General features: G+C 37.6%; 74 protein-coding genes and 2 tRNA genes (1 of these 76 cut by a window edge). 44 read left to right on the forward strand and 32 right to left on the reverse strand.

Annotated features, from left to right (window positions below; genetic code table 11):
- On the forward strand, positions 1-988 hold the end of the coding sequence (locus ABXZ36_RS03335) for a ribonucleoside-diphosphate reductase subunit alpha (protein ID WP_354614050.1). Its footprint begins 1,505 nt before the window's first position; the window shows 988 of its 2,493 coding nt (coding positions 1,506-2,493); its start codon lies beyond the left edge, outside the window; the stop codon is at positions 986-988.
- 442 nt (positions 989-1,430) lie between these two features.
- Here the strand turns inward: ABXZ36_RS03335 and ABXZ36_RS03340 are convergent, their stop codons facing one another.
- Complete coding sequence (locus ABXZ36_RS03340; protein ID WP_354614051.1) at positions 1,431-2,078, reverse strand: gluconate 2-dehydrogenase subunit 3 family protein; 648 nt, start codon at positions 2,076-2,078, stop codon at positions 1,431-1,433.
- A complete protein-coding gene (locus ABXZ36_RS03345; protein ID WP_354614053.1) occupies positions 2,078-3,790 on the reverse strand; it encodes a GMC oxidoreductase in 1,713 nt (570 codons plus the stop codon). The genes ABXZ36_RS03340 and ABXZ36_RS03345 overlap by 1 nt, the downstream gene beginning before the upstream one ends.
- Positions 3,791-3,928: 138 nt before the next feature.
- On the opposite strand from ABXZ36_RS03345, the gene ABXZ36_RS03350 reads away from it, so the two are divergent.
- Genes ABXZ36_RS03350 through ABXZ36_RS03365 form a run of 4 tightly spaced genes read left to right on the forward strand, consistent with a single transcriptional unit; the run spans position 3,929 to position 7,795 of the window.
- Positions 3,929-4,930: a sugar phosphate isomerase/epimerase family protein gene (locus tag ABXZ36_RS03350; protein WP_354614054.1), complete on the forward strand. Its 1,002-nt coding sequence runs from the start codon at positions 3,929-3,931 to the stop codon at positions 4,928-4,930.
- 14 nt (positions 4,931-4,944) lie between these two features.
- On the forward strand, positions 4,945-5,388 hold the full coding sequence (locus tag ABXZ36_RS03355) for a DinB family protein (RefSeq protein WP_354614055.1): 444 nt from the start codon (positions 4,945-4,947) through the stop codon (positions 5,386-5,388).
- 16 nt (positions 5,389-5,404) lie between these two features.
- Entirely contained in the window at positions 5,405-6,634 is a 1,230-nt protein-coding gene (locus tag ABXZ36_RS03360; RefSeq protein WP_354614056.1) for an MFS transporter, read from the forward strand.
- Positions 6,635-6,658: 24 nt separating this feature from the next.
- Positions 6,659-7,795 (forward strand): Gfo/Idh/MocA family protein, encoded by a 1,137-nt coding sequence (locus ABXZ36_RS03365; RefSeq protein ID WP_354614057.1) that lies wholly within the window; start codon positions 6,659-6,661, stop codon positions 7,793-7,795.
- 60 nt (positions 7,796-7,855) lie between these two features.
- On the opposite strand, the gene ABXZ36_RS03370 is transcribed toward ABXZ36_RS03365, so the two are convergent.
- A complete protein-coding gene (locus ABXZ36_RS03370; RefSeq protein ID WP_354614058.1) occupies positions 7,856-8,314 on the reverse strand; it encodes an ASCH domain-containing protein in 459 nt (152 codons plus the stop codon).
- A 365-nt stretch (positions 8,315-8,679) separates the two neighbouring features.
- Here ABXZ36_RS03370 and ABXZ36_RS03375 point away from each other — a divergent pair, with 365 nt between their 5' ends.
- From ABXZ36_RS03375 to nadD, 7 genes are all read left to right on the forward strand, one after another.
- Positions 8,680-9,732, forward strand: a complete 1,053-nt coding sequence (locus ABXZ36_RS03375; protein WP_354614059.1) for a sugar phosphate isomerase/epimerase family protein — start codon at positions 8,680-8,682, stop codon at positions 9,730-9,732.
- 15 nt (positions 9,733-9,747) lie between these two features.
- Positions 9,748-10,506 carry a 3-keto-disaccharide hydrolase gene (locus ABXZ36_RS03380; protein ID WP_354614060.1) on the forward strand — a complete coding sequence of 253 codons (759 nt, stop codon included), beginning with the start codon at positions 9,748-9,750 and terminating at the stop codon, positions 10,504-10,506.
- Position 10,507: 1 nt separating this feature from the next.
- Positions 10,508-11,320, forward strand: coding sequence for a 3-keto-disaccharide hydrolase (locus ABXZ36_RS03385; RefSeq protein WP_354614061.1), 813 nt, complete (start codon positions 10,508-10,510; stop codon positions 11,318-11,320).
- Positions 11,321-11,439: 119 nt separating this feature from the next.
- Positions 11,440-11,685: an SdpI family protein gene (locus ABXZ36_RS03390; protein WP_354614063.1), complete on the forward strand. Its 246-nt coding sequence runs from the start codon at positions 11,440-11,442 to the stop codon at positions 11,683-11,685.
- 36 nt (positions 11,686-11,721) lie between these two features.
- Complete coding sequence (locus tag ABXZ36_RS03395) at positions 11,722-12,579, forward strand: YicC/YloC family endoribonuclease (RefSeq protein ID WP_354614064.1); 858 nt, start codon at positions 11,722-11,724, stop codon at positions 12,577-12,579.
- Positions 12,579-13,163, forward strand: a complete 585-nt coding sequence (gene gmk, locus ABXZ36_RS03400; RefSeq protein ID WP_354614065.1) for a guanylate kinase — start codon at positions 12,579-12,581, stop codon at positions 13,161-13,163. The genes ABXZ36_RS03395 and gmk overlap by 1 nt, the downstream gene beginning before the upstream one ends.
- Positions 13,164-13,186: 23 nt before the next feature.
- On the forward strand, positions 13,187-13,771 hold the full coding sequence (nadD, locus tag ABXZ36_RS03405) for a nicotinate (nicotinamide) nucleotide adenylyltransferase (protein WP_354614066.1): 585 nt from the start codon (positions 13,187-13,189) through the stop codon (positions 13,769-13,771).
- On the opposite strand, the gene ABXZ36_RS03410 is transcribed toward nadD, so the two are convergent.
- Positions 13,762-14,268 carry a nicotinate-nucleotide adenylyltransferase gene (locus ABXZ36_RS03410; protein WP_354614067.1) on the reverse strand — a complete coding sequence of 169 codons (507 nt, stop codon included), beginning with the start codon at positions 14,266-14,268 and terminating at the stop codon, positions 13,762-13,764. The genes nadD and ABXZ36_RS03410 overlap by 10 nt on opposite strands.
- A gap of 82 nt (positions 14,269-14,350) precedes the next feature.
- Entirely contained in the window at positions 14,351-15,061 is a 711-nt protein-coding gene (locus tag ABXZ36_RS03415; RefSeq protein WP_354614068.1) for a DUF6503 family protein, read from the reverse strand.
- A gap of 181 nt (positions 15,062-15,242) precedes the next feature.
- On the opposite strand from ABXZ36_RS03415, the gene ABXZ36_RS03420 reads away from it, so the two are divergent.
- The gene (locus ABXZ36_RS03420) at positions 15,243-17,741 is read left to right on the forward strand and encodes a zinc-dependent metalloprotease (protein WP_354614069.1); all 2,499 of its coding nucleotides are present in this window, start codon (positions 15,243-15,245) and stop codon (positions 17,739-17,741) included.
- A gap of 73 nt (positions 17,742-17,814) precedes the next feature.
- On the opposite strand, the gene ABXZ36_RS03425 is transcribed toward ABXZ36_RS03420, so the two are convergent.
- The 3 genes from ABXZ36_RS03425 to ABXZ36_RS03435 all read right to left on the reverse strand — a co-directional run bounded on the left by ABXZ36_RS03425 (position 17,815) and on the right by ABXZ36_RS03435 (position 21,459).
- On the reverse strand, positions 17,815-18,231 hold the full coding sequence (locus ABXZ36_RS03425; RefSeq protein ID WP_354614070.1) for a nicotinate-nucleotide adenylyltransferase: 417 nt from the start codon (positions 18,229-18,231) through the stop codon (positions 17,815-17,817).
- Positions 18,232-18,512: 281 nt separating this feature from the next.
- Complete coding sequence (locus tag ABXZ36_RS03430; protein WP_354614071.1) at positions 18,513-20,786, reverse strand: inorganic phosphate transporter; 2,274 nt, start codon at positions 20,784-20,786, stop codon at positions 18,513-18,515.
- Positions 20,787-21,072: 286 nt separating this feature from the next.
- Positions 21,073-21,459, reverse strand: a complete 387-nt coding sequence (locus ABXZ36_RS03435) for a carboxypeptidase-like regulatory domain-containing protein (protein WP_354614072.1) — start codon at positions 21,457-21,459, stop codon at positions 21,073-21,075.
- Between the two features lie 173 nt (positions 21,460-21,632).
- Here ABXZ36_RS03435 and dgt point away from each other — a divergent pair, with 173 nt between their 5' ends.
- A complete protein-coding gene (gene dgt / locus ABXZ36_RS03440) occupies positions 21,633-22,979 on the forward strand; it encodes a dGTP triphosphohydrolase (RefSeq protein ID WP_354614073.1) in 1,347 nt (448 codons plus the stop codon).
- On the opposite strand, the gene ABXZ36_RS03445 is transcribed toward dgt, so the two are convergent.
- Positions 22,976-24,115 (reverse strand): DUF3078 domain-containing protein, encoded by a 1,140-nt coding sequence (locus ABXZ36_RS03445; protein ID WP_354614074.1) that lies wholly within the window; start codon positions 24,113-24,115, stop codon positions 22,976-22,978. The genes dgt and ABXZ36_RS03445 overlap by 4 nt on opposite strands.
- Positions 24,102-25,865 (reverse strand): 1-deoxy-D-xylulose-5-phosphate synthase, encoded by a 1,764-nt coding sequence (locus ABXZ36_RS03450; RefSeq protein ID WP_354614075.1) that lies wholly within the window; start codon positions 25,863-25,865, stop codon positions 24,102-24,104. Before ABXZ36_RS03450 ends, ABXZ36_RS03445 begins: the two co-directional genes overlap by 14 nt.
- Positions 25,866-25,940: 75 nt before the next feature.
- Here ABXZ36_RS03450 and ABXZ36_RS03455 point away from each other — a divergent pair, with 75 nt between their 5' ends.
- A complete protein-coding gene (locus tag ABXZ36_RS03455; RefSeq protein ID WP_354614076.1) occupies positions 25,941-26,390 on the forward strand; it encodes a nucleoside deaminase in 450 nt (149 codons plus the stop codon).
- A 79-nt stretch (positions 26,391-26,469) separates the two neighbouring features.
- Here ABXZ36_RS03455 and ABXZ36_RS03460 read toward each other — a convergent pair whose 3' ends face one another.
- The 4 genes from ABXZ36_RS03460 to aspS form a co-directional block, all read right to left on the reverse strand.
- Positions 26,470-26,664: a cold-shock protein gene (locus ABXZ36_RS03460; RefSeq protein WP_354614077.1), complete on the reverse strand. Its 195-nt coding sequence runs from the start codon at positions 26,662-26,664 to the stop codon at positions 26,470-26,472.
- A 95-nt stretch (positions 26,665-26,759) separates the two neighbouring features.
- Positions 26,760-27,017 carry a hypothetical protein gene (locus ABXZ36_RS03465; RefSeq protein ID WP_354614078.1) on the reverse strand — a complete coding sequence of 86 codons (258 nt, stop codon included), beginning with the start codon at positions 27,015-27,017 and terminating at the stop codon, positions 26,760-26,762.
- 8 nt (positions 27,018-27,025) lie between these two features.
- Positions 27,026-28,816 carry a chloride channel protein gene (locus ABXZ36_RS03470; RefSeq protein ID WP_354614079.1) on the reverse strand — a complete coding sequence of 597 codons (1,791 nt, stop codon included), beginning with the start codon at positions 28,814-28,816 and terminating at the stop codon, positions 27,026-27,028.
- Between the two features lie 40 nt (positions 28,817-28,856).
- Positions 28,857-30,611, reverse strand: a complete 1,755-nt coding sequence (gene aspS, locus ABXZ36_RS03475; protein ID WP_354614080.1) for an aspartate--tRNA ligase — start codon at positions 30,609-30,611, stop codon at positions 28,857-28,859.
- 291 nt (positions 30,612-30,902) lie between these two features.
- On the opposite strand from aspS, the gene ABXZ36_RS03480 reads away from it, so the two are divergent.
- Entirely contained in the window at positions 30,903-31,250 is a 348-nt protein-coding gene (locus ABXZ36_RS03480; protein ID WP_354614081.1) for a toxin-antitoxin system YwqK family antitoxin, read from the forward strand.
- Between the two features lie 231 nt (positions 31,251-31,481).
- On the opposite strand, the gene ABXZ36_RS03485 is transcribed toward ABXZ36_RS03480, so the two are convergent.
- From ABXZ36_RS03485 to ABXZ36_RS03500, 4 genes are read right to left on the reverse strand one after another with little or no spacing between them, the layout of a single operon-like run.
- Positions 31,482-34,958, reverse strand: coding sequence for an efflux RND transporter permease subunit (locus tag ABXZ36_RS03485; RefSeq protein WP_354614082.1), 3,477 nt, complete (start codon positions 34,956-34,958; stop codon positions 31,482-31,484).
- 6 nt (positions 34,959-34,964) lie between these two features.
- Positions 34,965-36,134 (reverse strand): efflux RND transporter periplasmic adaptor subunit, encoded by a 1,170-nt coding sequence (locus ABXZ36_RS03490; RefSeq protein WP_354614083.1) that lies wholly within the window; start codon positions 36,132-36,134, stop codon positions 34,965-34,967.
- Between the two features lie 39 nt (positions 36,135-36,173).
- Positions 36,174-37,511 carry a TolC family protein gene (locus ABXZ36_RS03495; RefSeq protein ID WP_354614084.1) on the reverse strand — a complete coding sequence of 446 codons (1,338 nt, stop codon included), beginning with the start codon at positions 37,509-37,511 and terminating at the stop codon, positions 36,174-36,176.
- Positions 37,512-38,117 (reverse strand): TetR/AcrR family transcriptional regulator, encoded by a 606-nt coding sequence (locus tag ABXZ36_RS03500; RefSeq protein ID WP_354614085.1) that lies wholly within the window; start codon positions 38,115-38,117, stop codon positions 37,512-37,514.
- A 160-nt stretch (positions 38,118-38,277) separates the two neighbouring features.
- Between ABXZ36_RS03500 and ABXZ36_RS03505 the strand changes: the two genes are divergently transcribed.
- Positions 38,278-39,252: a polyprenyl synthetase family protein gene (locus tag ABXZ36_RS03505; protein ID WP_354614086.1), complete on the forward strand. Its 975-nt coding sequence runs from the start codon at positions 38,278-38,280 to the stop codon at positions 39,250-39,252.
- A gap of 31 nt (positions 39,253-39,283) precedes the next feature.
- On the opposite strand, the gene ABXZ36_RS03510 is transcribed toward ABXZ36_RS03505, so the two are convergent.
- The gene (locus tag ABXZ36_RS03510) at positions 39,284-39,847 is read right to left on the reverse strand and encodes a GNAT family acetyltransferase (protein ID WP_354614087.1); all 564 of its coding nucleotides are present in this window, start codon (positions 39,845-39,847) and stop codon (positions 39,284-39,286) included.
- 28 nt (positions 39,848-39,875) lie between these two features.
- On the reverse strand, positions 39,876-41,087 hold the full coding sequence (locus ABXZ36_RS03515; protein ID WP_354614088.1) for a lycopene cyclase family protein: 1,212 nt from the start codon (positions 41,085-41,087) through the stop codon (positions 39,876-39,878).
- Positions 41,088-41,363: 276 nt separating this feature from the next.
- On the opposite strand from ABXZ36_RS03515, the gene ABXZ36_RS03520 reads away from it, so the two are divergent.
- The 8 genes from ABXZ36_RS03520 to ABXZ36_RS03555 all read left to right on the forward strand — a co-directional run bounded on the left by ABXZ36_RS03520 (position 41,364) and on the right by ABXZ36_RS03555 (position 49,088).
- Positions 41,364-42,017 (forward strand): metal-dependent transcriptional regulator, encoded by a 654-nt coding sequence (locus tag ABXZ36_RS03520; RefSeq protein ID WP_354614089.1) that lies wholly within the window; start codon positions 41,364-41,366, stop codon positions 42,015-42,017.
- Between the two features lie 93 nt (positions 42,018-42,110).
- The gene (locus ABXZ36_RS03525; protein WP_354614090.1) at positions 42,111-43,025 is read left to right on the forward strand and encodes a metal ABC transporter solute-binding protein, Zn/Mn family; all 915 of its coding nucleotides are present in this window, start codon (positions 42,111-42,113) and stop codon (positions 43,023-43,025) included.
- A 16-nt stretch (positions 43,026-43,041) separates the two neighbouring features.
- A complete protein-coding gene (locus ABXZ36_RS03530) occupies positions 43,042-43,785 on the forward strand; it encodes a metal ABC transporter ATP-binding protein (RefSeq protein ID WP_354614141.1) in 744 nt (247 codons plus the stop codon).
- A gap of 15 nt (positions 43,786-43,800) precedes the next feature.
- The gene (locus tag ABXZ36_RS03535) at positions 43,801-44,928 is read left to right on the forward strand and encodes a metal ABC transporter permease (protein ID WP_354614091.1); all 1,128 of its coding nucleotides are present in this window, start codon (positions 43,801-43,803) and stop codon (positions 44,926-44,928) included.
- Positions 44,921-46,081 (forward strand): metal ABC transporter permease, encoded by a 1,161-nt coding sequence (locus tag ABXZ36_RS03540; protein WP_354614092.1) that lies wholly within the window; start codon positions 44,921-44,923, stop codon positions 46,079-46,081. Before ABXZ36_RS03535 ends, ABXZ36_RS03540 begins: the two co-directional genes overlap by 8 nt.
- Positions 46,082-46,150: 69 nt before the next feature.
- Entirely contained in the window at positions 46,151-48,193 is a 2,043-nt protein-coding gene (locus ABXZ36_RS03545) for a S9 family peptidase (protein WP_354614093.1), read from the forward strand.
- Positions 48,193-48,624 (forward strand): hypothetical protein, encoded by a 432-nt coding sequence (locus ABXZ36_RS03550; protein ID WP_354614094.1) that lies wholly within the window; start codon positions 48,193-48,195, stop codon positions 48,622-48,624. The genes ABXZ36_RS03545 and ABXZ36_RS03550 overlap by 1 nt, the downstream gene beginning before the upstream one ends.
- Positions 48,625-48,680: 56 nt before the next feature.
- Entirely contained in the window at positions 48,681-49,088 is a 408-nt protein-coding gene (locus ABXZ36_RS03555; protein ID WP_354614095.1) for a DUF2141 domain-containing protein, read from the forward strand.
- A gap of 8 nt (positions 49,089-49,096) precedes the next feature.
- On the opposite strand, the gene ABXZ36_RS03560 is transcribed toward ABXZ36_RS03555, so the two are convergent.
- Positions 49,097-52,414 (reverse strand): S41 family peptidase, encoded by a 3,318-nt coding sequence (locus ABXZ36_RS03560; protein ID WP_354614096.1) that lies wholly within the window; start codon positions 52,412-52,414, stop codon positions 49,097-49,099.
- 176 nt (positions 52,415-52,590) lie between these two features.
- Between ABXZ36_RS03560 and ABXZ36_RS03565 the strand changes: the two genes are divergently transcribed.
- Complete coding sequence (locus ABXZ36_RS03565) at positions 52,591-52,977, forward strand: DUF423 domain-containing protein (protein ID WP_354614097.1); 387 nt, start codon at positions 52,591-52,593, stop codon at positions 52,975-52,977.
- Here ABXZ36_RS03565 and ABXZ36_RS03570 read toward each other — a convergent pair.
- The 4 genes from ABXZ36_RS03570 to ABXZ36_RS03585 form a co-directional block, all read right to left on the reverse strand.
- Positions 52,974-54,515 carry a carboxypeptidase-like regulatory domain-containing protein gene (locus tag ABXZ36_RS03570; RefSeq protein WP_354614098.1) on the reverse strand — a complete coding sequence of 514 codons (1,542 nt, stop codon included), beginning with the start codon at positions 54,513-54,515 and terminating at the stop codon, positions 52,974-52,976. The two genes, ABXZ36_RS03565 and ABXZ36_RS03570, sit on opposite strands and share 4 nt — an antisense overlap.
- Positions 54,516-54,829: 314 nt before the next feature.
- Entirely contained in the window at positions 54,830-57,049 is a 2,220-nt protein-coding gene (feoB, locus tag ABXZ36_RS03575) for a ferrous iron transport protein B (RefSeq protein WP_354614099.1), read from the reverse strand.
- A complete protein-coding gene (locus tag ABXZ36_RS03580; RefSeq protein WP_354614100.1) occupies positions 57,046-57,291 on the reverse strand; it encodes a FeoA family protein in 246 nt (81 codons plus the stop codon). Before ABXZ36_RS03580 ends, feoB begins: the two co-directional genes overlap by 4 nt.
- Positions 57,292-57,379: 88 nt before the next feature.
- Positions 57,380-58,054 carry an SCO family protein gene (locus ABXZ36_RS03585; protein WP_354614101.1) on the reverse strand — a complete coding sequence of 225 codons (675 nt, stop codon included), beginning with the start codon at positions 58,052-58,054 and terminating at the stop codon, positions 57,380-57,382.
- 160 nt (positions 58,055-58,214) lie between these two features.
- Between ABXZ36_RS03585 and rseP the strand changes: the two genes are divergently transcribed.
- From rseP to ABXZ36_RS03625, 8 genes are all read left to right on the forward strand, one after another.
- Complete coding sequence (gene rseP, locus ABXZ36_RS03590; RefSeq protein ID WP_354614102.1) at positions 58,215-59,570, forward strand: RIP metalloprotease RseP; 1,356 nt, start codon at positions 58,215-58,217, stop codon at positions 59,568-59,570.
- Positions 59,571-59,651: 81 nt separating this feature from the next.
- A tRNA-Asn gene (locus ABXZ36_RS03595) sits at positions 59,652-59,725 on the forward strand.
- Between the two features lie 577 nt (positions 59,726-60,302).
- Positions 60,303-60,545 (forward strand): helix-turn-helix domain-containing protein, encoded by a 243-nt coding sequence (locus ABXZ36_RS03600; protein ID WP_354614103.1) that lies wholly within the window; start codon positions 60,303-60,305, stop codon positions 60,543-60,545.
- Between the two features lie 91 nt (positions 60,546-60,636).
- A complete protein-coding gene (locus ABXZ36_RS03605) occupies positions 60,637-61,839 on the forward strand; it encodes a primase-helicase family protein (protein ID WP_354614104.1) in 1,203 nt (400 codons plus the stop codon).
- 253 nt (positions 61,840-62,092) lie between these two features.
- A complete protein-coding gene (locus tag ABXZ36_RS03610; protein WP_354614105.1) occupies positions 62,093-63,049 on the forward strand; it encodes a DUF8464 domain-containing protein in 957 nt (318 codons plus the stop codon).
- Positions 63,046-63,348, forward strand: a complete 303-nt coding sequence (gene mbpA / locus ABXZ36_RS03615; RefSeq protein ID WP_354614106.1) for a mobilization protein MbpA — start codon at positions 63,046-63,048, stop codon at positions 63,346-63,348. Before ABXZ36_RS03610 ends, mbpA begins: the two co-directional genes overlap by 4 nt.
- Complete coding sequence (locus tag ABXZ36_RS03620) at positions 63,348-64,217, forward strand: relaxase/mobilization nuclease domain-containing protein (protein ID WP_354614107.1); 870 nt, start codon at positions 63,348-63,350, stop codon at positions 64,215-64,217. The genes mbpA and ABXZ36_RS03620 overlap by 1 nt, the downstream gene beginning before the upstream one ends.
- Positions 64,218-64,229: 12 nt before the next feature.
- Positions 64,230-64,703, forward strand: coding sequence for a DUF6730 family protein (locus ABXZ36_RS03625; protein WP_354614108.1), 474 nt, complete (start codon positions 64,230-64,232; stop codon positions 64,701-64,703).
- Positions 64,704-64,895: 192 nt separating this feature from the next.
- On the opposite strand, the gene ABXZ36_RS03630 is transcribed toward ABXZ36_RS03625, so the two are convergent.
- From ABXZ36_RS03630 to ABXZ36_RS03640, 3 genes are all read right to left on the reverse strand, one after another.
- Positions 64,896-66,443, reverse strand: coding sequence for a T9SS type A sorting domain-containing protein (locus ABXZ36_RS03630; protein WP_354614109.1), 1,548 nt, complete (start codon positions 66,441-66,443; stop codon positions 64,896-64,898).
- 10 nt (positions 66,444-66,453) lie between these two features.
- The gene (locus tag ABXZ36_RS03635) at positions 66,454-67,020 is read right to left on the reverse strand and encodes a porin family protein (RefSeq protein WP_354614110.1); all 567 of its coding nucleotides are present in this window, start codon (positions 67,018-67,020) and stop codon (positions 66,454-66,456) included.
- 967 nt (positions 67,021-67,987) lie between these two features.
- Complete coding sequence (locus ABXZ36_RS03640) at positions 67,988-69,208, reverse strand: phage integrase SAM-like domain-containing protein (RefSeq protein WP_354614111.1); 1,221 nt, start codon at positions 69,206-69,208, stop codon at positions 67,988-67,990.
- 686 nt (positions 69,209-69,894) lie between these two features.
- Here ABXZ36_RS03640 and ABXZ36_RS03645 point away from each other — a divergent pair.
- Positions 69,895-70,521, forward strand: a complete 627-nt coding sequence (locus tag ABXZ36_RS03645; RefSeq protein ID WP_354614113.1) for a CPBP family intramembrane glutamic endopeptidase — start codon at positions 69,895-69,897, stop codon at positions 70,519-70,521.
- Positions 70,522-71,157: 636 nt separating this feature from the next.
- Here ABXZ36_RS03645 and ABXZ36_RS03650 read toward each other — a convergent pair.
- The gene (locus ABXZ36_RS03650) at positions 71,158-71,892 is read right to left on the reverse strand and encodes a carbonic anhydrase family protein (RefSeq protein ID WP_354614114.1); all 735 of its coding nucleotides are present in this window, start codon (positions 71,890-71,892) and stop codon (positions 71,158-71,160) included.
- 154 nt (positions 71,893-72,046) lie between these two features.
- Here ABXZ36_RS03650 and ABXZ36_RS03655 point away from each other — a divergent pair, with 154 nt between their 5' ends.
- The 3 genes from ABXZ36_RS03655 to ABXZ36_RS03665 all read left to right on the forward strand — a co-directional run bounded on the left by ABXZ36_RS03655 (position 72,047) and on the right by ABXZ36_RS03665 (position 74,205).
- A complete protein-coding gene (locus tag ABXZ36_RS03655; protein WP_354614115.1) occupies positions 72,047-72,424 on the forward strand; it encodes a hypothetical protein in 378 nt (125 codons plus the stop codon).
- Between the two features lie 183 nt (positions 72,425-72,607).
- On the forward strand, positions 72,608-73,489 hold the full coding sequence (locus tag ABXZ36_RS03660; RefSeq protein ID WP_354614116.1) for a YitT family protein: 882 nt from the start codon (positions 72,608-72,610) through the stop codon (positions 73,487-73,489).
- Positions 73,490-73,728: 239 nt separating this feature from the next.
- Positions 73,729-74,205: a nucleotide triphosphate diphosphatase NUDT15 gene (locus tag ABXZ36_RS03665; protein WP_354614117.1), complete on the forward strand. Its 477-nt coding sequence runs from the start codon at positions 73,729-73,731 to the stop codon at positions 74,203-74,205.
- A 52-nt stretch (positions 74,206-74,257) separates the two neighbouring features.
- Here the strand turns inward: ABXZ36_RS03665 and ABXZ36_RS03670 are convergent, their stop codons facing one another.
- Positions 74,258-77,518 carry a VPS10 domain-containing protein gene (locus ABXZ36_RS03670; protein WP_354614118.1) on the reverse strand — a complete coding sequence of 1,087 codons (3,261 nt, stop codon included), beginning with the start codon at positions 77,516-77,518 and terminating at the stop codon, positions 74,258-74,260.
- Between the two features lie 313 nt (positions 77,519-77,831).
- Here ABXZ36_RS03670 and ABXZ36_RS03675 point away from each other — a divergent pair, with 313 nt between their 5' ends.
- Positions 77,832-78,725 carry a DMT family transporter gene (locus ABXZ36_RS03675; RefSeq protein WP_354614119.1) on the forward strand — a complete coding sequence of 298 codons (894 nt, stop codon included), beginning with the start codon at positions 77,832-77,834 and terminating at the stop codon, positions 78,723-78,725.
- Positions 78,726-78,771: 46 nt separating this feature from the next.
- Here the strand turns inward: ABXZ36_RS03675 and ABXZ36_RS03680 are convergent, their stop codons facing one another.
- Positions 78,772-81,069, reverse strand: coding sequence for an FdhF/YdeP family oxidoreductase (locus ABXZ36_RS03680; RefSeq protein ID WP_354614120.1), 2,298 nt, complete (start codon positions 81,067-81,069; stop codon positions 78,772-78,774).
- Between the two features lie 184 nt (positions 81,070-81,253).
- Here ABXZ36_RS03680 and ABXZ36_RS03685 point away from each other — a divergent pair, with 184 nt between their 5' ends.
- From ABXZ36_RS03685 to ABXZ36_RS03700, 4 genes are all read left to right on the forward strand, one after another.
- Positions 81,254-81,808, forward strand: coding sequence for a nitroreductase family protein (locus ABXZ36_RS03685; RefSeq protein WP_354614121.1), 555 nt, complete (start codon positions 81,254-81,256; stop codon positions 81,806-81,808).
- A 145-nt stretch (positions 81,809-81,953) separates the two neighbouring features.
- Positions 81,954-82,238, forward strand: coding sequence for a GIY-YIG nuclease family protein (locus ABXZ36_RS03690; protein ID WP_354614122.1), 285 nt, complete (start codon positions 81,954-81,956; stop codon positions 82,236-82,238).
- Positions 82,239-82,342: 104 nt separating this feature from the next.
- On the forward strand, positions 82,343-82,627 hold the full coding sequence (locus ABXZ36_RS03695; protein ID WP_354614124.1) for a GIY-YIG nuclease family protein: 285 nt from the start codon (positions 82,343-82,345) through the stop codon (positions 82,625-82,627).
- Positions 82,628-82,644: 17 nt separating this feature from the next.
- Positions 82,645-82,716, forward strand: a tRNA-Arg gene (locus ABXZ36_RS03700).
- A gap of 271 nt (positions 82,717-82,987) precedes the next feature.
- Here the strand turns inward: ABXZ36_RS03700 and ABXZ36_RS03705 are convergent.
- Positions 82,988-83,116 carry a hypothetical protein gene (locus ABXZ36_RS03705; protein ID WP_354614125.1) on the reverse strand — a complete coding sequence of 43 codons (129 nt, stop codon included), beginning with the start codon at positions 83,114-83,116 and terminating at the stop codon, positions 82,988-82,990.
- 458 nt (positions 83,117-83,574) lie between these two features.
- Here ABXZ36_RS03705 and ABXZ36_RS03710 point away from each other — a divergent pair.
- A partial coding sequence (locus tag ABXZ36_RS03710; RefSeq protein WP_354614126.1) for an IS110 family transposase occupies positions 83,575-84,035 on the forward strand: 461 nt, incomplete at its 3' end.

Consider the following 84,035-nt stretch of genomic DNA (forward strand, 5'->3'; position numbering starts at 1 on the left):
AGTGCAAGGTTTAGCAGATGCCTTTATTATGCTTCGTTTGCCATTTACAAGTGAGGAAGCCAAAAAGTTAAACCAAGAAATTTTTGAAACCCTTTACTTTGCGGCGGTAACGGCGTCTATGGAACAAGCTATAGTGGAAGGGCCATATTCTTCCTATGAAGGTTCGCCAATGTCCAAAGGTGAATTCCAATATAATTTATGGGGTATTAAAGACGAGGAATTGTCTGGCAGATGGGATTGGGCAAAGCTTCGAAAAGAAGTTAAGAAAAACGGAGTTCGCAATTCATTATTAGTGGCTCCAATGCCAACAGCCTCAACTTCCCAAATATTAGGAAATAATGAATGTTTTGAGCCTTACACATCCAATATTTATACCAGAAGAGTATTATCAGGAGAGTTTATTGTTGTAAATAAGCACTTGTTAGAAGACTTAGTGGGACTTGGTCTTTGGAACGAAAATTTGAAACAAGAATTGATGAGAGCCAATGGTTCTGTTCAGCATATAGACGGTATTCCGGAGGATATTAAGGAATTGTATAAGACCGTATGGGAGTTAAGTATGAAGGACATAATTGATATGTCTAGACATAGAGGATATTTCATCGATCAGAGTCAATCTTTAAATCTATTCTTGGAGAACGCTAATTATGCAAAACTTACTTCGATGCATTTTTATGCATGGAAAAGTGGGTTAAAGACTGGAATGTATTACTTGAGAACAAAAGCAGCTGTAGACGCCATTAAATTTACTTTGGACAATAGTAAAAAACAAGAGGTGCCTACTGCAGAGACTGCAGAGACGGTTGAGTCAGAAGTGTTAAGCACTGCAACAGCAAAAGCAGAAGGTAAGACTGCAGTAGAAGTGGCCGCAATTCCAGTACAACAAGATGCCGATGTTAAACCCATGAGTGCAGCGGAAATGAAGGCGTTGATTGCTCAGGCTAAGGCAAGTGAAGGAGATGACGATTGCTTAATGTGTGGATCTTAATTATTTTTTAGTTCGGCGTAATCATGCCAGCTTAGAAGCCTAAGCATTACATATAATACCTCGAGGTAATTGGCCAAAAATGGTCTTCCTCGAGGTTTTTTTTTAGTTTACGCATTTGCAATTTAAAATAATGGGGGAACTATTTGTTTTTTAAAATGCCATGATAGACGAGCTTGGCGCCTACCAGTAGTATTGCGTAAAACCCAAGTATGAATATATAGTATTCCATAATAACCAATTAGATGACTACAGCTATACATAACTTACTAAAATAAATTTTAAACATCTATAAAACAGTGTTTTAATAATTTTCAATTTCAATGATGTCTACTTTTTGGCAATCCGTTACCCCAAGAAAAGTAAAAGCCCTTCCTTTTGTAGTTTATACAATTGGAAGGGCTTCAATATTAAACGGTATTTTCTATTTACAATAGACTCATCTTTAGATGGACCATGCTTTGCCGTCTGTAAGCTCCTGAAGATCTCCACAGCCTATATATTCCCCTGGAACAGGTAAGTATTCCAAGACCTCTTCTGCAACGTATTCGGAGCTTTTATAGGCCCATATAGTCATGCCTCTAAGATTATTGGCGAATGCAAATCTGCTAACACCTTCATCCAATTTATCAGTTTCTCCATTTTCAATTGCCCCTTGGTAGGAGTTTATGACTTCGAAGTTCTCTATTTCCTGTTCTTTTGTAACTTTTAAAGCGTTTGATAATACCGGTTCTAAATCTTCGGCCGTGAGATCTGCCAAAGTTTCTTTACCCGAATCCTTTAAAGCTTTATCTAGGAAATTGCTCATAGACATTTTAAAGAAATCCTGCTGTTTCTGTTCCATGACTTCGTTAGCAAATTTATCTATAAACATATGAACGTTTACTTCCGATGCCGAAGGGGTGTCCGTTTTTGGAAGGATGATATCCACCAAATTCATTAAAGCAGCCCCTTGCTCTTTGGTTAAAAAGTCTGGGGTCCATTCCATGGCAGGTGTATCCTTACAACTTTGCACGAGACTTACCAATGTGGGGACGGCCACTACGTATCCTAAAGAAAGACCTATGTTTTTGAGTGCTATTCTTCTATCCATTATATATTTCCTTTTTTAAGTTCTTGGGCGGCATGGTTGGCAGCTCTTGCCGTAAACGCCATATAAGTTAAAGACGGGTTGACACAACTGGCAGAGGTCATAAAGGCACCGTCCGTTACGTAAACATTGGGGACAGCGTGTATTTGATTGTTCCCGTTTAATACTGAAGTTTTTGGATCACGACCCATTCGGGCAGTTCCCATTTCATGAATCCCCAGACCTAATGCGCCAGGATTATCAAATCCTTTTACATCTCTAAGGCCTGCTTGTTCTAACATTTCAATGGCTTGGGTTTTTATATCCTCACGCATTTTCCATTCGTTTTCTTTGAACTCAGCATCAAATGTAACAGTTGGTAAGCCCCAAGAATCCAATCTCTCATAGTCAAGTGTCATTCTATTTTCTTGATAGGGCAATACTTCACCAAAGCCCATAATACCCATTGTCCATCCCCCAGGTTTTAATATTTTATCTTTTAAATCCTTCCCGAAAGATAATTCAGCGATAGTTTCCTCCCAGTTATCGCGACTAGCACCACCTTGGTACCCATAGCCACGGATAAATTCCTTTTGGTCACTTGAGCCGCCTAAATTTCTAAATCGTGGGATATAAACACCATTAGGTTTTCTTCCTTTATAATACTTGTCTTCAAAGCCATCAAATTTACCATTAGCGCCAACCCCAAGATGGTGGTCCATAATGTTCCTACCCAGCTGATCGGAGTCGTTACCCATACCATTAGGGAATCTTTCAGATTTTGATTGTAACAAAATGGCTGAAGAGGCCATGGACGAAGCACAAAGGAATATTACTTTGGCATTAAATACGAATTCCTCCTTAGTTAGTGTATCTATTACTTTAACTCCCGAGGCTTTACCTGTTTTAGGATCGTAGATTACTTCAGAAACAATGGAGTCAGGTCTCAATGTTAAGTTTCCTGTTCTTTCAGCAGCGGGTAATGTAGATGAGTTACTACTGAAATAGGCCCCAAAAGGACAACCTCTAATGCAACGGTTTCTAAATTGGCATTTACTTCTTCCTTCAAATTCCTTATTACCTGTAATATGCGCCACTCTGCCTGCGGTTACTACACGGCCATCAAAGTTTGCTGATACTTTTTCTCTAAATACCTGTTCTACACAATTCAATTCCATCATGGGCAAAAATTGTCCATCAGGCAGTTGTTTTAAACCAAGATTTTCTCCACTTACTCCAATGTAGGATTCTACTTTGTCGTACCAAGGGGCAATATCTTTATATCTAACAGGCCAATCTACAGCTATTCCATCTCTTTTATTGGCTTCAAAATCAATATCACTCCAACGGTAACTATGACGGCCCCACATAATGGAGCGTCCACCTACATGATAGCCACGCATCCAATCGAATCGTTTTGTTTCATTGTATGGATTTTCCAAGTCATTTACAAACCATTCATTGTGCTGCGCTTTGGTGGTGTATCCAGTCCTAGCTTGTTTCAGTTGCTTTGCTTGTTCTTCTCTGGTCAGATTTCCATTATTGGGAAAATCCCAGTCGTCCATATTGGCTTTTTTGTAATCCTCAATATGCGTAATCATTCTACCGCGCTCGAGAATCAACGTTTTGAGTCCGTTCTCACATAACTCTTTGGCGGCCCATCCTCCGCTAATCCCAGTACCAACAACTATTGCATCGTAGTTATCTTGTTCTTCGTTGTAATAAAATTTACCCATCTATTGAATTGTTTATTTCCTAAATTTATTAAATATAAAATTAATTTTCTACATTTAAACGCCAATTTTATTGACATACTCTTACTACAACGTTGTAGTAGGGGTTAACCTCAGAAAACAAAATAATCAACTAAAACCATGAAAATAAACACATTAAAAATTGTCGTCCTTATGGGATTGGCATTTTCTTTTACAGGAATATATTCTTGTAAAGAGGCAAAAAAAACGGAAACAGAACCCACAGAGATTTCTTCAGAAATGAAAAAAGAGGCAGAGCCTTTTTTTCAACTATCTCTTGCCCAATGGTCCATGCATAAAATGGTTATTGATCAAGATGTAGATCCTTACACTTTTGCTGAAAAAGCTAAGGGATGGGGCTTCACCGGACTGGAGTACGTAAGTGGATTATATTATAAGGAGTTGGAAAAGTCTAATTTTTCCAAAGAAGCCATGGCTATATTTGTTGAAAAATGTAATGCTGAAAGCGCCAAGTATGGGATGAGAAATGTCCTTATTATGATAGATGGGCAAGGAGATTTGGCCACCACCGATGCGAAGGATCGTAAAAAAGCAGTTGAAAATCATTATAAATGGGTAGATGCGGCGGCTGCCATGGGATGTCATTCCATTAGAGTCAATTTGGCTGGAAGCCAAAATCCGGAGGAGTGGGTTTCAAATTCTGTGGACGGTTTAAAGCAATTGGCAACCTATGCCAAGGAAAAAAATGTAAATATAATTGTTGAGAACCATGGAGGACTATCTTCTAATGCATCTAAATTGGTGGAAGTAATGAAAGCCGTGAACATGGAAAATTGTGGTACGCTTCCAGATTTTGGCAACTTCTGTGTAAAGAGAAAAGATGGTTCCTATTACAACGGTGAATGTATAGAAGAATATGATATGTACCAAGGAGTTATGGAACTTATGCCTTATGCTAAAGGGGTAAGTGCCAAGTCGTACAATTTTAATGATGTAGGAAACGAAACCAGAATAGACTATTCTAAAATGTTGAAGATTATAGAAGATGCTGGGTATACTGGCTTTATTGGGGTAGAATATGAAGGGGACGAGCTAAGTGAAGAAGCTGGTATTTTGGCTACCAAGGAATTATTGTTGAACGCATCTAATACGTTGGAATAATCCAATACTAAAACATGCAGAGCCTTTTCAATCAATTATTTGATTATAATTTTTATTGCAACAAAAAATTAATAGAGCAATGCAATAAAATAGAAATAATTCCACAAAGGAGTTTGGAGCTGTTTAGCCATATTTTAGATACCCATCATATTTGGAACCATAGAATACTGAAAAAATCACCTGAATTTGGAGTAATGCAATTACATCCATTAAAAGATTGGACAGATATTCATTATGAAAACCAGAGAAGCTCTTTCGAAATTATCACCAATGCCGATGATTTTGAATTGCGTTTGGATTATGAAAATTCGGAAGACCGACTTTTTACTAATACCTTGAAGGATATGCTTTTCCATATCATCAATCATTCCACACACCACAGAGCACAGATTTCTGTAGATTTTAGAACCAATGGAATTGAACCGCTCAATTTAGATTATATATTATATAAACGATAAACATACCAAACCTCTTATGAACACAAAAATAAAAATACAACTATCCATCATGATGTTCCTCGAATTTTTTATCTGGGGTGGATGGTTTGTTACCCTTGGCACCTTTTTAGGAAATAATTTAAAGGCTACAGGTGCAGAATCGGCCATGGCTTTTTCTACCCAATCTTGGGGCGCAATTATAGCACCTTTTATTATAGGACTTATTGCAGACCGATATTTCAATGCTGAAAAAATATTGGGAATTTTACATTTGGCAGGTGCTGTGCTTATGTATCAGATGTATATGTCAGTAGATTTTGCAGAATTTTATCCCTATGTATTTGGATATATGATCCTGTACATGCCCACCTTGGCTTTGGTCAATTCCATATCCTTTAATCAGATGAAAAATCCAGCAAAAGAATTTTCATTTGTGCGCGTTTTCGGCACCATAGGGTGGATTGCTGCTGGTTTAATTATAAGTTACGTGTTCTTATGGGATTCCGCTGCAGGTAGGGAGGCAGGTTTGTTGAAGAATACCTTCTTAATGGTAGCTATAGCTTCTGCATGTTTAGGAGTTTTTAGTTTTATGTTGCCTAAGACTCCACCAAAAGTGGGAAAAGAAGAAAAAATAAGTATTTCGGCAATCTTAGGATTGGACGCTTTAAAATTATTAAAGGACAGGAATTTTTTAGTTTTCTTTATTTCGTCTATTTTGATTTGTATTCCTTTGGCTTTTTACTATCAAAACGCCAATCCATTTTTATCTGAAATTGGGATGGACAACCCCACAGGAAAAATGACTATTGGCCAGGTATCAGAAGTATTGTTTATGTTGTTGCTTCCTTATTTCTTTAAGAAGTTTGGTTTTAAGAAAACACTTATTGCAGGTATGTTGGCCTGGACTATAAGGTATCTATTGTTTGCATACGGTAATGCTGGTGACCTTGCCTTTATGCTCATCATAGGTATTGCCCTTCACGGTATCTGTTATGACTTTTTCTTTGTTTCTGGACAAATCTATACAGATAGTAAGGCTGGGATTAAGTATAAAAGTGCGGCACAAGGATTAATCACTCTGGCTACCTATGGCGTAGGGATGCTTATAGGTTTCAAGATAGCAGGAATAATAACCGATACCTATATGACAGCTGATGGTTTGCATGTTTGGAACAACATTTGGACATTCCCCGCTATATTTGCATTTGGGGTTATGATTTTATTCGTCATATTTTTTAAAAATGAAGAAGTAGAATACAAGGAATAGCTATTAATAATTAGAAGATTGATTATGAGCAAGAAAATAAGACTAGGTATTTTAGGGGGTGGCGGAGATTCACTAATAGGAGTATTGCATAGGATTGCCTCCTTTATGAATGATAATTATGAAATTGTTGGTGCTGTCTTTAATCCTGACCACAATGATAGTTTAGCATTTGCCAAGGAAATAGGATTACCAACTAATAGGATTTACAAGGACTTTGATGCCTTGGTGGAAGAGGAAATTAAGCTTCCTAAAGAGGAAAGAATTCAGGTATGCTCCATATTAACACCTAACTTTTTGCATTTCCCAATGGCTAAAAAACTGTTGGAAAATGGGTTCAATGTCATTTGTGAAAAACCCATGACAACGACCTATGAGGAGGCTGTGATTTTGCAGGCAGCCTTAGAAAAGGCAAAAACCGTATTTGCGGTAACACATACCTATACTGGGTATCCCATGGTACGCCAAATGCGTGAAATGGTAAAAGCAGGTGCATTAGGGAAAGTTCAAAAGGTAGATGTGCAGTATTACCAAGGTTGGATAAACCCTATTATACATGATAAGGAAAAACGATCCACTACCTGGCGTTTGAATCCTGAAAAAGCGGGTATTAGTTGTTGTATGGGTGATATTGGGGTGCATGCCTTTAATATGGTAGAATATACAACCGGCCTTCAAGTAGATACTATTTTGGCCGATCTAAATTACCTGTATGAGGATAACAAGATGGATATTGACGGTACCGTTCTTATTCGTTTAAGAGGGGGTGTCAAAGGAGTCATTCGTTCCAGCCAGATTGCAACTGGAGAAGAAAACAGGCTAACCGTCGCCATTTATGGTGATAAAGGTGGACTTAGATGGGAACAGGAAAATCCCAATCTCTTGTATGTTCTTTCTGATGATAAACCATTACAGGTCTACAAACCAGGTCATGCCTACAACTCTAAATTGTCATTGGATGGGACCAAGTTGCCCCCAGGACACCCCGAAGGGATCTTCGATGCTATGGCTAATATTTATTTGGGAGTTGCAAAAGCCGTTCGTGGAGAAGCTTATAACTCAGGGGAATTCCCTACCATGATGGACGGGGTTAGAGGACTTAATTTTATAGAAAGCACGGTTGCTTCCCATCAACAAGGGAATACTTGGATAACTTTGAAATAGGAGTACTATTCATTTTGAATATATATCTAAAAAGAGCCGCTACTAGTGGCTCTTTTTAGATTAAAATACTTTTTCAAAATATTCGCAGACTATAATCATGCTCTCATTGGGTTTGCGTTCAAATTCTTTTAATTCCCTCTGGAAAAATTCCCAATATACCCTCTGCCAATCTGCTAAACCACCATCACCTTGACCTTCCATTTTAGCATGTTCGGCCGTAATACTAAAGAAAGGCATCATTCTTACGGAGGTAGTTCTTACAATACACTTGGCTTTGCCATCTACATCAGTCAAAACTGTAAAATCACCTCTTTTTGGTAAAGCTTTCTTTTGCTGTTGCAATCCTAAAAGTGAATACGAGGTTGCCTTTTTTACGCCGGAAATAACAAGTTCTAGATTGTGATTGGCATCTTTTTCATTGTCGAAAAAATGATAAACTTTAGGGGTGTGCTCAAAAGCAAATTCTAGATGGGCATTTAAAAAATCGCCCCACATGTTTTCAGCAGAATGGTTCTTCATTGTTGATTTTAATTATTTCGCTTTTGACTTACTGACTTATTATTGAAAAAATAAGAAGTTCTGTCAAGTATATTTAATAGCACTAAAGTTAGTGTTCTAATTACAGTTTACTAGAGTGTGCTAAAATTCTCATGCTATTTCTAAATAGGCTTCATTATTTTCAATTCATTGGCTATAACGTTTTCAACCCTTTCCACAGTATGATTCAACACTATATTTTCTTTTAATTCTATTGTAATCCCTATATTTATGATCTGCTGTGGAATTAGTAAGGAGAATGCTTCCAACTCTAAATATAGGGTTTAATTCTTATAATTTCAGAGGTCAAATTAAATAGAGATGATAACATACAATAGATTAGTATAATGAAGACAATTAAAGGACCGGCAGTTTTTCTTGCCCAGTTTGTAGATAGTAAGGCTCCATTTAATACATTGGATGGGATGTGCAAATGGGCAGCTGATTTAGGCTACAAAGGAATTCAGATCCCTACTTGGGAGCACTTTTTGATAGATTTGGACAAGGCGGCTGATAGTCAGACTTATTGTGATGAATTAAAGGGGAAAATAAATTCTTATGGATTGGAAATTACGGAGTTGTCCACTCATTTACAGGGACAACTTGTGGCTGTAAATCCAGCTTACGACCTTATGTTCGATAATTTTGCACCTGATAAAGTAAAGAATAACCCTAAGGCTAGAACTGAATGGGCCGTTGATACCGTTAAAAAAGCTGCCACTGCTAGTAGAAGATTGGGACTTAATGTGCATGCTACATTTTCAGGCGCCCTGCTATGGCACACTATGCATCCCTGGCCACAAAGACCAGCGGGACTTGTAGAAATGGGTTTTGAGGAACTTGCAAAAAGATGGTTGCCAATTCTAAATCATTTTGATAAGGAAGGCGTAGATGTGTGTTATGAAATACATCCAGGGGAAGACCTACATGATGGAGATACTTTTGAGCGTTTTCTTGCAGCCACTGGCAATCATAAAAGAGTGAACATCCTATACGATCCAAGTCATTTTGTACTGCAACAATTGGATTATATTACCTATATAGATCACTATCACGAATTCATAAAATCTTTTCATGTAAAGGATTCTGAATTTAATCCAACAGGAAAAAAAGGTGCTTTTGGTGGCTATAACGATTGGGGTGATAGGGCTGGAAGGTATCGTTCCCTAGGTGACGGACAAATAGATTTTAAATCGATATTTTCAAAATTGACCCAATACGGATGTGATGTTTGGGCGGTTATGGAATGGGAATGCTGTATCAAAAGTCCGGAACAAGGTGCAAGGGAAGGCGCAAAATTTATACAAGACCACATTATTGAGGCTACAGAGAAAACCTTTGATGATTTTGCTGGGGCAGAAATAGACAAGGCAACGCTTAAAAAAATACTTGGAATCTAATTATAATTTATACCAATGAAACAACTAATATTTACAGGCCTAATAGCCTTAACCATCTTTGGCTGTAAAGAGAAGCCAAAAGAATCTAATGAAGAAATTAATACAGACACTATGGCTGAAACACAGATGGAAGCCAAGCCGCAAGATGAATGGATGGTTCTTTTTGACGGGTCCTCTTTTGAAGGATGGCATGGCTATTTAAAAGAAGGGATGCCACAGGAATGGAAATTGGAGGAAGGTGCCATGGTATTCCATCCACCAAAAGAGCGTGCTAAAGGAGCAAGTTATAATCTAGTGACTGATAAAGAATTTACAGATTTTATACTTTCCATTGATTGGAAAATATCCGAGGGTGGCAATAGTGGCTTCTTTTGGGGCGTAAAGGAAGATGCTAGTTTGCCAGAAGCGTATCAATCTGGACCAGAGATTCAGGTCTTAGATAATGAAAGGCATCCGGATGCAAAGGCTGGAACTACCCACCAAGCAGGAGCCCTATATGATATGGTTGCGCCAAATCATGAAATGGCTAAACCCGCTGGGGAATGGAATACCTGCGTATTGACAGTGAACCATAAAACCAATGAGGGACGTGTGGAACTGAATGGAATGACAGTGGTCACATTTCCCGTAAATGATCCGGAATGGAGTGCTATGGTCGCTAAATCAAAATTCGCGGATTGGGAACATTTTGGAAAATCCAAAACAGGAAAAATTGGATTGCAGGATCATGGAGATATGGTTTCCTATAAAAATATTAAACTAAAACAACTTTAACATGAAATATATTCTTACTGCTGTTTTAGCCTTCACGCTATTTTCTTGTAAGGAAAAAGTTGAAGTGGCCCCTTTGGAAGAAACGGACAATACGCCACAAGAAATAGTTTATGAGGAGTATGCAGGGGTAGAGCCTACAAGACCTGATGAAACTGAAATTTATGAACCTGTACCACCTATTGTACAACCTTTTGGTAAAAATGGTGCTCCTAGTGATGCTATTATCCTATTTGACGGCAGTAATTTGGATCAGTGGATAAGTGCAAAGGATAGTACGGCAGCAGTATGGAATTTAAACAAAGACGGCAGTATGACCGTTAAGGATAAAACAGGTGATATCCAAACAAAGCAAAATTTTGGCAATGTTCAACTTCACGTTGAATGGAAGTCCCCCGCAGAGGTACAGAGAGAGGGTCAAAACAGAGCCAATAGTGGTGTTTTCCTTCAAGGCATTTATGAAGTGCAAGTATTGGATAATAATAACAATGACACTTACGTAAACGGCCAAGTAGGTTCTATATATAAACAACATCTACCCTTAGCAAAAGCCTCAGTTCCTACTGGAGAATGGAATGTCTATGATATTATTTTTCATGAACCAATATTCAATGCAGAGGGAAAGAAAATAAAATCTGGCACCATTACGGTACTGCACAATGGCGTTTTAGTGCAAGACCATGTGGAGATAAAGGGTACAACCCCTTACATTGGCTGGCCTAAGAATGAAGCTCATGGTAAGGGGCCTATTAAACTCCAAGATCATGGTGATAATAGTAGGGTAAGCTATAGAAATATCTGGGTTAGGGAATTGTAGTAATTATTTTGGAGGATATAATAGCTATTGGCATTACCCCAATGTTACTTCTGGCCGTTGGCTTCTATTGGAAGCTACGTCCTCCCATTAAAATAAATGGGTTGTATGGATAGAGGACCATGAGGAGTATGGCCAACCAGCTGATATGGGGTTTTGCCAACAAGATCGGGGCAAAAATGTTCATAATGGTTGGCATCATTACCCTTGCACTAAGTATTTTATGTTATTTTTTGTTGCAAGAACCCACAGGAATTGTTGTCTCCTTATTTAGTTTCATCATAGGTATTGGAGTAGGAATATACTGGTGCGAGACCAAGATCAATAGGAATTTCGATAAAAATGGAAACCCAAAAAAGCAAAACTGAATTTTAATTACCTTTGCCAAAATTTAAAATCATTTTATGATCCAATCCATGACAGGGTTTGGGAAGTACGTAGTTCAACTTCCTTCAAAGAAAATTACCATCGAAATAAAATCATTGAACAGCAAAAGTCTTGACTTAAATGCTCGTATCCCCTCTGCTTATAGGGAGAAGGAATTGGATTTGAGAAAAATAATTGCTAGTTCATTAGAAAGGGGAAAGGTAGATTTTGGATTGTATATGGAGTCAACCGGTAATGAAACTTCCTCTGTAATAAATGAGGTTGTCGTAAAAAGCTATATCCAACAACTAAGGGCAATTGCGGAAGGGGATGATGTAAAATTATTGGAAATGGCTGTGCGATTACCAGATGCCCTAAAGACAGAAAGAGACGACATAGATGAAGAGGAATACAATGCTATTTTGGAAGCCCTTAAAAACGCCCTGAAGGAGATCAATATCTTTAGATCGGAAGAAGGCCAAGTGTTGGAAAAGGATTTTTTTGATAGGATTGCTACTTTAAATCGTTTACTGGAGGAGGTTAAGGCCATGGATAAAGACCGACTCTCAATGGTGCGGGAGCGTTTGGGAAAAGCTGTTGCAGATCTAAAAACTGATTTGGATTCGAATAGGTTTGAACAAGAATTAATCTATTATCTAGAGAAATACGATATTACAGAAGAGAAAGTGCGCTTGGCCAATCATCTAGACTACTTTGTATCGGCACTAAAATCTGATGATTCTAATGGTAAAAAATTAGGTTTTATAAGTCAGGAAATTGGGAGGGAAATAAATACAATTGGCTCTAAAGCCAATTATGCTCCAATGCAACAGCTCGTAGTGCAAATGAAAGATGAGTTGGAAAAAATCAAGGAACAAATGCTAAACGTACTGTAATGGAGGGAGGTAAGCTTATCATCTTTTCGGCACCATCCGGAAGTGGAAAAACAACCATTACCAAATATTTATTGGAGCAGCCAGAATTGAATTTAGCTTTTTCTGTTTCGGCCACTTCCAGACCTAGAAGAGGAAAGGAGAAGCATGGGGAACATTATTACTTCATGTCCATTTCCGAGTTCAAAAACCATATCAAGAACGATGAATTTTTGGAGTGGGAAGAAGTATATAGGGACAATTTTTATGGAACTTTAAAAAGCGAAGTGGAACGAATATGGGCCATGGGTAAAAATGTCATTTTTGATATTGATGTCGTAGGTGGACTTCGAATAAAGAAGAAATTTCCAGAAAACACTTTGGCGGTTTTTGTAAAACCTCCTAGTGTGGACGAACTGAAAATAAGACTTAAAAAACGCAGCACGGAAAGTGATGATAAGATCAATATGCGTATAGCCAAGGCATCGGTTGAACTCGCTACCGCTCCTCAATTTGACAAGATCATCAAAAATTACGAATTGGAGATCGCACTTAAAGAAGCCTATGACCTAGTAGCCGATTTTATTGAGGTAAAACAGGAAAAGTAAAAAGCATAGACTAGAAATAAAGGATGAAGAAGGTAGGTCTATATTTTGGTACATTTAATCCAATTCATATTGGCCATTTGGCGATTGCTAATCATATGGTAGAATTTTCGGATCTAGAAGAAGTTTGGTTGGTCATCACGCCCCATAGTCCTTTTAAGAAAAAGAAAACCTTATTGGACAATAACCATAGGTATGAAATGGTCTATGAAGCTACTAAGAATTATCCAAAATTACATCCTAGTAAAATAGAATTTGATCTTCCCCAACCGAATTATACCGTAAATACTTTGGTGCATTTGTCCGAGAAGCACGGGACAGATTATGAGTTTTCATTGTTGATGGGAGAAGATAACCTGAAAGGATTGCATAAGTGGAAAAATTACGAGGCCATCTTGGAGCATCATCATATTTACGTATATCCCAGAATTTCTGAAGGAGAAGTGGACCATAGTTTTATAGGACATCCAAAAATTATACCTATTCAAGCTCCTATCATGGAAATTTCTTCCACTTTCATACGTAAACATCACAAAGCTGGTAAAAATATCAGACCGCTATTGCCAGAGAATGTTTGGGTTTATTTGGACGAAATGAATTTTTATAGATAGTTGCCTTTTTCGTCCATCTTAACTTTAATGGTCTTTTTTCTTTTTTGTAGCTTAAGTTTAAAGGTTCTATTCACTCCTTTTTGATGGTTGTAATCTATCAGATAAACATCATCAACAATTTTCCAACCTGGATATGTATTTTCAAGGGATTCGATTACCGCTTTTGGAAGATCTAGATTTTTAAACCGTTCTATTGTCCTTAATATTTTGCCATCCTCGTCATATACAGCTACAATTTTACCTTCCGGAAGGTAAAAGGAAACGGTGTAAAAAGGATATTCATCTTCGAAAATACCATCTTTCTTTATTTTGTAACTCGCAACTTTACGCTCTAAGAGTTTAACTGGTGTGGGTGTCTCTTTAGAGTCAATACTACTTAAATATTTGTAGTTTACCGCTGTAACAACCACTTCGGACAGCTCCTCTGTTTTAGGATCTTGAGCCCATAAAAAAGTGGACAGTACAAGTGCAATATAGAAGGGAAGCATTCTTTTCATTTGCATTTTTTAGTTTTTAAAAGTAGTATTGAACCTTGACAAAAGGTATGAGCAATATCAGTTTAAAAGTAAATATATCTACTTAATCCTTAGATAGAATATCTGTACCAAGGTGGGTATTGTCCTGGTTGTAATACCAGGCCCTTTTTTTTGGCATCTTAATTTCATTGATAGTTTCTTCTCCTGATAAAAGGATGTACTCCCCATCGTTTTTAGATTCATCATGAAAAAATTGATATACCTCCATGCCGTAGGTTAGAGGGTTAAAATAGAAATACCACGTATCTCCTCCCACACTTTCTGCATAGGTGACCTTAAGTACCAAATAGGCCTTGTTCTTAAATGTTTTATGCATCACCTTAGGGTCTATAATAGTTCCAGGATCTTTTAATTTCATGGGAAGGCCATAGAGATAGGTGTAATAGTCCTTCAACATGTTGGCCCTATCACAATTGAGATTAAAGGTTTTCCGTTCTGTCTCCGATATTTCTTCACTGCCATTTAATCTCAATAAGCAATCGTTACCATCCAAAATGTACTCCTGGATATTTTGTTCTTTGTTCACTGTTAATCGGAACCTTTCCGCGGGGAGATTGATTTTTACATTACTTTTTCTATCGGAGCTGTTTGGAGTTTCCATGGTCACCGTAAATTCTTCATTAAATGATGGCCAATTATTATTTGGGTCGTGATAGTCAATTGCATTCAGCAATAGCTCTTCGCTTGATAAACTTTGGGAAAGGCCGATTAGCGAAATATGAAAAAGGAGTATTAAGAAAATTATTCTGAACATAATTACTTCGTTTTTGTGGAGGCACAAGGTAAGTATTTTTACATTCGGGCTATCTAGTTGGTTAAAAAGGGGAAAGGTGTTCAAGAAAACAATTTAGGTTATTTTGTTAATATTCCTTAAAAGTGACCGGATTAGCGTATGAATAGCTCTATTTTAGAAGACATAAAATATAATTACACTCATGAAAAGATTATTACCATGCCTAATGCTCTCCTTGTTTTTTATTTCAATACCTGTAAAAGGACAAAAACGGAATAAAAAGGAGGATTCAAAAGTTCCCACAAATTTTAATGATGCTACCCAATCTAAAGATAAAAATGGCATCAAAAAATATAGTGAAGTCATTACGAAAGATGCCATTTCAGATGACGGACTTTTTACTGTACACAAAATAAAGGATGAATATTTTTATGAAATACCCTTCGATAAACTAAAGAAGGAAATGTTATGGGTAAGTAGAATTTCTCAGCTACCACAAGGATTGGGAGGAGGATATTTCAATGCCGGTTCCAAGACAAACGAGCAAGTGGTGCAATGGGTTCGTTTTCAGGATAAGATCTTGCTAAAGGTAAAGTCTTATGCTAATGTAGCCGACAGTACCAAAGCAATCCATAATTCAGTGATGGTGAATAATTATGAACCCACTCTCTTTGCATTTGATATAAAGGCCTTCAATACAGATACCACTGCCGTAGTAATTAATGTCACCTCACTTTTTAATACGGATGTAGCGGCAATAAGCGGACTCTCCGCGAGGTTGCGGAAGGAATACAAAGTGAAAAAATTGGAATCTTCCCTTAGTTTTATCAATGGGATAAAAAGTTTTCCCGAGAATATCGAAGTTAAGCAGGATTTGACTTATAGCGCTTCGGAGCCACCATCATTTTCAGATATGGAGTCTATAAGCCTACAGATGAACCAATCTATGATATTGCTTCCAAAAGAACCAATGCAACCAAGAATGTACGACCCTAGGGTGGGATTCTTTACCGTTAGCCAATACGATTATGGAAGTAAGGAACTGAAGGCAGACCAAAAAACATACATCAGAAGGTGGCGATTAGAGCCTAAAGATCCGGAGGCTTATGCTAGAGGTGAATTGGTGGAACCCATAAAGCCTATCGTATATTATTTGGATCCTGGTACCCCAGAAAACCTACGGGAGTATATAAAACAGGGAATTGAGGAATGGCAGAAACCCTTTGAAACAGCTGGCTTTAAAAACGCCATTATTGCCAAGGATGCGCCCACCCCGGAGGAAGACCCTGAATTCAGTCCTGAGGATGTGCGGTACTCTGTAGTTAGATACGTAGCCAGTACCACAAGAAACGCTACTGGACCAAGTGTATCCGATCCTAGAAGTGGTGAAATTATAGAAAGCGATATCATATGGTACCACAATCATTTAAGGAGTTACAGAAATAGGTATTTGTTGGAAACAGGTGCGGCAAACCCTTCGGCTAGGACTTTGAATACGCCACCAGAAGAAATAGGGGAGATGATGCGTATGGTTATTGCCCATGAAGTAGGCCATGCCCTTGGCTTTCCACACAATATGGCAGCAAGTTATGCCTATCCTGTTGATTCTTTACGAAATGGAGCATTTACACAAGAAAATGGTATAGCGGCTAGTATCATGGATTATGCGCGATATAACTATGTTGCACAACCGGAGGATGAAAATATACGGTTCATTCGTCAAATAGGCCCGTATGATCATTATGCCACTAATTGGGGGTATAGACTAATTCCCAGTGCCTCAACCATGGAGGCGGAAAAGGATACCTTAAACCAATGGATTAGATTGCGTGAATTGGACCCTAAATACAAGTTCGGGAGACAATCAAGTCGATTTGACCCCCAATCACAAACAGAAAGTGTGGGTAATGATCCAATTAAGGCGGGGGATTATGGGTTAAAAAATTTAAAATATGTAGCACAGAATCTTAAAAGTTGGACTTCGGATCAGACGAATGACTATGGAGATTTAGAAGAGCTGTACGGGGAATTACTAGGCGTCTACAATAGGTATGTTGGACATGTGGTCACCAATATTGGTGGAGTTTATGAAAACTTGAAGACTCCTGATCAAGTAGGTTTAGTATATACCCATTTGAATAGTGCCGTACAAAAAGCGTCTATGGATTGGCTGCAGGAAAACGTTTTTTCAACACCATCTTGGTTATTGGATAAGGACATACTGCAAAATATAGATCACTCAGGATATTTTGAAGAATTACGCAAGGTGCAGGCTAGACAACTAGATAATCTGCTTAGTTTTGATCGGATTGGTAGATTGATAGATGCCGAGACTACGGAAACTGAATTTTACAGTGCTTTAGATATGCTAAAGGACCTGCGAACAGGGATTTGGAGCGAAGTAGGTAGAAGGACCAATGTTGATATTTACCGAAGAAATTTGCAGCGTAGTTATTTGGATAGAATGGGGTATTTAATGACAGACGAAGGTCCGTCACCTAGGAATAATGATTCCGATTTTGAACGAACCCTTACATTTGATGTAAGTGCTTCCGATGTGCAAACTCTGGTGAGGGGAGAACTAAAAACCCTACGTAATAGATTGCAGGCGGCAAAAAATAGTTCTATTAATACAATGACCAGATATCATTACGACGATGCTATTGCAAGAATAGACCAGGTATTGGATCCAGGCAATTAAAGGTATACCATGCGAAAAAAATAAGGCCCAACGCGTTATAGTTGGGCCCTATTATATTTGAAATTTGCACTTTTTATTGAAAAGTTCCTGTTTCATCAATTTTCACCTTCATACGCTCGTCCCCATTCTTTAACTTAAGCTTGTAGGTCTTATTAGATCCCTTTTCATCTGTATAGCTTACGCGATATACATCGGAATCAACTTCCCATTTTGGAAACCTATCTACTACGGCTTTGGCTACAGTTTCAGGTAACTTTATATCCTTAAATTTCTCGATAGTCCTGATGATTTGTCCGTCTGCGTTGTAAACAGCAACAATCTTTCCATTTGGAATAAAGAAAGATACCGTATAGAATTCATATTCATCACTGTATAGTTCTGATTCCTTGATGTTGTAGGCTGCAGCCTTCCTTTCCAACATTTGAACGGGAAGTGCTTCCTCTTCGTTCGTAATGGCATTGAGATATTTATAATTGACAGCAGTAACCACAACTTCAGATAATTGCTCGGTCTTAATGATTTGAGAAAATCCTTGGCTAGTTAGACCAAAAAGAATTAAACTAAATACTATTTTTTTTATATTAAGTGTTTTTAATGGTTAAACGTGAACATGTCCCAAAACTATCTTTTACGGAATTTTTCAACTATGATATCAGTCATGTTCAAAGCGTTGGTTTTATAATGCTTATATGAAGCGAAGTACCTAGTACTTAAAAAGGTCTATTAAAACTGAGTTTTAATAGACCTTTTTAAATTTAAATATACATCGGTTTATTTAGTATCCAACTTAGCGGGTATTACAGAACTATCGTGCTTCTTATAATATAATTCTAATAAGTTAGTGGTCGCTGTAATCAAATCTTTGGTTTCTAATAGCAAGGTAAAATATAGTGTGGTATTTTTAGGGCTCGATTCTTCCGTACGGGTCCTTTCTACCTGTTTCTCAATTTTTTGTGATACCATCAAAAGGAGTTCTTCTTTGCTGTTGAGAAGCTGACCAATTTTTTCAAAGGACCTGTTGTCAAATGCATGTTGAGTTTCGTTAAAGAGCGTTTCTAATCTTTGATCTATTTCCTTGAGTTCCTTAATCTGATTATATTTTAATTTTTTGTGGTTATTATTTATGTGTTTATGGCTTATTTTACTAATGTATTCTAAAGACTGGGCCATATCTTGAAGATAGCCCAAAATGTTTATATAAAAGTTGCTAGCCCCTACACTGGCCTCGTCGAGATTTTTGATAAAGTAAAAAATATGGTCCCTTAATTCATCTACCTCTGCAGACAACTTAGTCACACCTTTTTTATTCTTTTTAAGAAGTTCAAGATCTTGTTTAGCAAGTCCGTTGATCGTATTGGTATATATTTTATTACTTCGTTTTACAACGTTAGCAATATTATTTGCACTTTCTTCAATAACTCCTTGAATAGAGCTGCTCTCCGATTTTCTTAAACTGTCCTCAGCCTTTATTTCTTTTGATTTTTTATTGTGACTGATATAATTTCTAAGAATAAGAATAGCAGCAATTGCTAAAAGAATAGTAATCGCTACTGTGCCACCTAAATGAATGAAGTAGGCAATTAAAGCAGCAGCAACGAAGGCTATTATAGCTGTTGAAAACCACCCACCGATTACATTAAGTACACCAGCAACTCTGTATACTGCACTTTCTGCTCCCCATGCCCTATCCGCTAAGGAAGATCCCATAGCCACCATAAAAGTAACATATGTTGTAGATAGAGGCAATTTCATAGAAGTAGCTAAGGAAATGAGAATACTAGCCACCATTAGGTTCACGGCTGCCCTAACTAGATCAAAGGCAGGTTGCTCCACATTTTTGTTGCTAGATCCTATCCTAACTGGCTTTTCAAATTGGGTGTCTATTTTATTTTGAAGTTTTTGAGGAACCAAAGAATTAAAGACGTCGGCAATGGTTATCGTGAATTTTACTATTAGTCTTGAGAGGAAATTGGGTTGGAAGCGCTCATTGCCTTCGTCTTGTCGCGAAAGATCGACGCTTGTTTTTACTACGGCTATGGCTTTCGAAGAAAACCACAAGGTACCCACCATTACCAATCCTGCTATCAACAGTAATATAGTAGGTGTTTTAACTGGTGCTGTTAATCCGATCATATTAAACTCTGCCGCAGAAATCCCTGAAGCTTGCCATTCTTGAAAAGACTGCCAAGCGGCAATTGGAACACCAATGAAATTTACCAAGTCATTACCAGCAAAGGCCATGGCAAGGGCAAAGGTTCCAACGACGATAACTATTTTATAAATGTTTATCTTAAAAAAAGAAGTAGCTAACCAAGCTAAAAACGTCCAAACCATTAGGTTGATTAATAAAAAAAGACTGGAATTGGTGCTGATAAATTCTATTAAGGCCCCGTTGAATACAGAAGCTCCCTTCAATCCTTTAACAACAATAAAATAATTAATTGCGGTAATGGCGACTCCCCCAAAAATGCTTCCCATCCATTTAGGACGTTCTTCAAATTTAAAGGACAATAATATTCTTGTAAAAAATTGTATAAGGGCTCCGATGGTAAAGGCGATAACAACTGAAAGTAGGATACCAAACACAATTTCTGTTGCCTTATCGGTATTGATATATTCACTTAGCATGGCGTAATCCTCACCGTTAGCCATTATTTTGATAAGGCCAACCGCTACGGAAGCACCCAGTAACTCAAAAACTATGGAAACGGTTGTCGAAGTTGGCATTCCCAAAGTATTGAAAAAGTCTAAAAGTAGGATGTCGGTAATCATTACAGCCATAAAAATGATCATCACCTCTGAGAACATAAACTCACCAGGATTAAATATTCCCTTCCTAGCCACCTCCATCATACCGCTGGAAGACATAGCCCCAAAGGCTACACCAACACTCGCAACAATCATAATAGTTTTAAAGGAAACTGCTTTGGAGCCTATAGCAGAATTCAAGAAGTTTACTGCGTCATTACTAACACCTACCACCAAATCTGTGATAGCCAAAATTGCCAATGCTACAATTAGAAATACATAAATATTTTCTCCCATTGAATTTAAATAAACACAAAAATGAAATTATAATCCGGACCCAAGGTTAATAAAAAGTTATTAAACCCGAAAACCTTATGACCGTCTGTAAAAATAGGGATTCTGTTTGATTCTTTTGGACCTTTTTAGTTTAAAATAAGGTACATGAGGCTAAGGTATTATGAGCCTAAAAGGATAAAGAGTACTAAATTTTATTAAAGTTGAAAATATGTGGATGTGTCAGGAAATTAATCAGAGAAATTATAGATTAAAGATTAATTTTGGCTAGGAGCAGTAAACACCTATTTTATAATTTCGTTCTCAACTCTATAGATGAGCTGTCATTATTATAATCCAAAGATGAAATATCACCTAAAGTTAATTTTTTAGTTTCAAGACCATCGTGTATTTCGGTGACATTATTCTCAGAAACGACAAGCGGAAGCTCTAGTGTTTCGTAACCTAAATAGCTAATTACTAGGGTATAATTACCTGGTTCAACATTTGGTATTTCAAAATTACCATGAAAATTAGTTTCAGCTGAATACGATGTGTTTTTTACCTTTATATTGGCATATAACATGGGTTCGTTATTCATGTCGTAATCTAAAATAGTACCTCTTACCGATCCGTCATTTTGTGCAAAACCCAATCCTGAGATCAAAAGTATTCCTATTACAAATAATTTGTTCATACATTTTAATTAACAATGCAAATAAAAGATTGTAATGTAAAACTAAAGTTAACCGAGGGTTAACGTTAAATAATGAGTACGTTAAGGTTATGGTCATTTCGTGCTGGTCAAATACCAATCCTTAACAGCGGATATAGCTTAAAAATGTATCTTGCGTCTTCAAATATTTTTATATGATTTGGGAACAATTGTTATCTCTAAGAAGGCAAGGAGATACTCATAAAAGACTTCGAAAAGAACAAGATGAAACCCGATTAGGTTTTGAAGTCGATTATGACCGTGTTATATTTTCTGCCGCCTTTAGAAGTCTACAAGATAAAACGCAGGTAATTCCGTTGTCAAAGACCGACTTCGTACACACTAGACTTACCCATAGTTTGGAGGTTTCAGTAGTTGGAAGAAGTTTAGGAAGGATTGCCGGAAAAAAAATATTAGAAAAACATCCCTATTTGCGGGAGGTGCATGGGTATCAGTTTAATGATTTTGGGGCGATCGTTGCCGCAGCGGCCCTTGCACATGATATAGGTAACCCACCATTTGGTCATAGTGGGGAAAAGGCGATAGGGGAATATTTCAAAACGGGAAACGGACAGCACTATCGTTCAACCTTGTCTGATAAGGAATATCAGGACATCATAGATTTTGAGGGTAACGCTAATGGGTTAAAACTATTGACAGAAACGAGAGAAGGGGTTCAAGGGGGGTTACGACTAAGTTATGCTACCCTTGGGGCCTTTATGAAATATCCTAAAGAATCACTTCCTAAAAAGCCAACAGGACATATTGCAGATAAAAAGTTTGGCTTTTTCCAGACAGACCGCCATTTTTTTGAGGAAGTGGCTAAGGAACTTGGTTTAAACCAAACGAGACATGGCAAAGATACATCTTTCTCAAGGCATCCTTTAACCTATTTGGTCGAAGCGGCTGATGATATTTGTTATACTATTATTGATTTTGAAGATGGGATTAATCTGGGACTGATCCCAGAAGATTTTGCCTTGGAATATTTGATTAAATTGGTTAAGGATACCATCAACACCAAAAAATATAATGACATGGCATTCATGGAAGATCGACTTAGCTATTTGCGTGCTTTGGCGATTAGCACCTTGATTACTGATGTTATTGATGTATTTGTGGAAAATGAAGAAGCTATATTAAATGGCACATTTGGGGTATCATTATTGGATAAGAGTAAATACAAGGCACAAATTTCTGATATTATCCAACTAAGCGTGGAAAAGATATACCAATCACAGGAAGTCATAGAAAAAGAACTAGCAGGGTACAGGATTATTTCAGACATCTTGGACGTATATACAAACGCCTTAGTTAAGAAAACGGAAGGAAATGCATCAAATTATGATTTGTTGATTATAAAGACGCTACCTTCTTTTTATCAACAAACAGATGATCTTTCTATTTATAAAATTCTTTTGAACACCTGCTGTTATGTGGCTAGTCTATCCGATGGGGCTGCGGTACATATCCATAATAAAATAATGGGAAGACAGCTTTAAAAGGTGTAGGCAACACCTACTCCTAATAATTGTTTGAATTGGATTCTAGGCCCACCAGAATCAACGATAGTTCCATCCTCGGCTAGGATCTCATTAAACTTAATATCATCATCATAGATGAGTTGGGCACCAATGGTGGTCTGTATGTATTTATTGACGACTAGTTTTATGTTAAGCTCCCAGTCTACATCTATGTTTCCGAATTTTTGTAGATAATCTGTGTAGAGGTTTACTCGATGATCTAAAAAAATATTTTCAAAAATCTGTTTTTGCCATGTATTGGTAATCAGGAAGCCAAATTCCATGAATACCTTCTCGCCAGGGGAAACAACATTTCCTTCGCTATCAAAAACCGCTTTTTTAACCCCAAAAGCGCCCTGATTAGCTAAGGTTTGATCTTGTACAAAGGTGATTTTTTGGGTAATAGGAGAAATATAAAGATTAATTTTTTTTCCTTCGGGTATGAACGAGGTCCCCGCTCCCAAAAACAAATATCCAGGAGCCATAAACGTTGAAACAGGAGTAGACCTGTCCGGGTATTTATACCCATTTGAAAATTGGGTGTTAAAATTTGCCTTTACTGAATAATACCAATTACTTATAGTGTCCCTCCTATAACCAAAAGTGGAGGTAATTCTTATAAGGTCTTCAGTTTTCCTTATTTTACGTCCCTCTTGGGCATTGAGGCCATATCTAAATTCCAGATCATTATCCCACTGTATATACCTGAATTTATAATTTTTAATAAATTTTAGGTTTCCAGCAGCGGCAATCGCATTATCGCCCCCGGCCTTCCAATTGACGAAGGCGGCTTCATTGAAATTGATGTTGAGAACATTTTCATTTATCCAAAAGGAAGGCACTTTAAATTTATGAAATGCTTTGGTCCTTGCTTTTGTTTTTTTGAAAGAGACAATAGGATTGGAAAGGTATACACTACGGGGAATATTTCTGATCTTGGACTGTATGGCTCGTATAACAATGGTGTCCATCGTTATAGTATCTACGGCAGAGGTATCTATTGGTTGTCTTATTGGGATAGTATCTTGTGCGGTAATTGCGGAAAGACTTAAGACAAGCAGAAGAAAAATAATCCATCTTTTGATCGCCGCAAAACAGTACTCAATAAAGCTCATGTATATAATTTTTAAGCGATAAAACATCTATGTTACACAAGGCCTGTAACTCATCTACGGTGCCATGTTCTATAAAGGTATCGTCTATGCCAAATATTTTTATCTTTTTATTGGACCCTATTAGGTTTGAAAACTCCAATACTGCACTTCCCATACCACCAATTTTAGATCCATCCTCTATAGTTATTATGTGTTCGTAATTTTCTAGGATCATTTCCACCATTTTTTCATCTAAAGGTTTTACAAAACGCATATTGTAATGACCTATCTTCCTACTGCTATCAACATCCTTTAAAAGTTCTTTAATACTATTGCCTATATGTCCGAGTGAAAGCACGGCAATTTTTGTGCCCTTTTGTAATTCCACAGCTGTTCCTATAGTTATTTTTTGAAAAGGTTGTTTCCAATCTTTTAACACTCCTCTGCCCCTTGGATACCGTATGGCAATGGGTCTATCTAATCCTAATTGGGCAGTATACATGATATTTCTAAGCTCCATCTCATTCATTGGTGCAAAAATGATCATATTGGGAATACATCTAAGGTAGGCAATATCATAGACCCCATGATGGGTGGCACCATCCTGCCCAACTAATCCTGCCCTATCCAAGCAGAATATGACTGGTAATTTCTGCAAGGCCACATCATGTATAACCTGATCGTAAGCCCGCTGTAGGAAAGTGGAATATATGTTACAAAACGGCACTAGTCCTTCTGCAGCCATTCCTGCAGCCATGGTAACCGCATGTTGTTCTGCAATACCCACATCAAATGCCCTATCGGGAATTTGTTCCATCATATACTTAAGGGAACTTCCTGTTGGCATAGCAGGGGTAATGCCTATGATGTGCATATTGTTTTTAGCTAGTTCCACGATGCTGTGTCCAAATACATCTTGGTATTTAGGGGGCCCTTCCTGGGTCGACTTTGGAATTAGGTCACCAGTTAATTTATCAAATTTTCCTGGGGCGTGATACGTTACCTGATCTGCTTCTGCTTGAAGGAGTCCCTTGCCCTTGGTTGTAATTATATGCAGTAATTTTGGACCTTTTACGTTTTTTAAACGTTCTAGCTCTGCAATTAAAATAGTAATATCATGACCATCTATAGGTCCGGAATAATCAAAATTTAAACATTCAAAAATATTCTCTTCTTTGGCAGTACCCTTTTTAACATTGGTCAAGTATTTTTTGAGCGCACCAACACTTGGATCTATACCAATGGCATTATCATTTAGAATAATAAGAATATTTGTATCGGTTACTCCTGCGTGGTTTAATCCTTCAAAAGCCATCCCGCTCGCTATGGAGGCATCCCCAATGACGGCTATATGCTGTCTGTCTTTATCCCCTTTAATTTTTGATGCAATAGCCATTCCTAAAATAGCGGAAATGGAGGTAGAGCTATGTCCTGTACCAAAGTCATCATATATACTTTCCCTACGATTAGGAAAGCCACTAATGCCTCCCATTTGTCGGTTAGTTTCAAATAGATTTTTCCTTCCTGTAAGTATTTTATGAACATATGCCTGATGTCCTACATCCCAAATCAATTTATCTAATGGAGTGTTGTATACATAATGAAGGGCAATTGTAAGTTCAACAACACCAAGACTGGCACCTAGATGTCCTTCTTTGGTGGCAACAATATCTATGATAAATGTCCTTAATTCTTTTGCAAGCTGAGGCAAATCCGCAGTTTTTAACTGTCGAAGATCTTCTGGCAGGTTTATTTTATCTAGGTGTTTCATAGCTTCAGGCAAATGTACATTAAATTCATTTTTTGATTGAGGTACATAATAGGTTAAAATTGTAATTTTGAGGGTATGGATTTAAAAATGGACGATGCGTATTTCATGAAAAAAGCCTTACAAGAGGCTGAAACCGCATTTGATAAAGGGGAAGTGCCTGTAGGAGCTATTATTGTTATAGAAAATAGGATTATTGGTCGGGCACACAATTTAACAGAACAGTTAAATGATGTTACTGCACATGCAGAAATGCAAGCCATAACTTCTGCAGCCAATTTCTTGGGAGGTAAATATTTACATAATTGCACCCTTTATGTCACTTTGGAGCCTTGTCAAATGTGTGCAGGGGCTTTATATTGGAGTCAAATTACCAATATAGTCTATGGGGCTACTGATACTGAAAGGGGTTGCGGAGTAATGGAATCCACCCTTCACCCGAAAACTACGATTAGAGGAGGAGTCATGGAAGATGAAGCTTCAGATCTTTTAAAAAAGTTCTTTATACAGCGTAGGAACCTTAATTAATTGAATAAATATCTATTGTAAAAATAAAAGAAGCCTTTCATACAGAAGGCTCCTTTGTTTCTAATCAAAATAAAATATATCATCCAATTACTTGCACTTGTGCAGCAACCACTCCTTTTCTGCCCTCTTCTTCTTGGTATTCTACTTTGTCGCCTTCGTTTAACTCAACTCCGTTCAATCCTGTTGCGTGAACAAAAATGTCTTTTCCGGTGTTGTCATTGGTAATGAATCCGTAGCCTTTGGATACATTAAAAAATTTAACAGTTCCAGTCATTCAATAAAAATTAAAAAATAAACAAATAGTTTGAATTACTAAGTTATGTTTTTTTGATGGAATGTGTAGAAAACAAGATCAAGATTGAAGTAAAATTATTGATTATCAGGCTTTTCGTCTTTTTTTCCTTGCATTTTTCTAATATTTTCTTCTGTTAACATGTAATCTTTTACTTTTTTACCCTTGCTTTCCTTTATCAGGAAAAGAGGCATAGCAATCAGAAAGATACCTACTGTTCCAAAGCCAATGTACTTATTGCCTATTATAGCGTTCGTTTCCATAATGGTAAAACCATAAATTATACTGCCGAAGGAGGCGAGAAGAAGTATTATGATTAGGTATTTGATTTTCATGATGATTTTTATTTTGTAAAATTGATCAATTTTCTCCTATAGACTGTCAATAGCTTGGATTTTGAAACAAAACCGTGATATTTGCCATCTTTTATTACGGGAAGATTCCAAGCACCGCTATCTTGAAATTTTTGCATAATATCCGTCATTTTATCTTCATCAACATTAATGATTTCTGGGGCGGGTTGCATTACATCTTGTGCAAGCACCTCTTTATACAAGGTTTGGTCGAACATAATAGGTCTAATATCGTCTAAAAGTATAATTCCCATGAGGGTGTTGTCGGTTTTGTTAACGACGGGAAAGATGTTGCGACTCGATTTTATGACCGCTTCATGAACAATTTCCCCCAAAGTCATTTCTGGATACAGGGTTATAAAATTATCTTCAATAACTTTATTCATGTCCATCAGGGTCAAGACCGCATGATCTTTATTGTGCGTAATCAAATCTCCTTTACGCCCTAGTTCCATATTATAGACGGAATGGGGGTGCACATATTTGGTAATCGAGAAAGAAAGGGCTGAGGTTATCATTAAGGGAATAAATAGTTCATATCCTCCAGTGACTTCCGCAATAAGGAAGATGGCAGTTAAGGGGGCGTGTAATACTCCTGCCATGAGTCCTGCCATTCCTACCAGAGTAAAGTTACTTTCCGAAATCTGGTTATTAAAAACACCTATATTATTGATTATTTTTGCGAGACAATTACCCATAATACTTCCCATAAATAGAGTTGGGGCAAAAATGCCCCCCACTCCACCTGCACCAAAGGTTAATGCACTGGCTATAACCTTAAAGAAGACTAAGCCTGCTAGCAAACCAATTACCATCCATATATTGGATAGGTCTAAATTGAACAAGTTGTTTTCCAGTACTTTTTCTGGATTGCCTTTAAGTAAATTGTTGATCACCTCAAATCCTTCGCCGTAAAGTGGAGGAACAAGGTATATGAGTACACCCAAAATAGAACCACCTAATAACAATCGTTTTATAGGAGATCCTATTCTGTCAAATAATTTTTGCATTCTATCATATACCTCTGTAAAATAGATGGAAACCAGTCCGGCTACAAGACCAAGGGCTATAAAGAATGGCACATCTATAATTTTAAAACTATCCTCAATTTTAAAAGGGAGCAAGACATCGGATCCAAAGAAAAAATAAGAGGTTATAATTGCTGAAATGGAGGCTAGAAGTAACGGTAGCATCGAGGCAATAGTCAAATCAAGACTAAAAACCTCAATGGCAAAAATGATTGCAGCGATAGGAGCTTTAAAAATAGAGGAGAGTGCACCGGCAGCTGCACAGCCAATCAATAGATTTCGCGTGGTTTGGTTCATATGGAACATTCTCGCGATATTGGAACTGATTGCGGCACCTGTGGATACAGTAGGACCTTCCAAACCTACAGATCCTCCAAAACCTACCGTAATGGGGGCCGTGAGGATAGAGCCAAACATCTGGTATTTTCTAATAATTCCTTTGCGTTTTGATATAGCAAAAAGTGTGGAAGGAATACCATGGCTTACCTTGTTTCTTATAACATATGTGATAATTAAGTACACTAAAGCCAAACCAATAAGAGGGAATACAAAGTAAAAGGCATTGTGGTAGAATCTTACCACTTTGCCCTCTAGTAAATGTTGAAAGAAGTGTGTTAAGTTTTTTAGGATTACGGCACCAACCCCTGAGGTAAAACCAATTAGGATGCTTAATATATATACAAATTGCCTTTGTGATATATGTTTGGCGCGCCAAATTAAAAAACGGGTAAGTAAAGGTTTGTTTTGTACCATTGGTTATAAAAAATCCCGTTTTAAAAACGGGATTTTTAAGTTATGATTGAATATCTAATTTAAGATTTAATTCCTTTAATTGTGCATCATCTATAAAGGCTGGAGCATCTATCATCACATCCCTGCCGCTGTTGTTTTTTGGAAAGGCAATAAAGTCCCTAATAGTTTCCTGCCCGCCTAATATGGCGACCAGCCTGTCTAATCCAAATGCTAGTCCACCATGTGGAGGAGCACCGTATTGAAAGGCATCCATTAAGAACCCAAATTGGGCTTTAGCTTCTTCAGCTGTAAAACCTAAATGCCTAAACATAGTGGCTTGTGTTTCTTTATCGTGGATACGAATAGACCCACCTCCAATTTCATTTCCATTTAATACTAAGTCATACGCATTGGCCTTAACAGCTCCCGGATTACTATCCAACAATTCCATTTGACCAGGTTTTGGGGAAGTAAAAGGATGGTGCATGGCATGGTAGTGTCCAGTTTCCTCATCCAATTCTAACAATGGGAAATCTACCACCCATAAAGGTGCAAATTCATCCTTGTTCCTCAAGCCTAGACGTTGTGCCAATTCCATTCGTAAAGCACTCAGCTGTGTTCTTGTTTTAAGCGTTTCACCAGATAGCACACAGATTAAATCCCCAGGTTTGGCATTGGTCACATCGGCCCATTGTGCAATATCTTTTTCATTATAGAACTTATCAACCGAAGATTTAAAACTGCCGTCTTCATTATATTTGGCATAGACCATTCCTTTGGCCCCCACTTGAGGTCTTCTCACCCAGTCGATAAGCGCATCAATTTCTTTTCTAGTGTATGCCGCTCCACCAGGAACAGCAATTCCTACTACTAGCTCGGCATCATTGAATATTGCAAAATCTTTGTGTTGGGTCACGGTGTTCAATTCGCCAAACTCCATTCCAAAACGAATGTCGGGCTTGTCGTTACCGTATTTTTGCATGGCATCATCATAGGTCATACGTGGGAAATCCCCAATTTCAACACCTTTGATTTCTTTTAGAAGATGTCGTGTAAGCCCTTCGAAGACTTGTAATATATCTTCTTGTTCGACGAATGCCATTTCACAGTCGATCTGAGTAAACTCCGGTTGGCGGTCGGCCCTGAGATCCTCGTCCCTAAAACATTTTACGATCTGGAAATATTTATCCATGCCACCTACCATAAGCAATTGCTTAAAGGTCTGAGGCGATTGTGGTAGGGCATAAAATTGACCTTCGTTCATTCTACTTGGCACCACAAAATCTCTAGCACCTTCAGGTGTGGATTTAATTAAATATGGAGTTTCAACTTCTATAAATGCCTGATCCGAAAGGTATTTCCTCACCTCCATGGTCACCTTGTGTCTAAAGATAAGGTTATTCTTTACTGGGTTTCTTCTTATATCAAGGTAACGATATTTCATTCGGATATCTTCCCCACCATCCGTTTGGTCCTCTATGGTAAATGGAGGAAGTAGGGATTTATTTAATACCACGAGTTTGGAAACCAATATTTCAATATCCCCAGTTGCCATATTCGGATTCTTGGAGGATCTTTCTATGACTTTTCCGTTTATCTGGACCACAAATTCCCTTCCTAAGGATTTGGCCTGTTCCATAATTTCTTTTGAGGTACGCTCCTCATCAAAAATTAATTGAGTAATGCCATAACGGTCCCTTAAATCGGCCCAAATCATAAATCCTTTGTCTCTAACTTTTTGCACCCATCCGGAGAGGACTACTTCTTTATTGATGTCTGAAGACCTTAACTGGCCACAGGTTTCACTTCTATACATTTAAAATAGCTTAATTGAGTAGCAAATGTAAGAAGTATAGCGATAAGCTGAAACAATAAGATGGTATGTCGTAAAATATTTTAGATTCAAACAGAACATAAATTTTTAAAACTAGCGCTATTGTTCGTTTTGGATGATATATTTTTTGTTTAAGAGATTTGATGACCCCTTTCGCGATGTCCAATGTTAATTTAATGTAAATTAAATGTTATTTAAATCTTGTTTAATTGTAAAATATTTGTAACTTTACAACGTTAGCTTATAGAAATGATAATTTAATTCCCAAATAAAATGAAAGTAGCATCTATATTTTTTGCATTTATATTCACATTAGCGACATACGCACAATCAACGCAACCAAATTTCGAAAAAGTTGGAGATATGGTAAAAGCTACCTATTTCCATGAAAATGGGGTAGTATCTCAATCAGGACATTTTTTAAATGGGAAGCTTCATGGAGAATGGACGATGTTCAATGAAAAAGGAGAAAAAATTGCCTTGGGTTCTTATGTGGAAGGTCAAAAAGCCGGAAAGTGGTTCTTTTGGAAGGCTGACGGTTTACAAGAGGTAGATTTTGTTGATAGTCGTATTGCTGGAGTTACCCAATGGGATAAATCTGGAAACGTAGTGATCAATTAATACAACTATACCTTATATAATACAACCTGCTGGAAACAGCGGGTTTTTTTATGGATTCAATTCAATTTACTTAAAGGCATAAGAAGGATGTTTTTTAGAATGCCGTCTATCGGGAAACTGCTTTTTCAGTGTCATAATAGGTTAATGGTACCGCCACTTTTCTGAATGAAAAAAGCAGTGCATTTTTAAAAATGCACTGCTTTAAATATTAGCTGATAATCGACTCTGCTTTTATGAACTAGAATTAACCCCTCTGAACTTAATCTTGAACCTGTAGGTAATAAAAAATAGTACGGGAACAATTATCAATGTAAGGAAGGTGGCTACAATTAATCCATAGATCACCGTCCAAGCCAATGGACCCCAGAAGATAACATTGTCACCTCCAATATAAATATTTGGATCAAACTCAGAGAACAGTGAAAAGAAATCTATATTTAAACCAATAGCCAATGGGATTAGTCCTAAGACTGTTGTAATGGCTGTTAAGAGTACAGGGCGTAATCTAGCCTTACCACCTGCTATAATAGACTCTCTCACATCATCCTTAGATAATAGGTTCCTATCGCTAATATCTAGCTTAACTTTTTTCCGATCTATTAGAATTTGGGTATAATCTAAGAGTACTACCCCGTTGTTCACTACGATTCCTGCCAAGGAGATAATTCCCACCATGGTCATCATTATAACGAAAGGTTTACCTGTAATGATAAGCCCGCCAAATACACCTATGAAACTAAGGAATATGGCGATCATGATAATGGCGGGTTTAGAAATTCCCCCAAATTGAAAAATCAAAATTAGCATAATGAGACCTAAACCAGTAAAAAAGGCACCTACCAAAAACTGCATTTGCTTGTTCTGTTCTTCGATCTGACCGGTATAATCAAACTTAACATCCTTAGGAAGGGTTTTGTAATTTTCCATTTCCTTTTGGATTTCAGTTACAATGGCCGCGGCATCCGTGAATCCTGGCTTCAATCCAGAATAAACGGTAACAACCCTTTTGTTATCCCGGTGTTTAATGGCGCTGAAAGAAGAGGTGTTTCTTTGGGAAGCCACTGCAGAAATTGGAATTTCTTTGATCTTTCCGTTTGCAGGATCCCTAAAAATAATGTTTTGGTTAAAAAGGGCACTTTTTTCGTATCGGTCCCCTTCATTAAAACGGACGTTGATGTTATAGTCCTCTCCATCTTTTTTGTAGATACCTGCTTTTTCACCAAAAAGGGATCGTCTTAACTGATTCCCTACCTGTCCTACCGATACTCCCAATTCCCCTGCTTTCTCGCGGTCAACTACGACCTGCATGGAAGGTTTCCCTTTGTTTACATCGATCTTCAATTCCTCAATCCCGGCAATATTTTTAGTATTGATAAAATTTCGCATATCCTCTGCGGTATTGATCAACTCATCGTAATCTTTGCCCTGCAGCTCTATATTGATTGGGTATCCAGCTGGAGGACCGACCGCATCTTTCTCCACTGAAATAGCTACCCCAGGATAGATTCCCTTAAGTGATTCTTGTATATTTTCCCTGAGCACTTCAGTATCCAGACCATTCCTGTATTTAAACTCTCTCATGGAAATGGTAAGCTTTCCTCGATGGGGCATTTCTGCCGCAGAGCCACCATCTGTTAGTGGATTCCCGGCACCTTCACCTACCTGTGATACAGCAGATTCTACCAAGTAATTAAATTCTCCATTGGCACTTGTATATTTATCGCTATTAATTACAGTATAAACGCGTTTTTCAATATCAAGTGTCAGCTCTTTGGTTTTTTCAATGGAAGTTCCTTGAGGATATTCTATATACACATATACCTCGTTGGGGACGTTATCCGGAAAAAACTCTATTTTGGTCCTTTGGGTGGAAATGGAGACCCCAAAAAGCATAAATGCACTTATTAGCATTATTACAGTCATACCAAAATACCAATAGACATTATTTCCCCTAAGGGCATGTATCAATCTTCTTTCGTACCAATTTTCAAAACGGACCATGGCATTCTTTTGAAAACTAATCGCCCATTTTTTTAGAAAATATTTATAAATCCAGAACATGGCAGCGGTAATGATCAAAACAGAACCCAATCCTCTTACTGTTCCACCGAACAAAAGAATAAAAATCCCAAGACCACCCATGATGATGCTTAGACGGATCAACTGTTTTAAGGTCAGCTCCTTTTCTCCTATATCCATAAAATTGGACACCAACATGGAATTCATAAATATGGCCACAAACAGGGAAGATCCGAGTACCACCGAGAGGGTAATTGGTAAGTAGATCATGAACTGTCCAAAAATACCGGGCCATAATCCCAATGGAACAAAAGCAGCTACCGTAGTAGCGGTAGATATAATAATTGGGAATGCTATTTCTCCAATCCCTTTTTTGGCGGCCTCGATACGAGGTATTCCCTCATCCATGAGTCGATAGACATTTTCTACAACGACAATACCGTTATCCACCAACATTCCCAAGCCCATGATCATTCCAAATAAGATCATAGTATTTAAGGTGTATCCCAGCCATGATAGGATCATGAACGACATAAACATGGACATTGGGATAGCAAAACCTACAAAGAGTGCATTTCTGAATCCTAGAAAGAACATAAGGACGGTGACCACCAGAATAATTCCGAAAATGATGTTGTTGACCAAGTCATCTACTTGGTTCAAGGTCCTGCCTGAAGAATCATTTGCAATAGATATCCCTAAATCCGCAGGATAGTAGTTAGCTTTGGCCTCTTTGACCATCACCTTTATCTTATCAGCGGCTTCAATCATATTTTTACCTGCCCTTTTCTTCACGTCCAGCATAACAACACTTTCTCCAAATTCACGGGCATAAGTTGTTTTTTCCTCTTCTGAAAAGGTAACTTGGGCAATATCTTTTAAATAAACGGCATTTCCATTTTCTGATTTAACAACGAAATCGTTCAGTTCTTTAGGATCTTCAATCTCGCCTAATATTCTAATAGTTCGTCTTTGGCCACTGGTCTTTAAATTACCAGCAGACATGGTCACATTGCCATTTCTAATAGTATTCAAAACATCATCAAAACTAACTTTGGAAGCCATCATTTTATAGACATCCACTGCAATTTCAACCTCTTTGTCCTGGGCACCTCTAATATCTACTTGCTTTACTTCTGGCAGGTCCTCAATTTCGTCCTGCATATGTTCGGCAAATTCTTTTAACTTTTCAACAGGATAATCCCCAGTAAAATTGATGTTCATTATGGGAACCTGTTCTGAAAAGTTAAGGTCAAACACATTGGGGTCTACCTTGGCATTATTAAAAATGGGCCAGTCCTCAGTAGCTTTTTCACTATCTACTTCGTCTTTTACTTTTTGTTTTGCCGCCTCAACCGTAATTTCTTCATTGAACTCTACGGTAATAATGGAGTAATCTTCTTGTGAGGTAGAAGTAATCTCTACCAAATTACTCACGTTTTTTAATTTGTCCTCCAAAGGATCGGTTATCAGACGCTCAATGTCTTCGGCGGTATTCCCTGGGTATATGGTGCTTATATAAATCTTGGTTTCCTTTATCTCAGGAAAATCCTCCCTGGGCATTGCAAAATAAGAGGAAAGCCCTATCCATAGAAAGAGCCCGATCATAACATAGATTACACTTGGGTTATCAATGGCCCATGACGATAATCCAAATTCCTTATCAGCGTTTTTTTTCTGTTTGCTCATAGACTCTTAATTTATGATTTTTACTTTTTGACCATCTTTAACGCTTCTAGCGCCTTCTTTGATCACTTGGTTTCCATCTTCTATTCCTGATAGTACTTCAATCAGGGCACCTTGAGTCTTTCCAGTAGTGATAATTATTCTCTTAGCTGTAGCCTCATTATCTGCATTGGGTTCCATGGCAATATAGGCATATTGCTCACCTTCAGCATTTTCTGAAACAATACTTTGTGGTATCAAAATGGCTTTTTCACTGGTGTAGTCGTTGATACGTACCTTGGCCGTTAGATTAGGTTTAATATTTCCATTTTTGTTGGGTACCGGAATCTCCACACTAAAGGATCTGTTGCTAGGATTGATGAAATTTCCGGTCTGGCGGATATTGGTGATAGCGCTATCCCCTAAAACTGGAAAGTATACTTGCGCCTCTTTTCCTTTGGTAACACTTCCTAAATACGTTTCTGGGACCTCTACATCTATATACATGTCCGAGAGGTTTACGATACGGAACACTTCTGATCCTAGACCAGGTGAAACTACAGTGCCTTGGTCTTTGATCACATTGTCTATGATTCCAGAGAAGGGAGCTCTAATTGAGGATTTTCCCAATTGGCTTTGAAATTGCTTGACTGCGTTTTGCTGTGCCTCGTAGCTGGATTTGGCTTGAAGATATTGTATTTCAGAACCTATTTTTTGATCCCATAATCGCTTTTGACGTTCAAAGGTTGTTCTTGCCAATTCGGTTTGAGTTTTAAGCTGTTCCAATTGACTTCCCATACCACCATCGTCAATAGTTGCTAAAAGCTGCCCTTTACTTACCTGTTGTCCTTTTTGAACATATACCTTTTGTAAGGTTCCGGCCATTTCTGGATAGATCAACACGTTTTGCTTAGTCATTACGTCACCTTGTAATTCCAAGTAATGATTAAATGTTTGTTCTTCGGCCTTAACCGTAGTTACCAACGGTAATTTTTCATCTAAGTTAAAGGTGGAGATCATGGAGTCTAGAAGTTTTATTTCGGTATCCGTAGTTTTTAATTGCTCCGAAAGTTCATTCTTTTTGGCTCTCATAGCTTCAATATCGCCAGCTTCAATAATGTTGTTCACTGTCTGTTTTCCATTATTGCCACAAGCGGAAAGTACAAGTGTTGATACAAGGATGTAATAGATTTTTTTCATTTTGAATGTATTAAAGAGGGCTATTTTTTTATCGATCTCTTAGTTATTGATAATGGTTTCTAGTTCGGTTTTGTTGTTGATGACCCCTACCATGGATTGCAGGTATTCCTGTTGGGCTGTGTATAATTGTGTTTGTGCTTGTCGAAGTTCAAAGCTCGAAGCCAATCCTTCAAAGAATTTAATTTGGTTCTTTTGCTCTATGCGTTCCGCTAATGCTAGATTATTTTTGGAAGTGTCATATTGTTCAATGGAGAATAGGTATTCACTTTTGGCATTTTCGAATTGTAAACGAATGTTTTCTTTTGCTTCTTCTAATTGAATCTTGGCTTTGTCTAGTGCAATTTTGGCTCGTGAGGTGGTTGCATTTCTTTTAAAGGAACTGAAAATTGGAATGCTAAGGTCAAACCCAAGAATTGAAGAATCAAACCATTGTTGATCCCTATTAAAAAAATCGAAATTTTGACTAAAGGCTGTAGAACCATAATTAATGAAGGCGTTTAAAGTAGGCAAAGCCTTACTTTTGGTGAGCTTCAATTCAAAGAATCGTTGTTCATTAAGGTTATAAGCCAATTTGTAATCCACGTTGTTTTCCATGGTCAACTCCTGGTCTAATAACCTTAGGTCTATTTCTTTTTGGGTAAGGTTATCAAGATCTTCTTTTAAAACCGTAGGTGTTGTGATGTCGAGCCCCATGACAAGGTTTAACATTTGAAGGGTAAGTTTCTCCAAGCGTTGGCCATTGCGTAATTGGTTCTCTACGGATGAAAGAGTGATCTGTAATTGGTCTACACTTTCTTCATCTCCCAGACCGTTTTCATAGATTTTTTTGGTTTCATATAGGTTTTTATTAAGGGCCTCTCTGTTTTTCTCAAATATAGCAACGCTTTCTTTGGCAAGTAGCACATTGCCATAAGCCTCTACTACTGCCTTACGAACTTCCAGATCTGTTTTTTCCTTGTTGTTGGCACTGTAACTAATAAAGGCTTTAGAAGCCTGTACCCCCACAATATAGGAACCATCAAAAATTTGTTGTTTTAGTGTGGCTGTTGCATTAGCTGTTTGTGCCTGTCCAAAGATGATGGGCGCAAATGTTCCTGGTTCTCCCCCAAAAAACTCTGCAGGGATAAGAGATATTGGTTGTTTTAATTGATTTTGGTAACTCAGAGCACCATCTATTTGAGGAAGGCCACCAGCTATTGTTTCCCACTTTTGTTTTTGGGCATCTATAATATCCTTCTGAGCATTAATAGCTTTATAGTTATTTTCTAAGGCATAGGCCATCGCCTCTTCAAGCGTAAAACGCTGCACCTTTTGCTCTTGAGCTAATCCAGAGAAGCTGATTATTAAGGTTAAAGCGGTTAGTATGAGCTGTTTCATTTATTCGTAATTTGAATTGATTAAAGTGTTTAATATTTTTCTTCCCTTGGGGGTAACAATTCCCCGTAGATGGTATTCCAAAAAATCATCCATGAGAATATTAATGGGAAATTGGACTTCTGGAAAAATGTCGTGATCTTTTAGACTTGTAACTCCTGAAAAATATATTCTACCTATAAAATCCACGTTTATATTTTCACGATAAATTCCTTCCCCAACCCCTTTTTTTACGTTGTCAACAATACATTCTTCCATGATTTGGAATTGCTTTTTTCTTAGTGCCATAAAAATTTTAGGGTAGTATTTTTGTAATTGATATTCTGTGGAACCACTTCCATCATGCAAATGTACCATGACCATTTTTTTGATCTCATAAAGTTCATCGATGGGATTTTTTTTAAGGTCTATTATACAGCTAATATTTTCCACTATTTTATGGAATATATACATGGTACATTCCTCTACTAAATTGGTCTTATTATTGAAATGGATGTAAATAGTCTTTTTGGAAATGCCCATTTCCTGGGCTATATCATCCATGGTTATGCTCTTGAAGCCTAGCTTCAAGAATAGTTCAGAAGATTTTTCTATGATTGTTTCTCTCATAATAGGGTGCAAATATAACGCGGAAACTTAAAAAACAATAAAAGTTTCCAAAGTTTTACAATCAATTAACTTTAATTTAGCAAATGGCATATGTTCATAATCGGCTTTTAGTATTTGATGATTTGTTGTTTTGGTGTATTTTTGGTTAAAATTTGCATTAATGCTTAGCATAGATCAATACCGTTCAGAATTCATTACTTATTTAGAAGCTAAAACCATGACGAGGGAGCCTGAAAATTTATATGCTCCAATCAGCTATATTTTAGGACTGGGAGGAAAGCGTTTGCGACCTGTCTTAACATTGATGACAACAGATATATTTGGAAAGGATTATGTGGAAGCTATGAATGCTGCTTTGGCAGTAGAGGTTTTCCATAATTTCTCATTGGTTCATGATGATATTATGGATGATGCTCCACTGCGAAGAGGACAGGTTACTGTGCATGAAAAGTGGGACATAAACACGGGAATTCTTTCTGGTGATGCCATGCTCATAAGTGCCATTCAGTATTTTGAAGAGTATGAGGGGCAGGTCTATAAAGATCTTTTAAAATTGTTCAGTAAAACAGCATTGGAGGTTTGTGAGGGCCAACAGTATGATGTGGATTTCGAGGATAGGGAAGATGTTACCATTCCTGAGTATATAAAGATGATTGAATATAAAACCGCAGTTTTGGTTGCTGCTGCCATGAAAATGGGTGCAATTATTGCCGGGGCTTCTGTAGAGTCACAACATGCTATTTATGAATTCGGCAGGTATTTGGGTATTGCTTTTCAATTGCAAGATGATTATTTAGATGCTTTCGGAGACCCTAAAACATTTGGCAAACAGGTAGGTGGAGATATTATTGAGAATAAAAAAACATTCTTATACCTCAAATCTTTGGAGATGGCAACCCCTCAACAAGCTCAAGAATTGGCTCATTTGTTTTCAATAAAGCCAAAGGATGCTACCGCAAAGATCAATACCGTAAAGGACGTTTTTTTAGAGAGTACAGCTGTGCAACAGACAAAAGATGAAATTGAAAAATATACCAATAATGCTTTTGAGGTATTAGACAAATTGGATATTTCCTCAGAAAAGAAAGAAATCTTACAACGTTTTGGAGAGAGTCTCATGAAGCGTAAAGTATAGGACTACCTTTTAACTTAGTACTTCATGCCTTTTAAAGAACGTTTTTTGTCATGTCAAAAGCTAAAGCGATATAGGTCTTATTATTGAATTCAAATGTATCTATTACCTGCCATCCAAGTTTGTGAGTATGTGCTCTTTTGGAAATTACGTTAAGGTTATTAATAAAGGTAATACTTAGGGGGTATTTGTCAACAAAAAAAAGACGCATAGTTTCGAATATGCTGTTGATAATTCCTTGGCCACGGTAATCCTTTTGGATGCATATAGGACCGTATTGAAAACTGTTATTGGTGGTAATTTGAACATTGTTAAAGGAAATATTGTGAAACCTAGAAGTCATTATATTAAATATTTCCCACTGCGAAAAATAGGCCCAACTCCCAGCAAATACATAGGCTATGACGTTTTCTTGTTCATTAACGCACACATATAAACCTTGCTGCTCAATGATTTCTTCAATTTGTTTTGCGGTAAAAGGGGTGGTGACAAACCCACCTTTTAATTCTTCTTCGGATAAATTTTTGTACAGATTTAGCTCTTGTAATTTAAGTACCCCAAAAATATCAGATAAATTTCCTAAACGTGTCTGTATCATAGGTGAACAAGGGTTTATTTATATGTCTTTAAAATAACCTTCTTAAAAGGGCTTTGGTAAAGTCTAATATAGGGCAGGCCGTAATTATTTTTAATTCTTCCCATATATTGGTCTCTTCGTCAAGAAATTTAAAAATTAGTTGAGGAGACCTATTTTTAAAGAGATGTCCAAAAATCAATTCACCTTTGCTGTTATCTTTATGCAGAATATCTAATAGGAGCAGGTCATAGAACCAAAATCGATCCTTTTTAGAGAAATTATGTAATGGTTTGTCTTCTTTCAAAAAAGAAACCAAAAGCTTTGTCTTTTTCCAGGCATATCTAAAAGTATAACCAGAACTGGGTTTTGCCCAGCCCCCTGCCATACCAATATGGAGTAGATTTTTACTATTGAAGATATTAAAATCAAAACAGGTCATTGGTATATTGCCCTTTTCTTTTTCTAAGATCGTATATGCACTGCATTGTAATTGTTCCTGTAAATATGAGGCTATTGCCTCTTCGTATTCGGCTTCTGGAAGAAGATTTTCAGAAAATAGGGTATACTCCACCAAGGCTTCGGTTTCAGAAAAGGGCAGTACATACATAAAGCGTGTATTGCCTTTCTGTGGAATGGAGAAATCCATAAATGTAGCTTGGTCCATATCAAAAACTGGTTTCTCTGTTTTTACGAACCATCCAATGAAGTGTTGCTGTAATAAGGGGTATTTGGTCTGAGTCTTTAATACCTTATAATCCAAAATACTGTTAAATACTTTTTTTGCTGTGTAACTCGTATTTTCTGTCTTAACCACTACTTCCTGCTCTAAATCTTCTATATTAAGAACCCTATCAGTTTTAAAAGTAATATTGGGATACGTAGCTATTTTATTTTTGTAAGAGGAATAAAAGTCAATTCCTTTAATCATTTTATAGGAGTATGGAGATATGTTCATTCTTGAGTCGAAGATTGAACCACCAAAATAGATATTGTTCCATGTTTTGTGAAGAATAGAGTCAAAATCTCCTTTGCCGTCCTCCCAAAAACACCAAGTTCTATCGTTATTGCTTTTAGAATCCTTGTCCAATAGCAAAATTGATTTATGCTTAAAAAAAGAATCTTTCCCTAGCGCTTCAGCAAGCATTAAACCACCTGCTCCGGCTCCAATAATAATATAATCGAACGCGTCCATACTGTATTTTAAGTCAATACCTGTGGAACGCTGTGAATAGTGCTTTCCACTGAAAGATTTTGATTGCATTCAAAAATACAAATTATTGAGGAAGCAAAAACCCTATTTATAAAGCTGGTCAATTGTCTTTTATGGTCTTAATAATGAAGCGTAAGTATTTTGTTTTTATTAGAGGCCATAGGAATGGTTTTAGGAAAGTAGTACCATGAAAAGTTCTATAGAGTTTTTGAAAGGGTAGAGAACATCCAGCATTTAAGTTCCTGAAAAAGGAATATTTAATTTAGACGGCTCTAAAAATTATTTTTAAAATGTAAAAATGTATTTTTGTCTAAACTTATATGTATTATGACGCGTTCTGAAGAGAACTATATTAAAACGATATTTCATTTGGGTAATAAGGGAACGGAGGCCGTTTCTACCAATGCCATTGCTGAGGTGATGGAGACCAAACCTTCCTCAGTTACGGATATGGTCAAAAAATTATCTGAGAAGGAACTCGTTAATTACAAGAAATACCAAGGAGTTTCCTTGACAGAATTGGGCACAACAACAGCTTTAGGTATTATTAGAAAGCATCGTCTTTGGGAGGTTTTCTTAGTAGAGAAACTCGATTTTTCTTGGGATGAAGTTCATGATGTAGCGGAACAGCTAGAACATATTAAGAGTGATAAACTTATAGATAAGCTAGATGCCTTATTAAACTATCCAAAATATGACCCTCATGGGGACCCAATTCCCGATAAAAATGGAGATTTTAAACACGGAGATCGCAAATTGCTCAGTGAGGTTCCTGTTGCATCAAAAGGGATATGTGTAGGCGTAAAGGATTCCTCCGCAGCCTTCCTGAAATTTTTGGACAAAAATAAAATTGCACTAGGTGATGAAATAACTATCCTCGAAAAGGAAGAATTTGATAGTTCCTTTTATATTAAAATAGCTGATCGGCGAGAACATATTTCAAATCAAATAGCTTCTAATCTATACATTAAAATTTCATAGTGAATGGGAAACAGTAAAGTGATGTTTCAAATATGTTCCTAAGAACCATAATGGGGTCTTCTCGAAGTTAGATACCCAATTAAAATGTTTAAAATGAAAAAGTATATACTATTAGTAGCCTTGTTGACTATCGCTGGATGTAAAAACAAATCAAACAAGGATACCAACGGCAAACTTAAAGTTGTAACTACCACAACCATGATTACCGATATGGTACAAAATATCGGAGGAGATGTTGTGGAAATCCAAGGACTTATGGGAAGCGGTGTAGACCCTCATTTGTATAAGGCGAGTGAAGGAGATGTGAGTAAATTATTTAATGCGGACTTGGTCATCTACGGAGGCCTCCATCTAGAGGGTAAATTGGTGGAGATATTTGAAAAAATGGAAAGTCAGGGTAAGAAAACTGTTGCGGTAGCAGATGCTATAGACAAGAGCGAGCTTATAAGTTCTGAGTTTTTTGCCTCCAATTACGATCCTCATATTTGGTTCAATATTGGATTTTGGAAGAAAATAACGCTTCATACAACAGAAATACTAAAGGAACAGGATCCAGAGCATGCAAATATTTTTGAAAAGAACGGCGCTGCCTACATTCAAAAACTGGATGCCTTGGAAACCGAAATAAGGCAAATTATTGAAACCTTACCTGCCGATAAAAGGATCTTGGTAACTGCCCATGATGCTTTTAATTATTTTGGCAACGCTTATGGATTTGAGGTTATGGGCTTACAAGGAATCTCAACGGCTACGGAAGCAGGAGTACAGGACGTGCAGGAGCTTTCAAATTTCATTATTGAAAAAAAGATCAAGGCTATTTTTGTGGAATCTTCTGTGCCCAGAAGAACTATTGAAGCTTTACAATCATCGGTTAACTCCAAAGGGCATGATGTGATCATTGGTGGTAGTTTATACTCCGATGCCCTTGGAAACAAAGGAACCGCGGAGGGAACGTATGTAGGAATGTTCTTATACAATGTGAATACCATCGTAAACGCCCTAAAATAGGATTTAATTGAAAACCATGGAAGAGAACAATAAAATTGCCATCCAAATAGATGACCTAACGGTAGCTTATAATTATAAGCCCGTATTGTGGGATATTGACCTTGCCATTCCGGAAGGGGTTCTCATGGCAATTGTAGGGCCAAATGGAGCGGGAAAATCTACTTTAATCAAAGCTATTTTGGGCATTATTAAACCAATTGCAGGAACAGTTACTGTATTTGGAGAGCCTTATAAAAAGCAATATCAATTGGTGGCTTATGTGCCCCAAAAAGGAAGTGTGGACTGGGATTTTCCTACCACGGCTTTAGATGTTGTCTTAATGGGCACCTATGGCAGCCTTGGATGGATAAAAAGACCTGGACAGAAACAAAAGAAGGAAGCCTTGGAAGCTCTAGAGAAAGTAGGGATGCTAGAATTTAAAAATAGGCAAATAAGTCAATTGAGCGGTGGCCAACAGCAACGTATTTTCTTGGCTAGGGCATTGGTGCAGAAAGCCAGTATATATCTTATGGATGAACCGTTCCAAGGGGTCGATGCTACCACGGAACGCGCCATTGTTAATATTCTTAAAGAATTGCGAATATCAGGAAAAACAGTCGTTGTTGTGCACCATGATCTACAGACTGTTCCCGAATATTTTGATTGGGTTACCTTTTTAAATGTCAAAAAAATTGCCACCGGTTCGGTCAAGGATATTTTTAATGACGATAACCTCACCAAAACATATGGTATTAATTACAAAGTAAGTGTTCTAAATTAAAATTTAAGGAGATACATGTCACTACAGGAGTATTTTTCACTGGTAGTTAGCGATTACACCTTGCGGACCATCACCCTTGGGACGGCTGTTCTAGGTTTGGTCTGTGGCCTTTTGGGTAGTTTTGCCGTTTTGAGAAAGCAAAGCTTATTGGGAGATGCCATTTCACACGCTTCCTTGCCCGGAATTGTACTTGCCTTCCTCATTACAGGAGCAAAAACTAGTAACACCCTACTTATCGGTGCTCTGATCAGTGGTTTGATAGGAACCTTCTGGATTAGAGGAATTGTAAAAAAGACGCACTTGAAATCGGATACGGCCTTGGGGTTAATCTTATCCCTGTTTTTCGGTTTTGGAATGCTCTTGCTCACCTTCGTTCAAAAAATGCCAAATGCGCAGCAGGCTGGCTTGGATAAATACCTTTTTGGTCAGGCAGCTACATTAGTAGAAAGTGATGTTTGGCTGATGACCATTGTAATGGTAATTAGCCTTGTGGTCTTGGTGATTTTTTGGAAGGAATTTAAAGTACTTCATTTTGATGCGGATTACACCAAATCCTTGGGTTTTGATACTAGAATATTGGATATACTCATCACCTCTCTCATCGTCCTGGCTATTGTTATAGGGTTACAAACGGTTGGGGTTGTCCTTATGAGTGCCATGTTATTGGCGCCAGCCGCAGCGGCTCGTCAATGGACAAATAAATTAGGGGTTATGGTATTTTTAGCCGCCTTATTCGGTGCATTTTCTGGGATATTGGGAACGGCGGTAAGTGCTAGTGCCAACAATTTATCAACGGGACCAGTTATTGTATTGATAGCAGCTGGGTTCGTGGTGATATCCTTTATTTTTTCACCGGGGCGTGGCTTATTATTCAAGGAAATTAGACATTGGAAGAATAGGAACGATCTCCAACTGAATAAAACGCTGGCTTTTATGTATGATATTGCCAAAACCCATGAGAACGTATCCCACCCACATGAAGTGAGAATCCTAAATAACTTTCAGGGATATACAAAGACTTCTCTTAAAAAATTGGCCGATAAGGAATTTATAACCATAGACGGATCTACTTGGTCTCTGACCTTAAAAGGCTCCGAAAAGGCCATCAATTTATATAACCGACAAGAAAATTTATATGAGTAGCGCACAGTTGGAAATACAATTAATTGCATGTATTGTTGCCATAGCCTGTGCTATTCCCGGTACCTTTCTGGTCTTGCGAAAGATGGCCATGATCAGTGATGCTATTAGTCATTCTATACTTCCTGGTATTGTTGTAGGATTTTTTATTACCGAGGATTTAAACTCACCTTTACTCATTTTGCTAGCAGCCTTAAGCGGTATCCTTACCGTAGTTTTGGTAGAGTATATTCAGAAAACGGGATTGGTAAAGGAAGATACTGCCATTGGTCTTGTCTTTCCAGCCCTTTTTAGTGTTGGTGTTATCCTAATTGCTAAAAATGCTGGCGATGTGCATTTGGATATTGATGCCGTACTCTTGGGGGAATTGGCCTTCGCTCCTTTTGACCGTTTATTGATCAATGGGACAGATATTGGTCCAAAATCACTTTACGTTATTGGAACTATTTTGTTGATCACATTAGGCTTGTTAATTACTTTTTTCAAAGAACTTAAATTAAGTACCTTCGATGCACAATTGGCTGCCACCTTGGGATTTTCCCCAGTTATTATGCATTACGGACTTATGACAGTGGCTTCAGTTACTACTGTTGGGGCTTTTGACGCCGTAGGCGCCATTTTAGTAGTGGCCCTCATGATAGCCCCTGCCGCTATGGCCTATTTATTAACCAAGGATTTAAAGAAAATGTTGTGGTTGTCCGTTCTTTTTGGAATGGTAGCTGCAATCCTAGGGTATTGGGTGGCACATTGGTTAGATGCATCCATAGCGGGCTCCATTACCACTGTTTTGGGAGTTTTGTTCTTCATAGTTTACCTTTTTGCGCCAAATACGGGATTAATTTCAGTTATGTATCGCCAAAAACGACAGCAGATAGAAGTGCACCTTCTTACTTTTTTGTTGCATTTACAGAACCACGAGGACATTGAAGAGCGACATATCAAACATTTGAATGAACATATCAATTGGCATGAGGTAACGGCAAAGTCTGTCTTGGAGTTAGCCATTAAAAATAATATGATTGTCATTGAGGATGAAATTATCTCTTTGACAGAAAAAGGGGAAGTATTCACGGCAGAAGCCATAAACTATATTATTACCAATAAAAGTGCAGCTATTGAGGAGATGAAAGATAGGTTCTTTCTTTTTAGAGGATAGGGTGGTTTTTGAACCTTGTTTTAGTCTTGAGGATTGATTAAGTTTAGTCACTTTAAAAAATCTAGGACCATGCAGAAAAAGTTACCGCTCTTCTTAATCTTTTTTATCTCCCTTTTATGCCTTTCACAAACACCTAAATCTTCCTTTTCCTATGAGGATATCTTTGATCTGGAATATGTTTCAGATCCTCAGATAGCTCCCAATAGCGATTGGGTAGTCTATCGTAGAATGGGGTTTGATATTATGGACGACAAAGTTGTTGGAAACCTCTGGATGATTAAATCTGACGGAATGCAGCACCAGAAACTAACCTCTAGGGAAGTAAGTGAATCTAGTCCACAATGGTCGCCTCAGGGAGATCGATTGGCATTTGTAAGCGGGACGGATGAAGGTTCTGAAATATATATGTTCTGGATTGGCACAGGAAAAATTGCTAAAATATCCCAACTACCTTTTAGTCCTAGTTCCCTAACCTGGTCTCCAAATGGTGAGCAATTAGCCTTTTCAATGAATGTGTCAAAGTCAGCTCCTGTATTGGCTAAAATGCCAGCAAAACCAAAAGGAGCCAAATGGGCCGATGCCCCAAGGATTACTGATAGGCTCTACCATGAGGCAGATGGTCGTGGCTATATTGATCCCGGGTTTAGCCATATTTTTGTAATACCAGCAGAAGGGGGATCAGCTAGACAAATTACATCAGGGGATTTTAATCATAGCGGTTCTTTAACATGGGCTGTAAACGGGGGAAAAATATACTTCTCGGCCAATAGAAATGAAAACTGGGAATACGAGTTTAGGAATAGCGAGATTTATTCTGTAGACGTAAATACCAACGAAATAGCTACTTTAACGGAAAGATCAGGTCCAGATTCCAATCCATTGGTATCACCTAGTGGTAAGTATATTGCCTATGTGGGTTATGAGGATAAGGTGCAGGCATATCAGGTAGATAAACTGCAGCTGATGAATGTTGATGGAAGTGGCAAAAGAGAAGTCTCCACCAATTTAGATAGGGATATAAGCCTAGTTGCTTGGGATGTTAAAAGTGGTGGGCTCTACTTTTCATATGACGATAAAGGAAATAGTAAGATTGCCCATATTTCTTTGGAAGGAAAGGTAACTACGTTAGCCGATGACATGGGAGGTACTTCTATCGGAAGACCTTATGCTGGAGGTAGTTTTAGTGTTTCGGATAATGGAAGCATTGCTTTTACACAATCCACGCCGTCCTATCCAGCCGAATTGGCCATCTTAGGAGTTAAAGAAAAATCACCCAATAAGATTACCAGCATCAATAAGGATTTATTAGATTTTAGAACGTTGGGGGCAGTAGAAGAAGTTTGGTATAAATCCACTTTTGACCAGCGCGATATCCAAGGATGGGTGGTGTATCCTCCAAATTATGATGCCACTAAAAAATATCCATTTATGGTAGAAAATCACGGTGGCCCCATTCTAAATTACGGGGATAGATTTTCAGCCGAAATGCAATTATATGCTTCGGCAGGATATATTGTTTTTTATCCAAATCCAAGGGGAAGCACCAGTTACGGGGAAGAGTTCGGGAATTTACTGTACCACAATTACCCTGGTGAGGATTATAACGATGTTATGGATGGTGTAGATTTCTGTATTGCCAAAGGTATAGCTCATGAAGACCAATTATTTGTAACAGGTGGTAGTGCAGGCGGCATCATGTCAGCTTGGATGATAGGTAAAAACAATAGGTTCGAATCTGCCGTGGTTGCTAAACCCGTAATGAACTGGATTAGCAAGACGTTAGTGGCTGATAATTATTTTGGGTATGCGAATTCCCGATTGCCGGGGCAGCCTTGGGAAAACTTTGAGACTTACTGGAAATTTTCACCTTTATCTTTGGTAGGAAATATTACAACACCTACTATGGTTATGGTGGGGATGGATGATTTGCGGACGCCACCTAGTGAGGCAAAGCAATTGTACCACGCTCTAAAGTTGCGTAAGATAGAAACTGTTTTGGTAGAGATACCAGGAGCTGGTCATGGGATTGCTAATAGGCCTAGTAACCTAATTACCAAAATTGCGCATACCTTAGCTTGGTTCGATAAATATAAAAGTAAAAAAGACGAATAATGGGACGGAAGCAACACAAAAGGTCATGGATGTTGAATATGTTGATAGTCGTAACCATAGTTGTGGTTTTCCTCGTGTTTACAGCACATTATAAAAATTGGATCAGGACCGAAAATGGTTCTTTAGAAATCTTATCTGGCATCTATTATAAAGAATTATTGTACTCGGAAATTGATACTGTAGAAATGGTTCAAAAGATCCCTTCCTTGGAACGGATCAATGGATTTTCTGCCATGGAAAGGGAGAAAGGAATTTTTAGGGACAGCATATACGAAACTGAGGTGTACATGTACGTTGATCGACTTTCACAACCCAAAATAAGGGTTGTATACCAAGACTCTTTAAAGCTATTTATCAATCTAACGGATAGTATCGAAACCAAAGAAATGTTTCAATTTTTAACGGTCAAATTAAAACAAGTTAAAGAATAATATACTTTAAAAAATAGCGCTTAAATTTGCATAAACTTTTAGAACTATATTGTACTGTGAGATATCTTCTGCTAATTTTTTTTATTCCGATTATAGGCTTTTCTCAAAATAACCTTACTATAGATGTAGAAGGTGTTGCTTCTTCAGAAGGACGTATTAGCGTTGCTGTTTACAATACTTCATCAGGATTTTTAAAGTTCGATGCTGTTTATAGAAGTGATAGTGCAGCTGCAAAAAAAAAGAAAACTAATTTGGTTATTGCCAACCTCCCAAATGGCACTTATGCCTTGGCTGTTTTTCATGATAAAAACGAAAATGATATATTAGATACTAATTGGTTGGGGATACCCAAAGAGTCCATCGGGTTTTCCAACGCCAAAATGAAAACGTTTGGACCCCCGAGTTTTGAAGACTGTGCCTTTAAACTCGAGGGAGATACCCAAATACGTTTGGAACTTAATTAAATTATTTTTTAGTTCTCTTGTTGATAACCATCTGGACGTTTCCATTTAACTGGTGGCGCAGGTTCTGGTTTCAGTTGGAATTCATTTGCCTTTAAAAGTTTCATCGCTTCTTCTACACCTCTTTCCAATTGAGGATCATGACCTTCCAACACCATTTTTGGGTCTTGAATCACTTCAATATCGGGAGCGATGCCAACACCCTCAACAGCCCATTCGCCATTAACGTCGTAAAATCCACCACGAGGGGCTACCATACGGCCACCATCTATAAAACGCGGCGTATCCCATGTGCCAACAAGTCCACCCCAAGTTCTTGTACCAACTAACGGTCCAATCTGTTTCGCATGGAACATATAGGGCAACAAATCACCTCCAGAACCTGATCGCTCATTAATCAGCATTACTTTAGGGCCCCAAATTCCGGCCATTGGTGTCGTCCAAGGTCTGTGATCATTAGTTTTGCTGTTAAAGTAACCAAACAGCTCCCGCGACATAATATCTATCATATAATCCGCTGCAGAACCACCCCCGTTATTTCTTTCATCTACTATAACTCCTTTTTTATCCTGTTGGGAGAAGTAATATCTGTTAAAAGATTCAAATCCGTTTCCTGAAGTGTTAGGAACATATACGTAAGCCAATTTTCCGTTGGAAAGTTCTGAAACCTTTTGCCTATTTTCTTCTATCCACGCATTGGTGCGCAAGCCACCTTCGTTGGCAATGGGTTTTACCAATACCTCCTTAGCTCCACTTTTACTAGGGGTAGAATTGACAAGAAGGGTAATGGGCCTGTCTGCTGTTTGTTCTAACAAAAAGTAGGGGTTCATGTCCGAGGAGGCTTCTTTTCCATTTATGGCAATGATGTAATCCCCTTCCTTGACCTCTATTCCTGGTAGTGCTAAAGGTGCGTTTAATTCAGGATTCCAATTCTCACCCGTATATATTTTAGTTATTTTGTAAAAGCCTTTGTCCGCTAAAAGATCGCAACCTAATAGGCCTACAGGAACCTTATCAATATCTGGCATATCTCCTCCCGAAACATAGGAATGGCCAATAGAGACCTCCCCGCTCATAATATCTACCACGTAGTTGAGGTCTGTCCTATGGCGAACATGATCTATCCATGGGCTATACCACTTATATATGGTATCCCAAGGAGCTCCGTGAACATTGTTCACATAAAGAAAATCGCGCATATAACGCCACCCTTCTTTAAAGATCTGATGGTATTCAGCTATGGGGTCTACATTAATTTTGACTTCAATTTTAAGTACAGTATCACCATTTTTTGGAGGACTGTCTGTACCTACTATACTCCAATTTCCATTTTGTTTTAATAACATAGTCTTGTTATCGGCAGACACAACAAGTTCCAAAACCTTATTTGTAAATTCCTCTGCCTTCATTTTTTCAACGTCATAAGTATGAAGCAAAAAACCTGTTTGGTTGGGAATGGTTTCGGCTATAAACACTTTTTTCTCGGGTCCTTTCGCTAATGCCGCATAATTTCTGCTATCTAGTTTAAGTGCTATGATACGGTTGTAAATGCCATCCGCGTCTATATTCACGATAACGCTTTCCTTTGGGACGTCGGTCTTTTTATCCTTGTCCTTACTCTTGGTCTCTTCCTTAGTCTTCCCTCCCTTGTCCATACTTTCCTCATCAGATTTTGGCAGGTTTGGAGCTTTGTCTTTTTTGGAAAGCACTATGGCATAAAGGCTACGAGTCACTTGGGTGTCATAGGAACTCATATCCAACCAACCCGATTTGAGTCCGTAATTGGTACTGGCTAAAAAATAAAGGTATTTGCCATTTTCATCCCAAACTGGACTAATAGCGTCGGCCATTCCGTCTGTAAGCTGTACTGTTTTTTTTGTAAAAATGTTGTATGCGAAAATTGCCTTAAAATGACTTTCTAATTGCTTTGGATAAGCGATCCATTTACTATCAGGAGACCAAATTGGGTTCATGGTTCTATCTGGATGCGCGTAACGATCAGTGGCCGCTTTTTCCGCCAAGCCTTTTTCTAGATTAATCACCCAAATATTATAATCGGTATCGGAATAGGCAATATGGCTGCCATCTGGGGACCAATCTGGTTTGAAGTAAAAGGTAGGATTGGGTAGAACATAGGACTTTTGATTTTTACCGTCCTGATCTGCCAAAACTAATTTGTATTCGCCCGAAGCATCCGAAAACCATGCTATTTTATCCCCTTTTGGGGACCAAATTGGAGAACGGTCAGCCACCCCAGGGGAATTCGTCAGATTTTTCCAAGTGCCATTTTCTTTAGGGATACTAAAAATTTCGCCCCTATGTTCAAAAAGTGCCCTCTTGCCAGTGGGCGAAATATTTGGGCTTTCTAGATCTTTGGCACTAACATCTTCCCATCTGGTCCTAGCAAAATTCATGTCACCCCTTACGGAAATGCTTAGTTGTTTGGCTGTGTTATAGGAAGGATTTAATATATGCAGATAGCCTCCTTGTTCATAAACAATCTCCTTTGGGCCTGCATCTAAACTCTTAACATCAAACTTTTTATGATAGGTAACTTGCTCCTCTTCTCTGGTTTTAGGATTAAAAGACCAAATATTACTTGCATAATCCCGCTCAGAAATATAATATACTTTTTCCCCAAACCAAACAGGATCTAAATGGCGCTCCTTGGTAGGCTGTGGGGTGGTGGTTAGCTCTTTGGTCTGCATATCCACAATCCATATAGGCATAGCTTGTCCGCCACGGTAATTGCGCCATTCGGGATCCCAAGATGTAATTGGGGTATACGCAATTTGCGCTCCGTCAGGAGATATTTCACCGTAGGCAGCCCTAGGGATATCAAGAGCTGTAGGTAGTCCGCCGGTAGCAGAAACTGTATAGAACTTGTTGGTTTGGGTTGGTTTGCTTTCCCTATTAGACCGGAATAGAACCTCACCTTCAGGAGTCCAACCTTGTACAAAATCACCAGCAGGATGCCAAGTTAGGCGCTTTGGTTCCCCACCTTCGGAAGGGATAATATAAACATCACTGTTGCCTCCATATTCTGCCGTGAAAGCAATATATTTTCCATCAGCAGAAAAATGCGGGTTAGATTCATAACCCTCATTACTAGTTAATCTTATGGCATCTCCTCCTTTAATGGAAGTTTTCCAAAGGTCATTGGCATAAACAAAGACAATTTCAGTTTCTGACACGGAAGGTTCCCTCAGAAGTTGTGTTCCTTGGCCATTAGTGGCTAGGGAAAAGAAAATAACAAAGGGAAGAAGTGTTAATTTGAAAATGGAAGGGATGCTTTTTATGGGATAATTTAGAAGTAAACGGTTGCTCATTGAGAAATAAGTTTTCAGGTTAAAATAACTTGCCTCAATATCGGGATAATCCCCATGTATTGAAAATTTATTTTTGGGCAACTTTAGGAAGTGAAAATTAAATCTTTTCTAAGATGACAATGAGGTTATAGCTCCAATATACTTTAGAGTTTAGTTATCTTTGAAAGAAAAACACAATGATATTATTAACGCAAGTTATTGGGGCTTTATACGGAATGTTGGCCGTTATTTTTGGTGCCTTCGGAGCACATGCCTTAAAAAAGACATTTTCTGAAGAACATCTTAAGAGCTTTGAAACGGGGGTGAAATACCAGATGTACCATGCCATCCTTTTAGTCATCATTGGCTATAACTTTGGGTTCAATTCATCTCTGGAAACCTATATTGCCTATAGCTTCATTATTGGCACCTTTTTGTTTTCCTTTAGTATATATGGCTTATGTTTAAGCGCCGCAAAAGGAAAAAAACTTCGAATTTTAGGGCCAATTACGCCTATTGGCGGCTTATTTCTTGTGATAGGCTGGGGTCTTTTACTGTATTCGTTTATTGCGGAAGTGGTCTAGTCTTTATCATATACATCCTCTTTTGAGGTAAACTCCTTTATGGCCTTATTAGGTTCAATGATGGCATATCCTTTCCAAAAATCAGGATCATATTTGGGCATATAGGTAGGCAGAACTGTATTGTTTTCGGTGAAGGCATCAAATTGTGTGTGCGTTGTATTTTGGGTATCGAACACCACAATTTCAAATTTATTAGTGCTGGAAACAGCCAAGTCCATGTCCAAAGAAAGTTGATTTTGCTTTCTTCTACCCTTTACATTTTTGTTTTTTTCTATAATTTTCAATGGGCGTTTGATGCCGGCAAGGCTTCCATTCTCCTTTTCCAAGTAACGTAGATTGTACTTATTGTCTACCCCTTTATAAAAGATCATTTTGCCTTTAGATAGGTTTTGATTCAAGGAAACGCCCAATAATTTAAAATTCCGGACAGACTTTACATTTTCATAATCCACTCTGGTGATGGCAAAATCATCGGCATTGATATAAAGGGTTCCCCGATAATCCTCGGAGCCTTTTGGTTCAAAATTTACGACATAAACGGGATCACTTCCCAAATACGTAAAATCATTAAGTTTAAAATTATACCTGCGTTGTTTCCATATGAAATTCAGGTTTGAATCTTCCATAAAAAAAAGCTGTGCCATAAGACTGGAAATGGTGCTTTTCCTGTATTTGGAAAAATTTTTCTTGCGCTCTTCGGTATTCTTTTTTTCTTCTTCTAATTTTTTGTTTAAGGCCGCTACATCACTAGAATCTACCTCCGTTTCAAAGAGTTCATCGGCATCCATTTTTGTGCCGAATAAGCCCGATTTAATTTTAAAATAGGAATCACTCTTTACATTTTGCTTAATGATAGTGTTAAATTTTTCTTCTAGGGCCTCTAAGTCTAACGCACTGTTTTTATCATAAAGTTCGGAAGCCTTAATAAGATCTATTTTTTGCTTTTCCTTTTCAAAATTGCCATAGAAGTCACACAGTACTTCCGTATAACGGGCGTCTTTTTTAGGAACCGTCTGGATGACACTGTCCAAAAAGGCTTTGTTAAAGGCTTTTATAGTGGACTCAAGGTCAGAATAGTTTGATTTGTACAAATGCTGGTAGTAATATTCCCTAAAAAACAATCTCTTCTTTGTAAGATCATGGTTGTAATTTTTATTGAGATTGGCCTTTACCAATTCTAGGATTTCATCGGCACTATATTGTTTGTTGGAAACAATAACAGAATTCAAGGCTATTGGCTTGGGACTTAAATAAATTAAACTGTCTTTAAATTGTCCTATGGTTCTTCCTAAGGACTCATATCCCATACAAGAAATGAATAGTGAATCTGAGCTTTTGCTCTTAGTATCCAATGTGAGGTTAAATTGACCTTCTTCATTGGAGATGACGCCATGATGGTTGCCCAATTGTATGGTGGCATAAGGGATGGCCTTCAATGTGGAGGAGTCTAATAGTTTACCAGATAGTTCCTGCGCCTGAAGATGAAAGAGGCCGGTGGTAAATACAAGTATAAAGAAAAGGCAGTTCTTTAGGACCATGGAATGATTTCGGTTGAATTACTACAAATCAATGAATAGAAATTCACCTAACCTTGGCATTTGGCATTTTGTTAGGACCTTTTTATGGTTTTTAACATTAGAAAGTATACAAAGAAGTCGTGTTACAAAAAAAGTAAGTGCAAAGAATGATGGAGGCTATGAATTAATGACAACCGCAATTGCCATCGCCACAACTTTTTGAGCCTCTTTTTTTAGAGGCAAAAACGGTACTTGGCAAGAAGAATTTTTTGACAATATAGCCTACTGCCAAGATCAAAGTGAGGTATACTAATATGTTTTGAAACAGTTCCATTTTACTTTAAAATTTGATAGGCAATCAATGCTACAATATACGCAAAAATGCTCATAAATACAAGTTGAGCTGCTGGCCACTTCCACGTATTAGTCTCTCTTTTTACTACTGCTAAGGTGCTCATACATTGCATGGCAAAGGCATAAAACAACAATAGGGAGATTCCTGATGCCATGTTAAACAATGGCTTTTTGGTATATGGATTCACTTCTGCGGCCATTCTATTTTTAATAGTTTCTTCTTCATCGCTTCCAACGCTATAGATCGTGGCCAAGGTTCCTACAAAAACTTCCCTAGCAGCAAAGGATGTCAGTACAGCAATCCCTATTTTCCAATCGTATCCTAAAGGTTTCACAATAGGCTCAATGGCCTTGCCCATATAACCCATATAGGAATTCTCCAATTTATAACTCGAAATCTCTTGGTTTAATGCTCTTTCACGTAGCGTCTTTCTTTTTTGCACTACAGAATCTTGAATGGCAATAGGCGAGAGTTGATCTTGCTGTAACCCTTTTTGGTATGTAGCTAAGCTGTTATTTATATTGGAAGTGTTATAGTCCGAAAATCCTTCTGTTGCTAAGCGATCTCTAACAAGGTCTTCTGCATTATCGAATTCGTTTGAAAACCCATTAGACCCTAAAAACCAAAGGATAATAGAAATAGCTAAAATAATTTTACCAGCACCAAAGACAAAACTTTTGGTTTTTTCCAAAACCGTATAGGCCACATTTTTAAGTAGTGGAAGTTTGTAATTGGGCATTTCTACTACAAAAAAGGATTTGGTCTTGATCTTTAATATTTTATTCAGGATCATGGCAGAAAAAATCGCTGCGCCAAAACCTATAAGATATAGCAGCATTAGGGTCAGGGCCTGGTAACTAAGTCCTAGAAAACCGCCTTCTGGAATTACTAAAGCAATGATAATAAGATATACAGGTAATCTTGCTGAACAGGTGGTAAATGGGGTCACTAGGATGGTGATTAGCCGTTCTTTCCAATTCTCTATGGTCCTAGTCGCCATGACGGCAGGGATAGCGCAGGCAGTTCCTGAAATTAAGGGAACTATACTTTTTCCACTTAGTCCAAAAGGCCTCATCAAACGGTCCATTAAAAAGACCACCCTACTCATATAGCCTGTTTCTTCTAATAGGGAGATAAATAGGAACAAAAAGGCAATTTGGGGGATAAAGATTACTATACCTCCAATGCCAGTAAGGATGCCTTCTGCAATGAGGTTGGTAAATTGTCCTGGGGGAAGTGTGGCCTTTACCCATTCGCTACTTGATACAAAGAGTTCATCAATGAAATCCATTGGGTAGCTACTCCAATCATAAATTGCCTGAAAGATGGTCATCAGAATCAGGAGGAAAATAACATACCCAAATATTTTATGGGTAAGTATTTTGTCTAACGTTGCTCTAAATCCTTTAGCGGCATTAACATCAACTTTATAGGCTTGTTTTAAGACACCATTTATGAATTGGTAACGCAATATGGTTTCCTTTTGTTGTAGCCTTTTTAGTTCAGATTTGGTTTTAGTTACAAAGGAGGAGGTATTCTTGGTCAGTATTTTTTCAATGGGAGTAAAGTTCACATCTTGGGTAATGACCAACCATAATTTGTAAAGGTCTTCCTTCGGAAAGGTCTCTTTTAAACGCTTAAAATATTCTGGTGCAATAATTTTTGTATCCACATTGGGTGCGGTGGACAAATTTTTATAATCGGCAATAAGTTCTTTGATGCGCTCTACTCCTGTACCATTTCTAGTACTGACTAGGGCTATTTTAGTACTTAATTGTTCCTCTAATAAAGGGATATCCAAAGATATTCCTTTACGGGACATCCTGTCGGCCATATTGATGACCAAAATAGAAGGAATTTTTAAGTCTTTTATTTGGGTGAACAAAAGAAGGTTTCGCTTCAGGTTTTCTACATCAGTGATTACTACGGCTACATCAGGGAAGTCCTTATCGTTTTTATTAAGTAAAAGCTCTACCACGACACTCTCATCCAAAGAGGTAGTATTGAGACTGTAGGTCCCTGGCAAATCCAGGATATGAGCCTTTACTCCCCGAGGGAGCTTACAGACACCCTCTTTCTTTTCAACTGTAATTCCTGGATAATTGCCTACTTTTTGTTTTAGTCCCGTAAGTTGGTTAAATACTGAAGTTTTACCGGTGTTGGGATTGCCTATGAGAGCTACATTGATATTTTTACTCATAAAGCTCCCTTATCAACAATTATTTCCAACTCAATTTGAAGGGCAACTTCTCGTCTTATAGCAATATGGGAACCGTTTACGTTAATATAGATTGGATCATTCAGCGGAGCCACTTGTACCATCTCCACTTCATTGCCCGGGAGGCAACCAAGTTCCAATAGTTTTATGGGTAAAATATCATCTGCAAATTCTTTGATGATTCCCTTTTGTCCTCTCTTTAAATGTGCGACGGTTGTAATCAATTTTTATTTAGATTGATTTTAATTAAGATCAAAAATAAGGGAAAAATATCAATTTAAAGGCTAAATATATACTAAAAGTAGAAAGGTTTTATTGAAGGTAAGATGCTTTAAGAATTTTCAAATCTTCTAGTAGTTTGTCTATTTCCTCCTTTTTGGTGCCATCGTAAAATCCTCTTATTCTGCGTTCTTTATCTACAAGAATAAAATTTTCGGTATGTATCATGTCATAGGGCCCTCCATCTCCATCTGTTTTGACCGCCAAGTAGGATTTTCTGGCCAGGTCATAAATTTCTTTTTTGTCGCCTGTCACCAAATTCCATTTGGAGTCTTTCACCCCTTTTTCTAAGGCATACTTTTTTAATTGTGACACGGAATCAATTTCAGGGGTTACCGAGTGGGATAGTAAAAGTACTTCTGGATCATCTACTACCTTTTCTTGGATTTCCGCCATATTCTTAGTCATAATTGGACAAATAGAAGGGCAAGTGGTAAAGAAAAAATCGGCAATATAAATTTTGTCCTTGTAGTTTTTCTGGGTAACGGTTTCGCCATTTTGGTTGGTCAATGAAAAGTTGGCAATGGTGTGGTATTTTTTCACGTGCTGCAAGGTACTGTCTACCAATTCAAAATTCACCATAGAAGGTTGGTATATGGGAAGGTTCACTTGGGGTTGTAGGGCATTGTAAAATAAATATACAATGATGGCAGAAAGCCCCATCATCACCATAAAAAAAAGCTTGTACTTAGCGAAAAAGGAACGCATAATTTTTACTCCAAAGATACGGTAGTTCAAAAAATCATTCAAGTATTTGAAACTTCTTTCCTCCTAAATCTTTCTTAAAATAAAAAATGCTCAAAATTGTTTCTTTTTTAAGAGCCCCTAAAAGTGTATTTTTGGACGTTTTAATTTTAGATACTACTAGATGAGTCCAATATTGGTTCAAACCATACAGTTTTTTTTAAGTCTTTCCTTGTTGATTGTCCTTCACGAAATGGGGCACTTTATACCAGCAAAATTATTCAAGACCAGGGTAGAAAAATTCTATCTCTTTTTTGACGTAAAGTTTGCGCTTTTTAAAAAGAAAATTGGAGGAACCGAGTACGGCATCGGTTGGCTTCCGTTAGGAGGATATGTGAAGATATCCGGAATGATAGATGAGAGCATGGATACCGAGGCCATGAAAGAAGAGCCCAAACCGTGGGAGTTTCGAAGTAAACCAACTTGGCAACGTTTGATCATAATGTTGGGTGGGGTTACGGTTAACTTTGTATTGGCTGTAGTTATTTATATAGGCATGGCCTATTCCTATGGGGACCAATATATTCCACTAGATAGCTTAGAAGGCGGCATTTTGGTGACTGAAAAGTCAATTGGAGACGAATTAGGCGTTCAGACCGGGGATAAAATACTTGCCGTGGATGGAGATAAGGTTGATAATTTTGGCGCATTATTCCTAGAAATTGTCAATGGAAATACTATTACGATAGAAAGGGACGGTAGAGTATTTGAACAGGCCATCCCCGTAGATTTTATTGCCACCCTTATAGAAGATGAGGATAAGGCAAGATTTATTAGTTTTCGCTTACCATTTATTATAAAAGAGGTGTCTAAAGACTCGCCTAATAAAGGGGTGGATCTAAAAGAAGGAGATGAGATTGTTGCCATTGGCAGTGACAAAGTTGCTTATTTTGATCAGGCAGTGCCCTTATTGGAAAAATATGCAGGACAGAATATTCCGCTTAAAGTTAAACGCAGGGATGGTTTTCTTAAAACGGTAAATGTAAAGGTATCCGATGATGCTAAGTTGGGGGTGGCCGTAGGAGCCTTGACCATGAAGGATTATGCAGACATGGGTGTGTTTAGGATTAACACTCAAAAATATACCTTTTTGGAAGCTATACCTGCAGGAATAGATAGAGGGGTAACCACCCTTACTGGATATGTAAAGCAATTGAAAAAAATATTCAACCCTGAAACCGGAGCCTATAAAGGCGTTGGCGGTTTTGCCGCTATTGGCAGTATGTTTCCGGATACGTGGAACTGGGAAATTTTTTGGGGGACAACAGCCCTGATTTCTATTATTTTGGCGTTTATGAATATCTTACCCATCCCAGCATTGGATGGTGGTCACGTGATGTTCTTGCTCTATGAAATGATATCAGGAAGAAAGCCAAGCGATAAGTTTTTGGAGTATGCGCAGATGGCTGGTTTCTTCGTATTGATTGCCTTATTATTGTTCGCCAATGGCAACGACGTTTATAAATGGCTATTTAAATAAAAAAACACTATTTTTTTGTTTGGTACATTTGAAAAAACATATATATTTGCACCCGCCTAAGCAGTAGTTTAGGTTTGAAACTCCTCCTTAGCTCAGTTGGTTAGAGCATCTGACTGTTAATCAGAGGGTCCTTGGTTCGAGCCCAAGAGGGGGAGCTAGTGATAGCAAGGCTTCAGAGAGTTTTCACTCCTGAAGCCTTTTTTATTTGCACATAATTTGCACATGGGCATATTCTTTTTCTTTTTAAAATTTAATATGGGTTCATTTGAATAAATTTAGAATCTAATGATTACTATTTAAGTATTTACTAGTTCCAATTTGATTTTCTGTATGTTATATAATTAGTTTTATTAAGTTTTTTTTTAATTTTTAATATACAGCAATAATAAGTTCAATTATACTAATTACAATCTGCTATTTAAAGCACTTATTTTCGAATTTCTCCAGTTTTAATTGTTGATAACCATTTTTTCTTCCATTTAACCCTCTATTGGCGAATATTAAGAATACTTTCATTTGGTATCAAATGAAACCTAATTAAATTAAAAAGCATTTTAATTGATTTTTTTTAATTTTAATTTATATAACAACTTGTTAATCAATTATTTGTGAACAACTTGTTGTCCTATTTTATTTTTTCAGTCCTTGCGTTTACTACTTTTATCCTATTACTCCCATAAGGGAAAGCAAAAGCGCTTTTGTTCATTTTATAACCTTAAAATACAATTTAAGATGGACACTATTTTAATACTAGATCGCCTAAATCGTTTAGAAAAATTATTAGTAGGTCAAAAGGAAGTTATGACCTTTGATGAAGCCTGTGACTATACAGGAATTTCAAGAAGTTACCTTTACAAACTTACTGCTAAGGGTAAAATTCCACACTCCAAACCAAACGGTAAACTTCTCTTTTTTGAGAAAACGAAACTCGTGAACTGGTTACTTCAAAACAAGGTATCACCACAGCCCCTTTAATTCATAGTATTTATTTTCTACAAGACTTTTATAAAGCCTTTAAGCAGTTATCATTAACGACACCTTAACTAAGGTGGCAATCTTTTTTATCATGAAAAAGCAAACACCCTATATTCGGGTAGGCACCAGCTATTACAAACTGGTGCGCATCCCCACCATCGCTGGAAACTTTAACGACATCATCGTACCATGGACGCTGGAGGCGATACGCCAGGACCATGGGAAAAGCCTGATCGGGACGATCAAGAAGTACGATGGCTTTACCTGTATCCCGAGCCATACCGATTTCAGGCAGGAGTACCATGGCTTCTATAATACCTATGCACCCTTGCCCCATCGACCGGAGGAAGGCCCCTTTCCCTATACCCTTCGTCTATTAGGACATATCTTCGGCCAGCAATTGGACCTGGGCTTTGATTATCTGCAACTTTTGTATACAAGACCTGTGCAGGTACTGCCCATCCTATGCCTGGTTTCCAAGGAGCGCTCCACGGGCAAGACCACCTTTTTGAAATGGCTGAAATCGATGTTCGACAACAACATGACCTACTTGACCAACGATAGCTTCAGCAGTCAGTTCAATGCGGACTGGGCGAACAAGCTTCTCATCTGCATAGAAGAGGTACTGTTCAACAAGGAGGAACTCACGGAACGTATAAAATATTTGAGCACCACCAATTTCAACAAGATGGAGGCCAAGGGTAAGGACAAACGGGAGGTCGAGTTCTTCGGGAAGTTTGTCCTGTGCAGCAACAACGAGGACAATTTTATCAAGATAGACGACCACGAGACCCGTTTCTGGGTGTTGAAGGTTCCACACCTTGAAAAGGAGGAGACAGGGTTCCTTGACGAGCTTGAAAAGGAGATACCCGCGTTCCTGTACCATTTTAGGCAAAGGGAGCTGAGCAGTCCCAACACAACCCGCATGTGGTTCTCCCCTGAACAGATAAGGACGGATGCTCTGGCGAACTTGGTGCGCAACAACAGGAACCGGGTGGAGAAGGAACTGGCGAGCATCGTTCTCAGTGCCATGGAGTCCCTGGAGCTGGAAACGGTGGACCTATGTCCGCTCGATGCGCTGCAATGGTTGGACCGCACCCGCATCAGGACCGACCTGACCCAATTGAGACAGATCCTTAAAAAGGATTGGAAGCTGGTCAACCATAAAAACTCCATGTTCTACAGGAAGCTGATGATATGGCAGGATGGGGGCATGGGGCTGACGGATGCCAAAGGGAGGTACTACTCTATACATAGGGATTTTCTAACGGAAAATTTTGGTGAGGAACAATAAAACGATGAGATGATGACAAAACGATGACATGGAAATCATAGTATACATGGGGCCTACGGACGGTTTGGTCATCGTTTTAAAAAAAGATGTGCCGATGAAAGAAAAAAAACTCCCATAAAGTATATATTTTTTGATGAAACGATGAGAGATAGGATTAAGGCCAATAAATAAAGGGTGTGGGGCGGTCATCGTTTTGTCATCGTTTTGTCATCAAAAAATAACGATGATAGAATTTGACGTAAAATGTTACGATATGAACGAAAAAAGAACACCAAGGTTATCGTGTGAAAGAGCCCGAGCTTTTCCCATCGAAAAAGCGCTGGCAAAACTAGGGCACTTTCCGATCAGGACGAACGATAAAGAAGCTTGGTTCCTGAGCCCTTTTCGCTCAGAAACCCAAGCCTCTTTCATGGTGTCCAAGAGACTTAATAGATGGTACGACCATGGAGAAGGAATCGGCGGTAATGTAATAGACCTGGTATGTAAAATGAGCCAAGGCACTGTAAAAGAAGCTTTAAGAATAATCGGAGATGATAATAGCTCTTTTTTATTTCAACAGCAGCCTTGTTTTGAAGTGGAACAACAGGATAAAATCTTTGTAAAAGAAGTCAAGGAACTTACCCATTATGCTTTGCGAGGTTATTTAAATTCTAGATACATTTTGTTTATAACGGCCAAGAAATTTATTAGGGAGGTCCATTATAGTTTTAAGAATAAAAACTACTTCGCCATCGGTTTTAAAAACGATTCCGGCGGGTGGGAACTTCGTAATAAATATTATAAGAATTGCAGTTCGCCGAAGGATATTACCCACATCAAAAAAGGAAATAAAAAACTTATCGTTACCGAAGGGGTGTTCGACTTACTATCCCTTCTTAGCTGTAATGAAATTTTGGAAGAAGATTGTGATTTTTTAGTCTTGAACTCAACTGCCTTCGTTTCAAAAGCTACGAAAATCATACAGGATTATTTAACTATAAATCTCTATCTGGACAACGATTCAAATGGAAAAAGGACAACCCAAAAATTGATAAAACATTCCAATAACTGCCTGGACAAATCAAGTCTATACCAGGGGTTCAAGGACATGAACGAATGGTTGATTGGAAATGCTAGAAAGGGACTTGGTCAGAAAGCGCGAGATGTGTCTTTGTTGCCACAAAAACAAACTCGCTTTACTCCCGATGGTTGCAAAGTAAAAAAGAAATGAAACGTACGTACATCAAATTCCGGTGCTCCATTTACGAGAAAAAACTTCTCAGGAAAAGGGCGGAACGGGCAGGACTTTCCCTCTCCGAATATTGCCGCAGCTCCGCTTTTGGCAATACCATCATCGAACGTTTGACCGAGGAACAATTGGCCCATTATAAAATGCTGGTGAAGTACAAGGGGAACTTTACTCGAATCGGCAATATGTTCAAGAAGCACAACCCAAGACTGGCCAGCGAGGTGGAGCAATTGGCGGAGGAAATACGTACACACCTTTATAATTTCAAGAGAACAAAATAATGATAGGCAAGGGAACATCCATATCACATACGGGTACAAGTATCCATTACGGTTGGAACCAGGAGAAGGATGCGGAAATCGTATTCAGCCAACATCTGGCTGGTAATAATCCCCTAGAGATCACCAAGGAGTTCAAACTGATACAAGAAGAAAATATCCGCTGCCAAAAGAATACCCTAAGCTTTATACTCAGTCCGACACAGGAAGATGGTAAGAACCTTTCCAAGGAACAATTAGGGGAACTGACCCATAGGTTCGTCAAGCAAATGCAGCTTAAGGAAAATCAGGCTATCGGCTTTGTCCATAGGGACAAGGCACATATTCATGTGCATTTGTATGTCAACCGGATCGGTTTCGATGGAAAGGCCTATAACGATAGTTTTATTGGCAAGCGAAGCCAACTCGCAGCCGAAAATGTTGCCAAGGAAATGGGATTGACTACGGTCAAGGAAGTACAAATGGAAAAGCAACTGGATTCTCTAAAAGTTCGCCTTGAAATTAAGCACATCCATCAAAGAGTGATGGAGAGCGATAGGCCAAGAACATTGGACTCCTACCTCAAGGCAATGAAAGAAAGGAATGTGGACGTCATCCCAACTATCAATCGCGCCAATAAATTACAGGGATTCAGGTTCCAATATGAAGGCCATAACTTCAAGGCCAGTGAGGTAGACCGCTCCATGTCCGGAGGAAGGATCATGGCACAACTTTCCCAAAATATAGGCATTGCAAAACCAATAAAGGTGGACAAGTCAGTCCAGCTACTAGGGAAAACTTTGGAGTTGAGTACTAATCTTGCAACTAGCATCGCCAAGAACATCATTAAAAAAACGATCAAAAGGGCCATCGATACCGGAATAGGATATTAAAAACAGTAAGCTATGGGATATAAGAAATTGGACGAGGTAATGGAACTTCTAAACGACGAGTTGGACGGTTTTAACCAATCCATCGGTAGACTGGAACGGTTGACCCAAAATACGGACAATATCAAAGTAATACCTGATACTTCGGAAATTGAAAAATCGCTTAGAGAACATCTAAACTACGAGAAAGTCAAAAATTCAGAGCTTCGGCAGTCCGTTGAAGATATTGGAAGTCAGATTTCAAAGGCAAGATTGATTTCAAAAACACAACTATGGTTTCAGTATTGGATTTGGTTCGTTTCTTTAGTCATCATAGGCTATCTGACCTTTAAAGTTTCACAAATAGATGATGTTCGGGAACGTGCATTCAATAAAGGTGAGCAAGAAGTAATCTCAGACCTGAGAGAATATTTTGACCAATATCCACAGCACTACAAATCCTACCAAAAATGGGTAAAGGAAAAAGATAGCGTTCCAAATCAAAAGTAGTGTGCGCCCTATGGAATTTTTGCTTGACGCTTATCTTCCGGAATGCTACAAAAATTCCACAGGATCCATGCGCAAAGTTTTGAGGTAAGATTTGGGGTTTGAATAAAACTTTATTTGGAGAAAATTAGACCATAAAAAAGCGGTTTTAAATAATATAAAACCGCTTTAAAATTTCAATATTTAATGGAATCTCTACTCTACATATATTTTATAACTCTCCTTATAACCATCAATATTTATTTCCACAATATACATTCCAGCTTTTAAATCGAAGGTTTCAAAAGTTGTTGTGGAACTGATTATCTTGACATTCTTTAATTCCGTACCGTTTGTATCATAAATTATTGCCCTGATATCTGAGTTAGTATCAATTTCTTGATTTATAAGTTCTACGGTAAAGTAATCGGTCGCAGGATTAGGATAGATTTTTATGCCGGCATCCGGATTGGCGGTTCTAGGAATACCGCCACCCCCACCGCCATGGGTTACACTCAATCTACTTGCGCCACTTATCCCACAAGCATTTACGGCCATAACCTGTACTTGCCCTTGATTACCTCCCAAACCTGTAAATACTTGTATGGAACTAGAAGAGCTATAATTCGTGCGCTTTTGCCAATTTTGTCCTGAATAATCAAAATTGGTATACGTATCATAAGGGTAGGGCAGATACCAAATATAGGATGTGGCACCTGGGACGTTGGCAATACTATAATTTACTAGTGCACCAGTTGCAACGGAAGCTGGTCCAGAAATGGCTCCGGGTACATTAACAATACCTAACTGAAGGTCTATGGATTTTGTAACTGTTTGATTGCACGAATTGGTAATTGTGGCGGTTAGGGTAATGGAACCGCTCCCTGTTTTAGTTACTGTCGTTGAAGTACCAGAAGTGGTACTTAATGTTGCTTTTGATGGGTTTGATACCGTCCATGAGGTTACCGATTGACCTGCAAGCAAACCGCTCATAGTATATGTTGAACTGGAACATACTGCACTGCTACCTGATATTGTCGCACTACTTGCAAATGCGCTACGTACTACCGTAGATGTTTTGGTCGGTTGTGCTACACCGTTTAAGTAAGGGGTCACTGTAACGTTTCCAGGCAGTGTCGTGGAAGAAGTAGGGGTGAGTGTAACAGAACTCATCGATGTATTCACAGTGCCAGACCAACCAGGGTAGGTCCATTGATAGCTTAATATACCCGGAGAATTGTATTGATTGGTTACGGTGAATGTTTTTGCCGCTGCGGACCCACAATCTAACGTGGTACTAATTGGTGATAGATTAAAAACAGGTTGTTGAGTTTTAGTAATAGTGTAATTACAAGTTGTTTGGTATTCATTGCCTGAATTCGTTTTAAACACGGCAAACAGAGTACCTCCTGTTGTATTAAAATCTACTGCTGGGATTGTGATATCAAAGCTAGAAGAGTAATTAGTGTTGAAACTTACAGGTTGAACAATCACATTACTTCTTTCGACCCTGACCCCTGAAGAGCCCACCGTGTAGATATATAAATTACTAATTCCAACGGTTTGGGTAGATTGTTTAGTCAAGCTTGTAGTAAACTGTATTCTTACTGTCGAATTAATATCGAAATCGATATTGCCGCAATTACTAATTGGTGTTCCGCTTATATAGTTCATGTTAGATATAGTTACCCCAACTTGACCCAACATAGTTGTACACAGCATCAGATAAATGGATGTAATTGAAACTTTAATAATTCTTTTCATAATTATTAATTTATTTGATTAAATGGATTTGAAAACCTAAACCGATTTGCAAATTGTTATATGAAGAGCTTTCCAAGCCATCGGGTGTTAGTTTTCCAGCATTATATTCTAGCGTTATCTCTAAGGCTACACTGCTATTGAAAAATATTGCAGGACCTGTCTTAAACCCATAGCCATGAGACTTTGATTTATTATTGCCAGATTGAGATTGAGATGCTCCAAAGATGTAATTTGCCTGCAAAAAAATATTTACGCGCTTATCTTCCTCTAAAAAATAGTACCTAGTAAATGGACCGATTCCATATGAGAAGCTATTTTCAAAGTCTTTTGGCATTGAACTTCCAAGGTTGACAGTACTACCTGCAGCAAATCTATTTGCAAGGAAATAACCTATATTAGGAGAAATATTAATACCAAAACCTTTATTGATATTTTCTATACCATTATTTGAAGATTTATTTTCATAGGATGAAAAATTCCCAGTACCCCCAACCAACCAATTACCTTTTGTTATTTGACTGTTAACCGCAGCCGTAGAAATTAGCGCAGAAATAAAAAATATGTTCATTATCTTCATATCTAGATAGTATTAGATTTTAAAAATTTAAAGTGTTAAGTCGTTTTTAGATTGCTACAATATTTTAAAGCCACGGCCATATCATTTAAATAAACAAGCTATTTGCTAAGTCTTAAAATAGAGACCGTATATCAATGTAATTTAACTATAGAACACCTTTTGGAAATTTTAAGAAGTGGAGTAATTGTATAGGGACATTTCTTTAAAATATTCTGAAGGGTGTGGAAAAATCTGTATTCGGAGTAATTTTTAATCATAGGAAACCATTTTTTGATGGTTATCTAGTTGCCACGGCTTTTCCCAAAAGCGGGCTTCATTTTTTAAAAAATAGTCCTTCCTACATACCTAGCAATTTTTATTTAAATGTAGGATAAAGAATGATAGAAATAGCAAAACTTAAAAAAATGTTTTATACCTTTAAATAACGGATATAGAATGTTTTGAATATAAAAATTGTTTGTGAATAAATTAAAATATAAGAATTTTCTTCAAAATTAAAGCGAAATTATTAAATCCTTTTAGTAAGGTTTAAAGCCAGTTCTCAAGAGGAATTGGAAAAACTAGATGCCCCAAAATTTTAACATTACTTATCGATTAATTTTGACAGATAGATTTGCGATGTGTAATTTGCTGTAATCTATTTTTAGATTAAATTTTTTTTCGTTAGCAGAAATTACTGATGATAAACTAACAATATTATTAAGGTGTTTTTGATATTTCATTGGTTGAAAATCAAATGTAGAATCCATATATTTAATTCAAATTGAATATTTTTATCGTGGAAATAAAATCACTTAAAAAGTTCACAATTCGTCAACATTTTAAACATTAATAATATCTAACCTATAATAAAAAATGGGCATATCAAAAAGATTTTACTTCTAGCCTTAGACATTTATAAAGTCCTAGCTTAAAATCCTCAAGTAGTAAAACTAATAATTGTACAAATCAAAAATATTTTTAAAATCTATAAATCAACCAAATTTTTATTATAACCGTCCAATATATCATTAGGTAAAGATTTTAAATAAATTTGGGTAGTAGATAAATTACTGTGACCAAGCATAGAGGAAATAGCCAGTAATGGGATATTCTTGAACAAGGCGTGAGTAGCGAAGCTATGTCTTGACACATAAGAGGTCAACCTTTCTTCAATGGAGCATAACTCAGCTATCTTTTTAAGACCCTTGTTATAATTTTTGAGACCCCATTGTGCATCTTTGTATTGAAGTTCTAAAGAATCTCTTTTAAGTATAGGCAAGATGAAGTCGTTCAGCTTCTTTTTGGGAAGATAAAATTTTAAAATTTCAGAGGCTTGTTCAGTAATTTTAATGTCATACATTTTAGAGGTTTTTTTGCGGTGAAACTTTATTCTCCCGTCCACAAAGTTGCTCTTTTTGAGAAATGCCATATCTATATATGACATCCCCATAGTCATGTATGACAAAAGGAAATAATTACGATAATGGAATAAAGAGTGTTCATTGATTAAATCAAGTTCCAGAATCTTTTTAATATGCTCTACCTTTATAGCTCTCTTTTCTGTAGGATTGGTTTTGATTTGATACTTGTAAAAAGGATAGTTTTCCCTTTCAATAATATCCTCTTTAATTCCCTTGTTATAAATTGCTTTAATGGTTCGCATATAAGAAGCAAGTCCATTTTGACTATTACCAGGTTTAGCTAAGTGAAACTGTTCGAAGCGTTGTAAAAAATCATGGTTCAGTTCGTTGAAATTGAGATTTTTATTTCTTGTAAATGTTTTGAGAATACTTATTACTCCTTCATAGTTTCTTGCAGTACCAAATCGCTGTGCCTCTCTAAGTTCATTAGCTTTATGAAGTCCATATTCAAAAAAGGACTCATATTTTGATTTCCGAACAATTTTGTTTTTTAATTGTTTGACCGACAAAAAATCAAGCTCACCTTTAAAATGTAAGCGATTTATGATTTCTTGTGCTTTGGCCAATTCTGAGAGTAATAGATTATTTAAGAATTGAACCGATTTTACACCTTTGAAGGATCTGCGAACTTGCTTTTTCTTATCATCCCAATATATCTCTTGAACGGATTGACCGGTAGAAATAGAAGTTGTTTTTTGGAAATGACCAAGCCGGATAATTATTGGATATGAATTATCTTTTCTTACTCTTCTGGTATCTAAACTTAAGCTTAAACTCGTCTGCATATTTTAAAGATAATTAAAATTTTGCACATAATTTGCACATAAATTTATAATATCAAATGAATATAAAGGAAACTATATTTTATTAAATAATTGAAAATCAATATTATATGAATTTATTTGTATGGGGATGGTTCCTAAATCCGACCGCTGTTAATCAGAGGGTCCTTGGTTCGAGCCCAAGAGGGGGAGCAAAATAAGTCCGTGAGTCTTTGATTTACGGGCTTTTTTGATTTATATACTTTCTGTTTATCCCACATTTTTTAGAATATATTCCTTTTTATCCTTTTCCATTAAATAGGGAAGTATTAAAAATAGTACGTTTATGTCAATAATATATGAGAATACGAACGATAATGTTAGCACCCCAAGAGGGGAGCGAAAAAATACATATAAAAAAACGACTAAATTTTAAGCAATAGAATTGTTAGGAGACCTACCTCGGGTTTAGGATAAAGATTCAAGAAATTTAGAATAGATAAACGGTCTCGTTACCCACACCTTGACTACCAGACATCGAGGTAGTTCATTCATTCGATCTCCTATCCAAACATGTTCATTTCTTGGCCTTAATTTTCATAGCCAAGATGATGTAAACCAATCAGGGCGGGACATAACGAAAAAACAATTTTGTTTCCTCTACCAGAATATAATTAAATCAGTTTTAATCCCGATCTTCAATATAAAAAATGCAGAGTAAAACGTATCTAAGAGCGGAGCTGTTACTGCTTTTTGTTTTGATTCCCTTAAGCTTTTTTTGGAATTATTATATATGGCTCAAGGTAGGGCTAGGTGTTGTAGGATTTGTCTATGTACTTATTTTGATGAAAAAAGCAGCGATATTCAATTTAAAATTGCCGAATAGGGAAAGTTTAATTCCTTTTTTTAAAGAAATAGCACTGAAATTAATAGGAATTGCTATCATCACTAGCTTTTATGTCTCTTATGTATCTCCTGATAAGTTGTTTGATGTACTACTTCAAAAACCATTATTGTGGTTGGTGATTTTATTTGGGTATTCACTTCTCTCTGTATGGCCGCAAGAGGTATTGTATAGAACCTTCTTTTTTAACCGATATGAAGCGTTAGTAGTTAACAAATGGGGCCTGATTTTCTTGAATGCACTAGTATTTTCCTTTGCACATCTTTTCCTAAAAAATATACTGGTACTTGCGCTTACTTTTGTCGGAGGGCTTCTTTTTGCATACACCTATTACACCAAAAGATCAACGCTTTTGGTCTCCATAGAACATGCCATCTATGGTAACTGGTTATTTACTGTAGGGATGGGAGAAATACTTGCATTCCCAGCTTAAAAAAGCCGCACGCTTTTGGAGTGCTGCAGATTGTCTGATTTGGTTAATCAATAGAATTTTCCAGAAAATCTGCCTTGAGGTAGTTCATTTTATTAGACGAGCCTTTTAATGGAGTAAGCCCAATTATTCGGGATTACATAATTGATTACATTAAAAATATGAAGATGTCTAAAGGATATATAATAACAGACCACGACTATGAAAACGTACTAAATTTAGCGGATAGCATTGTTTACTTGCAGGATGGATATTTAAAAAAAATCCATGAGAAAAGCGAATTAGTTGAATTAGGCTATCTGACAAAAACTACTTACAACTCCATTTATAATTAATTGCTAGTTCTAAGCTAATAACGAACAATGTATTCAAGGGTACATATAAATAGAGTTTTTCCGTCAAAATAAATCGATAGAAACTCTTTTGATTTATACCATTAATTCGAAATATTGGATGTGTTCCCAATTCGCAGGAGTAAATAAACTAGTTTTTTTAAGACACTTAAGATTATTATGTTTTTTTAAACATTAAATTCCATAGCCTCTTTAAAATTTAATTCTGCGAAATAACGATGCTTTTCTAATAAAAAAGAAGATTTAAAACCTACCTCGATAAGAGGTAGGCTCTATAAAATACTTGCTATTTAATAAAATTGACTACTCCTGTATCCATGTCATATACTGCTCCTTGAATGTCAATTTCCCCCTTGTCCACCATTTCCAAAAGTAGCGGACTTTCCTTGGCAATCTTTTCCATAGCGATGCGGACATTATTTTCGCTTATTTCGTGCACCAATAACCTATTTTGTGAACTTCTGGGACCCTCAGCAACTGTTGATATATTGATCGCTGGTTTTATATTTTCGAGCATTTGTGTGATATGCCCCAACTTAGCCCCGTCAATAGCTGCATGTATGGCTTCACAATTTTCATGGCCCAAAATAAGGATCAATTTTGCTCCCGCTATTTTAGTTGCATATTCCATACTTCCCAAAATATCGTCATTGACAAAATTTCCAGCTATCCTTGCAACAAAAATATCGCCAATACCCTTATCGAATACATCTTCTACCGGAACTCGACTGTCTATACATGACAATACGAAGGCCTTAGGGTATTGTGCCTCTGCACTTTGTCGTACTTGCTCCGAATGATCTCTCGCTGTTAGTTGGCTTCGGACGAATCTGTCGTTCCCGGCTTTCAAACTTTTAAGCACATGACCTGGGGATAGCTCTTCCTGTTCCTCCTTTGTTAAAACCGTTTCTACAAGAATTTGGCTTTTATCGATTTCAATGGTTCCTGTTTTGGATTGTTGAGCGCTAGCGGTAATAGACATGCTTAATAGGGCCGTTAATGTGATAAAATATTTATTCATAATTATTGTTTTTAATTCTGGTGCAAATTTAGAATACATCAATATATTTGAAAGTATCACTAATCATAAATAATAGTTAAACATTTAATATATAATAGTAATACTATTATTTTTGTCTGAAAACTAATTTAAATCTTATAATAAAGTCATAGTCATGAAAAAAAAGAGGGTCATATTATTTCCGGAGAATGAAACCATTAGTTTAGAAAAGGAGCATAAGTGCCAAAATGAATTACTGGAAATCCAGCCTGGCAAAATCTATAGAATTGGTCAACCATCTAACAGGTACTTTGAATATATACATCCAGTTATAGAACCACGTCAAATGAGTGTAAAAGAATTTGATGATTTTAAGCAAATAGAGGGTATGGTCATCACCGTTATAAGCATCCTCAGTATGGCGGACGGAAATAGGATAGCCATATTACGGAATTATGACAATACACCTTTTATAGGTGCAATTGAACAGATTTTTGCGAATGTTGATATGAGCATTACCAGTGGAGAAATCATGGCTACAAAAACAATATAAAACTTGTAATTGGCTATAGTTTGAAAGTAGCACATAAACTTACAGTTTACCTTTTAACAACTGCTGAAACAATATTGGGTAACTTTTTTTCTGAACATAAAGATGTCAAATATAATTGTAGTTGCCATTGAAAAATAATTGTAAACTACTAATTTTTAATAAAAAAGTAAATTATAAAGTACAATGAAAAAACAATTCTCTGAATTTTCCCAGATAGGTATTGGGATTTTATTGGCCAGCCTTGGACTTAAAATGTTTTTGCTACCGAATGGTTTCTTAGATGGAGGGGTTACTGGAATAGCTATTCTTTTAAGCGAATTGTACAACCTGAATATCTCCATTATTCTTGTGGCTGTGAGCTTTCCGTTTCTAATTATGTCCTGGTTCACCCTATCAAGGAGGATAACTATAAAATCCATTTTTGCAATACTATTACTGGCGATAATGGTGCATTTTGAAAATTTTACCTCCGTAACGGATGACAAGCTCTTAATATCGATATTTGGAGGGCTTCTTCTAGGTGCGGGAATCGGTCTTTCCATAAAGAACGGTGCAGTTCTGGATGGCTCGGAGATCCTAGGGATTTTTGTAAACAAGAAGTTTGGTTTTAGTATTGGTAAGGTGGTGCTATTCTTCAACCTTATTCTATTTAGTATAACCGCAATCGCTATTTCAATTGAAACCGCCATGTATTCTACCTTGACCTTTCTTGTTACGGCAAAAATCATTGATTTGATTATCGAAGGTTTCGAGGATTATGTAGGTCTTATGATCGTATCCGATAAATCGGAAATAATAGAAAAAGAACTTGTAAGGGTAATAAAAACCGGAACAACTCTTTATAGAGGCTCCAAGGGTTTTGGAAAACGAGGAGCTAGAAACGAGAGTGATATTATCCATACGGTCATAAACAGGATAGATATCCGTAGGACTTACAATTTAATAGACGGGATTGACAAGAATTCATTTATCATAGAATTTGATGTAAACAATATCAAAGGAGGAATAATTAAAGAATATTGGAACAAAGAGAATATGAAGGGTTTGCTGCCTAGTTGGGAATAGAATTATTACAGTACATGTTTTTCTTAATGTCAGACACAAACCAACTACAACTATTCAAAAAATGTAACCAGTATTTTTTCTAATTATAACTTTTTTATTTGTGCCTAGCTCAAGAAATTTCATTAAAACAGTTCCTTATATCATCTAGGAATCAGGTTTAATTTCAATGTACATTGTTTTTTAATTTTTTAGATTCCACTTTATCATATTCAATCTATTATAATTTGTAACTTAAATGTATGAATTTGATCTATCAAAATAGAGAACCCAAAGTAGGGGTTGGGGTGGTGATTGTTAACGAAAGTGGACGAATTTTGGTCGGGAAACGTAGGGGAGGCCATGCGCCCTATTATTCCATTCCAGGAGGGCATTTGGAACTCGGGGAGTCTTTTGAGTCCGCCGCTATTAGGGAAGTAAAGGAAGAAACTGATCTTAGCATAGAAAACCCTAAAGTGATAGCCGTTACCAATAATTTGGAAACCTTTTCTCTTGAAGGAATACATTATATCTCTATTATCCTCGTGGCCAATGCATATACTGGTATTCTTCATTTGATGGAGCCGGACAAATGTGTAGAGTGGTTATGGGTAGATCCTAATAACCTCCCAATACCACATTTTGACGCTAGTAGAGTGGGTGTCCATTGTTACTTGGAAGGGATTTTTTATCTACCTTTTTCTGAAAGGAAAAGTGAGAAAACCGATCCTGAGGAATAAAAAAGGGGCCTAATTAGAATTAGGCCCCTTTTAAAATTAACTTATATTTTAATTAGTCTATGCCTTGGCCCAAAATGTATGGGGCTCCAAGATTTTTGAGTTCATTTTCTAATTGCGGAATGGTACTATTTGCAATGGGTTTGATCTCCTCCATTAATTGGTTCACCATAGTTGAAGCGATCTCTAAATTTTCTTGGTGCATAGCAGTAGGACCATAGGTCGTAGACATGCCCCTTCTCGCCGTACCCAAATAAGAATTTACATTGGGTGGATTTCTTTCTCCTATGTCATCTTTGGACTTGTTTCCTTCTAACGTTTCTTCAAATTCAAAAAGCCGTTGCTTTGCATCGTACAATTTTTTGGTCATTGCCCCAGGCGCAACATTTGCTTTAGACAAGGCCAATTGCATAGCTTTTACCTTATCCATACTCTGATTCAACATATCGGAAATTATAGCGCTCTTGGTCTGTATGTCATTGTATGTGTTGGTATATGCCTGGTAATCCTCATAAGAAATCCCTTTAAGGGTGCTTTCCCTAAGGGGAACCACTTCAAAACTTTGGGGACCATCCAACAGGGTAACCACCCCATCAACTTCTTTGGACAAAGTGGCGGTATAGGTTCCCGGCATTGCCAATGGACCGGTATTCCATCTTCCACCAGATTCCTCTGTTTGTCCTGGTCTAATAGGACGGGTACTAGGATGTCTTAAATCCCATGCCACTCTATTGATTCCTTTTTTGGAAGTTCCCTCCACATTGCGAATGACATTTCCTGTCTGGTCTTTAATAGTCAACCAAATTATAGCATCTTCCTGTCTGCGCTCTTTTTCCAAGTTGTCCCAACCAGCAAAAGGAATATTGCCGTTTTTCTTTTCTAATTCTTTTTCGGCGTCTTTACGGGATTTTTCCATATCCATAAATTCATTGGCAAGATGATAGGTAAAAGCGGCCCCAAATTCCGGATTTTTCGCGAAGTAAAAATCAGCACCTGTGTTGCCTACCACGCTTTTTGGCACATACCAAAGAGCTTCGCGTGTAGGGAACAGGGTTCCTTCCTTCTTGGTGGTTTCTGTGGTGATTTCTCTTAATGCGCTATAGTCGTCTAAGACGTAGAAACCCCTACCAAAAGATGCTCCAACCAAATCATTATGGGTTTTTTGTATAGTGACATCCCTAAATGGGATATTAGGAGACCCTGGAAGTTTCTGCCAATTCTTACCGGCGTCCATAGAGGTATAAATACCTTTTTCTGTTGCTGCAAAAAGCAAATTCTTGTTTACATGATCTTGCACCATTCGCCATACTAAGGTATTTTCAGGAATGTTTCCTGTAATGGATTGCCAGGTGTCACCCTTATTGGTGCTTTTAAACAAATAGGAAGAGAAATCACCTTCTTTATGATTGTCTAAGGAAACATATACTGTGTTCTCATCATATAGGTCTGCCTTGATATCATTGACAAAAGATCTTGAAGGGATGCCAAGATTGGTCACGGGTATACGCTTCCAATTTTGTCCACCGTCAGAACTCACTTGAATAAAACCATCATCGGTACCAGCATAAATAAGGCCTTCTTTTAGTGGCGATTCGGCCAAAGAGGTAATGGTATTATAGTTAGACATAGCACCAACGTCCCATGGGTTGTCCCAACTCTGCTGTTTGCCCATTATAGGCAGCGTAATACGTTCTTCGTTTCTGGTAAGATCACCAGAGATGGGCGTCCAGCTATTTCCTCTATTCTCAGATTTCCAGACCCTATATGATGCAAAATATAATCTTGAGGCCTTGTGTGGACTAACTAATATGGGGGCATCCCAATTAAAGCGTTCAAATCCTTCACCAGCTCTTGGCTGTGGCTGTATAAAAACTTCCTCTCCAGAATTTAGATCAATTCTGTGCAAGCCACCCTGCTGGGTTTCGGCATAGATAATATTATTGTATTCTGGATCTGTTGCAGACTGGTGTCCGTCTGCGCCCAAGGTCTTGTACCAATGACCGTTGTGGATACCTTCTTCCTCATCTGTTCTAGAAGGTCCCCCTGCCGATCCGTTATCTTGTGTTCCTCCAAAAATATGATAAAACGGTTTTTGGTCATTGACTGCCACTTTATAGAATTGGGTTAGGGGTAAATTTTTGATATACCGCCACGTTTTGGCATTATCGAAACTTTCATAGATACCTGCATCCGTACCCACCAATAAATAATCAGGATCATCAGCTCTAAATGCTAGAGAGTGGTTATCAGAATGTTTGTCCTCTTCTTCCAGTTGTACAAAGGTCTTCCCTCCATCTCCCGATGTAAGAATACGAACGTTCATCAAATACAAACGGTCAAATTCATGTGGACTGGCATATAATTCCTGGTAATAGTGTGGGCCAGTTCCCCCGGAAACCGTATTCGACATTTTTTTCCAAGAGGCTCCGCGATCTTCAGATTTATAAACAGCCCCTTTTGTTCTATCCATTTCTACTGCCGCATATAAAATATCTGGCTGTTGAGGCGATATGGCAATTCCTATTTTTCCCAAATTAGATTTTGGAAGACCACTGCTCAATTTTTCCCAGGTTTCTCCGCCATCTTCGGATCGGTGTAGACCAGAATCGGGTCCGCCGCCCATATAAGCTGCTACAGTTCTATGGCGTTGCCATGTTGCAGCGTAGATCCTATCTGGATTTCTTGGATCTAAGATGATATCCGTTACTCCTGTCCAATCATTTCCTTTTAATACATTATTCCAGGTTTTTCCGCCATCTTTAGTTTTGTAAAGTCCGCGTTCTCCTCCTTTATTCCATAAGGGGCCTTGTGCAGCTACCCAAACAATATCGGGATTGGTTGGATGTACAATAATTTCAGAAATATGTTGGGAAGCTTTTAGGCCCATATTCTCCCAACTACTACCCCCATCTTTACTTCTGTAAACACCATCGCCGTAGCCTACATGGCGACCACCCACATTCTCACCTGTACCTACCCAGATGGTGGAGGGGTTATTAGGATCTATAGTTATACAGCCAGTGGAGTAGGAAGCTTCTTTATCAAATACGGGTGTCCATGTGGTGCCAGAATTTTCAGTTTTCCATACACCCCCAGAGCCAACAGCCACATACCATACATTTTGATCGTTAGGATGTACGGCAATATCAGCAATTCTTCCTGATAGGAATGCTGGTCCTACATTTCGTAATTTTAATCCATCTAAAGAAATTTCATCAGGATTGGTATTTTCTGTATTATTTTGTTTTTTTTGCCCATATACCGCTGTAAAAAAGCACAAAATTAAAAGGGTACTTAAATGTATTATTTTTTTCATAAATCGTCTTTTGAGGTTAAAAAATGATATGCTTGTGAATTTAATAAAAATTTTACATATCGAGTAATGATAAAATGGTTAACACCATTTTATATCAGTAGCACCTTCCTTAATTAGCCATATTCTATGTAATGGTTCAAAGCTTTATTCAGAAAAGGCTTACTCTTAATGAATAAGTAAGAATAACGAACCCATTGATATACGGCTAGTGAACGGTTTTGTTTTATATGAATAATAAGAATCAGAAACTGTCTCAAATATTCTTTTTATTATGCTCATTGTTCGAACTTTGTGTTTTTAAAAGCACTCATATTTGGTAAGTAAGAAAGAAAGGATAATGGCAATGGGTAAAACCGATTTGGGAAGGGCCATATTCTATATGCTCTTAAGTACTTTGGGGTTTACTTTTATGAATGTATTTGTGAAATATCTAGTACATTTTAATGCGTATGAATTGGTGTTTTTCAGGTCTTTGGGTTCTCTTTTTTTTACAATGGGCTTCCTTTTGCAACAGGGGATCCCAATGCTAGGTAATCAAAAAAAATTATTGGTATTAAGAGGGTTAGCAGGGGTTACTTCTATGACCCTTTTCTTTATGTCTTTAAAATACCTGCCCGTGGGAACCTCTGTCTCTATTAGATATATTGCACCCATATTTGCTGCCCTTTTCGCTGTTTTACTACTAAAGGAACGAATTAAAGCATGGCAATGGGTTTTCTTTTTGATGTCTTTTTTAGGGGTTATTGTCCTTAAAGGTTTTGATGGACAAGTTAGTTTTGTTGGGCTGTCATTAGCAATGGGAGCAGCAATTGCAAGTGGACTAGTTTTTATACTAATCAATAAAATTGGACAGGGAGATCATCCCGTGGTAGTGGTTAACTATTTTATGTTTATTGCTACACTGGTAGGTGGTGTTTTGGCCATTCCCTATTGGGTAACGCCCCGTGGACTGGAATGGCTCTTATTGCTTTCCTTAGGAGTGTTTGGTTTTTTTGGCCAGTTGTATATGACTAAGGCTTTTCAAGGAGCCAAGACAAATCTAGTAGCTCCCTTTAAATATATGGAAGTTTTGTTTACAGGAGCAATAGGCTTTTTTTGGTTCAACGAAGTATATGGGATGTGGAGTCTATTGGGGATTTTGTTGATTGTGGGCGGCTTGGTTCTTAACGTATGGTATAAAGCTAAACTGGAAGGACTAAGTTCTTAATAGATACAACTGGCCAAAAAAAACAGAGCTTCCCGAACTATAAAATCTAGGTCTTTTCAATGGTCACCACAACTGATTTGCTAATAGGAGTAAAGCTCTTGTTCGCATACTGGTTGTAGGGAACCAAAACATTTGTTTCGGGATAGTAAGAGGCAAGGTTTCCTTCAGGGATATTGTAAGGAATAATGAGGAATTTTAATGCTTTGCGCTCTTTTTGATCATAGGTGCTGATAAGGTTCACAACATCCAATTTATCTAACTTTAATCTCGCCATATCCCTTGGATTGATAAAAACAACGCGTCGCTCATTATGAACCCCTCTATAACGGTCATTAAGGCCATAAATAGTGGTGTTGAACTGGTCATGTGACCTAATGGTCATCAAGATAAATTCATCGGGTGACAGCTTGTGCTCGGGAAGGCCGCAAACGCTAAATTGTGCCCTGTTGTTGGGGAGTTTGCTAAAGTCCAGTTCCCGAACATTGTTGGGCAAGTAATACCCACTACCTTCAGATTTGTTGTTCACATCCTTAAACCCTCTGAGGACCATCCCCATCTTCTCACGAAGCAATTCGTAATCTGTACTTAAATTTTTCCAATCTACTGAATGGTTCCCCTTAAAATAGGCATCAGCTATACCTCCCACGATTTCAGGTTCACTTTTAAGATTGTCAGACGCTGGCGGTAGTATGCCTTTTGAACGGTGCACTTTTCCCATGCTGTTCTCAACAGTGAAGAACCTAGGTTTACCATCTTTAAGATCCATATCCGATCTTCCCAAGGTTGGTAATAATAGTGCAGTTTTTCCAGTGACCAAGTGGGTGCGGTTCAGTTTGGTGCTTATATTTACTGTAAGGGCGCAGTTTTGTAAAGCTTCCGCTGTGTATTCGGTATCGGATACTGCCGAAACAAAATTTCCTCCAAGACCTATAAAGACCTTCGCCTTGCCATCGTGCATGGCCTTAACGGCATGAACGGTATCCAAGCCTTCCTTAGTAGGTGCTTTAAAGCCGAATGTTTTTTCTATGGCGGTATTCAATTCTTCAGATACAAAATGCATGATCCCAACAGTTCGGTCACCCTGTACATTACTGTGACCCCTGACCGGACAGGTGCCTGCTCCAGGTTTTCCTAAACTACCTTTTAAAAGCAAAAGATTTACACACTCCTTAATGTTTTCAACACCGTTTTTATGCTGTGTAAGACCCATCGCCCAACAAATAATAATCTTCTTCTTTTCAGCCAAAAGAGCTACAGCTTCATTAATGTCGCTCTCAGAAACCCCAGTGAATTGAAGTAGTTCCGATTCTGAATAGTGTTCCAAATCTTTTAATAAGGCTTCATAGCCCTCGGTATAGGTCTTTATAAAGTCATGATCAAAAACGTTTCCATTCTTCTTGTCCAAAGCAGCCAATTTTTTAATAATCAGCTTCAGCAATGGGACATCTTGATTTATCTTTACTTGTAAATGAATATCTGTAATGGTTTCTCCATGGCCCAAAATACCTTTAATTTCTTGTGGATTTTTAAAACGTATCAAACCAGCCTCTTCAAGCGGATTAATGGCTATCACTTTCCCGCCATTTACCTTGCATTTTTCAAGGGCAGAAAGCATTCTTGGATGGTTTGTACCTGGATTTTGTCCAATGACCATGACCACGTCGGCCTCATAAAAATCTTCCAGTTTAACAGATCCTTTTCCTATTCCTAAGGTTTCCCCAAGAGCAACCCCACTAGATTCGTGGCACATATTGGAGCAATCAGGCATATTGTTGGTGCCGTAAGCGCGGGAAAAAAGGCCGTACAAAAATGCAGCCTCGTTACTAGACCTTCCAGAAGTATAAAAAATAGCCTCATCAGGAGAATCTAATTGCTGTAAATTCTTAGCTATAAGTTTAAAGGATTCTTTCCAAGAAATAGGTTCGTAATGTACGCTCCCAGGTTTAAGTAACATGGGTTCCGTAAGGCGACCACTTTTACCGATATGGTAGTCGGACCAAAGGGAGAGTTCTTCCACAGAATGTTCAGCGAAGAAAGAACTGTCCACTCTTTTTGTTGTAGCCTCTTCAGATAAGGCTTTTGCCCCATTCTCACAGTATTCCCCTAGCTTGGACGGCTTTTCTGGATCTGGCCATGCGCAACCCGGACAATCAAACCCATCTTTTTGGTTCATATGGGACAGCGTGCTCAATGCCCTAAATATTCCCATTTCTTTAAATGTATGTTCTAAGGCAACCTTTACAGCGGTTGGGCCTGCTGCAAAGGATGCTGGTTCGGATAATTTTATACCAGTAAATTCTGTAGAACCTTGGCTGGAAACATTTCTTTTACCGTTATTTTTCATATGGGATTTTGAATGAGGCATAAAGTTGAATTGAGCTCTATGCAAGTTATAATTTTAGCTCAAGTTTTTGAAGGAAGGTTTTGAGATTTAACTTATTTTATGATTTTGATGATACGTCTGGTCCCTTCTTTATGTATAGTTTTGTTTGGAATATGCAAAAGTTAACTTTAAGGTAGAGAAATAGATGGACTTAAAAGAAATCATAAAAAACAGACGGTCTGTAATGCCTGTTCAATACAATACCAAACCAATTTCCAAGGAGCAGATTAACCAGTTATTGGAGGCAGCTAATTGGGCCCCCACCCACAAAAAAACAGAGCCTTGGCGGTTTAAGGTGTTGCATGGAGTATCCCAAGAAAAATTAGGATCTTTTTTAGCAGAAAAATACAAGGAGACCGAAGTTAAATTTTCTGCATTTAAATATAATAAACTTCAGGAAAATCCTAAAAAAGCTGGGGCAATAATAGCTATTTGTATGCAACGGGATCCCAAAGAAAGTATCCCAGAGTGGGAGGAGGTTGCTGCAGTGGCCATGGCTGTTCAAAATATGTGGTTAACAGCTACGGATATGGGGTTAGGATCCTATTGGAGCTCACCGGGTTTAATAAAATTTATGAATGAGTTTTTTGAATTGGAATCAGGGGAAACTTGTTTGGGATTTTTTTATTTAGGTAATTTTGATGTCTCAACTGACGAGCGTGTGCCTGGACCTATTTCAAATAAAACAGTATGGATGTAATTTTTTTAAAATAATATAAAAGTATTACTAAATTCGCAGAGTTAAAAATAACGTATAGTTCCACGTATTGCACAAACGGCTAGCCCCATAGTTATCGGGAATCATTACTGACAAATAAAAGATCTGAACGAATTAGGTAATAAACATGGCTTTTGTATATATCATTAGATCAATAAAAGACGATAGTTTTTTTATAGGTAAAACATTTGATTTGGAACAGCGTTTATTGTATCACAATACTGTAGAGCTTAATGAAGGTGCTAGTAAGTATGGCGTCCCATGGAAATATTTTCTCACCTTGGAAGTCAAAAGTTATTTTTTGGCAGGGAAATTAGAAAAGCATCTAAAGGAGATGCAGAGTACGGAATACTGCATGAATTTGATAAAATATCCTGAAATAAGTCAAAAACTTATCGAAAAGTATTCCTAAAATTGCAGCTCCAAAACAGCCTAATAGTTCAACGGATAGTCCCGATAGCTATCGGGAAGAGTTTCCTCCGGTACTTCATTTTAGTCAATAAATTTAAATGAGAGATGCCCTTTGTTTATATCATAAAGTCAATTAGAACTGAAGGTTTTTATATTGGGAAGACCTATGATTTGGAACAACGCTTACGATACCATAATTCTCTAGAACTTAATACAGGGGTAAGTAAATTGGGTATCCCTTGGGAATTCTTGTTCATTTTGGAGGTGTCCACCTATGCTTTGGCAGGAAAATTGGAAATGTACACAAAGCGCATGAAAAGCAGGGAGTATTGCATAAGTTTGACAAAATATCCTGAAATAAGTCAAAAACTTATCGAAAAGTATTCCTAAATTTGCAGCTCTAAAACAGCCTCATAGTTCAACGGATAGAATAAGAGTTTCCTAAACTTTAGATCCAAGTTCGATTCTTGGTGAGGCTACTTTTTAACATGAAAATTGATTCAATATAGTATATAATATATTGATTATCAGTATTTTAAATTTTTTTGGTTTCAATTGATATCATTTGAAACCATCTATTAGAGTTCACAGATCGTCAACATTTTTTTCAAATGTTTTCGTATTTTGTAATTGTTTATTTTAAATCTGTTAAATAAACGATTTGTAGGTGATTTCACTTTCGTTCTTAATTAAGTTTACAATTTATTTACTGATTTTTGAATTTCATGAAGTAGGTTTTTACCGACCATATTAAGGATCTTTAGAATCGGAAATATCCTTATTATCTTTTTTCATTTGAATATATCGAGTTACCAAGCGTACCCCTAATCTTGCAAATAGGATAATGGCTATGACCATGACTATATCGAATCCGTTCATGAGTTTTCGTCTGTTTGTCCAATTGCATATCTCATATGCTTCAATGGTTTGTCACCCTCTGTCCTTTTTTACTAATTTTTCTAAAGAATGGAATCATTCGATTATTCAGTTTTTGAATGAAGGCTAACGGTATTGTGTATGGTAATTTGCGTGGTTAAGCACCTAATTTAGCAAATAAATCACAGATAGAATATTCCGCAGGAATGTTCGTATGTCGCCAGTGACCAAGTAATTAATTATACACGTCTTAAGTTTGATTCTCTTTAAATTGGTAGTATAATCATAAAGAACAAAAGAGAGAATTAAGGTTACTATATACGGTGAAGCTTTAGACTTCGACAACATTGATAATCCTCTCTCTTTTACTACTTACATCACGTTCAGTTCTGTGAGACTTTAGATCTCGTTTTCAAGTTGTTGTGAGCAGAAGTAGCTGGTTCTTTCATAAATCATTACTTATGAATAAATATAACGAAACTTTTGGAGTTGACATTAGTAAGGATGTCTTTGATGTACACGGTAGCAAAGAAGGTCATAATCAGTACAAGAATGATGAATCCGGGTTTAAGAAGCTCCTTCGAGAGTTGCCGGATAATTCATTGGTCGTTATGGAAGCTACCGGTTATTATCATTACAGACTAGCACCGTTTCTTTACAAAAATGGAGTAATTGTATCCGTTGTAAATCCTTTGTCAATCAAGCGTTTTATTCAAATGAAACTAGCCAAGGTAAAAACAGACAAGAGCGATGCGAAGGCTATTTGTGAGTATGCTTTAATCAATGAAGTTCCTCTTTATAATTCTTTGACAGATACCCAGAGTGAATGTTTACAGTTGTTCAGATTATTAGATACCTATTTAAAACAACGAACGGCCACCAAGAACAAGATGCACGGCGAAGAGGTGCTAGGGTTACCCTC

It is taken from the genome of Sediminicola arcticus, from assembly GCF_040566695.1.
Classification (GTDB): domain Bacteria; phylum Bacteroidota; class Bacteroidia; order Flavobacteriales; family Flavobacteriaceae; genus Sediminicola; species Sediminicola arcticus.

Bases quoted from the DNA above. Each gene is read 5' to 3' on its own strand.
- ABXZ36_RS03650 (WP_354614114.1), bottom strand. From the start codon at position 71,892: ATGAATAAATATTTTATCACATTAACGGCCCTATTAAGCATGTCTATT.
- ABXZ36_RS03530 (WP_354614141.1), top strand. From the start codon at position 43,042: ATGGAAGAGAACAATAAAATTGCCATCCAAATAGATGACCTAACGGTA.
- ABXZ36_RS03500 (WP_354614085.1), bottom strand. From the start codon at position 38,117: ATGAGAGAAACAATCATAGAAAAATCTTCTGAACTATTCTTGAAGCTA.
- ABXZ36_RS03495 (WP_354614084.1), bottom strand. From the start codon at position 37,511: ATGAAACAGCTCATACTAACCGCTTTAACCTTAATAATCAGCTTCTCT.
- ABXZ36_RS03365 (WP_354614057.1), top strand. From the start codon at position 6,659: ATGAGCAAGAAAATAAGACTAGGTATTTTAGGGGGTGGCGGAGATTCA.
- ABXZ36_RS03665 (WP_354614117.1), top strand. From the start codon at position 73,729: ATGAATTTGATCTATCAAAATAGAGAACCCAAAGTAGGGGTTGGGGTG.
- feoB (WP_354614099.1), bottom strand. From the start codon at position 57,049: ATGAGTAAAAATATCAATGTAGCTCTCATAGGCAATCCCAACACCGGT.
- ABXZ36_RS03375 (WP_354614059.1), top strand. From the start codon at position 8,680: ATGAAGACAATTAAAGGACCGGCAGTTTTTCTTGCCCAGTTTGTAGAT.
- ABXZ36_RS03635 (WP_354614110.1), bottom strand. From the start codon at position 67,020: ATGAAGATAATGAACATATTTTTTATTTCTGCGCTAATTTCTACGGCT.
- ABXZ36_RS03385 (WP_354614061.1), top strand. From the start codon at position 10,508: ATGAAATATATTCTTACTGCTGTTTTAGCCTTCACGCTATTTTCTTGT.
- ABXZ36_RS03465 (WP_354614078.1), bottom strand. From the start codon at position 27,017: ATGAAAATCAAATACCTAATCATAATACTTCTTCTCGCCTCCTTCGGC.
- ABXZ36_RS03435 (WP_354614072.1), bottom strand. From the start codon at position 21,459: ATGAACAAATTATTTGTAATAGGAATACTTTTGATCTCAGGATTGGGT.
- ABXZ36_RS03670 (WP_354614118.1), bottom strand. From the start codon at position 77,518: ATGAAAAAAATAATACATTTAAGTACCCTTTTAATTTTGTGCTTTTTT.
- ABXZ36_RS03350 (WP_354614054.1), top strand. From the start codon at position 3,929: ATGAAAATAAACACATTAAAAATTGTCGTCCTTATGGGATTGGCATTT.
- dgt (WP_354614073.1), top strand. From the start codon at position 21,633: ATGATTTGGGAACAATTGTTATCTCTAAGAAGGCAAGGAGATACTCAT.
- ABXZ36_RS03655 (WP_354614115.1), top strand. From the start codon at position 72,047: ATGAAAAAAAAGAGGGTCATATTATTTCCGGAGAATGAAACCATTAGT.
- ABXZ36_RS03395 (WP_354614064.1), top strand. From the start codon at position 11,722: ATGATCCAATCCATGACAGGGTTTGGGAAGTACGTAGTTCAACTTCCT.
- ABXZ36_RS03490 (WP_354614083.1), bottom strand. From the start codon at position 36,134: ATGAAAAAAATCTATTACATCCTTGTATCAACACTTGTACTTTCCGCT.
- ABXZ36_RS03355 (WP_354614055.1), top strand. From the start codon at position 4,945: ATGCAGAGCCTTTTCAATCAATTATTTGATTATAATTTTTATTGCAAC.
- ABXZ36_RS03470 (WP_354614079.1), bottom strand. From the start codon at position 28,816: ATGGTACAAAACAAACCTTTACTTACCCGTTTTTTAATTTGGCGCGCC.
- ABXZ36_RS03520 (WP_354614089.1), top strand. From the start codon at position 41,364: ATGACGCGTTCTGAAGAGAACTATATTAAAACGATATTTCATTTGGGT.
- gmk (WP_354614065.1), top strand. From the start codon at position 12,579: ATGGAGGGAGGTAAGCTTATCATCTTTTCGGCACCATCCGGAAGTGGA.
- ABXZ36_RS03360 (WP_354614056.1), top strand. From the start codon at position 5,405: ATGAACACAAAAATAAAAATACAACTATCCATCATGATGTTCCTCGAA.
- rseP (WP_354614102.1), top strand. From the start codon at position 58,215: ATGAGTCCAATATTGGTTCAAACCATACAGTTTTTTTTAAGTCTTTCC.
- mbpA (WP_354614106.1), top strand. From the start codon at position 63,046: ATGAAACGTACGTACATCAAATTCCGGTGCTCCATTTACGAGAAAAAA.
- ABXZ36_RS03610 (WP_354614105.1), top strand. From the start codon at position 62,093: ATGAACGAAAAAAGAACACCAAGGTTATCGTGTGAAAGAGCCCGAGCT.
- ABXZ36_RS03630 (WP_354614109.1), bottom strand. From the start codon at position 66,443: ATGAAAAGAATTATTAAAGTTTCAATTACATCCATTTATCTGATGCTG.
- ABXZ36_RS03485 (WP_354614082.1), bottom strand. From the start codon at position 34,958: ATGAGCAAACAGAAAAAAAACGCTGATAAGGAATTTGGATTATCGTCA.
- ABXZ36_RS03390 (WP_354614063.1), top strand. From the start codon at position 11,440: ATGAGGAGTATGGCCAACCAGCTGATATGGGGTTTTGCCAACAAGATC.
- ABXZ36_RS03510 (WP_354614087.1), bottom strand. From the start codon at position 39,847: ATGATACAGACACGTTTAGGAAATTTATCTGATATTTTTGGGGTACTT.
- ABXZ36_RS03680 (WP_354614120.1), bottom strand. From the start codon at position 81,069: ATGAAAAATAACGGTAAAAGAAATGTTTCCAGCCAAGGTTCTACAGAA.
- ABXZ36_RS03550 (WP_354614094.1), top strand. From the start codon at position 48,193: ATGGGACGGAAGCAACACAAAAGGTCATGGATGTTGAATATGTTGATA.
- ABXZ36_RS03660 (WP_354614116.1), top strand. From the start codon at position 72,608: ATGAAAAAACAATTCTCTGAATTTTCCCAGATAGGTATTGGGATTTTA.
- ABXZ36_RS03625 (WP_354614108.1), top strand. From the start codon at position 64,230: ATGGGATATAAGAAATTGGACGAGGTAATGGAACTTCTAAACGACGAG.
- ABXZ36_RS03545 (WP_354614093.1), top strand. From the start codon at position 46,151: ATGCAGAAAAAGTTACCGCTCTTCTTAATCTTTTTTATCTCCCTTTTA.
- ABXZ36_RS03565 (WP_354614097.1), top strand. From the start codon at position 52,591: ATGATATTATTAACGCAAGTTATTGGGGCTTTATACGGAATGTTGGCC.
- ABXZ36_RS03505 (WP_354614086.1), top strand. From the start codon at position 38,278: ATGCTTAGCATAGATCAATACCGTTCAGAATTCATTACTTATTTAGAA.
- ABXZ36_RS03445 (WP_354614074.1), bottom strand. From the start codon at position 24,115: ATGAGCTTTATTGAGTACTGTTTTGCGGCGATCAAAAGATGGATTATT.
- ABXZ36_RS03540 (WP_354614092.1), top strand. From the start codon at position 44,921: ATGAGTAGCGCACAGTTGGAAATACAATTAATTGCATGTATTGTTGCC.
- ABXZ36_RS03605 (WP_354614104.1), top strand. From the start codon at position 60,637: ATGAAAAAGCAAACACCCTATATTCGGGTAGGCACCAGCTATTACAAA.
- ABXZ36_RS03460 (WP_354614077.1), bottom strand. From the start codon at position 26,664: ATGACTGGAACTGTTAAATTTTTTAATGTATCCAAAGGCTACGGATTC.
- ABXZ36_RS03570 (WP_354614098.1), bottom strand. From the start codon at position 54,515: ATGGTCCTAAAGAACTGCCTTTTCTTTATACTTGTATTTACCACCGGC.
- ABXZ36_RS03450 (WP_354614075.1), bottom strand. From the start codon at position 25,865: ATGAAACACCTAGATAAAATAAACCTGCCAGAAGATCTTCGACAGTTA.
- ABXZ36_RS03645 (WP_354614113.1), top strand. From the start codon at position 69,895: ATGCAGAGTAAAACGTATCTAAGAGCGGAGCTGTTACTGCTTTTTGTT.
- ABXZ36_RS03380 (WP_354614060.1), top strand. From the start codon at position 9,748: ATGAAACAACTAATATTTACAGGCCTAATAGCCTTAACCATCTTTGGC.
- ABXZ36_RS03410 (WP_354614067.1), bottom strand. From the start codon at position 14,268: ATGAAAAGAATGCTTCCCTTCTATATTGCACTTGTACTGTCCACTTTT.
- ABXZ36_RS03420 (WP_354614069.1), top strand. From the start codon at position 15,243: ATGAAAAGATTATTACCATGCCTAATGCTCTCCTTGTTTTTTATTTCA.
- nadD (WP_354614066.1), top strand. From the start codon at position 13,187: ATGAAGAAGGTAGGTCTATATTTTGGTACATTTAATCCAATTCATATT.
- ABXZ36_RS03535 (WP_354614091.1), top strand. From the start codon at position 43,801: ATGTCACTACAGGAGTATTTTTCACTGGTAGTTAGCGATTACACCTTG.
- ABXZ36_RS03640 (WP_354614111.1), bottom strand. From the start codon at position 69,208: ATGCAGACGAGTTTAAGCTTAAGTTTAGATACCAGAAGAGTAAGAAAA.
- ABXZ36_RS03480 (WP_354614081.1), top strand. From the start codon at position 30,903: ATGAAAGTAGCATCTATATTTTTTGCATTTATATTCACATTAGCGACA.
- ABXZ36_RS03560 (WP_354614096.1), bottom strand. From the start codon at position 52,414: ATGAGCAACCGTTTACTTCTAAATTATCCCATAAAAAGCATCCCTTCC.
- ABXZ36_RS03525 (WP_354614090.1), top strand. From the start codon at position 42,111: ATGAAAAAGTATATACTATTAGTAGCCTTGTTGACTATCGCTGGATGT.
- ABXZ36_RS03705 (WP_354614125.1), bottom strand. From the start codon at position 83,116: ATGAACGGATTCGATATAGTCATGGTCATAGCCATTATCCTATTTGCA.
- ABXZ36_RS03340 (WP_354614051.1), bottom strand. From the start codon at position 2,078: ATGGATAGAAGAATAGCACTCAAAAACATAGGTCTTTCTTTAGGATAC.
- ABXZ36_RS03455 (WP_354614076.1), top strand. From the start codon at position 25,941: ATGGATTTAAAAATGGACGATGCGTATTTCATGAAAAAAGCCTTACAA.
- aspS (WP_354614080.1), bottom strand. From the start codon at position 30,611: ATGTATAGAAGTGAAACCTGTGGCCAGTTAAGGTCTTCAGACATCAAT.
- ABXZ36_RS03430 (WP_354614071.1), bottom strand. From the start codon at position 20,786: ATGGGAGAAAATATTTATGTATTTCTAATTGTAGCATTGGCAATTTTG.
- ABXZ36_RS03515 (WP_354614088.1), bottom strand. From the start codon at position 41,087: ATGCAATCAAAATCTTTCAGTGGAAAGCACTATTCACAGCGTTCCACA.
- ABXZ36_RS03600 (WP_354614103.1), top strand. From the start codon at position 60,303: ATGGACACTATTTTAATACTAGATCGCCTAAATCGTTTAGAAAAATTA.
- ABXZ36_RS03415 (WP_354614068.1), bottom strand. From the start codon at position 15,061: ATGTTCAGAATAATTTTCTTAATACTCCTTTTTCATATTTCGCTAATC.
- ABXZ36_RS03695 (WP_354614124.1), top strand. From the start codon at position 82,343: ATGCCCTTTGTTTATATCATAAAGTCAATTAGAACTGAAGGTTTTTAT.
- ABXZ36_RS03690 (WP_354614122.1), top strand. From the start codon at position 81,954: ATGGCTTTTGTATATATCATTAGATCAATAAAAGACGATAGTTTTTTT.
- ABXZ36_RS03345 (WP_354614053.1), bottom strand. From the start codon at position 3,790: ATGGGTAAATTTTATTACAACGAAGAACAAGATAACTACGATGCAATA.
- ABXZ36_RS03370 (WP_354614058.1), bottom strand. From the start codon at position 8,314: ATGAAGAACCATTCTGCTGAAAACATGTGGGGCGATTTTTTAAATGCC.
- ABXZ36_RS03685 (WP_354614121.1), top strand. From the start codon at position 81,254: ATGGACTTAAAAGAAATCATAAAAAACAGACGGTCTGTAATGCCTGTT.
- ABXZ36_RS03620 (WP_354614107.1), top strand. From the start codon at position 63,348: ATGATAGGCAAGGGAACATCCATATCACATACGGGTACAAGTATCCAT.
- ABXZ36_RS03585 (WP_354614101.1), bottom strand. From the start codon at position 58,054: ATGCGTTCCTTTTTCGCTAAGTACAAGCTTTTTTTTATGGTGATGATG.